A 111,639-nucleotide genomic window follows, 5' to 3' on the forward strand; every position below is an offset into this window, starting at 1 on the left:
AACATGACTGACCCCCCCCGAGACACCATCACCGCCCCCCCCCCAACAACCCCCCCCGAGCCCCCCCCAAAAACCACCACCCCCCCCCCCCCCCCCCCCCCCCGGTGCGCGGGGGCGCCGGTCACGCCGGCGCCCCCGGTCAGGCCTGCTGTCCGAACAGCTCCCGCAGCACGTCCTCCATCGTCACCAGCCCGGCCAGCCGGCCGTCGTCGCCGAGGGCGGCGGCCAGATGCGTCCGGCTGCCGCGCATCGCGGTGAGGACGTCGTCCAGCGGGGTGGTCTCCTTCACCCGGGCGATGGGCCGCATGTCGCGCAGCCGGAAGGCGACGTCCCGGGGCGAGGCGTCCAGCGCGTCCTTCACATGCAGATAGCCCGCGATGCGACGGCTCTCGTCCACGACCGGGAACCGGGAGTACCCGGACTCGGCCGACAGCCGCTCCAGCTCCTCCGGGGTGACCCCCACATGCGCGTAGACGACTCGCTCCAGCGGCACGACGACGTCCCGCACCGGCCTGCGGCCCAGTTCGAGGGCGTCGTTCAGCCGCTCGCGGGCGCGGGCGTCGATCAGCCCGGCCTCACCGGAGTCGTGCACCAGCCGGGCCAGCTCGGAGTCCGAGAAGGTCGCGGTCACCTCGTCCTTGGTCTCGATCCGCATCAGCTTCAGCAGCGCGTTGGCGAACGCATTGATCGCGAAGATCACCGGCCGCAGCGCGCGGGCCAGCGTCACCAGGGGCGGACCGAGCGCCAGTGCGCTGCGCACCGGCTCGGCGAGCGCGATGTTCTTCGGCACCATCTCGCCCAGCAGCATGTGCAGATACGTCGCCAGGGTCAGCGCGATCACGAACGACACCGCGTGACCGGCGCCGGACGGCACGCCCAGCCCGTGGAACACCGGCTCCAGCAGATGCGCGATCGCCGGTTCGGCCACCACACCGAGCACCAGGGTGCACAGCGTGATGCCGAGCTGCGCGGCCGCCATCAGCGCGGACACATGCTCCAGCCCCCACAGCACACTGCGGGCGCGCCGGTCGCCGTTCTCCGCGTGCGGCTCGATCTGGGAGCGGCGTACGGAGATCAGCGCGAACTCGGCGCCGACGAAGAAGGCGTTGACGACCAGTGTCGCCAGACCGATCAACAGCTGTACCGCGACCATCACCGGCCCCCTTCCTCGTTCTCGACGGCGTCGTCCAGCGGAGCGTGCAGCAGCACCCGGGCGGCTCTGCGGCCGCTCGCGTCGACCACGTCGAGACGCCAGCCGCCCACCACCACGCTGTCGCCCTCGGCCGGGATACGGCCCAGTTCGGTGGCGACGAGGCCGGCCAGGGTCTCGTACGGCCCGTCGGGCGGACGCAGGCCGACCCGTGCGAGCTGGTCGATCCGGGCGGCGCCGTCGGCGGAGTACAGGGCCTGTCCGTCCTCGTCGGTGCCCGCCGGGGCGAGGTCGGGGGTCTCGTGCGGGTCGTGCTCGTCGCGGACCTCGCCGACGACCTCCTCGACGATGTCCTCCAGGGTGGCGACACCCGCGGTGCCGCCGTACTCGTCGATGACGACCGCCATGGTCCGCTTGCCGGACAGCCGGTCCAGCAGCCGGTCGACCGTGAGGGACTCCGGCACCAGCAGCGGCTCGCGCATCAGCTCGGCGACCCGGACCCGGCCACGCCGCTCGGCGGGCACGGCCAGGACGTCCTTGATATGCGCGGTGCCCACCACCGAGTCGAGGTTGCCGCGGTAGACCGGGAAGCGGGACAGGCCCGTCGCCCGCGTGGCGTTCGCGACGTCCTCGCAGGTGGCCTGCACTTCCAGGGCCACGACCTGCACCCGCGGCGTCATCACGTTCTCCGCGGTCAGGTCGGCCAGGTTCAGGGTCCGCACGAACAGCTCGGCCGTGTCCGCCTCCAGCGCGCCCTCGCGGGCGGAGTGCCGGGCGAGCGCGGCCAGTTCCTGCGGTCCGCGCGCGGAGGCCAGCTCCTCGGCGGGTTCCAGACCGAACCGGCGGACCACCCGGTTCGCCGTGTTGTTCAGATGCGCGATGAAGGGCCGGAACGCGGAGCTGAACAGCCGCTGGGCGTTGCCCACCCGCTTGGCCACGGCCAGCGGCGAGGAGATCGCCCAGTTCTTGGGCACCAGCTCGCCCACGACCATCAGGAACACCGTCGACAGGGCCGTGCCCAGCACCAGTGCCAGGGACGACGCGGTCGACTCGGAGATGCCGAGGGACTCCAGCGGGCCGGCGATGAGCCGGGAGATGGAGGGCTCGGCGAGCATGCCGACCACCAGGTTGGTGACGGTGATGCCGAGCTGGGCGCCGGAGAGCTGGAACGTGAGGTTCCGGACGGCTTTGAGGGCGCCGGCCGCGCCGCGCTCGCCGCGCTCGGCGGCCTGCTCCAGGTCGCCGCGTTCCACCGTCGTGAGGGAGAACTCGGCCGCGACGAAGGCGCCACAGGCGAGCGAGAGCAGGATCGCCACCAGCAGGAGGAGCACTTCGGTCATCGGGTCACCTCCGTCCCATGATCGGACAGGGTGGCGGGTAGTGCGCGATGTCGGCTACTGGGAGGCTCGCCCATGGACGGACGCTCACACCTTTCATTGGAGGACGGGATGCGATCCCCCAATGGTAAAGGATCGGCAAAGCATGTTGGTCGGCCGGGGCCGGTCCGATGGAGCTCCGACGCCGCGGAGATCCGTCAGGAGGGTCCCAGGGGCTTCACCCAGCGCCGCCACTGCTCCTGGGGCGTGTACCCCGCCGCCTGCCAGGCATGGTGCGCCTGTTCGTTGCGGGTCAGCACCATCGCGTCGCCGCGCCGCCCGCCCAGCCGTGCGAACCGCTCCTCGGCGGCCGTGAGCAGGGCCGAGCCGATCCCGCGGCGACGGCGCTCCGGGTGCACCGCGAGCCGGTAGAGATGGCAGCGCCAGCCGTCGAAACCGGCGATCACCGTGCCCACCAGCTCGCCGTCCAGCTCGGCCAGCAGCAGTGCCTCCGGGTCGCGCTCCACCAGCCGCTCCACCCCGGTCCGGTCGTCGCTGATGCTGGTCCCCTCGGCGGCCGTCTTCCAGAAGGCGAGGACGGCGTCCAGGTCGTCGGGCGTCGCGGCCCGTATCCGCAGGTCGGTCATGCGGTGATCACATCACGCGTGGCCGGGCCGGACCGCGGATTCCACCATGCGGGACGAGCGGGCCCGCCCGATGCCGACTGCCGGCACCCAACGGCGGGGAGCCTCGGCCTCCGGGGCTCACTCGTGCGCGATGGCCTCCAGCACGTTCATCCGCGACGCCCGCGCGGCGGGCAGCAGCGCGGCCACCACGCCGACGACCGCCGAGCCGATCACCACCGCCACTATCGTGCTCCACGGGATCGCCAGGGCGGTCATGCCCTGAAGGGCCAGCACCTGCTGCATCGAGACGCCCCACACCAGTCCCAGGGCGAGTCCCAGCAGCGCGCCGAACACGGCGATGACCACGGACTCCAGCCGGATCATCCGCCGCAACTGGCGCCGCCCCAGCCCGATCGCCCGCAGGAGCCCGATCTCCCGGGTGCGCTCCACGACCGACAGGGCGAGCGTGTTGACCACGCCGAGCACCGCGATGACGATCGCCAGCCCCAGCAGCGCGTACACGAGGTACAGGAGCACCGCGATCTGATCGTGGATCAGCTGCTTGTAGTCCGCGAGGTCGCGCACCTGGACCTGCGGGTACGGGTCCAGCGTCCGCTCCAGGTTCGCGCGCAGGGCGTCGGCGTCGGTGCCGGCCGCGGCGTTGACGTAGACCACGGAGTCCTGGCCGCCCGGCGCGTACCGCTCCAGGGTGGACAGCGAGAAGTAGATCCCGCCCTGGTTGCCGAAGCCGTCCGCGGACTCCTGGTCGGTCAGCGCGCCCACGGTCAGTTCGGCGGTCCGCCCGCTGCGGAACTCCACGGGGACGGTGTCGCCCAGGCGGACGCCGTGCTCGCGCGCGAAGTCGACGTCCATGCCCAGGCGCCCGTCGGCCAGCGCGGCCGCCGTGTCGCCCTGCGCGTAGGTGATGTTGGCGACCTCGTCGAGCTGCGGGTCGTAGCCGACCGCGGTGGTCTCGACGCGGTCGTCGTCGGGGAGCCGTACCGCGATCGGGGTGAACCGCGAGCGCACCACCTGGCCGACGCCCTCGGTGTCGCGGATGCTGTCGGTCACCTCGGCCGGGAACGGCACGAAGTTGGCGTTCTGTACGACGAAGTCCGCGCCCAGCGTCTTGTCGATCTGCTCGTCGAAGGACCGCGTCATCGAGGCGCTCGCCACGGACATGCCGCCCACCAGCGCGAGGCCCACCATCAGGGCCGCCGCCGTGGCGCCCGTACGGCGGGGGTTGCGCAGGGCGTTGCGCTGGCTCATCCGGCCGACCGAGCCGAACAGCGCCGGGAAGCCCGCGCCGAGCACCCGGATCACCGGACGCACCAGCAGCGGGCCCGCGATCACGGTGGCCACCAGCGTCAGCACCACACCGAGGCCCAGCAGGGACGCCGCCGACGAGGTCTCGGACGCCGTCGCACAGCCCACCAGCGCCGCCGCACCGGCCGCCCCGACGACCACACCGACCACCGCTCGGACCCGCATGGGCCTGCCCACGCCGGCGATCTCCGCGTCCGCGAGGGCGGCCATCGGGGACACCTGGGCCGCCCGGCGGGCCGGGAGGTAGGCCGCGACGAAGGTGACGCCCACCCCGACGACGTACGCCGAGACCGGTGTCACCCAGCCGACCACCATCTCGGTGGCCTTGATGTTCATGCCGAGCAGGCCCATCAGCTCGATCAGCCCGGCCGCCAGGCCGATACCGGCGGCGAGGCCCAGGGTGGAGCCGAACAGGCCGAGCAGCAGCGCCTCGGTGAGCACCGAACGACGCACCTGACGCCGGTCTGCGCCCAGGGCGCGCAGCAGTCCGAGCTCGCGCGTGCGCTGCGCGATCAGCATCGAGAAGGTGTTGACGATCAGGAAGACGCCGACCAGCACGGCGACCCCGGCGAAGCCGAGCATCACGTACTTGATGACGTCCAGGAAGCCGCCGAGCTGTTCCACGTCCGACTCGGCCTGCTCGTCGGCGGTGCGCAGCGTGTAGGCGCCGCTGTCGCCGAGCGCGGCCGCCACCCGCCGCTTCAGCTCGGCGTCGCTCACCCCGTCCGCCGCGTCGACGTTGATGCTGGTCGCGGCCTTCGGGTCGCCGAGCAGCTCGGCCTGCGCGGCCGGCGGGTCCAGGAAGAGCAGGGAGGCGCCGGGGTTGGTGGTGGTGAAGGTGACGATCCCGACGACCTTCACGTCGAAGGACCCGGGCGCGGCGATCACCTTGAGCGTGTCGCCGATGCCGAGGTCCTTGCGGTCGGCGGTCTCGGAGTCCAGCAGCGCCTCGGCGGGGCCCTGCGGCGCGCGGCCCGAGGTGAGTTCGACGGGGCTGCGCTTCGTGGGGTTCCAGCCGGTGCCGATGGTGGGGGCGCCGGTGGTCGGGCCGACCGAGTCGTTGTTCTCGTCGACGACGGTGATGCCCGCGACGTCCACGTCCACGCGCGCCTCGGCGACGCCGCTGACCTGAGCGATCCGGTCGGCGAGCGCGGCCGGGAGGGTCGGGGTGAAGCCCGTGGGCACGGCCTCGTCGAGCGTCTCGGCCGGACTGACCGTCACATCGGCGGCCGTGGAGGCGAACAGCCGGTCGAAGGTGCGGCTGACCGTGTCGGAGAAGATCAGGCTGCCCGCGACGAACGCGACGGACAGCACGACGGCCAGCGCGGACAGCAGCAGCCGTCCCTTGTGGGCCAGGAAGCTGCGGAGGGTCGCCTTGAGCACAGGTCTCAGGCCTCCTCGGCGGCGCGCCCGCCGTCATCGGCGGGTGAGCCGGGACCGCCGGAGCCGTCAGCCGGACCGCCGGAGCCGTCCGCAAGACCGTCGGAACCGTCGCCGGACGTGGCAGCCGCGGTCGCCGTGCCCGGAGCGCTCTCCGCCTGCCCGCGGACCACGTCGAAGCGCTTCATCCGTTCCAGCACCGCGTCCGCGCTGGGCCGCTCGATCTCGTCCACGATCCGGCCGTCCGCGAGGAACAGGACCAGGTCCGAGTGGGCCGCGGCGCCCGGGTCGTGGGTCACCATCACCACGGTCTGCCCGAGCGTGTCGACCGCCTCCCGCAGAAAGCCCAGCACCTCCAGACCCGCGCGGGAGTCGAGGTTGCCCGTGGGCTCGTCGGCGAAGATCAGTTCGGGCCGGGAGGCCAGCGCCCGGGCGCACGCCACGCGCTGCTGCTGGCCGCCCGACAACTGCGTGGGCCGGTGCTTCAGCCGGGCGCGCAGCCCGAGGGTGTCGATCACCTGGTCCAGCCACTCCGGGTCCGGCTTCTGCCCGGCGATGTCCATCGGAAGGGTGATGTTCTCCAGCGCGTTCAGCGTGGGGATCAGGTTGAACGACTGGAACATGAAGCCGATCCGGTCCCGGCGCAGCCGGGTCAGCTCACGGTCCCGCAGCCCGGTGATCTCGGTGTCGCCGAGCCAGACTTGTCCGGCCGAGACGGCGTCCAGCCCCGCCAGACAGTGCATCAGCGTGGACTTCCCCGAGCCGGACGGGCCCATGACCGCGGTGAACCGGCCGCGGGCGATGTCCACGTCCACCGAGTCCAGCGCGAGCACGGCCGTCTCTCCCGAGCCGTACGCCTTGGTGAGAGCGCGGGCGCGCGCGGCGACGGAGTCGGCCCCCGCACGGCCCGGGGCGTGCTCCGCAGCAGATGTGGACAAGGCCGCCTCCTCGGAAGTGGACATAGGGCACTCCCTTGTCGAGGCGAGCCTAGTGTGAGCCGGGGCACACCGGGTATCCCTCTCGGGTCCAGGCCGTCCCTCCCTCCCAGGTACGGGATCGCCAGGACATGTGTAAGGGGCACCGGTCGCTGGTTCGTATCAGGGCCTCCGCCGCGCCGCGGCCCCGTCGTGCCCCTGCCGCGGACCCGCCGTGCGCCCCGCCGCGCACCCTGCGCCCCGAAGGCGCCCCTTGCCCGCGCTAGCGCATCGGCGCTAGCTTCGAGCTATGGCGAAGACCCAGCTGAACGTCCGCGTGGACGAGGGCACGGCCCGCGCGGCGCGCGAACGCGCCCTGGCCCGCGGCATGAGCGTCAACCGGTACATCGAGGAACTGGTCCGGCAGGACACCGGCGAGGTGGGCCACACCTTCGTGGAGGCCGCCGCCGACTTCATGAAGAGCTACGAGTCCGTCTTCGCCGAGGAGTTCGGCGAAGGGAAGCGCGAAGGCCGACCCTGAGCCGTTGAGCGACCTCAGGATCGACCTCGCCTGGCTGCTGATGCTCGCCGAGCAGAACACCCCCGGGGACCCCCAGGTCACCGACTGGGGCGCGCTCGTCGCCGCCGTCGCACGCCACCGGGCCGAGATCTTCGACGTACCGGTCTACGACACCCCGCACGCGCGCGCGGCCGCGCTGCTCCAGCTCCTGATCCACATCCCGGCGCTGGAGCGCTCCAACGCCCTGTTCGCCTGTGCCGTCGCCTACGCCTACCTCGTCGCCAGCGGGCTGAAGGTCGTCATCTCGCCCGAGCAGGTGCGCGACCTCGCGCGGCTGGTCAAGACCGGGGACGCGTCCGTCCAGGACATCGAGCGCGAACTGCGTCGGTGGAGCGAGTGACGCCGGCCGCGGCACCGGGCCCGGCTCAGTCCTCGGCGGGCGGCCGCCACGCGGTGCCCAGCACACAGAACGAGGGCGGCAGCGCCGGTCCCGTCTCCGGCAGCAGCATCGAGCGATAGGGCCCCAGCTCGAAACCGGCCTCCCGCAGCGCGCCGACCGGGTCGCGCGACAGATGGCAGCCGCCGCTCAGCCGCGGCCACACCGTCCGGTCCAGCACACGCTGCGTCGTCCGCATCGCCGGTCCGCCGCCCCGGCCGTGCTCGAAGAACCGCACCTGACCGCCCGGCCTGAGCACCCGCCGCACCTCGGCCAGCGCCCTCGGCACATCGCGCACACTGCACATGACCAGGGACAGCACAACCGCGTCATAGGCCTCGCTCTTGACCGGCAGGGCCTCCGCCGCGCCCGGCACCACGTCGACGGGTACGTCGGCGCGCACCGCGGCCTCCACGGCCAGCACGCGCAGGGTGCGCTCCGGCTCGATGGCGACGACCTCCGAGACGGTGCCCGGATAGTGGGTGAAGTTCAGCCCGTTGCCCGCGCCCACCTCCAGCACCCGTCCGGACAGCCCGGCCAGCAGCCGCCGGCGTACCCGGGCCATGCCCATCCGGGACTCGGCGGCCACGCTGACCCGGGCGTAGTACCGGGCGAACAGCGGGTGGTGCACGGGATCGCGCTCGGACCTGCGGGTCACGGCCGGCCACAGCGGCATGGGGACCTCCATCTCAGGACGGGCCTCACCGGGATTCTGCCCCGGCGGGCCGCCGCGCACCCCAGGGCCCTTCCGGCGGATCCCCGTGACGTCGGAGACACGCCGGAAGGGGCCTTGCAGCCGGAGCATCGGAGACGCGCCGGAAGGGCCCTGGCCTCAGACGTCCGTGCCGAACGCCGTCGCGTCCCAGACACCGTCCAGGCGGGCCGCGAGCCAGCCCGGAGCCTCGGCGCGGAACCGGGCCGGTTCCAGCGCCCCGGCGCCCTCCGGCAGCGCGCCCAGCAGCGGGGCTGCGGCCACCTCCGGCAGATCCGCCACGTTGCAGCGCGAGGCCAGGTCGGGCTCGGCGGGCCAGCTGCCGATGACCACACCGGCCAGGTCGAGACCGCGGCGGCGCAGTTCACGGGCCGTCAGCTCGGTGGTGTTCAGTGTGCCCAGGCCGGCCGAGGCGACCAGCAGGACCGGCGCGCCGAGCAGTTCGGCCACGTCGGCGAGGGTGGCGCCCTCCTCGTCGAAGCGGACCAGCAGTCCGCCCGCGCCCTCCACCAGCACCAGGTCGTGCTCCTTGGCCAGTGTCGCCGCGGCCCCGGCGATGTCGTGCGGCCGCACCGCGGGGAGCCCCGACCGGCGCGCGGCCGTGCCCGGGGCCAGCGGCTCCGGGTAGCGCGCGAGTTCGGCCCTCGTCACCTCGCCCGCCAGCCGCGCGACCTCCTCGGCGTCACCGCGCTCGTCCGGCCGTACGCCCGTCTGCGCGGGCTTGAGCACCGCGACGGAGCGGCCGGCCGCGAGCGCCGCGGCGGCCACCGCGGCGGTCGTGACCGTCTTGCCGACCTCCGTGCCCGTGCCCGTGATCACCAGGACCGGCATGTCGTCCTTCCCGTTCGTCCTCGCCACCGGCCGGCGTCCGCCGGCCGGCTCATCCCTCGTGCGCGGCGGCCCGCACCGCGCGCGCGATCCGCGCCACGTCCTCGTCACCGGTGACGTACGGCGGCATCGTGTAGATCAGATCGCGGAACGGCCGCAGCCACACGCCCTCGCGCACCGCGGCCGCGGTCGCCTTCTCCATGTCGACCGGATGGTCGAGCTGGACCACGCCGATCGCGCCCAGCACCCGCACGTCCCGCACGCCCGGCAGCTCGGCCGCCGGGGCCAGGCCCTCGCGCAGACCGGCCTCGATCCGCTTGACCTCCGACTGCCAGTCCTGCCCGAGCAGCAGGTCCAGCGAGGCGCAGGCCACCGCGGAGGCGAGCGGATTGCCCATGAAGGTCGGTCCGTGCGCCAGCACCGGCACCTCGCCCTGCGAGATCCCGTCGGCCACCCGAGGGGTGCACAGCGTGGCCGCCATGCTGAGATAACCGCCGGTCAGCGCCTTGCCCAGGCACATCACATCCGGGGTCACGGCCGCGTGGTCTGCCGCGAACAGCGCGCCGGTGCGGCCGAACCCGGTCGCGATCTCGTCGAACACCAGCAGCACGTCGTGCGCGTCGCACACCTCGCGCAGCACCCGCAGATAGGCGGGGGAGTGGAAGCGCATCCCGCCCGCGCCCTGCACCACCGGCTCGACGATCACCGCCGCCAGTTCGCCCGCGTGCTCCGCGATCGCCGAGCGCAGCAGGTCGGCGTACGCCTCCTCGTACCCGACGGGCGGCGCGTCCACGAACACCTGGTGGGGCAGGACGCCGCTCCACAGGGAGTGCATGCCGCCGTCGGGGTCGCACACGGCCATCGGCTGCCAGGTGTCCCCGTGGTAGCCGCCCCGCCAGGTCAGCAGGCGCCGCTTCTCGGGGCGGCCCAGCGAGCGCCAGTACTGAAGGCACATCTTGACCGAGACCTCGACCGCCACCGAACCGGAGTCGGAGAGGAACACATGCTCCAGACCCTCGGGTGACATGTCGACAAGACGCTTCGCCAGACCTACGGCGGGCTCATGGGTGAGCCCGCCGAACATCACATGGCTCATCCGCCCGAGCTGGCCCTGCACGGCCTCGTCCAGCACCGGATGACGGTAGCCGTGGATCGCCGCCCACCAGGACGACATGCCGTCCACCAGCTCACCCGTGCCGTCGGCGAGCCGCAGCCGGACACCGCTCGCCGACTCCACGACGAGCGGCCGCGCCCGGCCGGGCATCGGGCCGTACGGATGCCAGACGTGCCGCTGGTCCAGGTCCAGCAGCTGCGGCACGCTCAGCTCAGGCATTGGGCGCGAGGTCCGTTCCCGCGCCACGGCGGCGGACCGCGACCAGGTCGGGGCGCGGCTCGTTGGCCGGGGCAGCCGAAGACGAGGCGGCCGCCGAAGCCGCCGGGGCCGCCGTACCGCACACGCCGCCGCCCTCGTGGGAGCCGCAGCCGCCCGCCGACTCGTGCGAGCCGCAGCCGCCGCCCTCGTGGGAGCCGCAGCCGCCCGCCGCGGCGTGGGAGCCGCAGCCCCCGGCGCTCGCGCGGTGCTCCGGCAGGGTCACCTCACCGGCGCCCTCCACCTCGAAGCCGGCGTCGGCGATCATGTCCAGGTCGGCCTTGCCCGCCTGGCCCTCGCTGGTGAGGTAGTCGCCCAGGAAGATCGAGTTGGCCAGGTTCAGCGCGAGCGGCTGCATCGAACGCAGGTGCACCTCACGGCCGCCCGCGATCCGGACCTCCACGTCCGGGCAGACGAACCGGACCATCGCGAGGATGCGGAGGCAGCGCTGCGGGGTGAGGTTCCACTCCTTGGCCAGCGGCGTGCCCTCGAACGGGATCAGGAAGTTGACCGGCACCGAGTCCGGGTCCAGCTCGCGCAGCGAGTACACGACGTCGACCAGGTCCTCGTCGGTCTCGCCCATGCCCGCGATCAGGCCCGAGCAGGCCGACAGGCCCGCCGAGTGCGCCTTCTGCACGGTGTCGACGCGGTCGGCGTAGGTGTGGGTGGTGGTGATCTCCCCGTACGTCTCCTCGGACGTGTTGAGGTTGTGGTTGTAGGCGTCGGCGCCCGCCTCGCGCAGCCGCTCGGCCTGTCCGTCGGAGAGCAGACCGAGGCAGGCACACACCTCGACGCCCTCGTTCTGGTCCTTGATCGTCTTGATCGTCTCGGACACCCGGTCCACGTCACGGTCCGTCGGACCGCGCCCGCTGGCCACCAGGCAGACCCGCTTGGCACCGCCGGCGAGACCGGCCGCGGCCGCCTGGGAGGCCTCGTCGGGCTTGAGCCAGGTGTACTTCAGGATCTCGGCCTTGGAGCCGAGCCGCTGGGAGCAGTAGGAGCAGTCCTCGGGACACAGTCCGGACTTCAGGTTGACCAGGTAGTTGAGCTTCACGCGCCGCCCGAACCAATGGCGGCGCACCTTGCCGGCCGCAGCCACCACGTCGAGCAGTTCCTCGTCCGACGTGGCCAGTACGGCGAGCGCTTCCTCGCGGGTCGGCAGCTCGCGCCGAAGCCCCTTGTCCACCAGCGTATTCAGCAGATCCATGAGATCCGATCCTGACGTACGGACCCACTCCGGGCCAAGGAGACTTCGTACAACGAAGCCCTGTCGGCGTGTGGGTATTGCCACACACTGGGCGGCTGTCCGTGCAGCTAGGGTCTGTGCGCTGCCTACAAATACTCCGGAGGACCCATGGCGTTCGGGTGGATCGACGACCAGGCGCGGATCAGGCGCCGTCGCGGACTCGTCCGGACCCTGCGCCCCCGCCCGGCCGACTCACCCCTGCTGGACCTCGCGAGCAACGACTACCTGGGTCTGACCCGCCATCCGGAGGTCACCGACGGCGCGGCGCGGGCCGCCGCGAGGTGGGGCGGCGGGGCGACCGGCTCACGGCTGGTCACCGGCACCACCGAGCTGCACGGTGAGCTGGAGCGCGAGCTGGCGGACTTCTGCGGCTTCGAGGCGGCCCTGGTCTTCTCCTCCGGTTACGCGGCCAACCTCGCAGCGGTCACCGGGCTCGGCCCGCTGCGCGCGCTGATCGTCGCCGACGAGGGCAACCACGCCTCCCTCATCGACGGCTGCCGTCTGGCCCGCGGCACCACACAGGTGGTGGGGCACGCCGACCCGGACGCGGTCCGCAAGGCGCTCGCCACCCACGACAAACAGGCCATCGTGGTGTCCGACACGGTCTTCTCGGTCGACGGCGACGCCGCCCCGCTGGCCGCTCTGGCCGAGGCCTGCCGGGAGTACGGCGCCGGGCTGGTCGTCGACGACGCGCACGGACTCGGCGTCCTCGGCGACGGCGGGCGCGGCGCGCCCTACGCGGTGGGGCTCGCGGGCGCCGACGACGTCGTGGCCACGGTGACCCTGTCGAAGTCGCTGGGCAGCCAGGGCGGCGCGGTGCTGGGGCCCGCGCGGGTCATCGACCACCTGGTCAACGTCGGCCGCACCTTCATCTTCGACACCGGTCTCGCCCCGGCCGCCGCGGGCGCGGCGCTCGCCGCCCTGCGACTGCTGCGGGGCGAGCCCGAGCGCGCGGCGCGGGCCCGCGAGGTGGCGGCCGAGCTGTACGCCCGGCTCACCGCGGAGGGACATCAGGCGGTACGGCCGGACGCGGCCGTGGTCTCGGTGCGGGCTCCGTCCCCGGAGGAGGCCCTCCAGTGGGCGGCCGACTGCCGCTCGGCCGGGCTGGCCGTGGGCTGCTTCAGGCCTCCTTCCGTGCCCGACGGCATCTCCCGGCTGCGGCTGACCGCCCGGGCGGACCTCTCCGGGGAACAGATCGAACGCGCTGTACGGGTGATCGGCGAGACGCGACCGTAAGTCGGCGTGACACGGCCGTGTTTCGGAACCGATGCGTATTCAGAACTGAGCGTTTTCAGATTCGGTCGAAAACTGTCAGTGGAACGCGGCCGTGAAACCCGCCCAGCTCTCGGGGGAGAAGAGCAGCGCGGGTCCGTCCGGATCCTTGGAGTCGCGCACGGCGAGACGTCCGCTCATACGGGCCGTCTCGACGCAGTTGTTGGCTCCGGTGCTGTAGCTGCTGCGCAGCCACTGTGCGCTGTTCGGTGGGGTGCGGGAGGGTAAATCGCGAGGCAGTGCGGTCATGGTGCCTCCTTACGCGCCGTCGACTGTGGTGGCGATGTAATCCAGCGAGTCCTCAGGTGAAAGAGCGTGCATCTGAAGGCTGTTGAAGGCCTCGACGTAGGCCTCGAGGTCTTCTTTCCGTTCGAGGTAGAGGCTACTCGTCATATGGTCGAGAACAACCACGTCCAGATCAGAAGTGCGCGGAAATGAGAAGATAACGAAAGGCCCGGAGATGCCGATATGCGCCCCGGCCGAGAACGGCAGCACCTGGATGCGCACCTGCGGCAGCCGAGCCGCCTCCAGCAGGCTCCGCAACTGCCGTTCCATCACCTCGGGCCCGCCCACCTCCCGGCGCAGCACGGCCTCGTCCAGCACCGCGGTCAGCTCCAGCGGTGGCCGCGCCCGCAGCACGTCCTGCCGGGCCAGCCGTACCTGCACCAGCGCGTCCAGCCGGTCGTCGGGCTCGCCGCGCAGGTCACCGACCGCGGCGCCGGTCACCGCGCGGGCGTACTCCGGCGTCTGGAGCAGCCCGGGCACGACCGAGGTCTCCAGCGTGCGCATCGCACTGGCCTGCGACTCCAGGCTGATGAAGTCCCGGTACGCGGGCGGCAGCACCCCGCGGTAGGCGTGCCACCAGTGGTGCCGGCCGACCCCGTCGTCCGAGCCCGCCAACGCAAGCAGCAGCTCGCGCAGCTCGGGATCCGAGACACCGTAGGCGTCCAGCAGTAACCGCACGTCGGCCGGTTTCACGCCACTCGCGCCCGTCTCGATCCGGCTCACTTTCGACTGGTGCCAGCCCACCAGACGGGCCGCCTCACCACTGGTGAGCCGCGTCCGGGCGCGCAGGGCACGCAGCTCGGCGCCGAGTTTGCGGCGGCGCACCGCGGGACCGTGCTGCATGGGAGTACTCCCTACTCCTCAAGAGCCGCCCAAATACGTGCTGCCGTCGCAGAGTTCACCGCTTCGAGCGACAGATATATGCATATCTTGGTGGTTCGGCACCATGACCGGCGCACTGGTGGCAGTCTGGCGGAGAAGCACCAGTCCGGGACCGTACTCGAACCATCCGATCCGTGTCGGACCGCGGTCCCGTGGGAAAGGGACGACGTCGCCATGGCAGACCACCTGGAAGCATCCGTCACTCTGCCGAGCGATCCCGCCTCGGTCTCCGCGGCTCGTGCGTACGTCCTCGACACCCTGGCGGAGTGGGGCCTGCCGTCGGACACGGACGCGGCCGACAGCATCCGGATCATCGTCTCCGAACTCGCCACCAACGCCGTACAGCACACCTTCGGGCAGTCACCCACCTTCACGGTGGACATGCGCCTGGAGCGTGACGAACATCTGCGCATCGGTGTCACCGACAGCCACCCGAGATTCCCCAAACGGCTCCCGGCCGCCGTGCAGCAGGACAACGGCCGCGGCATGGTCATCATCCGCTGGCTGACGGCGGAATGCGGCGGCAGGCTCCGCGTCCGCCCCACACGCGAGGGCGGCAAGACGGTCGCCATCGAACTCCCCTGGACCGTCCCCGCCCACCCGATCCCCACAGCCGGCCAGAGCGACCCCTGACACTGGGTTGGAAGGGGTCGCGGGGAACTGCGCGACAAGCCGGCCACGACCGCCCCGCCAGGGCCCGAGAAACGGCGCGACCAACCAACCTCGAAAAGGGGCGCGGGGAACTGCGCGACAAGCCCAAACAGGCCCGCACGAGCCCCACACACGCCCGCCGGCAGACGCGAGCAAGAACCCACGCCGCTCAGGCCGCCCCCGGCGAACCCGCGCCGGACGGACCCACGCCGGACGGACCCGGGCGGTGACGGCCTGTCAGGGTAACCGCACCGCCCGGGAGCGGATCAGCTCACACGCCCGTACCAGACACTGCTCGTCCAGATCTTCTGGAGCCGCACCACGTCCCCGGTCTTCGGGGAGTGCCAGATCTTGCCCTTACCGGCGTAGATGCCCACGTGGTACACGTTCGAGCCGGAGTGGAAGAACACCAGGTCCCCGGCCCTGCGGCTTCTGGCCGAGATGTGCCGGGTCTTGTTGTACTGCTGGGCCGCCGTACGAGGCAGCGTCTTGCCCGCCTTCTTGTACGAGTACATCGTCAGCCCGGAGCAGTCGAACCGGTACGGCCCGGTGGCGCCGTACTTGTACGGCGAACCCTTCTTCGAGGCGGCGACCTGGAGCGCCTTCGTCGCGGGCGTGGCGGCGGCGGCCTCGGCGGCGCCCCCCGGCACCACGAGCGAGCCGCCCACCGCGGCGATGGTGAGGGCCGAAGCCGTACCGGCTCGGGCCATGAGCGACGGGACACGATTCTGCGCGGTCATGCGCAACCCTTCGTCAAACCGCCTGAGAAGGATGACCTGTCGGATTCGGACTGGCGAAGTAGCCCGGCCGCCCGAAGGCGGCTTCACCCCAAGGACCACTCGGAACGTGCGCTCCGGCGGCCCGTCGTGCCTGGGTCCTCCACTCCTGCCGATCCACTCCTGTCGACCGGTCATCCGGGCGGCGGCAGGACTCGGCGTCCGCCCGGACCGCCCCGCCGCGGTGGCGGGGGCTTGTCGTCAGACAGGGATCTTCACTCACAAGTGACCGAAATACCCAACGGAAACGGGGATTTGTGTTGTTGCTCACCACTCACCCGTTCGGGTGGACACGGTGATCAACCGGGGCTTGTCGAGACCCCGGAACAGCCCCGGACCAGCACGGGAACACCTGCCGCGGGCTCTCGTCCGCGCGTGCAGCGCAACCGCGCGGGTCCCTCAGGACGAGGGGTTTCTACTCCAATAGGGGGTACGTCATTTGGTCGGTTTAGCGGCTGGTCCGGACGGTTCGGCGAACCGTCCCGGAGACGGCCCGCGGCGCGGGGACGTCTCCAGGTGACGGCCGGTCAACTGACTCTCCGTCCGTCGCGGCGGCCGGCGCCCGGCTCCGGGTGACCGTGGATCAGCCGGCCGGCACCGGGTGGTGCGCGGCGGCGGCCGGGGCCGACGGCACGGCCCGCGTCCTCAGCGCGCCGCTCAGGGCGACCGCGGCGAGTCCCAGCACCGCCCAGACGGTCAGCGTCAGGGCCGGGCCGGCCGCCGCGGCGCCGTCGAAGTAGGAGACCGAGCGGATCAGCGTCGCCCCGGCGCCGGGCGGCAGCCACTGGCCGAGGACCCCGACGGGCTCGGGCAGCATCTGCGGTGCGGAGGCGGCCCCGGAGAAGGGGTTGCCCAGCAGGACGACCACGCCCGAGGCGAGGCCGATCCCGGCCGGGCCGATCAGCGAGCCGAGGCCCGCGACCGTGGCGCCGACGGCCAGCGCCGCCAGGGCCAGGACCCCGGCCTCCGTCCACCAGTCGCCCGTCAGCACGCCCAGCCAGCTGTGCGCGAGGGCCGCCCCGACCACGCCGACCAGGCCCGCGGCGCCCACCAGCACGGCCACCGCGCGACCGCCCCGCAGTCCGCCCAGGACGACCAGGGCGCCCATCGCCACACCGGCGAGGCTCAGCGGCAGGACGCTCGCGCCCAGCGCCGCGCCGCGCGGGTCGTCCTCCGGCGCGGCGACCACGTCGGTCACCTTCGGCGTGGTGCCGTCGGGCGCCTGCTCGGCGACCGCCTGCCGGAGCAGCTGGGCGACCAGCGGGCTCGCGGCCGAGGCGGTGAGCAACTCGGGCCCCTGGCCGGCCAGGACGACTGCCCCGTACACGGTCCGGTCCTCGACCGCCTGCCTGGCGGCGTCCTCGTCGGCATACCGGTGGACGTCGAACGCGCCCTCCTGCCGCTCCAGCCGGTGTTCGAGCTGGGCGGTGGCGGCGGTGGGTCCGGCGACGCCGACCGGCAGGTCCCGGGGTGCCACGCGGGCGGCGGGCCAGGCGAAGGCCCACAGGGCGAGGGCGACGACCAGCGGGACGAGGACGACGACCGCGATCATGCGGCGTGCGTGCGGGGCGGGTGTGGCGGACATGGGTTCCCCTCGGGATCCACGGCGGTGGCGCCGTTAAAAAGAAGGAGCGTTCGTTTTACTTGTTTCACCGTCGGCCTTCCGTCGCGACTTGTCAAGAAGGAACGTTCGTTTTAACTTTCTGGCCATGGCCCGCGTATCCCAGGAACACCTCGCCGCCCGCCGCCGGCAGATCCTCGACGGCGCGGCGCTCTGCTTCGCCCGTAACGGCTTCCACGCCACGTCCATGCAGGACGTGCTCAAGGAGGTCGACCTGTCCGCCGGTGCCGTCTACCGCTACTTCAGCGGCAAGGAGGAGCTGATCGGCGCGATCGTGACCGAGGTGCTGGAGACCGTGGGGGAGGTCTTCAACGGGGCCGCGCAGGAGACACCACCCCCGCTGCCGGACGTGCTGATGCCCCGGGTGCTGGCCGGGATGCGCGAGCGGCGGCCGCTGCTGCTGGAGGGCGGCGAGTGGATGTTCCCCCGGCTGATGGTGCAGGTGTGGACCGAGACCCTGCGCAACGAACAGCTCGCCGCCCTGCTCGCGCCCGGCTTCGAACGCATCGTCGAGGCCTGGCGGGAGGTCGCCGAGTCCTACCGCCGGGCGGGGCTGCTGGCGAAGGACGCGGATGCCGACGCGCTCGCCCGCGTGATGGTCGCCATGGTGCAGGGATTCGCCGTGCAGACGGCCCTGTTCGGCGACGTCCCGCAGGAGACGCTGCGCGCCGGACTGCGGGCGCTGATGGGCGTCGGCGGATCACAGCTCGGTTAACGTGCCCGAAACCCGGCGCAACTAGCCTGCCCCACCACGCCACCAGGCACTTTGCCCGGCGGCAGCGGCGTCCGGGCCCCGCACGGCCCGGAGCGAGGAGGTGAGTGGGACGTGCAACTGACCCCGCACGAGCAGGAGAGGCTGCTGATCCACGTGGCGGCCGACGTCGCCGAGAAGCGCCGGGCCCGCGGTCTGCGGCTCAACCACCCCGAGGCCGTGGCCCTGATCACCTCGCACCTCCTCGAAGGCGCCCGCGACGGTCGCACCGTCGCCGAACTGATGGCCTCCGGACGCAAGTTGCTCACCCGTGACGACGTCATGGACGGCGTCCCGGAGATGATCCACGACGTCCAGGTCGAGGCCACCTTCCCGGACGGCACCAAGCTCGTCACCGTCCACGACCCGATCGTGTGAGAGGGGCGGCCCGATGATTCCCGGCGAGATCCTGTTCGCGGACGGCCCCGTGGTCCTCAACGAGGGCCGTGAGGTCACCCGGCTGACCGTCCTCAACTCCGCCGACCGGCCCGTACAGGTCGGCTCCCACTACCACTTCGCCGAGGCGAACCCGGGCCTCGACTTCGACCGTGCCGCCGCCCGCGGCAAGCGGCTGAACGTCGCCGCCGGTACGGCCGTACGATTCGAGCCCGGCATCCCCGTCGAGGTCGAACTCGTCCCGCTCGCCGGCGCGCGGATCGTGCCTGGACTGCGCGGGGAGACCGGAGGTGCCCTCGATGCGTGAGATCTCCCGTGCCGCCTACGCCGACCTGTTCGGGCCGACCACCGGCGACCGTATCCGGCTCGCCGACACCGACCTGCTGATCGAGATCGATGAGGACCGCTCGGGCGGCCCCGGACTCGCCGGTGACGAGGCGGTGTTCGGCGGTGGCAAGGTCATCCGCGAGTCCATGGGCCAGGCGCGCGCTACGCGCGCAGACGGCACCCCGGACACCGTGATCACCGGCGCCGTGATCGTCGACCATTGGGGTGTGGTCAAGGCCGACGTAGGCATCCGCGACGGCCGGATCACCGGCATCGGCAAGGCGGGCAACCCCGACACCATGGACGGCGTCCACCCCGACCTGGTGATCGGCCCCGAGACCGAGGTGATCGCGGGCAACGGGCGCATCCTCACCGCCGGTGCCATCGACGCGCACGTCCACTTCATCTGCCCGCAGATCGCCGACGAGGCGCTGTCCTCGGGGATCACGACCCTGGTCGGCGGCGGCACCGGACCGGCCGAGGGATCGAAGGCCACCACGGTCACGCCGGGCCCCTGGCATCTGGCCCGCATGCTGGAGGCGATGGAGGCCCATCCCCTCAACATCGGTCTCCTCGGCAAGGGCAACACCGTCTCCCACGAGGCCATGCTGTCCCAGATCCGCGGCGGCGCCCTCGGCCTCAAGCTGCACGAGGACTGGGGCTCCACCCCGGCCGTGATCGACGCCTCGCTGACCGTCGCGGAGCGCACCGGCATCCAGGTCGCCATCCACACCGACACGCTGAACGAGGCGGGCTTCGTCGGCGACACCCTCGCCGCGATCGCCGGGCGCGGCATCCACGCCTACCACACCGAGGGCGCGGGCGGCGGCCATGCGCCGGACATCATGACCGTGGTCTCCGAGCCCCATGTGCTGCCCAGCTCCACCAACCCGACGCGGCCCTTCACCGTCAACACCGCCGAGGAACACCTCGACATGCTGATGGTCTGCCACCACCTCAACCCGGCCGTCCCCGAGGACCTCGCCTTCGCCGAGTCCCGCATCCGGCCCTCGACCATCGGCGCCGAGGACATACTCCACGACCTGGGCGCCATCTCGATCATCTCCTCCGACTCCCAGGCCATGGGCCGCGTCGGAGAGGTGATCCTGCGTACCTGGCAGACCGCGCACGTGATGAAGCGCCGCAGGGGCGCGCTGCCGGGGGACTCGCACGCCGACAACCACCGAGTACGTCGCTATGTCGCCAAGTACACGATCAACCCGGCCCTCGCGCAGGGACTCGCCCGGGAGATCGGGTCGGTCGAGAGCGGCAAGCTCGCCGACCTGGTGCTGTGGGACCCGGCGTTCTTCGGCGTCAAGCCCCAACTCGTCCTCAAGGGCGGCCAGATCGCCTATGCGCAGATGGGCGACGCCAACGCCTCCATCCCCACCCCGCAGCCGATCCTGCCGCGCCCCATGTACGGCGCGATCGGCCGGGCTCCGGCGGCCAACTCCGTGAACTTCGTCGCCCCTCTCGCCGTCGAGGACGGGCTGCCGGAGCGACTGGGGCTCGGGAAGAGGTTCGTGGCGATCGAGTCCACGCGGGCGGTCACCAAGGCCGACATGCGCGAGAACGACGCCCGGCCCCGGGTCGAGGTCGACCCCGACAGCTTCGCCGTGCACATCGACGGCGAACTCGTCGAGGCCACCCCGGCGGCCGAACTGCCCATGGCCCAGCGTTACTTCCTCTTCTGATGTCCAGGGCAGCGCTACTCGTCCTCGCCGACGGCCGCTTCCCCGCCGGAGGGCACGCGCACTCCGGCGGTGCCGAGGCGGCCGTCAAGGCCGGGCGCGTCAAGGACGCGGCGACGCTGGAGGACTTCTGCCGGGGGCGGCTGCACACGGCCGGGCTGGTGGCCGCCGGGCTCGCGGCGGCGGCCGCGCGCGGGCTGGACCCGGTGGAACTGGACGCCGCCGCCGACGCCCGAACGCCGTCGCCCGCGCTGCGGGCGGCCGCGCGCCGGCTGGGGCGGCAGTTGCTGCGGGCCGCGCGGACGACCTGGCCCTCGCCCGAACTAGACGCACTGGCGGGGCGGTTCCCCAAGGGAGCCCACCAGCCCGTGGTGCTCGGTGCCGTGGCGCGCGGGGCCGGGCTCGGGGCGCTCGACGCGGCGTACTGCGCGGTCTACGAGAGCGTCAGCGGGCCGGCCACGGCGGTGGTGCGGTTGCTGAGTCTGGATCCCTTCGAGGCCACGGGGGTGCTGGCGCGGCTGGCGCCGGAGCTTGATCTCGTGGCCGACGGGGCGGTGGAGGCGGCGGGGCGGGCCGCGGGGGAGGGAGTGGGGGTGCTGCCCGCGGGGTCGGCTCCGCTGCTGGAGCTGTCGGCGGAGGCGCACGCGGCGTGGCCCGTGCGGTTGTTCGCTTCGTAGGAGTTTCTCGCCCCCGCCGCCCCTTCCCGTCCCGTCCCCAGGGGCTCCGCCCCTCGACCCCGCCAGGGGGCTCCCGCCCCCTGGACCTATGCCCACCCACCACCCGACTCGGGCGTTCAAGAGGTTCCGAAAAAGCCGAGGCGCCTCGCCCGCCCGTTCCCGTCACCCGTGAAGGAGTCCTGAGCCATGCATCTCGACCACACTCACACCGCCGCGCCCTCCGCGATCAGTGCCGACGCCCGGCGGCCCGACGGGCGGCGGAGGGCGTTGCGGGTCGGGCTCGGGGGGCCCGTGGGGTCCGGGAAGACGGCGACGGTCGCGGCGCTGTGCCGGGTCCTGCGGGAGGAACTGTCCCTCGCCGTCGTGACCAACGACATCTACACCCGCGAGGACGCCGAGTTCCTGCTGCGCGAGGCCGTGCTGCCGCCCGAGCGGATCGCCGCCGTGGAGACCGGGGCCTGCCCGCACACCGCGATCCGGGACGACATCTCCGCCAACCTGGAGGCGGTGGAGGACCTGGAGGACGAGGTGGGTCCGCTCGACCTGGTGCTCGTCGAGTCCGGCGGCGACAACCTGACCGCCACCTTCTCGAAGGGGCTGGTGGACGCGCAGATCTTCGTCATCGACGTGGCCGGGGGCGACGACATCCCGCGCAAGGGCGGACCCGGCGTGACCACGGCCGACCTGCTGGTCGTCAACAAGACCGACCTCGCACCGTACGTCGGCTCGGACCTCGCGCGGATGGCGGCCGACGCCGAGGTGCAGCGGGCCGAACTGCCCGTCGTCTTCCAGTCCTTGCGCGAGGAGCGGGGTGTCACCGAGGTGGCCGCCTGGGTGCGTGGACAGCTCGCCGTGTGGCGGGCCCGCTGATGAGCGGGGTACGCGCCACCGCACGGGTCGTCGCCCGCGCCGACGGACGGGGCGGTACCGCCCTGCCCGTCCTGGAGAGCGAGGGCCCGCTGGCGCTGCGCCGGACCAGGGCGCACGGCGACGAGGCGCACGTGATGCTCGTCGGGGCCATGAGCGGGCCGCTCGGCGGCGACCACCTCACCGTCCGCGCGGAGGCCGGGGCCGGCGCCCGGCTGCGGGTCGGCTCAGCCGCAGCCACCCTGGCGCTGCCGGGGCAGACCAAGACGGAGGCCCGCTACGACGTCCTGCTCGACGTCGCCGACGGAGGCGAACTGCACTGGCTCCCAGAACAGTTGATCTCGGCGCGGGGCAGTGACCTGTATGTCACCACTCGTGCCGACCTGGCCGCCTCCGCGCGGCTGGTGCTGCGCGAGGAGCAGGTGCTCGGCCGGGCCGGGGAGGAACCCGGGCGGCTCACCAGCCGTCTCACTGTGCGGATCGAGGGCCGCACGCTCCTCGACCAGGAGCTGTCCTGCGGGCCCGGCGCACCGGGCGGCTGGGACGGCCCCGCCGTGCTCGGGGGGCACCGCGCCGTCGGGCAACTGGTCGTCGTACGGCCCGAGTTCGCGGAACGCCCGGTCGCGGCCCGGGTACTGGGTGAGGGGGCCGTGCTGATGCCCCTCGCCGGACCGGCCGCGCTCGTCGGCGCCGTCGCCCCCGACGCCCTGCGGCTGCGCCGGGTGCTGGACGAGGCCCTGAACGGGCTCGACCGGGGTGACCGCTGACCGGTGTTCCGGATCCGGTTATCGGATTGGCAAAGAACCGCGGCCGCCCCTGTCCCGCATCACCTCGCAGCCGCCAGGATCACCCCGTACTCGTGTCTGAACGTCGAAATCATGTACGGGGAGGACTACTTGAGAGACACCCAAGCGAAAAGGCGTACGGCCGCGGCAGGTTCGGCCGGTGCGCTGATCGCCGCGACGCTGATCGCCGGGGCAGTGACCGCGCCCACGGCCAGCGCCAGCCAGGGTGACAGCCGTCACCGCACCGTCAGCGAGGCGCACGGCGCCGCGATCGCGGCGGCCCGCGCCGCGAAGGCCGGGATCAACTGGCAGGACTGCCCGCCCGACTGGGGCCTGGAGCAGCCCATCAAGTGCGGCTGGGTCACCGTGCCGCTCGACTACGCCAAGCCGTACGGCAAGCAGATCAAGCTCGCCGTCGACCGCATCGGCCACACCGGCACCCCCGAGGAGCGCCAGGGCGCCCTCCTCTACAACCCCGGTGGCCCCGGCGGCTCCGGCCTGCGCTTCCCGCGCCGCGTCGTCACCGGCGCGCCCGTGTGGGCGAAGACGGCCAAGGCCTACGACTTCGTCGGCTTCGACCCGCGCGGTGTCGGCAAGTCGGCTCCGATCTCCTGCATCGACCCGCAGGAGTTCGTCAAGGCACCCAAGATGGACCCGGTGCCGGACAGCGAGGCCGACAAGCGCGCCCAGCGCAAGCTGGCCCGTGAGTACGCGGAGGGCTGCGCCGAGCGCAGCGGCGAGATGCTGCCGCACATGACCACGCCCAACACCGCGCGCGACCTGGACGTCATCCGCGCCGCGCTCGGCGAGAAGAAGCTGAACTTCCTCGGCGTCTCCTACGGCACCTACCTCGGCGCGGTCTACGGCACGCTGTTCCCGACGCACGTGCGCCGCATGGTCGTCGACAGCGTGGTCAACCCCTCCCGCGAGAAGATCTGGTACCAGGCCAACCTGGACCAGGACGTCGCCTTCGAGGGCCGCTGGAAGGACTGGCAGGACTGGGTCGCCGCCAACGACGCCACCTACCACCTCGGCACCACCCGTGACGCCGTCCAGGCCAAGTGGCTCGAACTGCGGGCCGCCGCCAAGAAGAGCCCGCTCGGCGGGGTCGTCGGCCCGGCCGAGCTGATCTCCTTCTTCCAGAGCGCCCCCTACTTCGACAGCACCTGGGCCTCGAGCGCGCGCGTCCTGAGCGCGTGGGCCGCCGGTGACACCCAGGCCGTCGTGGACGCCGCCGCGCCCGACCTGAGCGACACCGCGGGCAACGCCTCCTCGGAGAACGGCAACGCCGTCTACACGGCCGTCGAGTGCGCCGACGCCCAGTGGCCCACGAGCTGGAAGAAGTGGGACCGCGACAACACGCGGCTGCACCGCGACCACCCGTTCATGACCTGGTCCAACGCCTGGATGAACCTGCCGTGCGCGACCTGGCCCGCCAAGCAGCGGACGCCGGTGAACGTGAGGACCCACAAGGGTCTGCCGCCCGTGCTCATCGTGCAGGCCGACCGGGACGCGGCGACGCCGTACGAGGGTGCGGTGGAGCTGCACGCGCGCTTCAAGGGCTCCCGTCTGATCACCGAGAAGAACGCGGGCTCGCACGGTGTCACCGGCCTGGTCAACTCCTGCGTCAACGACCGGGTGGACGCCTATCTGCTGACCGGGGCGCTGGACTCGTCGGACGTGACGTGCGCGGCGCACGCCACCCCTAAGCCGTAGCGCTCCGCTCGGCGGGGTGTGGTCCGGTTCCCTGTGGCTGCGCCCGCGCGGCGGAGCCGCATGTCGGCACAGCCTCGCGCCCCTAGGTGAGCCAGGCGTCCTCGGCGTCGTAGTCGAAGAGGTCGCCGTACGTCGCGTACATCTTCGGGTAGGCCTCCCGCCAGTCCCTTCCGGACAGTCGGTCCGTGATCCACTCGACCGTCTCCGGGAGGGACTCGGCGTATCCGGTGACCTGGCGGTAGCCGAGCTCCCGGCGCGCCGCCGACATGTCGCAGACGACCGGCACCGGCACCGACCAGGGGGAGTCGCCCACCGTCGGGGCCGGCGCGGGACCGTCGACCAGGACGGTCCTGGGCGGTGCCACCCCCATCGCCGTGTCGATGGCCTCGGCGATCTCCGCGACCGTCGGGGCCTCGCCGTCACAGGCGTTGAGGACCCGGGAGCCGGGCCGGGCCGCCGCCAGCCGGATCAGCTCGGCCAGGTTGTGCACACTCGCGGGATGGAAGCGGCTCTCGCCGCCGTGGGCGAGCACGCGGCTGCGGCGGCCGTCGAGGTTGCGTTTGACGAAGTACAGCTCGCGCGGGGTACGGCAGTGCGGGCCGTGCACCGCGCCGGCGCGCAGCAGTGTGGCCGGCAACTTGTCCCCCGCGGCGAGAAGTTCGCGCTCCACCGCCACCTTGCGGGTGCTGTACGTGGCGTCGCCGGGGGAGACCGTCGGCTGTGTCTCCGGGATCGGCAGCGGGTAGTGCGGGAAGCCGTCGGGCTCGGACTGGGTGTCGAAGCCGCGGCCCACGCCGTCCTCGTAGACGGCAACGCTGGAGATCACCACGGCCGAGGCGACGCGGCCGGCCAGCCGGGTCAACTGGCGGGCGTGGTGCTCCCGGAAGGCGACCATGTCGACGAGCACCTCGCAGTCCTCGCCGACCACCGCCTCCAGCGCGCTGTCGTCCTCGCGGTCGAGCCGGACCGCGCGGACTCCCTCCGGCCAGGCCGCGTCACGGCCGCCGCCCCGCGAGGCGGCCGTCACCTCCCAGCCGTCCCGGACCAGCGCCGCCACCGCCGGTCGTCCGATCTGTCCCGTCGCCCCGATCACCACAGCTCGTCCCATGCGGCGACCGTACGCGCCCGGCGGCCCGGGCCCCAAGGGCGTCTGCCGACAGCAGAGCGCGTCAGGTCAGCGGCATCCGCGGGAACCTGCGCTCCTTGGCGTCGGCGGCCTGCTCCGCCTTGGCGACGGCCGCGTACGTGTCGACGTACTCCTGGCCGGACAGTTCCAGGATGGCGTACATGATCTCGTCGGTGATCGCGCGCAGGACCGCCTTCTCGTGTTCCATCCCCGCGTAGCGGGAGAAGTCCAGCGGCTCGCCGAACCGGATGACCACCGGGTGGAAGTGGGGAACGATCCTGCCGGGCGGCTGCGCCTCGAAGGTGCCGATCATCGCGCACGGGACGACCGGGACGCCCGCCCTCAGCGCCATGACGGCCACGCCGACCTTGCCCTTGTAGAGGCGGCCGTCGTGCGAGCGGGTGCCCTCGGGATAGATGCCCAGCAACTGGTCCTTGGCGAGTACGCCGAGGCCCTCGCGGATGGCGGCCTGTCCCGCCTCCTTGCCCGAGCGGTCCACCGGGATCTGCCCCACGCTGCGGAAGAAGGCCGCGGTCAGCCGGCCCTTGAGACCCGGCCCCGTGAAGTACTCGGCCTTCGCCAGGAAGGTGATGCGGCGCTTGAGCACGGCAGGCATCAGGAAGTGGTCCGAGAACGACAGATGGTTCCCGGCGACGATGGCCGCCCCCGAGGACGGCACATGCTCCAGGCCCTCGATCCGGGGCCGGAAGACCAGCCTCAGCAGCGGGCCCAGCAGTACGTACTTGAGCAAGTGGTAGAACAAGGGCGCTCCTCACTCCGGCGAAGCCGCCCAACCCCCTCGTTCCCGCAGGTCAACCGGCCCGTTCTGATGGGGAGTCAGTGTAGGCGCGGGTGCCCGGGACGGGAACCGGGCCCGGCCGTACCGGGGACGGGCGGGTGACGGGAAACGATCCCTCCGGACGAGGGAATCCCGGCCCCCGGCTCCCGGCCTTCACGGCCCGGCCCCTCGAAGCGGGTACCCCGGCTCCAGGCCTCCGCGGCCCGGCCCACCGGAGCCGGAGACCCGGCCCCACGGAAGCGGGGCGCGGCCCACCCAGGGCCGCGCCCCGAAGGACCGGGACGCCGGTCAGCCCGTCAGCACCTTCTCCAGCGAACCCATCGCCGACAGGAGTTCCTCCGCGGTGATGGTCAGCGGCGGCGCGATCCGGATCGTGGAGCCGTGCGTGTCCTTGACCAGGACACCCTCGCGCATCAGGCGCTCACTGATCTCGCGGCCCGTACCGATGGCCGGATCGATGTCGACGCCCGCCCACAGGCCGCGCGCGCGGAAGCCGACGACACCCTTGCCGACCAGCTCGGTCAGCCCGTCGCGCAGCACCACGCCCAGCTCCGAGGCCCGGCGCTGGAACTCGCCGGTCTCCAGCAGCTCCACCACGGCCGTGCCGACCGCCGCGGCCAGCGGATTGCCGCCGAAGGTCGAGCCGTGCTCGCCCGGCCGCAGCACCCCGAGCACCTCGCGGCTGCCGATCACCGCGGACACCGGCACGATGCCCCCGCCCAGCGCCTTGCCGAGCAGCACCAGGTCCGGGACGACGTCCTCGTGCTCGACGGCGAGGGTGCGCCCGGTGCGGCCGAGGCCGGACTGGATCTCGTCGGCGATGAACAGACAGCCCGCGCGGCGGGTCAGCTCACGCACCCCGGTGAGGTAGCCGTCGTCGGGGATGACGACGCCCGCCTCGCCCTGGATCGGCTCGATCAGCACGGCGGCGGTCGTCTCGTCGACGGCCTCCTCCAGCGCGGCGAGGTCGTTGTACGGCACGATCCTGAAGCCGGGCGCGAACGGCCCGAACCCGGCCCGCGCGGTCTCGTCGGTGGAGAAGCCGACGATGGTCGTCGTACGGCCGTGGAAGTTCTCCGCCGCGACCACGATCGTGGCCCGGTCGGCGGGCACGCCCTTGACCTCGTAGGCCCACTTGCGGGCCACCTTGATGGCGCTCTCCACCGCCTCGGCGCCGGTGTTCATCGGCAGCACCATGTCGTGTCCGGTGAGCGCGGCGAGCCGGTGGGCGAACTCGGCGAGCCGGTCGTTGTGGAACGCCCGCGAGGTGAGCGTGAGGCGGTCCAGCTGACGGTGCGCGGCCTCGGTCAGCGCCGGGTTGCGATGGCCGAAGTTGAGGGCCGAGTACCCGGACAGCATGTCGAGATAGCGGCGGCCCTCGACGTCCTCCACCCAGGTGCCCTCGGCACGCGCCACGACCACGGGCAGCGGGTGGTAGTTGTGGGCGAGGACCGGCTCCTCGGCGCGGATCAGCTCGGCGGAGGAGCGGGTGCGGGCGGGTGCGGTCATCAGCGGATCTCCTGGGTACAGCACTTGATGCCGCCGCCGGCCTTCAGGAACTCCGACAGGTCGACGGCGACGGGGACATAGCCGCGCTCGGCGAGGTTCCCGGCGAGCGCCTCGGCCTGCGGCGCGATGAACACATGGCGGCCGTCGGACACGGAGTTCAGCCCGAAGGAGGTGGCGTCCTCGCGGGTGGCCTTCACGGCGTCCGGGAAGAGCCGTTCGAGCACCTCACGGCTGCCGGGTGAGAACGCCTCGGGGTAGTAGACGATGTTGTTGCCGTCGGCCGAGTCGTCCAGCACGAACAGCGCCGTGTCCAGGTGGTAGAAGTACGGGTCCACCAGGTTCAGACTGATCACCGGACGGCCGAAGAACTCCTGCGCCTCGCGGTGCGCCTCACGGGTGGTGCGGAAACCGTGCCCGGCGAGCAGGTACCGGCCCGTCCAGACCAGGTCGCCCTCGCCCTCGCACACCGACTCCGGGCGGTGCACGGCGAAGCCGGCCTGCTTGAACCACATGTCGTAGTGCACGGACTCAGGGCGCCGCTCCTCCGCGTGGAACAGCGAACCGAAGACACGGCCGTCGACGACGACCGCCGAGTTCGCGGCGAACACCATGTCGGGCAGTCCGGCGACCGGCTGCACGGAGTCGACGGTGTGCCCGTGGGCACGGTAGGTGCGGATCAGCTCCTGCCACTGCTCCTGGGCCAGGTCGACGTCGACCTCGACGTCGGGATGCATCCAGGGATTGATCGCGTACTGCACGGCGAAGTGTCTGGGTTCGCAGACGAGGTAACGCCGCCGGCGCGGCACACGGCTGTCGGTCACAGAGGGGTCCCTCCGCTTCCTGGGGTGATCGGTCAGGGGTGATACCACGGTAGAAACTGACACCGACGCCCGACAAGAAACAAAAGCTGCGTGTCCGCGCAGGAATGCTGCGCATTGATCAGGGGATACGCACGTCTCATGCGCCCTCGGGGGCGGGCTGGGACGCACCCGCCTCCGGACTCTCCGGCAGCAGATGGGACAGCACCATCACACTGATCGTCTTGCGGATGAACGGCTCCGTCCGGATGCGCTCCAGCACCTCCTCGAAGTGCCCCACGTCCCGCGCCCGCACATGCAGCAGCGCGTCCGCTCCGCCCGTCACCGTCATCGCCGCGGTGATCTCCGGATGGTTGCGCACCACCTCGGCGAGCCGCCGCGGCGGCGCCGCGCCCTCGCAGTACACCTCGACGTACGCCTCCGTGCGCCAGCCCAGCGCCGAGGGCCGCACGGTCGCCGTGAACCCGGTGATCACGCCGGTCTCGCGCAGCCGGTCCACCCGGCGCTTGACCGCCGTCGCCGACAGCCCGATCGCCCCGCCGATCTCGGCGAAACTGGTCCGGGCGTTCGCCATCAGGGCGGTGATGATCTTCCGGTCGAGCTCGTCGAACGGAGGGGTGCTGCTGTTCACACCGCCACTGTATCCAGCGCAAACGCGCCTGCCGCGTCCCACGCGAACGTCCTCGCCGAGCCCGTGTCCAGGCCCGCCGATCACGCCTACACTCCACGTTCATGCTGCGTGCCCTGGCTGTCGACGACGAACGCCCCTCGCTGGAGGAACTCCTCTACCTCCTCAACACCGACCCGCGCGTCGGCAGCGTGGAGGGCGCGGGCGACGCCACCGAGGCACTGCGCCGCATCAACCGCGCCCTGGAGAGCGGCCCCGACGGCCCCGAGGCCATCGACGTCGTCTTCCTCGACATCAACCTGCCCGGCCTCGACGGCCTCGACCTCGCCCGGCTGCTCACCGGCTTCGCCCGGCCCCCGCTGGTCGTCTTCGTCACCGCCCACGAGGACTTCGCCGTCCAGGCCTTCGACCTCGACGCCGTCGACTACGTCCTCAAACCCGTCCGCCGCGAACGCCTCGCGGAGGCCGTCCGCCGCGCCTCCGACCTCACGCCCGGCACCCCGCGCGGCACGGAACCACCGGCCGGCCCCGCCCCGCGCATACCCGTGCACGAGCCCGACCCCGACCAGATACCCGTCGAACTCGGCGGCGTGACCCGCTTCGTCGCCGTCGACGACATCACCCATGTCGAGGCCCGCGGCGACTACGCCCGGCTGCACACCGCCCGCGGCAGCCATCTGGTCCGCATCCCGCTGTCCACCCTTGAGGACCGCTGGCGCGCCCGCGGCTTCGTCCGCATCCACCGCCGCCACCTCGTCGCCCTGCGCCACATCGCCGAACTCCGCCTGGACGCGGGCTCCGTCAGTGTCCTGGTCGGCGCCGAGGAGCTCCAGGTCAGCCGTCGGCACGCGCGCGAGCTGCGGGACCTGCTGATGCGGAGGCCCTGACATGCCCCAGGACCCCGCCGAGGCCCGGGTCGTCGTCACCGGCCCGCCCCGCCGCACCCGCCGTACCCCGGCCCGCCTGCGCCCGCGCACCGAGATCGACGAGCAGACCACCCTGGGCCACACCTACGTCCGCTCCCTGATGCGCAGCCAACTGCGCGCCGGGCTCACCGCGTTCGCCGTCCTCGTCCTGCTCGTCGGCCCGCTGCCCCTGCTCTTCAGCGCCATGCCCGCCGCCCGCCGCCTGGAGTGGGGCGTCCTCGGCTTCGGCCTGTACGCCCCCCTCGTGCTGCTCGCCCGCTGGTACGTGCGCCGCGCCGAACGCAACGAGCGGGACTTCGTCAGTCTCGTCGAGGACCGGTGAGCCGCCCCGTGGCCGACGTCCGGTGAACCCCGGCTACGCCGTACCGGCGGTCGCCCTGGTGGTCGTGGCGACGATCCTCGTCGGCGCCTTCGGCCTGCGCATCTCCCGCACCACCTCCGACTTCTACGTCGCCTCCCGCACGGTCGGCCCCCGGCTGAACGCCGCCGCCATCAGCGGCGAGTACCTGTCGGCCGCCTCCTTCCTCGGCATCGCCGGCCTCGTCCTGGTCCAGGGCCCCGACATGCTCTGGTACCCGGTCGGCTACACCGCCGGCTATCTCGTCCTGCTGCTCTTCGTCGCCGCCCCGCTGCGCCGCTCCGGCGCCTACACGCTGCCCGACTTCGCCGAGGCCCGGCTCGCCTCCCAGGCCGTACGGCGGCTCGCCGGTGCCTTCGTCGTCGGTGTCGGCTGGCTCTATCTGCTGCCCCAGCTCCAGGGCGCCGGCCTCACCCTCACCGTCCTGACCGGCGCCCCCGACTGGCTCGGCGGTGTCATCGTCGCCGTCGTCGTCACGGTCACCGTCGCGGCGGGCGGCATGCGCAGCATCACCTTCGTGCAGGCCTTCCAGTACTGGCTCAAGCTCACCGCGCTCCTCGTGCCCGCCCTCTTCCTCGTCCTGGCCTGGCAGCAGGACGGCCGCCCGAGCCACGCCTTCGAGGAGCCCGCCGCCTTCCGCGAGCAGCGCACGGTCCGCGTCGACGACAGCCTCGACCTCAAGCTCGACCGCCCGCTGACGGCCACCGTCACCGGCACCGTCGACGGCGCCCGCTACGAGGACCGCGAGACCACCCTGCCCGCCGGCACCCACCGCATCGACGGGGGCACCCGGCTCACCTTCGCCCCCGGCACCGCCGTCCCCACGGCCGAGCGCGGCGGCAACGGCGGCATGTCGACCTCCCTCGCGGCCGGCCGCGCCGAACGCCCGCTGTACGCGACGTACGGCCTGATCCTCGCCACCTTCCTCGGCACCATGGGCCTGCCCCATGTCGTCGTCCGCTTCTACACCAGCCCGCACGGCGTGGCCGCCCGCCGCACCACGGTCGCCGTCCTCGCCCTGGTCGGCGGCTTCTATCTGCTGCCCCCGGTCTACGGCGCCCTCGGCCGCCTCTACGCCCCCGAGCTGACCATCACCGGCGACGCCGACGCGGCCGTCATGCTGCTGCCGGGCCGGATGCTCGGCGGTGCCGCGGGCGACCTGCTCGGCGCGCTGGTCGCCGGCGGGGCCTTCGCCGCGTTCCTGTCCACGGCGTCCGGACTGACCATGGCCGTCGCGGGCGTCCTCACCCAGGACGTACTGCCCAGGGCCCTTCTGACGGATCTCCGCGGCGTACGGCAGTTCCGGCTGGGCACCGGCCTCGCCATGCTGGTGCCGCTTGCGGCGAGCGCGCTGGCGGGCGGGCTGCCGGTGGCGGACGCGGTCGGGCTCGCCTTCGCCGTGTCGGCGTCCTCCTTCTGCCCGCTGCTCGTCCTCGGCATCTGGTGGCGCCGGCTGACGCCGCCGGGCGCGGCCGCCGGGATGCTGGTGGGCGGTGGCTCGGCGTTCCTCGCCGTCACCGCGACCATGGCCGGCTTCCTCGGACCGGGCGGACTGCACGCCCTGCTGGCCTGGCCCGCGCTGTGGTCGGTGCCGCTGGGCTTCCTCACCATGATCCTGGTGTCGCTCGCCACCCCGGGCCGGGTCCCGGCGGGCACGGCGGCGATCCTCGCGCGGTTCCATCTCCCCGAGGAGCTGAGAGTGGAGGCGAAGGCGTGACCGGATTCGTGGCGGGGCTCTGCGTGGCCGTCCTGCCCCTGCTGGCCGCGGGCTTCTGGATCGGCCGGCGCACCGCCCGCCGGGAGAGCCGCGGCGACGGCCTCGGCACTCCCGTCGAGCACGCCACCTTCCAGACCCTGCACACCGCCTCGCTGGCGGCGCCCTCGCTGCGGGCAGGCCTGACCGAGGAGACGGCCCGCAGGTCGGCCCGGCGGCTGCGCTCCCTGCTCGGCACCGAGGCCCTGTGCCTCACCGACGAGGAACGGGTCCTGGTCTGGGACGGCGTCGGCGCGCACCACCGCGACGACATCATGGAGCGCCTCGCGGGCGCGTTGGAGACCGGCCGGGGCGAGGCCTTCCCGCTGACCTGCCCCAGCCCCGCCTGCCCGGTCCGCTGGGCCGTGGTCGCCCCGCTCACCGTCGACGACCGGGTGCACGGCGCCCTGGTCGCCTGCGCGCCCCGGGAGTCCGCCGTGCTGGTCCGCGCCGCGGGCGAGGTGGCCCGCTGGGTCTCCGTCCAGCTGGAACTGGCCGACCTCGACCGCTCCCGCACCCGGCTCATCGAGGCCGAGATCAAGGCCCTGCGCGCCCAGATCTCGCCCCACTTCATCTTCAACTCGCTCGCGGTGATCGCCAGCTTCGTGCGCACCGACCCCGAGCGGGCCCGGGAGCTGCTGCTGGAGTTCGCCGACTTCACCCGCTACTCGTTCCGCAGGCACGGCGACTTCACCACCCTCGCCGACGAGCTCCACGCCATCGACCAGTACCTCGCCCTGGTCCGCGCGCGCTTCGGCGACCGCCTCGCCGTCACCCTCCAGATTGCACCCGAGGTGCTGCCCGTCGCGCTGCCTTTCCTCTGTCTCCAGCCGCTCGTCGAGAACGCGGTGAAGCACGGTCTCGAGGGCACGGCGGACACCTGCCGCATCGGCATCACCGCGCAGGACGCGGGCGCCGAGGCGCTGGTGGTCATCGAGGACGACGGCGCCGGCATGGACCCCGCGCTGCTGCGCCGCATCCTCGCGGGCGAGGTCAGCCCCTCCGGCGGCATCGGACTGTGCAACGTCGACGACCGGCTCCGCCAGGTCTACGGCGACGACCACGGCCTCGTCATCGAGACCGCCCCCGGCGCCGGGATGAAGGTGACCGCCCGGCTGCCGAAGTACCAGCCGGGCGTGCACTCGGCGGCCCGCCTCGGCCGGGGCTGAACCAGGGAGCCGTACCTGCTCGGCCGAACCAGGGAGCCGTATCCGCTCAGGTGCTGCGGGTGGCCACCATGCCGAGGGTGATCAGCCCCAGCACGACCCAGCCGAACCACAGCCAGCCGTTGCTGCCGAGCACCGCCGTGTAGGCCGTCACCATGACGAGTCCGCCGAGGGTGAGAACCCCCATGGTCTTCGTGGAGCTGTCCGTGGAACCGGGCATCGCAACACCCTCCTCGTGGTCCGTCCCTCCATGGTGCCCCGGATCCGCGCCGAAGCGGCCCCGATCCGCAAATACGTCCGGTTTCCGGCGCGGGCAAGGGAGGAGAAACGGGAAAAAAGCGAGGGGGCGGGAGGGCAGCGAGGGGGCGGGACAGCTCCCGTGCGGGGAGGCCGCTCAGCGGCTGCGGGCGTTCAGCGAGGCGAGATAGGCGTTGTACGCCTCCAGCTCCTTGTCGCCGTCCCGGTCCGCGGCCCGGTCGCTGCGCTTGGCCTGCCGCTGCTCGGAGCCGTACCACTGGAACAGCAGTGCGATCAGCACCAGCACCGAGGGGATCTCGCTGAAGGCCCAGGCGATACCGCCGGCCGCGTTCTGGTCGGCGAGCGCGTCGATCCCGAGCGAGGCGGGCGGGTTGCTGTACGTCTTCACCATCGGGGTCGAGCCCATCATCAGCGCGATGCCGAAGAACGCGTGGAACGGCATGCCCGCGAACAGCTCCAGCATCCGCATCAGATACCCCGGCCGCTGCGGGCCCGGGTCGACGCCCATGATCGGCCAGAAGAAGAACACCCCGACCAGCAGGAAGTGGATCATCATCACGGTGTGGCCCGCCTGGGACCCCATCAGCGTGTCGAACAGCGGGGTGAAGTAGAGCCCGTACAGGCTCGCGATGAACATCGGGATGGTGAACGCCGGGTGCGTGACGACCCGCATGTACCGGCTGTGCAGCAGCGCCAGCAGCAGTTCCCGCGGCCCCTTGCGCCCCCGTCCGGCGACGGGCAGCGCCCGCAGCGCGAGGGTGACCGGCGCGCCGAGCAGGATCAGGATCGGCGACAGCATGCTGATCACCATGTGCTGCACCATGTGCACGCTGAACATGACCATGCCGTAGTCGTTCAGCCCGGTGCACATCACCAGCGCGATGCTCAGCACCCCGGAGACGAACGCCACGGTCCGCCCGAGCGACCAGGCGTCCCCGCGCCGCCGCAGCCGTACGACCCCCCACGCGTACAGCGCGATCCCCAGCAGGCAGGCGACGAGAAAGAACCCGTCCGGCGACCACTGGAGACCGCGCCCCAGCGTGAACGGCGGCAGGTCCATGGTCATGCCGTGCCCGCTGTGCTCCATAGCCGGCTCCTGCTTTCGTGGGGGTTGTGCGCTTTGGTCCGGCACCAAGACTAGAACTGCCCCCGGCCACACTTGCGACCGGGGGCAGATCAGCGCACTCAGGGGCGCGGGGCTGTATCAATCATGCGGCTCCGCCGCGCGGGCGCGACACGCCACGACGAACCCGCACCCGCAGTAGAGCCAGAAGAAACGGGCAACCGCCGGACGGCTAAAGCACGCACTCCGCCTCGGCGTACCGCCCCTCCGGCACCGTCTTCAGCGTCTGCACGGCCTCGGCCAGCGACACCATGACGATGTCCGTGCCCCGCAGAGCCGTCATCTTCCCGAACTCACCCCGGTGCACGGCCTCCACCGCGTGCCACCCGAACCGCGTCGCCAGCACCCGGTCGTACGCGGTCGGCGTACCACCGCGCTGCACATGCCCGAGGATGACCGGACGGGCCTCCTTGCCGAGCCGCCGCTCGAGTTCGACCGAGAGCTGCCGGGCGATGCCCGCGAACCGCTCGTGGCCGTAGATGTCCTTGCCGCCCTCGTCGAACTCCATGCTCCCGGCCCGCGGCTTGGCACCCTCCGCGGCGACCACGATCGCGAACCGCTTGCCCGCCTCGAACCGCTCGCCGACCACGGTGGCGAGCTCCTCGATGTCGAAGGGCCGCTCGGGCACCACGATGGCGTGGGCACCCGCGGCCATGCCGGAGTGCAGGGCGATCCAGCCGGTGTGCCGTCCCATGACCTCGACGACGAGCACCCGCTGGTGGGACTCGGCGGTGGTCTTGAGCCGGTCGAGGGCCTCGGTCGCCACACCGACGGCCGTGTCGAAGCCGAAGGTGACGTCCGTGACAGCGATGTCGTTGTCGATGGTCTTCGGCACGCCGACGACGGGCAGACCGCTGTCGGACATGAGCCGGGCCGCCTTGAGCGTGCCCTCGCCGCCGATCGGGATGATCGCGTCGAGTCCGAGGTCCGCGACATGGCCCTTGGCCCGCTCGACCCCGTCCCGCAGATGGGACGGCTGGACGCGGGAGGAACCGAGGATGGTTCCGCCGCGGGCGAGGATGCCGCCCACCGCGTCCAGGTCGAGCTTCATGTAGTCGCACTCCAGGAGGCCCTTCCAGCCGTCCCGGAAGCCGATGACCTCGTCGCCGTGGTCGACGACGGCACGGTGCACGACGGACCGGATGACGGCGTTCAGGCCGGGGCAGTCGCCGCCGGACGTGAGGACACCAATGCGCATAGCCCGAAATACCTTTGCAACGTGGGGGCCGAGGACCGGACCACGTTGTCCGGCTTGATCCCGGTCACCCTACCGGCGTGAGGGGGTCGCACCACCATGGGCGTCCGCCTGGTGGACGTGCCCGCACATGTGAGCGGACGGCCTGTCAGAGGGGCCCTCCCAGTACGGTGACGCAGCCTTCTTTCCTCTGCCTTTCGTCCGCGTTTCGGGCATCTGGAGCGCGGTCGACGAGACGTGAAAGAAGAGCCGCCCGGGGCCACGGGGGCCCAGGGCGGCTCGTGCGACGCCGTACGGGGTCAGGCGGGCTGCTGCGCGGCGGCGATGCGCTCGTTGCGCAGCGCCTCGTACCAGCGGTCGTCGATCGGCGGCAGGGCGTTGACGTCGAGCGCCAGCTTCAGCAGCAGGTCTGCGATCAGCGGATTGCGGGCGAGCACCGGCCCGTGCATGTACGTGCCGAAGACGGTGTCGTTGTACGCCCCCTCCGTGCCGTCCCCGGTGCCGTTGCCCTTGCCCAGGCGGACCCGGGCGAACGGACGGGCGGTGGGGCCGAGCTGGGTGACGCCCTGGTGGTTCTCGAAGCCCGTCAGCGGGGGCAGGCCCAGCCGCGGGTCGATGTCGCCGAGGACGTCGCCGACACAGCGCTCGCCCGTCCCGCGCACCGTGGTGACGTCCAGCAGCCCGAGACCGGGCTCCCGCTGGCCGAGGTCGTTGACGAACTCGTGGCCGAGGATCTGGTACCCGGCGCACACCGCGAACACGATCGCGCCGTTCTGCACCGCCTGGTACAGATGACCGTCGCGGCGCAGCCGCTCGGCGGCCAGCCGCTGCGGCCGGTCCTCGCCGCCGCCGATCAGATAGATGTCGCCGGACGTCGGGATCGGCTGGTCGCTGCGCACGTCCATCCGGGCCACGTCGAGACCGCGCTGGCGGGCCCGCCGCTCGACGACGAGGGCGTTGCCCTGGTCGCCGTAGGTGCTGAGCAGGTCGGGGTAGATCCACACCAGCCGCAGTTGGTTGTCGCTCATGAAGTGATCGTCCTCCCTGTTCAGTTGCCGACGATCCGGCGCAGGTCCTGGAACGCGGTGTAGTTCGCGATGACCTCGATCCGGCCGGGCGGGGCCTGCTGGACGGCCTGGTCGAGGTTCTCGCAGACCTGGAAGTGCTGGTTCGCGACCTCCAGACGCACCGCGAGGTCCAGCTTCCGGTCGCCGATCACGAAGATCGGGTGGCCGGTCAGGCGTGTGTAGTCGACGTCCCACAGCCACGAGGTGTCGGTGCCGTCGGCGCCGCGCGCGTTCACGGACAGGATCACCGGGGTCGGCGGCGGGTCGATCAGGGAGAACGTCTCCAGCCAGCCCGCGGGGTTCTTGGCGAGCAGCAGCCGCAGATCGCGCTGCATGTACTGCACCACGTCGTAGCGTCCGGCGACGGCCTGCACCTGGTACATCCGCTCCAGGGCGACCTGTGGCGGCACGCCGAACACGGCGGCGACGGCGGCCGAGGAGGCGGCGTTGGCCTTGTTGGCGCGGCCCGGCAGCTGGAGATGGATCGGCCAGGCGGAGCCGTGCGGGTCGAGGACGTGGTCGCCGGAGAGCGCCCAGGTCGGGTTCGGGCGGCGGAAGCCGCAGTCGCCGCAGAACCAGTCGTCGCCGGGGCGCTGCATCACACCGCCGCAGGACGGGCACGACCAGGCGTCGTCCTTCCACATCTGGCCGGCGGCAACCCAGATCACGTTCGGCGAGGAGGACGCGGCCCACACGACCAGCGGGTCGTCGGCGTTCGCCACGATCACCGCCTTGGAGCCCGCGAGACCCTCACGCCAGTTCTCCGCGAGCATGCGGGTCTCCGCGGCGCGGTCGAGCTGGTCGCGCGAGAGGTTGAGGAGGGCGATGCACTTCGGGGCGGTGTCCCGGGCGACACCCGCGAGGTACTTCTCGTCGACCTCGATCACGCCGAACTTCGACTCCGAGCCGCCCGCCAGCGCCGACGTGATACCGGCCGGCATGTTGGCGCCGAGGGCGTTGGACACGACCGGTCCGGCCGCGCGCAGCGCCTCGGCGATGAGCCGGGTGGTGGTGGTCTTGCCGTTGGTCGCCGAGACCAGGACCACGTCCAGGTTCTGTGCCAGCCGGGCGAGCAGGTCGGGGTCGAGCTTGAGGGCCACCCGTCCGCCGATCACCGAACCGCTCCCGCGCCCCGCGGCACGGGATGCCGCCGCGACAGCCTTGCCGGCGGTCACGGCGAGCTTGGCCCGCGGAGTGAGCGGGTCCGAATTGCCTGCCATCAGTCCTCGATCCTCCTTGCTTACGCGCCGCTTCGAAAGCCTCGACGGCCACGTGGTGTGGCCTCAGCCTATCGAGATCCACTCACGTGCCCGAATCGCGGCACCGTCACGATCCAGGCACGCACCTGTCGCGACCTGCCAGACCGTACCCTTGCCGCCATGCGACAAGGCTTCATCCCGGGCGCCCGCGGGCGAGTCCGGCCCCTCACCCTGCTCGGTTCCCCGGTGCTCCACACCCCCTGCGCCGAGGTGACCGACTTCGGCCCCGGACTCGCCGCCCTCGTCGAGGACTTGTTCGCCACGATGTACGCCGCCGAGGGCGTGGGCCTGGCCGCCAACCAGGTGGGGGAGTCACTGCGCGTCTTCGTCTACGACTGTCCCGACGACGAAGACGTACGGCATCTCGGGCATGTCGTGAACCCCCGGCTCGTCGCGGTGGACGGTGTGGAGATCCGTGGCCCGGAGGGCTGTCTGTCCCTGCCGGGGCTGGAGGCGGGCACGGTCCGCCACGACCACGCCGTGGTCGAGGGCTTCACGATGACGGGCGAGCCCGTCACGATCCACGGCACGGGCTGGTTCGCCCGCTGCCTCCAGCACGAGTGCGACCACCTGGACGGAACGGTCTACGCGGACCGTGTGACGGGCCGGCGCCACCGTCGGCTGATGAGGCAGGTGGCCAAGGCGCCCTGGAGCTGAGACCCCGGGGCGCGGGCCGTCCCGGCGGACATGGGCGCGAGCGAACCCCGTGACGCGCGGCCCGAGTCAGAACCCGGGCCCGCCGACCCGGTCCCCGGCGGCGGCCAACCGCCCCCACAGCAGGTCCGCCAGACTCCGTACCAGTTCGGCCCGGGAACAGGGGCGTTCGCCCAGCCACCAGTCCCCGGCGGCGTGCATCATGCCGACGATGCCGTGTCCCCACACCCTGGCCAGCTGCTGCGACCCCGGTCCGAGGTCCAGCCGTTCCTCGATGACCGTGGCCAGTTCCTCGCCCATGCGCCGTAGCACCGGAGCGGAGTACTTGCCGATGTCGAACCCGGCGTCGCCCGTCTGGCCACCCTCCGAGGGGTGCATCAGGAACCGGTAGACCTGGGGCCGGGCCTCGATCGCGGCGAGGTAGGTGTCGAGGGTCGCCTCCACCCGCTCGCGCCGGTCGGCGGGCGCGTCCAGGGCGGCCCGCAGCGAGTCCAGCAGGGCGTCGGTGTGGCGCTTGGCGAGGGCGGCGTACAGGCCGCCCTTGTCCCCGAAGTGCCGGTAGAGGATCGGCTTGGTGATCCCGGCCTCCGCGGCGATGGCGTTCATGGAGGCCTGGGGGCCGTCCCGGAGCACCACTCGGTCCGCGGCCTCCAGCAGCTCGCGCCGTCGGCGGTCGGCGGACCTCTGCTGCTCGGTCCGCTGCGTGGTGTCCATGTGCTCTCCCCACCCGTGCTGATTCGGTGACGCCAGCGCAAACTAACACTCGGGACGTCCCGCGCATCGAACGGGATGCTGAGGAACCGCGATGAGTTGACTTTTCCTACTGGTCGGTAACAGACTGCGGTTACCGCAAGTAACGCGCAGGTGCCGCCGCTGGAGGGGACATGGCCGAGTTCACCATGGAGCTCAACGACGAACAGAAGGAGGTCCGCGACTGGCTGCACGGCTTCGCCGCCGATGTCATCCGGCCCGCGGCCGCCGAATGGGACGAGCGTGAGGAGACCCCCTGGCCGGTCATCCAGGAGGCCGCCAAGGTCGGCATCTACTCCCTGGACTTCTACGCCCAGCAGTACTTCGACCCGACCGGCCTCGGCATTCCGATGGCCATGGAGGAGCTGTTCTGGGGTGACGCCGGTATCGCCCTGTCCATCGTCGGCACCGGTCTCGCCGCCGTAGGCGTCCTCGCCAACGGCACGGAGGAGCAGATCGGCACCTGGATCCCCCAGATGTACGGCGACGCCAACGATGTCAAGGTGGCCGCCTTCTGCTCCTCCGAGCCGGACGCCGGTTCCGACGTCGGCTCGATGCGCACCCGCGCGGTGTACGACGAGGCCACCGACGAATGGGTGATCAACGGCACGAAGACCTGGGCGACCAACGGCGGTATCGCCAACGTCCACGTGGTCGTCGCGGTCGTCGACCCGGAGCTCGGCTCCAAGGGCCACGCCTCCTTCATCGTCCCGCCGAACACCCCCGGTCTGTCCCAGGGCCAGAAGTTCAAGAAGCACGGCATCCGCGCCTCGCACACCGCCGAGGTCATCCTGGACCAGGTCCGGGTGCCGGGCTCCTGTCTGCTGGGCGGCAAGGAGAAGCTGGACGAGCGGCTGGCCCGCGCCCGCGAGCGCGCCAGGTCCGGCGGCGAGCGTGTGAAGAACGCGGCCATGGCCACCTTCGAGGCCTCGCGCCCGGCGGTCGGCGCCATGGCGGTCGGCACCGCCCGCGCCGCGTACGAGGTCGCCCTCGACTACGCGAAGACCCGGGAGCAGTTCGGCCGGCCCATCATCGACAACCAGGGCGTCGCCTTCCAGCTCGCGGACATGCGCACCTCGGTCGACGCGGCCCGGCTGCTCGTCTGGCGCGCCTCCTGGATGGCGGTCAACGGCAAGCCGTTCACCGCGGCCGAGGGCTCGATGTCGAAGCTGTTCGCCTCCGAGACCGCCAAGCAGGTCACCGCCCAGGCGATCCAGATCCTCGGCGGCAACGGCTACACCCGTGAGTACCCGGTGGAGCGGATGCACCGGGACTCGGCGATCTACACGATCTTCGAGGGCACCAGCGAGATCCAGCGCCTGGTCATCGCCCGCACCCTCGCCGGGCTGCCCATCCGCTGACCGCGGTCACCCCCCCCGCCCGGGGCCGGGGAGTTGTTCTCCGCCCCGGAGTGCGAGCCGGCCGGGCTCCCCGTTCCGGGCACGAGTGCCCGGAACGGGGAGCCCGGACTCAGGACTGCCCGCTGCTGTGGGCGATACAGGCCACGTCGATCCGGTCGGCCAGCTTCGCCAGCTCGATCGTCAGGGCCGCGACCGTCTCCTCGTCGAGCTCCTGGTCCCCGGCCTCGACCAGATGCACCCAGCGCGCGCCCATCGTGCGCAGCAGTTTGCTCACATCGGCCGCGGCCACCTGCAGGGCCCCACGGTCGTCGACAATCAGCGGCAGAGTCACTTCGCGCACATCGGCGATCGTAACCGCGCGACCGTCACGCACCGTGCCAAACCGTCGTGATGTTGCAGAACTCGCGGATTCCGTGCCCGGACAGCTCACGCCCGTACCCCGAGCTCTTCACACCGCCGAACGGGAACGCCGGATGCGAGGCGGTCATGCCGTTGACGTAGACCGCGCCCGCCTCCAGATCCCGGACGAACCGGTCCACTTCGGCCTCGTCGCGGGTCCAGACGTTCGAACTCAGCCCGAACGGCGAGTCGTTGGCGATGAGCACGGCCTCGTCCAGGTCGCCCGCCCGGTACAGCGTCGCCACCGGACCGAACGCCTCCTCGCGGTGGATGCGCATCTCGCGGGTGATCCCGGCCAGCACCGTCGGCGGGTAGTACCAGCCCGGCAGCTCGGGACGGCGCAGCCGATGACCGCCGCACAGCAGGTCCGCCCCGCTGCGTGTCGCGTCGTCCACCAGCTCCTCCACGTCCGCCCGCCCCTGCTCGGTGGCGAGCGGGCCGACGTCCGTGTCCTCCTCCATCGGGTCGCCGACCTTGAGCGCCTTCATCGCGGTCACGAAGCGTTCGGCGAAGGCGTCGTAGACGTCCGTGTGCACGATGAACCGCTTCGCGGCGATACAGGACTGCCCGTTGTTCTGCACCCGCGCGGTCACCGCGATCTGCGCGGCCCGGTCGAGGTCGGCGGAGGGCATCACGACGTACGGGTCGCTGCCGCCGAGCTCCAGGACGGTCTTCTTGATCATCTCGCCGGAGGTGGAGGCGACGGCCCGGCCGGCCGGTTCACTGCCCGTGAGCGTCGCCGCCCGGACCCGCTCGTCGCGCAGGACGCCGTCCACCTGGGCGGCGCCGATCAGCAGGGTCTGGAAGCAGCCCTCCGTGAAGCCCGCCCGGTGGAACAGGTCCTCCAGGTACAGCGCGGTCTGCGGCACGTTCGACGCGTGCTTCAGCAGGCCCACGTTGCCCGCCATCAGCGCGGGCGCGGCGAACCGGATCACCTGCCACAGCGGGAAGTTCCACGGCATCACCGCGAGCACCGGTCCGAGCGGGCGGTAGCGCACCCGCACCCGGGACGCCCCGGAGTCCCGTACGTCCGAGGCGGCGGGCTCCTCGTCGGCGAGCAGCGCCTCGGCGTTCTCCGCGTACCAGCGCATGGCCTTGGCGCACTTGGCGGCCTCGGCCCGGGCCTGCTTGACCGGCTTGCCCATCTCGGTGGTCATCACCCGCCCGATGTCCTGCTGGTCGGCGTCCAGCAGCTCGGCGGCCCGGTTCAGCAGCCGGGCGCGGTCGGCGAAGGCGCTCGTGCGGTACGTACGGAACGTGGCCTCGGCGAGCTGGAGCCGGCGTTCCAGCTCCTCGTCCCCCATGGCCTCGTACGTCTTGAGCGTCTCGCCGTTCGCCGGGTTCACCGTAGCGATGGGCATGACCGGACCTCCCTGGGTGGGCTGTGTCTCGACGATCCCGCGCCCCGGCCGGGGCCGCAACGCGTGGACGTCAGGGCGAGTGTTCCGCGAGGCGGTCGAGAAACGCGGCCTGCGCGGAGACGACGACCTCGCGGGCTCGTTCCAGGCCGTACCAGGCGACCCGGTCCAGCTCGGGGAACTCCTGGGTGCGGCCCGAGCGTGGCGGCCACTCCATGGTGAAGGTGCCGGGGACCACCGTGGTCGGGTCCAGGTCCGCCTCGACCGCCCACACCGTGACGACCTTGCCGCCCCGCTGCCGCACCTCGCCGAGCGGTACGGCCGCACCTTCCGGCGGCTCCAGGCCCAGCTCCTCGCGGAACTCGCGCCGGGCCGCCTCCCAGGCGGGTTCCTCCGGGTCGTACTCGCCCTTCGGGACGGTCCACGCGCCGGCGTCCTTCCGGGCGAAGAACGGACCGCCCATATGGCCGAGCAGCACCTCAAGGCCGTTCTCGCCGTGGCGGTACAGCAGCAGGCCCGCGCTGCGCCGGCCCGCCGCGCTCACGGCCGCACCTCCGGGTGGGCGGCCAGCAGGGTCTCGACGGTGTCCGCCTCCTCGGGCCTCTTGTCCTCCCGGTAGCGCACCACCCGGGCGAAGCGCAGCGTGACGCCCGCCGGGTAGCGGGAGGACCGCTGGAGACCGTCGTAGGCGATCTCGACGACGAGTTCGGGGCGTACGGTCACCACCCAGCCGTCGTCCTTCACCGCGATCCGCTGCAGCCGCTCGGCCTGCCAGGCCAGCATCGCGTCGGTCATGCCCTTGAACGTCTTGCCGAGCATGGCGTACGACCCGTCCGCGCGGCGGGCGCCGAGGTGGAGGTTGGACAGCTTGCCGGTGCGGCGGCCGTGGCCCCACTCGACGGCCAGGACGACCAGGTCGAGGGTGTGCACGGGTTTCACCTTGAGCCAGGACGCTCCCCTTCGGCCCGCGCTGTAGGGGGCGTCGAGGGCCTTGACGACGACGCCCTCGTGGCCGCGGCGCAGTGTCCGGGCGAGGAAGTCCTCGGCCGGGGCCACGTCGTCCGCGCCCGCGGCGAGGGCGCGGCGCACCCGCATCGGCTCGGGCACCAGCCGGGCCAGCTCCGCGTGCCGTTCGGCGAAGGGCAGGTCGAGGAGGTCGCGGCCGTCGACGGACAGGGCGTCGAAGAAGACGGGGGAGACGGGCACGGACTCGGCCGCCGTCGCCACGTCGACGCGGGAGCCCACCCGCCCGGCGGTCTCCTGGAAGGAGCGGGGCCGGCCCTCCGCGTCGAAGGACAGCACCTCCCCGTCCAGCACGAACCGCTCGCCCGCGAGACCCAGCGCCGCCGACGTCACCTCGGGCAGCCGGTCCGTGATCTCGTCGAGGGTGCGGGTGTAGACGCGTACGTCGGTGCCGTCGCGGTGCACCTGGACGCGGATGCCGTCCAGCTTCTCCTCGACCGCGCAGGCGCCGAGCCTGCCGACGGCCTCGGCCACCGAGGCGGCGGTCTGCGCGAGCATCGGCAGGACCGGGCGGCCGACGGTGAGCCGGAAGCGGTCCAGGGCCGGCGGGCCGTCGGCGAGCAGCGCCTCGGCCACGGCCTGCAGCGACCCGGCCAGCATCACCGCACGGCGTACCTCGGCCGCCCCGGCCCCCGTCGCCTGCGCCAGCCCTTCGATCGCGACCGCGTCGAGCGCGCCCTGCCGGACCTCGCCGGTGATCAGGCCGAGCAGGAAGCGCTGTTCGTCCGCCGTGGCCGCGCCCATCAACTCGCCCACCAGCCTGGCGCGTTCGGCCTGCGAGCCGGGGCCGGAGAGCGCGCCGAGCTCGGTGAGCCGGGCGTCCACCTCGCGCACCGTCAGGCCCGGCCCGGCGGCCGGTTCGACCGGTCGGCTCAGCGTCTTCCAGCCGACCCCGAGCCGCCCCTGCGGCAGCCGGCCCGCGAGATACGGGATGACGATCGGCGCGTCCCGCGCGTCCGCCTCCCGGAACAGTTCGGCGAGCAGAGCGATCTTGCGAGACCTCGCCGACGCGGCGGCGACCTCCCGCGACACATCGGCGACCCGACTCAACAACATGCAGCCATGGTGCGCCGCCCCCCACCACCCCACACCCCGAGATCGCCATTCAAGCGGCGCGACCGGCCCAACCACGACCCGCACCCGCGATGGACCTGGCCCGTGTTTGGGGGCGCGGGGAACTGCGCGACCGTTCGACCACGCCCCGCACCTGAGGCGGCCGGGATCCTGGGCGGCGGCCCGTCTTTCAAGGGGCGCGGGGAACGGCCCGACCGGCCCGCCACGACCCGCACCTGAGGTGGAGGGGACCCTGGGCGGTGGCCCACCTCCAAGGGGCGCGGGGAACTGCGCGACCAGCCACCACAACCCACACCCGCGACGCCCCCGGCAGGGCACGGCACCGCGCCACGTCAAGACATCGCGTCGAGGTCCGCGAACAGCAACTCCCCATTCACCGCGGCAGCGGCCCGGTGACCACGGCTCGCCGCGTTCACCACCTGCTCGGCGAAGCCCGACGCGTTGCCCGCCGCCCACACCCCCGGGACACTGGTCAGACCCCGCTCGTCGATCACGGGGTACGTGCCGAACGGCGTCTCGGCCATCTCCGCGCCCAGCTTCACGAACAGCTCCGTGCGCGGCACCGGCCGGGGCGCCACGAACAGCACCTCACGCTCGTACACCGTGCCGTCCGCGAGCCGGACACCGGTCAGCCGGTCGTCCTCCACCACCAGCCCCGCCACCTCGCCGGGCACGACCTTCACCCCGGCCGCCGCGAGCCGGCGCACGTCCTGCTCGGACAGCTCCGACTCGGCGACCTCGTGCAGGAACAGCGTGACGTCCTCGGACCACTGGGACACCATCAGCGCCTGGTGCACGCTCAGCGCGTTCGCGGCCAGCACGCCGAACGCCCGGTCACGGACCTCCCAGCCGTGGCAGTAGGGGCAGTGCAGCACATCGCGGCCGAAGCGCTCGGCGACGCCCGCCACCGCCGGGAGCTCGTCCCGCAGACCGGTCGCGACGATCAGACGCCGGGCCCGTACGGTCCGGCCGCTGTCGAGCGTGACGGCGAAGTCCCCGTCCCCGTTCCCCTCCTTCACGACGTCCGTCACCCGGTCCCGGACGAGCTCGACGCCGTACCGGGCGATCTCCTCGCGCCCGGCCGCCAGGAACTCGGCGGGCGGCATCCCGTCACGGGTGAGATAGCCCTGCATGTGCGCGGCGGGCGCGTTGCGCGGCTCGCCCGCGTCGATCACGAGGGTGCGGCGCCGGGCCCGGCCCAGCACCAGCGCCGCGGACAGCCCCGCCGCGCCCCCGCCGACGACGATCACCTCGTACGTCATGGCGTTCTCCGTCCTCTCGTCCGGCCCGGTCTTCTCGGTCATCGTGACCACCTCCTGACGAGAAGGTCGCCCCGGTCTCACCGGATTGACAAACAAGTTTGCCGAAACTGCAATGTCGGCCATGACCACCGAAGACGTTCTCGCGGAAGTGGGCCCCCGGCTGCGACGGCTGCGCAAGGAGCGGGAGGTGACCCTCGCCGGGCTGTCCGGGGCGACGGGGATCTCCGTGAGCACCCTGTCCAGGCTGGAGTCCGGGCAGCGCAAGCCCTCTCTGGAGCTGCTGCTCCCGATCGCGCAGGCCCACCAGGTGCCCCTGGACGAACTGGTCGGCGCGCCGCCGGTCGGCGACCCCCGTGTGCGGGCCGCCCCGATCGTGCGGTACGGGCGCACCCACTGGCCGCTCACCCGCCAGCCGGGCGGGCTCCAGGCCTTCAAGGTGCTCGAACCCCAGCGCTCCCTGGAGCCCGACCCGCGCACCCACGAGGGCTACGAGTGGCTGTACGTGCTGTCCGGCAGGCTGCGTCTGGTGCTCGGCGAGCACGACGTGGTGCTCGGGCCGGGGGAGGCCGCCGAGTTCGACACGCGGGTGCCGCACTGGTTCGGGTCGACGGGGGAGGGGCCGGTGGAGTTCCTGAGCCTGTTCGGGCCACAGGGGGAGCGGATGCATGTGCGGGCGCGGCCGAAGAACGCGTAGCCTGTTCCCTGATCGGCAAGCGACCGCTTAGTATGCCCTCGACCCGGTCGTACGACACAGTCCGTGGAGGCCCCGAATGCAGGCATGGCAGGTGCACGAGAACGGCGAGCCGAGCGAGGTGATGCGGCTCGCGGACGTCGAGCGGCCCACGCCCGGTGACGGCCAGGTCCTGCTGAAGGTGCGCGCCGCGAACATCAACTTCCCCGATGTGCTGATGTGCCGCGGCCACTACCAGGTACGGCCGCCGCTGCCGTTCACGCCCGGCGTGGAGATCTGCGGCGAGACCGAGGACGGCCGCCGGGTGATCGCCAACCCGGCGCTGCCCCACGGCGGATTCGCCGAGTACGCCGTCGCGGACGCCGCCGCGCTGCTGCCCGCGCCGGACTCCCTGGACGACGCCGAGGCGGCCGCGCTGCACATCGGCTACCAGACGGGCTGGTTCGGTCTGCACCGCCGGGCGGCCCTGGAGGCGGGCGAGACGCTACTGGTGCACGCCGCCGCGGGCGGGGTCGGCAGCGCGGCCGTCCAGCTCGGCAAGGCGGCCGGCGCCACCGTCATCGGCGTGGTCGGCGGCGCCGACAAGGCCGCCGTCGCCCGGGAGCTGGGCTGCGACGTGGTGATCGACCGGCGCGCCGAGGACGTCGTGGCCGCGGTGAAGGAGGCAACGGGCGGCCGCGGCGCCGATGTGATCTACGACCCCGTCGGCGGCGAGGCCTACACCCAGTCGGCCAAGGTGGTCGCCTTCGAGGGCCGCATCGTCGTCGTCGGCTTCGCGAGCGGCACCATCCCCAGCCCCGCGCTCAACCACGCGCTGGTGAAGAACTACTCGGTCCTCGGCCTGCACTGGGGCCTGTACAACGTCAAGAACCCCAAGCTGGTCCTGCACTGCCACGAGCAGCTCACCGAGCTGGCCGCCCGCGGCGCGATCAAGCCCCTGATCAGCGAGCGGGTGCCGCTGGCCGAGGCCGCGGCCGCAGTACAGCGCGTCGGCGACGGTGTCACCACCGGCCGCCTCGCCGTGACGACGGAGGCAGTGGCATGACCGACGCCGACGAACTGCGCCGCCTCACCCGGGAGTTCCTGGCCGCGCACCCGCCCGCGACCACCGACCGCACCGACTTCCTGCGCGCCCGCTTCGACGCCGGCCTCGCCTGGGTGCACTACCCGCAGGGCCTCGGCGGACTGGGCGCCCCGCGCACCCTCCAGGCCGTCGTGGACGCCGAGCTGGAGGCCGCCGAGGCACCCGACAACGACCCCCGGCGGATCGGCATCGGCCTCGGCATGGCCGCCCCGACGATCCTCCGCTACGGCACCGAGGAGCAGAAGCGCCGCTTCCTGCGCCCCCTGTGGACCGGCGAGGAGGTGTGGTGCCAGCTGTTCAGCGAGCCCGGCGCCGGATCCGACCTGGCCGCGCTCGGCACCCGGGCGGTCCGGGAGGGCGACCACTGGGTCGTCAACGGGCAGAAGGTGTGGACCTCCAGCGCCCATGTCGCCCGCTGGGCCATCCTCATCGCCCGCACCGACCCGGACGTGCCCAAGCACCGGGGCATCACCTACTTCCTGTGCGACATGACCGACCCCGGCGTCGAGGTGCGCCCGCTGCGGCAGATCACCGGTGAGGCCGAGTTCAACGAGGTGTTCCTCACCGACGTCCGCATCCCCGACTCCCGCCGCCTCGGCGAGACCGGAGACGGCTGGCGGGTCGCGCAGACCACGCTGAACAACGAGCGGGTCGCGATCGGCGGCATGCGGCTGCCGCGCGAGGGCGGCATGATCGGCCCGGTCGCCCGGACCTGGCGCGAACGCCCCGAACTGCGCACCCACGACCTCCACCAGCGGCTGCTGAAGCACTGGGTCGACGCGGAGGTCGTCCGGCTCACCGGCGAACGCCTGCGCCAGCAGCTCGCGCTGGGCCAGCCCGGCCCCGAGGGCGCCGGCATGAAGCTCGCCTTCGCCCGCCTCAACCAGGAGATCAGCGGCCTGGAGGTGGAACTCCTCGGCGAGGAGGGCCTGCTGTACGACGACTGGACCATGCGGCGCCCGGAGCTGGTCGACTTCACCGGCCGCGACGCCGGCTACCGCTATCTGCGCTCCAAGGGCAACAGCATCGAGGGCGGGACCAGCGAGGTCCTGCTCAACATCGTCGCCGAGCGCGTGCTGGGCCTGCCCGCCGAGCCGCGCACCGACAAGGACGTCGCCTGGAAGGACCTGACCCGGTGAACAAAGAGCCCGATCTGCTCTACTCGGAGGAGGAGGACGCGCTCCGCGCGGCCGTCCGGGACCTGCTCGCCGACCACTGCGACGCGCCCGGCGTCATCGCCCGCACCGAGTCCGACGCCCCGCACGACCTCCGCGCCTGGAAGGCGCTCACCGACGGCATGGGCCTGGCCGGCCTGCTGGTCCCCGAGGACCGGGGCGGCCAGGGTGCCACGCACCGAGAGGCCGCCGTCGTCCTGGAGGAGCTCGGCCGCGCGGTGGCTCCCGTGCCGTACCTGACCAGCGCCGTGGTCGCCACCGAGGCCCTGCTCGCCTGCGAGGCCGAGGGCGGTCTGCTCGCCGAGCTGGCCTCCGGCCGGCGCATCGGCGCGCTCGCCGTCGCGCTGAACGTCGCGCCCGAACGCGCCTACAAGGTCGTACGGTTCGAGGACGGCGCCCTGCACGGGGAGCTGACCGGCATCGCCGACGCGGCGGCCGCAGACGTGCTGCTGGTCCCCGCGGACGACGGCGGGCTGTACGCGGTGGAGGCCAGCGCGGTCACCGTCACCCCGCAGGTGTCGCTCGACCTCACCCGGCCGCTGGCCACCGTCACCCTGGACGGCGCCGCCGGACGGCTGCTCGGCGACGCCGAACCCGCGGTGCGCCGCGCCCTGCGCGCCGGTGCCGGACTGCTGGCCTCCGAACAACTCGGCGTCGCCGAATGGGCGTTGACCGAGACCGTGCGGTACCTCAAGGAACGCAAGCAGTTCAACCGGTCCGTCGGCGGCTTCCAGGCGCTCAAGCACCGGCTCGCCCAGCTGTGGCTGGACGTCGTCGGCCTGCGCGCCGCCGCCCGCAACGCGGCCGACGCCCTGGCGGACGACTCCGACGACACGGAGACGGCCGTGGCGGTCGCCGTCGCCCAGGCGTACGCGGCGCCGGTCGCCGTGCGCGCCGCCGAGGAGGCCCTCCAACTGCACGGCGGCATCGGCATGACCTGGGAGCACCCCGTCCACCTCTGCCTCAAGCGGGCCAAGGCCGACTCCCTCGCCTACGGCACCGCGGGCGTCCACCGGGACGCGCTGGCCGAACTGGTCGACCTGCGCGCTCCCTGACGTCCGCCCGGCGACCACCGGGGAAAGCCCGCCCCACCCGGGGCGGGCTTTTCCGTGCGCTGCGCCGCGGCCGGTGAACGCATGACGGCAGTCCGGCCAACTCCTGCGCCACACAGCCTCTTTGAGGTGCGCACGCCCCATACTCGCTGGGGATTCGCACCGGCACCCCCACAGGGAGGCAGCGCATGGCCCTCACCACCCGTCGCAGAGCCCTGACCGCCCTCGGCGCGGCCGTCGCGGGCACGATCGCCCTGCCCGGCGCCACCGCCCTCGCGAGCGAGCGGAACAAGCACCGCCCGTCCCCGCTGTGGCGGGCCCACGCGCACAACGACTACGAGCACCCCCGCCCCCTCCTCGACGCCCTCGACCACCGCTTCGGCAGCCTGGAGGCCGACATCTACCTGGTCGGCGACCGGCTCCTGGTCGCCCACGACCCGGAGGACCTCGACCCCGCCCGCACCCTGGAGTCCCTCTACCTCGACACGCTCGCCGCGCGTGTGAAGGCCAACCACGGCTCGGTGTACCGCGGTCACCGCCGGCCGCTCCAGCTCCTGATCGACATCAAGACCGAGGGCGCCTCGACCTATCTGGAGCTCGACCGGCATCTGCGGCGCCACAAGCACCTGTTCACCACCTTCGCCCACGGCCGCGTCCACCGCGGCCCGGTCACCGCGGTCGTCTCCGGCGACCGCGCGGCCCGTGTGCCGATGGAGGCCCAGTCCGAGCGTCGCGCCTTCTACGACGGCCGGCTCACCGACCTCGGCTCCTCGGCGCCCGCCTCGTTCGTGCCGCTGATCAGCGACAACTGGACCCGCCTGTTCGCCTGGCAGGGTGTCGGCCCGTTCCCGTCCGCCGAGCGCGAGCGGCTGCACGCCATCACCGCGGCCGCCCATGAGCGCGGCCAGACGGTTCGCTTCTGGGCCACCCCGGACGTGGCCGGCCCGGCCCGCGACGCCGTGTGGACCGAACTCCTCGACGCCGGTGTCGACTTCCTCAACACCGACGACCTGGCGGGCCTGGAGGCCTTCCTGGACGCGCGTCGGGCCTGACCTTCACACGCAGACACCACACGTTCGGGGGACATGTCAGCCGCCCGGATGAACCCTCCGTTACGCCACACTTGCGGCCGAACGCCGTGAACCGGACGCGACCGGCGTGGCGGAGGAGGTTGACGATGGCCGTTTCCATCTCTGTGGTGCTGCTGCTGTTCATCCTGGCGGTGATCTTCCTGCGCAACGGGGGACTGAAGTTCTCCCACGCGCTGGTGTGCGCGCTGCTCGGCTTCTACCTCGCCAGTACGGGCATGGCACCCACCATCCACAGTGGTCTCACGGCCACCGCGGACATCGTCGGCAGCCTGCGGCCGTGAGGTCCGCGCGGTCCTCGGCCCTCCAGGGGCCGAGGCCGCGGGGCCTCACCCGGTCGTGAAGACCCCGATGCCGTTCGGGACGGCGCGCTCCGCGCCCCCGCTCGGATGGTTGAGCGCGGTGACGGCGCCGGAGCCCGGGTCGCGGGCGACCAGGGCCGAGGAGCCGCCGCCGTCCAGGTTGAACCCCTGCGCCGCACCCAAGTGCGCCAGCGTGGCGGCGAGTTCCGCGACGGTCAGCCCGGTGCGGTACTCGGGCGCGCCGTCCAGCGTGAGCAGCAGCAGCCGCTGCCCGCCCCCGGCGATGCCCACGGCCGTGCGCACGGCGGCGGTCCGGTCCTCCAGGCCGGGCAGCGGGCGGCCGTCCCGCAGCACCGGGTAGCCGCCGATGGCGAAGCGCAGGGGATCGGGGGAGACGGTGGTGCGCAGCCGGTGCCTGATCCGCACGCGCTCGCCGAGGGAGAACTTCCTCAGTTGCTGTGCGCCCGACTCCCGGCCGACCAGCACCGTCGTGCCCGCGGCGATGGGCCCGCCGCCCGGGGTGCCGGCGGTGGCCACGACCTGGCCGTCGCGGACCGTCACCTCGTAGGTGTCGGCACTGCACGGCGCCGCCCGATCGGTGTCCGTGCCGCAGGTGGCGCGCGCCCGGGAGGCGGAGCCCCAGCTCTCGGTGAACGCGCCGATGGAACCCACCGGCAGCGCGTACTGGTTGAGCCCGCCGAGCGGCAGCCGCGCCTCAGGGGTGCGCAGCGAGCCCTCGAACGTGAGCCGTTCGAGCCGAGCCCTGTGGTCGCGGCCCACCCCGACGACGTCCTCGGTGCTCGTTCCCGGCGGCAGCGCGGGGCCGAACCGCTGCCCGTTCGGCACCGCCGCCTTCAGCGTCCGGCCGTCCGCGACCGCCGGGCCGACGCTCGCGCCGGTGGCCTGGACGCCGGGGTGCTGGGTCTCGGTGATGTTGAAGAAGTCGCCGTTGACGCCCGCCACCGCGCCCCGGGCCGCGGCCATCCGCGAGACGGTGTCCCGCGCCGCGACCGCGCCGGGGTACAGCAGCCCCAGCCGTACCCGGGGCTCGGCGAGGTCGACGCGCAGCACATGGGCGTGCGCCGGGCCCTGGGCCGCCTGGAGGTGGTACTGCTCGTAGACGACACCCGGCGCGACGGGCACCCCGGGCGAGGTGACGGCCGGTGCGAGGGGTGACGCCCGGTCGACCGCGCCGGCCGGTGCCGCCCCGGTGAGGGCGGCACCGGCCAGCGCGGTGAGTGCCGTGAAGAGGGCCAGTGCCGTTCTGCCCGCCCGTGCCCGGCCGAGTGCGCGCATGGCCGATCCTCCGCCCGAGATCCCTGAGCAACCGTCAAAACACGCAAGCGCAGGGAGATTGCACCACAGGGGGAGAGGAAAGAGACGGCTAGGCGTCGACGACCTGGGAACGGATGAGGAAACGCACTCCTTCCGGCGCCTCCAGCGAGAACCCGCTGCCCCGGCCCTCGACGACGTCCACGATGAGCCGGGTGTGGCTCCAGGTGGCGTACTGGCTGCGGGACATCCAGAACCTCACCGGCTCAGTGACGCCCTCCACCAGCAGCTCTGCCAGCAGCACGTCCGAGGCGCCGGTGCGGAACTCGCCCTCCGGGAAGCACATGGGCGCGCTGCCGTCGCAGCAGCCGCCGGACTGATGGAACATCAGGGGTCCGTGCTCGGCCCGCAGCCGCCGCACCAGGTCGGCGGCCGCGGGAGTGAGCCGCACGCGGGAGATCTCCTCGGGCATGGCGGGCGTCCTCTAGAAGAAGCCCAGCCTGCGCGGGGAATAGGAGACCAGCAGGTTCTTCGTCTGCTGGTAGTGCTCCAGCATCATCTTGTGGTTCTCACGGCCGATGCCCGACTGCTTGTATCCGCCGAACGCCGCGTGCGCCGGGTAGGCGTGGTAGCAGTTGGTCCACACCCGCCCCGCCTGGATGGCACGGCCCGCGCGGTACGCCGTGTTCATGTCCCGCGTCCACACGCCCGCGCCCAGCCCGTACAGCGTGTCGTTGGCGGTCTTGACGGCGTCGTCGAAGTCGTCGAACGAGGTCACCGACACCACCGGCCCGAAGATCTCCTCCTGGAAGATCCGCATCCGGTTGTCGCCCTCGAAGATGGTCGGCTGGACGTAGTAGCCGCCCTTCAGCTCGCCGTCGTGCTCGACGCGTTCACCGCCGGTGAGCACCCGGGCGCCCTCCTGACGGCCGATGTCCAGGTAGGAGAGGATCTTCTCCAGCTGGTCATTGGACGCCTGGGCGCCGATCATCGTGTCCGTGTCGAGCGGATTGCCCGGCCTGATCAGCTCGGTGCGGGCCACCGCCGCCTCCAGGAACTCCGCGTAGTGCCCCCGCTGGATCAGCGCCCGCGAGGGACAGGTGCACACCTCGCCCTGGTTCAGGGCGAACATGGTGAAGCCCTCCAGCGCCTTGTCGCGGAAGTCGTCGTCCCGCGCCCAGACGTCGTCGAAGAAGATGTTCGGCGACTTGCCGCCCAGCTCCAGCGTGACCGGCTTGAGGTTCTCCGAGGCGTACTGCATGATCAGCCGCCCGGTCGTGGTCTCCCCGGTGAAGGCCACCTTCGCCACCCGCGGGCTGGACGCCAGCGGCTTCCCGGCCTCCACGCCGAACCCGTTGACCACGTTCAGCACGCCAGGGGGCAGCAGGTCCGCCACCAGGCTCAGCCAGTAGTGGATCGACACCGGGGTCTGCTCGGCCGGCTTGAGCACGATCGCGTTGCCCGCCGCGAGCGCGGGGGCCACCTTCCAGGCCGCCATCAGCAGCGGGAAGTTCCACGGGATGATCTGCGCGACCACGCCCAGCGGCTCGTGGAAGTGGTACGCCACCGTGTCGTCGTCGACCTCGCTCAGCGAGCCCTCCTGCGCGCGGACCGCGCCCGCGAAGTAGCGGAAGTGGTCGATGGCCAGCGGGATGTCGGCGGCCAGGGTCTCCCGGACCGGCTTGCCGTTCTCCCAGCTCTCCGCCACCGCGAGCGGCTCCAGATACGCCTCCATGCGGTCGGCGATCTTCAGCAGGATGTCGGCGCGTTCCCCCGCCGAGGTGCGTCCCCAGGCCGGGGCCGCCGCGTGCGCCGCGTCCAGCGCCCGCTCCACGTCCTCCGCCGTGCCCCGGGCCACCTCCGCGAACGGCTGTCCGTTCACCGGGCTCGGGTTCTCGAAGTACTGGCCCCGGGCCGGGGGCACGTACTCCCCGCCGATGAAGTGGTCGTACCGCGCCTGGTAGGAGACGATCGCGCCCTCGGTGCCGGGCGCCGCGTAACGGGTCATGCTCTGTGCCTCCCGATGAACCGCCGCCCGCCGTCGGACGGCTTCCCGGGGGACGTTAGGGAGGGCGAGGTTGCGCGGACGTTGCACGGCCGTGGGCGGGCGTGGCCTTCCGGCGGTCGTAGGGGCCGCAGGGCTGCTGGCGCGGCGGGCCGGTTCGCGTCCGGTCGGCCGCCGGGGGCGGCCGGCGGTACGGCTACGGCGTCCTGCGTGGTGACGGTGCGCCGGTGCGGTGCGCGGGGTCACTCGCCGGGCCCGGCGGCCGGAAGCGGGCGCCGGTGTACGGCGGGACGGTCCGGCCCACCGGCCCGCCCGGCCCGCCCGGCCGCGCCCGTGGCTCGGCCCGGGGCGCCAACTCGGTCTCCAGCGCGGCGAGCCGGGCCTGCACCGCGGCCGTCGGGCGGAGCGCGGCGAGGGCCCGCCACACCTCCACGTCGTCCTCGCCCCAGGCCGCGTACGCCCACTCGGCCAGCAGGTCCGGGTCCTCGCGGTCGATCAGCGCGGCGCGCAGCCCGTCCGTGAGCCGGCGCCGCAGTCTGACCACCGCCGGGGCCTGGGAGGCGGGCAGCAGGGGACCGGTGTAGGCGTTCGCGGCCGCGGTGACCGCCCCGGCCGCCAGCCGCCGCTCGACCACGGCGACGTCCGACTCCACCGGCACCGTCAGCCGGTACGGCCGCGAGGCCAGCAGCCCCGGACCCAGCACCCCGCGCAGTCTGGCCAGTTCGGCCCGCAGGGTCACCGGCGTCACCGACTCGTCCTCGTACAGGGCGCACAGCAGTTCGTCGCCGGTCAGGCCCTCGGGATGGCAGGCCAGCAGGACCACGATCTCGCTGTGCCGGCGGCCCAGCCGGATGCCGCGGCCCCCTCCGCGCAGCCGCACCTCGTCCCGGCCGAGCGCGCTCAGCTCCAGTACGTCCGCGTCGGCGGCGGGAGCTTCGGGAACCAGCAGCGCGAGCTGGGACTCGGCGGCCCGCGCGACCGCCTGCACGAACGCCAGGCTGTGCGGGTGCGCGAGCTCGTCCCCGCCGGTGATGTCCACCGCGCCGATCACCTGTCCGGTGCGCGGATCGTGTACCGGGGCCGCCGCGCAGGTCCACGGCTGCACCTGCCGGGTGAAGTGCTCCGCCGCGAAGACCTGCACCGGCCGGTCCACGGCCACCGCCGTGCCCGGCGCGTTCGTGCCCATCGCGCTCTCTGCCCAGCGGGCGCCCGGCACGAAGTTCATCCGGCCCGCCTCGCGCCGGGTCGTCGGATGTCCCTCGACCCACAGCAGCCGCCCGTGTGCGTCGCAGACCGCGACCAGATGCTCGCCGTCCAGGGCGAAGGGGCCCATCAGCTCCCGGAACAGCGGCATCACCCGCGCCAGCGGATGCGCGGCCCGACAGGCGCCGAGCTCGCCGTCCGTCAGTTCCACGTCCGCGGTGCCGTCCGGCCCGACCCCGGCCCGCGCCGAACGCCGCCAGGAGTCCGCCACCACGGACCGGACCGGGCGGGTCACCCGGCCGGCGTCGGTGAACGTCTCGTGCGCGCGACGCAGCCGCCGCGCGTGCTCGACGGGGTCGGCCCCCGGCTCCAGGGCAACCCAGGGTTCGGTCAACTCGGCCTCCCGGACGGCGATGCGATGCGGACATCGTCACTCCGGGTGTCCGTGCCGACAACCGTTTCGACACGGGTCGCTCGGTCGACTGTCCGGGAACCGGCCACGGGAGGGTTCCCCGCTCACCGGTCCTCGGCCGCCCCCGCCGGATCGTCCAGTACGCCGCGTACGACCCAGTGCGCGGCGCCGAGCAGCGGTCCCTCGGGGCCCAGCCCCGAGACGGACACCGGGCAGGCCGGTCCCGCGGTGCGCCGGGCCAACTCGGCCTCCAGGGAGGGCAGCAGCCAGGGCGCGAGCCCGGCCAGGGCGCCGCCGAGCACCACGCCGCGCGGGTCCAGCAGATTGACGGCGCCGGTCAGGGCGATGCCCAGCGCCTCGCCCGCGTCGCGCAGCGCGTGGCGTACGGCCTCGTCACCGGCGGCCGCCCGCCCGGCGAGCAGGCCGACCCGGTCCTCGCCCGGTTCGAGGCCGGCGGCACGCAGCACCGCCTCCTCGCCCGCGTACTGCTCCAGACAACCGCGGCCCCCGCAGGGGCACTCCGGGCCGTCGGGCCGGACCGGCACATGCCCGAGCTCGCCGGCGAAGCCGCGGGCCCCGCGCAGCAGCCGGCCGTCGACGACCACCGCCGCGCCGATGCCGATCTCGGCCGAGACGTGCAGGAAGTCGCGCGGGGTGTCCGCGCCGAGCCAGAGTTCGGCGAGGCCGCCGAAGTTCGCCTCGTTGTCCACGGTCAGCGGGTGCTCCGTGGGCAGCAGCGCGCCGAGGTCCACGTCGTGCCAGTCGAGGTTCGGTGCCCGTACGACCGTCCGGGCGTCCCGCGCCACCAGGCCGGGGACGGCCACGGCGAGGCCCGCCGGCCACAGGCCCGCGTGGTCGGCCTCGGCCACCACCTGGCGCAGCAGCGCGGTGAGTTCGGCGACGACCGGCTCGGGGGAGCGGCCGCGGTTGGTGCCGTGGCGCACCGCCCGTGCCCGCACCTGTCCGCGCAGGTCGACCGCGCACACCGCGAGGTGGTCCACGCCGATCTCCGCGCCGATGCCGGCCGGACCGTGGCCGCTGACGGCGAGCGCGGACCCGGGCCGTCCCACCCGGCCGGGCCGCTCCGGGCCCAGCTCCTCCAGCAGACCGGTCCGGATCAGCTCGTCGACCAGTGTCGACACGGCCGCCCTGGTCAGTCCGATGCGGGAGGCGACCGCGGCCCGGGACAGCGACGCCTCCGCGCTCACGGCGTGCATCACCCGCGCGAGATTGCGGCGGCGCATACCCGCCTGGGTGTCCGGCAGGGCACGCCCGGGACCGTCGGGGCGCGCTTCGTGCGGTGGTGCGGCCATGCCTCCGTCAGTCCTCGGTCGTGCCGGTGCCGTGCCGCGGGGCGTGGGCCCCGGTAGGTGCCGGGTCCGTGCCCCGGTGCCTCAGCCTCGGGTCGCACCCCGCCTGAGCAGCGGGGCCGCGTCGGAGAGTACCCCGGAGATCCGGGCCAGCGTCTCCCCGTCTCGCTCCACGGCGTCGAGCACGGGTCCGCGCGCGGTGTCCCAGCGGCGCGCCACGGCTGCCGGGTCCTCGCCGGTGAGCACCCCGGCGGCTTGGGCGGCGGCGCCCAGCGCGACCAGTTCGCGGGCCTCGGGCACCTGGACGGGGCGTCCCGACAGCCGCCGTACGGTCTCCTGCCAGGCCCTGCCCCGGGCCCCGCCGCCGATCAGCAGCAGGGGTGTGGAGCGGTCCGCGTCCTGGTCGAGGACCAGGTCGAGCGCGCCGAGCAGGGAGTGCACGGCACCGTCGTAGGCCGCCTGGAGCAGCTGGCCCGCCGTGGTGTCGTGGCGAATGCCGTGCAGCAGCCCGGTGGCGTCGGGCAGATCGGGGGTGCGCTCGCCGTCCAGGTACGGCAGGAGGGTCACGCCCGTGCCGGGCTCCACCGCCTCGCGGTCCAGGCCGAGCAGGGCGGCGACGCGGTCGACGGCCAGGGTGCAGTTCAGGGTGCAGGCCAGCGGCAGCCAGTCGCCGCGGGCGTCGGCGAAGCCCGCCACCGTGCCGGTGGGGTCGGCCGGGCGGTGCGTCGAGACCGCGTACACCGTGCCGGACGTGCCGAGGCTGAGGACCGGCGTTCCCGGAAGCAGCCCGAGACCGAGGGCCGCGGCGGCGTTGTCACCGGTGCCCGGCGCGACCAGGGTGCCCTTGGAGAACGGCAGGTCGTGGCTGTCGCGCACGGTGCCGACGACCTCCCCGGGCCGGGCCACGCGCGGCAGCAGCGCGGGGTCCAGCCCCACGTGCCCGAGGATCTCGGTGTCGTACGCCTCCTGACCCGAGGCCCACCAGCCCGTGCCGGAGGCGTCGCCCCGGTCGGTGGTGGCCAGGCCGGTGAGGTGTTCGGTGAGGTAGTCGTGGGGGAGGCGCACGGCCCTGGTGGCGCGGACCGCGTCCGGCTCGTGCTCGGCGAGCCACGCCCACTTCGTGACCGTGAACGAGGCGCCGGGCACGCTGCCCGTGCGCTCGGCCCAGGCCTTCGGACCGCCCAGCTCCTCGACCAGCCGGCGGGCCTGCGGCGCGGAGCGCACGTCGTTCCAGAGCAGGGCCGGGCGGACGGGTTCACCGTGCTCGTCCAGCGTCACCAGGCCGTGCTGCTGGCCGCCCACGGAGACGGCGGCCGCCTCGTGCGCGGCTTCACCGCACTGGCGCAACGCCTCGCGCAGCGCGTCCCACCACTGGCGGGGGTCGCTCTCCCGGCCCACACCGGCGGACACGGTGTGCGGAGCCTGTCCGCTCGCCACCACCTCACCGGTCGCCGCGTCGACGACCAGCGCCTTCGTGGACTGCGTGGACGTGTCCACGCCGACTACGAGCGGACCTTCGGCTGCTGACATCGGACTCTCCCTCTCGGTGTGGCTCTGCGGGATCTGACCTGCTGTTTTTCCATTGTCACCAGGACACCGTGCCCCGACCCCGACCGCTGTCCCCCGGGGTACGGCGGCCCGGGCGCGCATCTCCGGGACTCCTTGTCCCTTCCCTGAGACGCGTCGGCATACTAATTTGTAAAGCGCGATGACGAAATAACGTCCTCGCGAAACGGTCGGAGCAAGCAAGGAGCCGTGGCATGAGCTACCAGCCCACCCCCGAGGACAGGTTCACCTTCGGCCTGTGGACCGTCGGCTGGCAGGGACGGGACCCCTTCGGCGACGCCACCCGGCGCGCCCTCGACCCTGTCGAGACGGTGCAGCACCTGGCCGAGCTGGGCGCGTACGGCGTGACCTTCCACGACGACGACCTGATCCCCTTCGGGTCCTCGGACACCGAGCGGGAGTCGCACATCAAGCGCTTCCGCCAGGCCCTCGACGCGACCGGCCTGACCGTGCCGATGGCCACCACCAACCTCTTCACCCACCCCGTCTTCAAGGACGGCGCCTTCACCGCCAACGACCGCGACGTGCGCCGCTACGCCCTGCGCAAGACCCTCCGCAACATCGACCTGGCCGCCGAACTCGGCGCCGAGGTCTATGTCGCCTGGGGCGGCCGCGAGGGCGCCGAGTCGGGCGCCGCCAAGGACGTGCGCGTGGCCCTGGACCGCATGAAGGAGGCCTTCGACCTCCTCGGTGAGTACGTCACCTCCCAGGGCTACGACCTGCGCTTCGCCATCGAGCCCAAGCCGAACGAGCCGCGCGGCGACATCCTGCTGCCGACCGTCGGCCACGCCCTCGCCTTCATCGAGCGCCTGGAGCGCCCGGAGCTGTACGGCGTCAACCCCGAGGTCGGCCACGAGCAGATGGCCGGGCTGAACTTCCCGCACGGCATCGCCCAGGCCCTGTGGGCGGGCAAGCTGTTCCACATCGACCTCAACGGCCAGTCCGGCATCAAGTACGACCAGGACCTGCGCTTCGGCGCGGGCGATCTGCGCGCCGCCTTCTGGCTGGTCGACCTGCTGGAGAGCGCCGGTTACACCGGGCCCCGCCACTTCGACTTCAAGCCGCCGCGCACCGAGGACCTCGACGGGGTGTGGGCCTCCGCCGCGGGCTGCATGCGCAACTACCTCGTCCTCAAGGAGCGTGCCGCCGCCTTCCGCGCGGACCCGGAGGTCCGCGAGGCCCTGCACGCCTCCCGCCTGCACGAACTGGCCCAGCCCACCGCCGAGGACGGCCTCCGGGCCCTCCTCGCCGACCGCACGGCCTTCGAGGAGTTCGACGCGGAGGCGGCCGCCGCGCGCGGGATGGCCTTCGAACGGCTCGACCAGCTGGCCATGGATCACCTGCTGGCGGCGCGGGGCTGAGCCCGCATCCCGCCCCGCGTTCGTGCCCGGGCCGTGCGGCGGCCCGGGGGCGGGGCGAGTGTGGGGCCGGGGGGGGGAGGCCCAGCCTGGGGCCGGGTGTGGGGGTGCGGGGCCGGCGGGTCACCTCTCCGGGGGCCGGAGCAGGTCAGCGCGGCGATCGGGGCCGGTCAGTCCGTCGGTGGGAGCCGGTCGGTCCGGCGGTGGGTGCGGCGGCCGGGGTCGTCGGGGCGGTCGCCGCGCGCGAGGGCGTCGTTCAGCGCGTCGCGCAGACGTGTCAGCCAGTCCGCCGCCGTGCCGGGTATCCAGGGATGCTCGGCCCGGAACGCCGTCCAGTCCACCCGCCAGCCGGTCACCTGCTCCGGGCCGAAGGCAGCGGCAGCGGCCGGTGCCGCGCTCCCTTGTCCGCGCCGCAGGACCTTGCGCAACAGGCGGGGCGGCAGCCGGGTGCCCGCCGCCTCGGCGAGCAGCACGGCGTCGTAGAGGTCCTTGCCCCGTGCCCCGGCCTCGGTGGCGCTGTCGGAGCGCAGCCACAGCACCTTCCAGGCGAGCGACACCGCCGGGCCGACGGTGCGTACGGCGACGGGGGAGCCGCCGTCGCCCCTGGGCACCGCCGTCCATTCCGGCGGTTCCGGCAGCAACTCGTCGCGGGCGAAGTCGAGCCGCACCTCACCGGGCTCGTCGAGCCCCTCGGCCCGCCAGGGCACGACGAGCCGGATGCCGGGCAGGTCGTACTCCGCGTACGTCCATTCGCCGTCCGGTTCCGCCGCGTCCGCGTCCAGCAGGACGCCCGGGGCGGCCTCGGGGCTCGCCCGTATCCGGTCGAGCAGGTCCATGTACGGCAGGCTCTGGGCCGAGGTGTCCTGGTCCTCGCGCAGCCAGCGCAGGCCCTCGGGCGGGAGGCGGGGGCGCTGTCCGCCGGTGCCGAACTCCTCCTCCCGCCACAGCTCGTACTCCCCGGCCCCGTCCGCGGCCTCCGGCCACTGCTGGACGGCCTCGATGCCGTCGGCGTACGGATACGGATCGAGCGGATCGACCCGGACCACGTCCTCCAGGACCACCCAGTCGAGGTCGGCCGGCTCCCGGGCGGCGGGCCCCACCCAGGCCGGGAGCGTCATGCTGCCGCGCAGCACGAGGGAATCGCTCCAGGGCGCGTCCGCGACGAGCGCGAGCACATGGTCGAGCGCCGCGCGGTGAGCCGCGCGGCGCCCGGTACTCCTCGCCCCGAGTCCTGTCACACCGACGACGCTAGCAACGGGCACTGACAACGCCCGTTCCCGAGAGCGAGGGCGACGGACCCGGCGGGGCGGGTTGTCACGGTGGCTCAGATGCCGTTCGGCAGACGGACGTAGACGACCCTGGTCTCGACACCGCTGTCCACCAGGCGGCCCTGGGCGTCGAAGGCGCCGGTGCCGTCGGTCATCCCGAAGTCGTTGTCGTTGATGACGGCGAGCGTGTCGCGGTCGACCCGGGCGACACCCTCGATCTTGCCCGGGACGCCCGCGACCGTGCCCAGGTCGACGAGGAGGCGCTTGGACAGCACGGGCACGCCCGCCGCCGCCGGGTCGGCCAGCTGCTCCAGCGCCGGGGACGTCGTCGCGTCGTCCCAGGGCCCGCCCAGGATGTCCGCGCGGCGGTCCAGGCGTACGACGTGCAGCCGGGCGGTCCTGTCCGTGCGCTCCTGCACCAGCAGACGGTCCCGGCCCACCGCGACCACCGAGGAGATCTTGAGCTCGGAGGTGTCGTCCTCGCCCGGGTCCACGACCTCGACCGGGTCGAAGCGGTACGCGTACTCGGCGGTGACCGCCTTCCTCTTCGGCGAGAAGCGGAACAGCCGGGTGGTGCGCGAGGAGTTCCCGGAGGCGGCGTCCGGCAGCGAGAGCGGGCTCTGCGCGGCGATCACCAGGTCGCCGCAGGGCAGCAGGGCGAGGCCCTCGAAACCGCGGTTGACCTTCCGGTTCAGCAGGATGGACGGCAGCGCCTCGACCACGGGGTAGTCGGCGCCGGTGAGGTTCAGCCCCTCGGGCACGTACCGCTCGAGCACCTTGCCGCGCGCGGAGACGTGCACCAGCGAGGGGCCGTACTCGTCCACCAGCCAGAACGTCCCGTCCCCGGCGCGGACGATGCCCTCGGTGTCCAGGCCGTTCGGATCGAACGACAGCGGGGTGGAGGCGTCGTAGGAGTACGGGGCCTCGTCCCGGGAGGCCTGGTTGGACAGGCCGGTGACGGGCTTGCCCGAAGAGGTGGTGATCGGTGTCGCCGACACGACCTTCACGGCGTCGCCGTCCACCCGGATTCTCACGATCGCGGGGTCGAAGCCCGGCACGGGGAAGGTGCGGCGCTTGGTGCCGTCCACCTTGATCTGGCCGTTGGGCCCGCGGTCGGTGACCGTCCAGAACTCGCCCTTGCGGCCCGTCGGGTAGAGGTCGCTGCCGATGCCGCCGAGGTCCACGCCCCGGTCGTCCGCCACCGTGCCCGGCAGCAGCGCGTTGCTGAAGGCCGCGAGCGGGATGTCCCCGAGCGTGGCCGTGCGGACGACACGGGGCTGGTCGCCGGAGTCCGCCGACGCGGGAACCGCGGCCGTGAGAGCGGCCAGAACGGCCAGGGGCAGCCCCGCCGCGACGGGACGGGAGACGGGGCGCCGGCCTGCGGCGTTCGGGGACATCGAGCCTCCAGAGGGCGAGTTCGCTGACAGCGGCCAGATTCGATCTCTCCGGGGAGAAGCGGGCGCCACGCGCGCGTGAACGCCCGGTGTCGGCCCGCGGTCGGGCCGACACCGGGCGTCCTCGGCAGCGCTCCGGCCGGGTCCGGAGAACGGGACCGGCATCGATGGGGACCGTCTGGTGCCCTGCCTGGAACCGCATTTGACGGTGTGACATCCGACAGTCTTCCGGCTGCCTCATGGGGGCGGAGCGGCTGTTCCGGCCGGGCGACGGCGCGTCTTCCGGCACTCGCCCGGTCGGTTGCGGCGGAGCGGCGCTTCCGGCCCTGCGTCAGAACTCGTCCGCCCCGCTGTCCATCGACGCCAGGGCCGTCGCAGGATCGCGGGACACCGGGCCGCCCGGTACCCAGCGACCCCGCTCCTTGCGGTACGGCCACCAGCCGCCCTCCCGCCCCAGACGCAGCTGGAAGGGCGCGTCGGCGACCGTCCAGCGGTTGCCCCTGGCCCGCAGCACGGGTCGTTCGTCCTGGTCCCACGCCGAGTCCAGGGCGGCACGCGCGCGTGCGAGGGGCTCGCCCCTGACGGACCACTCCTCCTCGCACACGGCGAGCGCCGCGGCGCCGCCCAGCCGCCAGGCCCGCACCGCTACGGCCAGCGCCTCGGGCGTACGGCCCGACTCCTCGGACAGGCGGCGCGTGACGGCCCGCCCGGGGTCCGCCGCGGCGAGCCGGACGGCGTCCAGGGCGAGCGACGGCGCCTGGAGCTGCCCGGCCTCGGCCCGGTGCTGCTCCGGTTCGGCCGTCAAGGCCGCCGCGAGCAGCCGGTGGGCCTCCGTCGCGGCGCACTGCGCGAGGAACTCCAGGGCGTCCGGATCGATGTCGGCCGGGGCCGGTACGTCCGTGTCCAGCGTCGGAGGCGTGCCCGGTGAGTCGGGCAGCTCCGGGAGCGCGGGCAGGGCCGGCAGGATGCCGCCGACGGCGAACGCCTCGGCCGCGTCCACCCCGTCCGGCTCGGGGCCGGCCTCGGTCCGGGCGGTGCCCCGGTGCTGCAGGTCCTCCACCAGGGCCGACTCGCCCCGCCCGCGCAACAGCAGCAGCACCAGCGGGTCCTGGTCAAGCAGCAGTGCCACCTGATAGCACAGCGCCGCCGTGTGACGGCAGTGGTCCCAGGCCCCGCAGTCGCACTCCGGTTCGAGATCGCCGAGCCCCGGCAGCAGGTCGACTCCCGCCGCGGCCGCGTCCTCGACCAGATGGGTCGGCATCTCGCCGTCGAGGAGCGCCGCCACATGCCCGGCCCGCTCGACGGCCATGTCCAGGAAGCGGTCCCACCCGGCCGCGGACAGTTCCGCCAGCAGGACGTCGGCCCGGTGTGCCGTGCGGTCGCGGTCCTGGACGACAGCGGTGATCCGGCCCGGCCGCACCGACACCGCGCCCACCCCGCCCGCGCGCGCGAGCCGCCGCCCCGCCCTGAGTTGCTCGCCGTCCAGCGCCCCGTCCTCCAGTGCCTGGACCCAGGCCCGCCCCCACCAGGTACTGGCGAAGCCGCGCCCGTGGGAGGGCGGCAGTGCGGCGAAGGTGCGTTCCGTGTCATCCCCGCCTCGCGTCATCGCGCACCCCCGCGCAGCTCGACCAGTTCGGACAGTTCGGCGTCGGTCAGCTCCGTCAGCGCGGCCTCGCCGGCGCCGAGAACGGACTCCGCCAGCGCGCTCTTGCGGCTCAGCATGTCCGCGATGCGGTCCTCGATCGTGCCCTCCGCGATCAGCCGGTGCACCTGCACCGGGCGGGTCTGTCCGATGCGGTACGCGCGGTCGGTGGCCTGCGCCTCCACGGCGGGGTTCCACCAGCGGTCGTAGTGCACGACGTGCTCCGCGCGCGTGAGGTTCAGCCCGGTGCCCGCCGCCTTGAGCGACAGCAGGAACACCGGCACCTCGCCGTCCTGGAAGCGGCTCACCAGCCGTTCGCGCTCGGCGACCGGCGTCCCGCCGTGCAGGAACTGCGTCGGCACGCCCCGTCCCGCCAGATGGCGCTCCACGAGGCGGCCCATCGCCACGTACTGCGTGAAGACCAGGACGCTCTGGTCCTCGGCCAGGATGGTGTCCAGCAGCTCGTCCAGGAGCTCGAGTTTGCCGGACCGGCCCCCGATCCGCGGCCGGTCCTCCTTGAGGAACTGCGCCGGGTGGTTGCAGATCTGCTTCAGCCCGGTCAGCAGCTTCACGATCAGGCCGCGCCGGGCCATGCTGTCCGCGCCCGCGATCTCCGCCAGCGTCTCGCGCACCACCGCCTCGTACAGCCCGGCCTGTTCGCGTGTCAGCGACACCGGCCGGTCGGTCTCGGTCTTCGGCGGCAGCTCGGGCGCGATCCCGGGGTCGGACTTGCGGCGGCGCAGCAGGAAGGGGCTCACCAGCCGGGCGAGCCGTTCGGCCGCGGCGGGGTCGTGACCGCCCTCCACGGCCCGCGCGTACCGGGTGCGGAAGGTGCCGAGGCGGCCCAGCAGCCCCGGCGTCGCCCAGTCGAGGATCGCCCACAGCTCGGACAGGTTGTTCTCCACCGGGGTGCCGGTGAGCGCGACACGCGCGCGTGCCCCGATGGACCGCAGCTCCCGCGCGGTCGACGCGTACGGGTTCTTGACGTGCTGTGCCTCGTCGGCCACGACCAGACCCCAGGCCGTCCCGGCGAGGCGGCCGGCGTCCCGGCGCATCGTGCCGTACGTGGTCAGCACGAACTCCCCGTCGGCGAGGCCGTCGAGTTCGCGCCGGGGGCCGTGGAACCGGCGGACCGCCGTGCCCGGCGCGAACTTCTCGATCTCCCGCTGCCAGTTGCTCATCAGGGAGGTGGGACAGACGACGAGGGTCGGACCGGCCGTCGCGGTGTCGGTCTGCCGGTGCAGATGCAGGGCGATCAGCGTGATCGTCTTGCCGAGGCCCATGTCGTCGGCCAGGCAGGCGCCCAGCCCGAGGGACGTCGTCCGCGCCAGCCAGTCCAGTCCGCGGCGCTGGTAGTCGCGCAGGGTGGCGGCCAGCGCCTCGGGCTGGGCGACCGGCTCGTGCGATTCCGGGGCCGTCAGCCGCTCCCGCAGGGCCGCCAGCCATCCGGTGGGCTCCACCTCGACCCTGCGGCCGTCGACCTCCATCGAGCCCGCCAGAGCGGCGCTCAGCGCGTCGACGGGAGTCATCGCGCGGGTCTGCCGGGCGCGGGCTCCGCGCAGCTCCTGAGGGTCGATCAGCACCCACTGGTCCCGCAGCCGTACGACCGGGCGGCTGGCCTCCGCCAGCAGGTCGAGCTCCTCGCGCGTGAGCCGCTCGTCGCCCACGGCGTAGCGCCAGTCGAAGGACAGCACCGCGTCGGGGGACAGGAACGAGGGCAGCCCGCCGGCGCGCTCGCCCGGCTCCTGGCCGGTGTCGGGGGGACCCACGACCGCCCGGACGGTCAGCTCGCGGGTCAGTCCCTTCGGCCAGTGCACGTCCACACCGGCGCTTCTCAGCGCCTGCGCGCCCTCGCCGAGCAGGTCGGTGACCTCTTCGTCGGCGAGGTCCAGGGCCGTGGGCACCGCGGCCGACAGCAGTGGTGTCAGGGGCGGCCAGGCCCGTGCCGCCCGGCGCAGGGCGAGCAGTGCGTCCACACGCGCGCGTGGGCCGAGGGCGGCGCCGGTCGCGTCACCGGCCGTCCACACCTCGGCGGCGTCGGCGACCAGGGCCGGATCGCTCACGCTGTGCACCTGCGGCACGATCCGGAAGCTCGGGAAGGTCTCGTCCGGGTCCGCGCCGTCTTCGCCGAGACCCGCCACCTCCACCCTCAGGGAGACCCGGACGCCCGCGTCGTGGCCCGCGGCGACGTCGGCGGCCCAGGCCCGCAACTCCGGCAGCAGCAGCGGCTCTCGTCCCGCGAAGGCCGGGCCGCCCGTCACGAGCGGGGCCGCGGGCGACCGGGGGAGCGTGTCGGCGACGGCGTCCATGAAGGCGCGCAGGAGCCGCTCCGGTTCGGGCAGCCGGGGCGTGCCGGCGGCGTCGACGGGGACGGCGTGCGCCTCGGGAGGCATGGAGGCGGCCAGGCGGCGCAGGGCGGCCGTGTCCTCGGGGTCCAGCGGGCCCGCGCGCCAGGCGTCGTGGCCGTCCGGGGACAGACCGGGCAGCAGCAGGCCGCGGGCCGCCAGACGCAGCGCGAGGAGGGCCGCGGTGCCCCAGAACGCCGCCGCCCGGTGTGCGCCGGGGGCCACACGCGCGCGCGTGAGGACCGGCAGCGCGGCGTCGACGGGCAGCAGCAGGGCGGGCACCTCGTCCGGCTCCACGCCGTGCTCGGTGGGCACGATCACGCGCAGGTCGGCGATCGACCCGGGCTCCGGGGCGGCCGGAGCCGGACCTTCCGGTGTCCAGAAGGCCATCGTGCCGGTGCGGGCGGGGTCACCGGGCAGGAACACGACATGGCAGTGGGCGAGTTCGGTGATCTCGGAGGCGGGTGCGACGGGAGTACTCTTCAGAGCTATGACGCATTCCTCAAATTTGACTACCGGGGTCAGAGTGGTTGAGGGTACAGGAAGCGGACCCCTGGTCGAAGGTAATTTGCCGTGTCGTGGGTCACATTCCTGCCTGGTGCTGCTTGCCCGGAACGCGACTCTCTCCCAGGGTGGAGTAGCGGGACTCTCTCTCGGGGTGGAGTAAGGGGCGGACTCAGGGACGTCTCAGGGTCGCGGTCCGGAACCGCGGCGGGTGCCGACCCCGTTCTCAGTACAAGAGGGCGGGCGCCGACCCGGCTCTCGGCAAAGAGAGCGGATCCGTTCTCGCAACGGTGGACGGCTGTGGCCGCGAAGGAGGCGACAACATGTCGAGGAACGCGAAGATCGCCGCAGGAGGCGTGGCGGTCGGGCTCATCCTGCTCATCTGGCTGCCCTGGTGGGCCGCGCTGCTGATCGTGCTGGGCGTCCCGGCCGCGGCCTACCTCACGCTGGACCCGTCACAGCGGCGCCGACTGCGCCGCGTCTCGCGCAAGGAGCTCGGCCGCTGAGGCGGTGACCCGGGTGCGCGGCGCCGGCGCGCACCCGGAGAGGCTCCGTCAGCTGGGGCGTACGGCCATCTTGTCGAGCGCCTGGAGCAGACCGGGCAGCTCAGGTCCCCGCCCCACGGGAACTACCTCGCCCGGCATCTCGTCGAGCAGCACGAACGCGATGTCGTCGGTCCTGGCCACCAGCGACCAGCCCGGACCGTCGGCCCGCAGCGTCCGCGCGTCGCCCGGGGCGAAGGAGGAGCGCACCCGGCCCAGCGGCGGAGGTGTGTCCACGTATGCCCGTGCCTCGGCCAGCACCCGTCGCACACCTTCGCTGCGCACGCCGCCGGACTCCTGACCGGAGTCGGCGTCCTGTGCGGCGTCCGAGCCCGAGCCCTTCTCCGAGCCCGAGTCCTGCTCCGTGCCCGCTTCCGCCGTCGTGTCCCCCTCGGCGGAGGTTCCGTCCGTCGCGGCGAACGCGGAGTCGTCGATCTGCTCGCGCCACAGCGCCCACTGCAACGCGATCTCGTCCGCTCCCATCCGGCGCTGGGCCGGACCCCAGCCGGAGGTGTCCGGCGGGGCCAGCGGAGCCCGGTCCGTGAGCTCGGCGTCGGGGTCGTGCGGCGCCGGGACACCCGGGGCCGCGACGGCGAGCGCCAGCGGCCAGCCGGGCAGCGCCGCCACGACCGTGTGTTCCGCCGGCGACAGGTCGTACTCCATGCCGCAGTCCCAGGAGGCGATGGCCACGGCGACCAGCGAGACATCGTCGGTCGCGATGGTCCACCGGGAGCCCTCGCCGTCCTGGCCCAGCACCAGGCCGTACCCCTCCGCGAGGGGCGCGAGAGCGAGCGCCGCACAGGCTTCCGGATAGTCGTCGCCCAGCACGCTCGGGAACTGCGCCGGCGTCAGCAGCACCGCCGTGAGCACATAGAGTGCGTCCTCCGCCGCCGTGACGGCTTCCTCGTCCGTCCCGGACATGCCAGCCTCCCAATGATTCATCCCGATCGCGCGCACCTTAATGCGCGCCGGACGCCCTTGTCACGACTGCCCGGCGCACCCGGAGCTGCGGTTTTCCGGCGTGGCGGGACGAATCGACCGCCCCGGCCGTCCGTCGCGGGCCTCCGTCAACCGCCCGGGGCCGCCTGCCGTCCGTCCCCGGGCCACTGTCGCCCACTGTGCGTCCCCGGGCCACTGTCATCCGCCTGGGGCCGCCTTGTCGTCCCGCTCGGGCCCCTGTCGTCCGGCCCGGGCCACCTGAGCCTGTCCTGGCCCCCTGCGCCTGTTCCGGGCCGTCGGCAGCCCCCGCCTCATGCGGCCGGCAGCCCGAGCAGCGAGCGGGCCACGGTCGCGGGGGACTCGTCGCGCTCACGCGCGAGCGCGATCAGCGCCCGGCACGCCAGCTCGTTCACCCCGAACGACAGCGCCTCCGGCGAGACCCATCCGGAGGCCTCGTCGATCCGGTCCTGGTCGTCCTCCGCGCAGGCCGTCACATACACCGCGGCGGCCTCGAAGAGGTTGTGCGAGCGCCGGTCGCGGCTGGTCTCCCGCTCCGTGCGCTGTGCGGGGACGATCCCGCGCCATACCTTGCGGACCTTCTCGAACATGCTGACCGCCTTCCCCGTGCGTCAGTTGCCTCGTTGCCGTGCAGCGGTACCGCTGATCCTTTCATCTGTGCTGACTCAACGTAGAGTTGGAGTTCCGGCGGCAGAAGGGGGACGGCGCGGTGAAGCGCTACGACAGGCTCGAGCAGATCCGGCGGATGGACCCGTACAAGGAGGCCTCCGAGATCTACCGGCTCAGCTCCGCCTACGAGTTCCCCTGGGACTACACCCGGGCCCTGGAACTGGCGCTGTACCGCACCTACGCGGTGCCCTCCATCGGCCGGCTGCTCGCCGAGACCGCCGAGCTGACCGACCGGACCCAGAAGCGCTACGACGACACCTCGCTGCTCCTCGACACCGTCGTCGAGCACGGCTTCGACAGCATCCAGGCCCGCACCGCCGTCCGGCGCATCAACCAGATGCACCGCAGCTACGACATCGGCAACGACGACATGCGGTACGTCCTGAGCACCTTCGTGGTGATGCCGAAGCGCTGGATCGACACCTACGGCTGGCGGCGGCTGTCGCGCCACGAGACGGTGGCCGCCACCAACCACTACCGCGCCCTGGGCCGTCACATGGGCATCCGGGACATCCCGGAGACCTACGAGGAGTTCGCGGACCTGCTCGACACCTACGAAGCCGGCCACTTCGCCTGGGACGAGAAGGCGTGCCGCGTCTCCGACGCCACCCTCGACCTGATGAGCTCCTGGTATCCGCGCCCCCTCGCACCCGTACTGCGCACCGCGACGCTCGCCCTTCTTGACGAGCCACTTCTGCGAGCCTTCCGCTACACGCCCCCCTCCGCCTCCGCGCGAACGCTCGTGCGCCGGGCGGTGCGGCTGCGCGGGCGGGCCGTCCGGCTGCTGCCCCCTCGCCGCGCGCCCCATTTCGCGCGGCAGAACTGGGAGATCAAGGGCTACCCCGACGGCTACGAGGTGAACGAACTGGGCACCCGGCCGGTTCCCGGCGTACGCGGCTGCCCCGTGCGGCACGTGGACGGGTCGGGCGTGGAGTGAGCCGGGCGCGGCCGCCTCTGTAGGCACCTGCGGCTCGGTCGACCGCCGGACGTCCCTGTGGGCCCGTGCGGCTCAGTCGGCGCGCACTGCGAGGACCAGGAAGCGGTCGTCCTCGTCGACGTACGACGTCATGTGCCAGCCCGAACGCGTGAGCAGGGGCCGGAGGTTGGGCTCGGCGCGCAGGTCGTCGGGCGTGAGCTGCCGCCCATGGCGGGCGGCGAGGGCGGCCCGGCCGATGGGGTGGAACAGGGCCAGCGCGCCGCCGGGGCGCACCACACGCCTCAACTCCCCGAGATTCCGCTCGGGTTCGGGCAGATGGGCGATGAGGCCCGCGCCGAACACCGCGTCGAGCGAGCCGGAGCGCAGCGGGAGCGCGGCGACATCGGCGAGCAGCAGCCGCCCGTCCCGGTTCCTCCCGGCCGCCACGGCGGCCTCCAGCATGGCCGGGGTCAGGTCGACGCCCAGGACCACTCCCGAGGCCCCCACGGCCGCCCGCAGCGGCGTCAGCGCCCGCCCGGTGCCGCAGCCCGCGTCGAGCACCCGGTCGCCCTCGTGCAGGCCCAGTTCGGCGACCGCAGCCGCGTAGGCCGGGCCGTCGTCCGGGAAGCGGGCGTCCCACTCCGCGGCGCGCGCCGTGAAGAACTCCTGGACGTGCCTGTGGTCATCGCTCATGACCGGCATGATCCCTCACCTCCCGGGGCCGGGCCCGGCGCGCACCTTCGAGCGCGACACGAAAATTCCGGAACATCTCTTCGTCATATTCCAACACCTTTCGAAATGCGCCCCCTTTGTGCGCCCGTGCCCCGGCTAGCGTCCCTGGGCCATGGGACACCTGGACCACGCCACCTTCGGCTGGCTGACCCCCGTGCTGTCGTACGCGATGGCCTGTATAGGCGCCGCACTCGGACTGCGCTGCACCGTGCGCGCCCTCGGGGCGACCGGGCGCTCGCGCCGCAACTGGCTCTTGACGGCCGCCTCGGCCATCGGCACCGGCATCTGGACCATGCACTTCGTTGCCATGCTCGGCTTCGGCGTCCACGGCACCGAGATCCGCTACGACGTGCCGCTGACGATCCTCAGCCTGCTCGTCGCGATGACCGTCGTCTGCGCCGGGGTGTTCGCCGTCGGCTACAGCCGCGAGCGGGGCCGAGCGCTCCTGATCGGTGGTCTCACCACCGGCCTCGGTGTGGCAAGCATGCACTATCTGGGCATGGCGGCCGTACGGCTGCACGGTGACGTGACCTACGACCCGGTCATGGTCGGACTCTCCGTCCTGATCGCCGTCGTCGCGGCGACCGCGGCCCTGTGGGCGGCGCTGAACATCAAGTCGGCCGTCGCGGTCACCCTCGCCTCGCTCGTCATGGGAGCGGCGGTCAGCAGCATGCACTACACCGGGATGTTCGCGGTGAGTGTGAGCGTCACGCCCTCCGGTGAGGTGCTGCCCGGGGCCACGGCGATGCAGTTCATCTTCCCCCTCGCCGTCGGCCTCGGGTCCTACCTCTTCCTGACCTCGGCCTTCGTCGCGCTGTCGCCCACGTCGGGAGAGCGCGAGGCGACCGCCTCGGCCCAGCGCCCGGTGGAACTCACCCACTGAGCCGGCCGTACGCGCGCAGCGCCCCCACGGCACGCCAAGAACCCCCTTTCCGAGCGAGGAGGCCATGCGTACACCCCGCAGTCCCCGAACGGCGGACGACGAGCCGCCGCCCCCGGCGCCGCCGCGCGGCCGCCGCGCCCACGCCGGACTCCCGGCCGACGAGGAACCCCACCCCTCCGCGAGCGACACACCCGGCGGCGCGCCCACGCGCGCGGGACGCTGGCGGATACGCCCGCGCACCGTGCGCGCCAAGATCGTCTGCCTGCTGATGGTTCCGGTGATCTCCCTGCTCGCCCTGTGGGCGTACGCCACCGTCTCCACCGCCCAGGACGTGTCCCGGCTGCGGCAGCTGCAGCGCGTGGACGCCGAGATCCGCACGCCCGTCGCGCTCGCGGTCACCGCGCTCCAGGCCGAACGCGCCGCCGCGGTGGGCCACGCGAGCGCCCCGACCGCCGGCTCCGGGACCGACCTCGACCAGCTCGCCCGCACCACGGACAAGGCCGTCGCCCGGCTCCGGCTCGGCGGCGGCAGCACCGTCGCCGACAGCCAGGAACTGCCCTCCGGAGTCGCCCGGCGCCTGGAGGCCTTCGTCACCGGCGCCGAACAGCTGGGCGCGCTGCGAACCGAGCTGGCGGACGGACGCGTCGGCTGGCAGGTGGCCTACGAGCGCTACACCCGCAGCATCTCGGACGCCTTCGCCGTCGACGGCGCCCTCAGCGGCATCCAGGACGCCGAACTCGGCTCCGACGCGCGCGTGCTGCTGGAGTTCTCCCGCGCGGGCGAGGCACTGGCCCGGGAGGACGTGCTGCTGGACGGCGCACGCCCGGCCAAGAACCTCTCCGGCGAGAGGCTGCGCCTGTTCACCGGCGCCGTCGACACCCGCCGCGCCCTGACCGAGGCGGCCGTGGCCGATCTGCACGGCAGGGAGCGCGCGGCCTGGCAGAAACTCGCCGCCTCCGACGCCTACGCGGCCGTCGGGGCCATGGAGGACCGGGTCCTCGCCTCCGCACCGGGCGGGAAGGCCCTCTCGGCCGCCCCCGAGAGCGCGTGGCGTCCGGCCCACGCGCGCGTGCAGAGCGCCATGCGGACCATCGAGCAGGACACCGCCCGGGACGTCGCCGACCGCGCCGACCCCTTCACCCGCGGACTGCTCACCCCCGCCGGAGCGGCCGTGCTGTTCGGCCTCGCCGCCGTCGCCGCCTCCCTGGTCATCTCGGTGCGCATCGGCCGCGGACTGGTCGTCGAACTGGTCGGCCTGCGCAACAGCGCCCTGGAGATCGCCCGACGCAAGCTTCCCGAGGCCATGCGCAGGCTGCGCGCGGGGGAGGAGATCGACATCCGCGCCGAGGCTCCGGCGGGACCGCGAGCCGAGGACGAGGCGGGCCAGGTCGCCGAAGCACTCGGCACGGTCCACCGCGCCGCTCTGCGGGCCGCCGTGGAGCGCGCCGAACTCGCCAGCGGCATCTCCGGCGTCTTCGTCAACCTCGCCCGGCGCAGCCAGATCCTCGTCCACCGCCAGCTGACCCTGCTCGACAGCATGGAACGCCGCTCCGACGACCCCGACGAGCTCAGCGACCTGTTCCGGCTGGACCATCTCACCACCCGTATGCGGCGCCACGCGGAGAGCCTGATCATCCTCTCCGGCGCGGCACCCGGCCGGGCCTGGCGCACACCGGTCTCCCTGACCAACGTGATCCGCGCGGCCGTCTCGGAGGTCGAGGACTACGCGCGCGTGGAGGTACGTCAGCTCCCCGAGACGGCCGTGGCCGGCGCAGCCGTCGCCGACCTCACCCACCTCCTGGCCGAACTCGTCGAGAACGCGGCGCAGTTCTCCCCGCCCCACACGCGCGTGCGCGTCACCGGCGAACCCGTCGGCAACGGCTACGCCATCGAGGTCGAGGACCGCGGCCTCGGCATGGGCAAGGAGACCCTCGTCGAGGCCAACCGGCGCATCGCCCAGTCCGAGTCGCTCGACCTGTTCGACAGCGACCGCCTCGGCCTGTTCGTGGTGAGCCGCCTCGCGGCCCGGCACAGCATCCAGGTCCACCTCAGGCCCTCGCCCTACGGCGGCACCACGGCCGTGGTCCTGCTGCCCGTGGCGCTGCTGTACAGCGGCCCGCCGGAACGATCCGGCAGCGAGGCCACGAGAGCGCCGCTGCCCGCCGCCGAAGCCGAGTACGCGCGCGTGCCCGGCGGCCCGCGGCCCCGGGAGGTCGCCGGACCGGGCGGAACGCCCTACCAGGAAGCCGCCGGCCGGCCCGGCGCGCCCGCCCGGGAAGCCGTGGGACCGCCCGGTCCACGACGCCAGGAGGTCGCCGGGCCGAGCGGAACGCCGCACCGGGAAGCGGTCACCCGGCCCGGCGCGCGGCATCAGGAAGCCTCCGGACCGGCCGGCGCGCACTACCAGGAGGCCACCGGGCGGACCGACGAGCGGCATCGGGAGTCCGCCGGGCCCACCGGCGACCGCCCCGCCCTGACCGTCACCTCCGCACCACCGCCCCCGCCCGCGCCCGGCACCCCGCCACCCGGCGTCACGGCGTTGCGCCCGCACCGCACCCCCGAGGAGCCGGAGCGCGCCGACAACCTGCCCCGCCGGGTCCGCCAGGCCTCGCTCGCACCCCAGCTGCGCGAGGCGCCCCGGCCCCCCGACCGGCAGACCGGCCCCCGTGCCGACGACCAGCGCACCCCCGAGCTCGTCCGGGACCGTATGGCCGCCTACCGCGACGGCTGGGCGCGCGGCGGCGGCAGACCCCCCGGCACCGCCGCCGTCCCGCCCCACCGAGCGGCCGACGACAGCAGCGAAGGAGACCCCGCATGATGCAGGACCCGAGGATGAGCGCCGCCCAGCGGTCCGGTGAACTCGACTGGCTGCTGGACGATCTGGTGCTGCGGGTGCGCGAGGTGCGCCACGCCGTGGTGCTGTCCAACGACGGACTCGCCGTGGGCGCCTCCAGCGACCTCGGCCGCGAGGACGCCGAGCACCTCGCCGCGGTCTCCTCCGGCTTCCACAGTCTCGCCAAGGGCACGGGACGCCACTTCGGCGCCGGAGGCGTACGCCAGACCATGGTGGAGATGGACGACGGCTTCCTGTTCGTGGCCGCCGCAGGCGACGGCTCCTGCCTGGCGCTCCTCACGGCGGTGACCGCGGACATCGGCCTGGTGGCCTACGAGATGGCGCGCCTGGTCCGGCGGGTCGGCGAGCACCTCTACACGCCGCCGCGCGCCGCCGCACAGCCGCCCGCGGCGGGATGACGCGGTCCGCGGCCATGACCGACGACCTGTGGGGCGCCCCGAGCGGACGGGGCAGCCAGTGGTACGACGTCGAGGCCGGCCCCCTCGTCCGCCCGTACGCCATGACCGGCGGACGGACGAAGCCCGGTCCCGGCGGCGCGCGTCTCGATCTGATCGCCCTCGTCACCCTCGACCCGGCGGCGCCCCGCGCCGAGGACGTCGTCGACCTGGGGCCCGAACACCGGTCGCTGACGGACCTGTGCCGGACGGAGACCCAGTCCGTCGCCGAACTCGCCGCCGGCGCCGATCTGCCCGTCGGCGTGGTGCGCGTCCTCCTGGGCGACCTGCTGGAGCTCGGCTGCGTCACCGTCACCCGGCCCGTACCGCCCGCACAGCTGCCCGACGAGCGGATTCTGCGCGAGGTGATCGCGGGACTGCGGGCGCTGTAGCGAGAACGGAGGCCGGCACAGGGAAGGAGCATCCACGAGGCCAAGCGCCGGAGACGTCGAAAGCCACCGGCGCAAGAGACTTCGAAAGCCATACGGAAGCAGACCACCATCGACCGGTGAACCAACCGGGCAGCGAAAGGGTCCGGACGGTCAGATCGGTCCATAACCTGTCCAACCCCTCGAACAGGGCCCGCACTTGTCATCATGCTGACTTCGCACATCCGTGCCGAGGCCGCGCGCCTGCACGGTCCGGGCCCCGAATCCCCCCACGACGACCGTTTTCCGGAACTCCCGAGAGAAGTGATCCATGGTCTCCGAGCACTCCGACGGCACGGGCGACGAGACGGCCGCGCTGGCGCTGAAGATCCTTGTCGCCGGCGGCTTCGGCGTCGGCAAGACCACCCTGGTCGGCGCGGTCAGCGAGATCAGGCCGCTGCGCACCGAGGAACTGCTCAGCCAGGCCGGCCGGTCGGTGGACGACACCGACGGCGTCGACCAGAAGGTCACCACCACCGTCGCGATGGACTTCGGCCGGATCACCATCCGCTCCGGACTGTCCCTCTATCTGTTCGGCACTCCGGGACAGGACCGCTTCTGGTTCCTGTGGGACGAGTTGTCACAGGGGGCGCTGGGCGCGGTGGTCCTCGCCGACACCCGGCGTCTGGAGGACTGTTTCCCCGCCGTCGACTACTTCGAGCACCGGCACATCCCCTTCGTGGTCGCCGTCAACTGCTTCCCGGGCTCCCGCACCCACGCCGCCGGTGACGTCTCACGCGCCCTCGATCTCGACCAGGGCACACCGGTCGTACTGTGCGACGCCCGCGACAAGGACTCCGGGAAGGAGGTGCTGATCCAACTCGTCGAGTACGCCGGGCGGATGCACACCGCCCGGCTGCTGGACTCCGTGAGCTGATACCGGGGCTGCCGCGGACTCCGGGGCGGGCCTCAGTCGGAGACGGCCTTGGCCGAGACGACCTTGTCGACGGTGACCCGGACCAGGAGTTCGCCCGGGACGCCGTTGCGCGCCCCGAACTCCTCGGCGCGCTCCTCGCCCATGTATCGTGCCCCGATCCTGGCCGCCCAGTGGCGCAGCTCGGCGAGGTCCTCCGACACCAGGGCCCGGCCCTGGACCACCACGAACTCGAACGGCGGGCGGTCGTCGTCCACGCACAGCGCGACCCGCCCGTCGCGCCGCAGATTACGGCCCTTGACGGTGTCCTTGCCGGTGGTGAACACCAGATCGTCCCCGTCGAGCACGAACCAGACGGGTGCCACATGCGGGCTTCCGTCGGCCCGTACGGTGGACAGCTTGCCGGTGCGGGTGCCGTCGGAGACGAACGCCCGCCACTCCTCGTCGGTCATCTTGCGTGCCATGTCCCCATCCTCCTTGCCCGGCGGCCCGCTCGTGGGGAAGGCTTGCAAAGAGTTCCTCCGGGCAGGGGGGAAGCGGCACACGGGGAGACCGGGCATGGCGCTGAACCAGAAACTCGGCTGGCTACTGGACGATCTGACCGAGCGTGTCGAGGAAGTGCGGCATGCGCTGGTGCTGTCCAACGACGGGCTGGTCACCGGAGCGAGTACCGGGCTGCGGCGCGAGGACGCCGAGCACCTGGCCGCCGTCGCCTCCGGACTGCACAGCCTGGCCAAGGGGTCCGGACGCCACTTCGGTGCCGGACAGGTCCGCCAGACCATGATCGAGTTCGATGATGCGGTGCTGTTCGTCACCGCCGCGGGCGCCGGAAGCTGTCTGTGCGTCCTCAGCGGCGCCCAGGCCGACATCGGACGGATCGCCTACGAGATGACGCTGCTGGTGAACCGGGTCGGCGAACACCTCGCGGTGGACGCCCGGCAGCCCGAGCGATCACCGTCCGCAGACCTCTGACCTCCAATTTCTCTCTTCCGGAAGAGTTATCCACAGGCTCGCCACGAGATCGGCCGCGGTGGCTACGGTTTTTCCCACGGGCCACGCACACGGCGTGGGCCACCGACTCCACGGGGGAGACCGGCTATGTCCGAACACACCGTCACGCGATCCGACCTCATCTGCACGACCAGCCGTGCTGCACGCGAACTGGACCTCAGGCGAGGCGAGTTCGAACTCGCGATGCACCTCGGCCGGATCCGCACCGTGCCGGACGAGGGCGGCGGAGGCCGCCGCGTCCCCTACGCCGAGATCGAACGGCTGCGCTCGGCGCCGGACCACCCGGAGGGCCTGCGGCAGAGCCTGAGCGTCGTGGGCACGAGCGCGGGTGCGGGCCTGCTGGAGGTGCCCGCCACCCGGTTCACCCGGTTCGCACGCGTCGGCCTGGTGACCCCGGTGCGTTTTTACCTCAACCGCTACCGGGCCGTCGTGTGGCTGTATCTCGCCGACGAACTGCGGCAGTTCGCCGCCGAACCGTGCAACGCCTCGCTGCTGAAAGGGCGGATGCTGCCGGACAGTCTGCGCGGTCGGATCCAGGCCGGGGTGGACCTGCGCCCCCGGAACTGGCGCGGCCGGCACGTGGGCTTCCTGCTCCGCCAGGCCGAGGATCCCTGGCAGCAGGCGGGAGTGTTCGCCGCGCTGCTCGGCCCGGGCGATCCCGTCGAGCTCGTGCAGGACCCCTACGAGCGCGCCCACCTGAACCGCTTCCGCCCGAGCCTGCCCGCGCACGGCACGCCGGGCTCCCCGGCCGCACGCGTCGCCGAACGGATCATGAGGGCCGACGAGCCGGACGAGGTCGCCTGGCTCAGGGCCGAGCTGATCGCGGCGGTGGAGGCCGCCCGCCTCGAGCGGCCCGCGCCCCGCCCCACACCGCGGCGGACCGCGGCACCCGCGCCGCCTCCTGCCTCTCCGGGGGCAGAGCCTGGGCCGGGCCGGGGCGACCCTCCCGCCCCGGAGCCCCTGCCGGGCCGGGGTGAGGTCGCGCAACCCGCGCGACAGGCCCCGGCGCGAGCCCGCGGCGGCCTGCTGGGACGCCTGCGCCGAGGCCGCGCACGCATCCGCCGAGGCGAACGCCCACCGCGGCGCGCTTGAACGCCGGGTCCGGCCCTCGACCGGCCTACAACGCCCTGAACAGCCCTTCCTGGACGACCGAGACGAGCAGACGGCCCTCGAGGTCGTAGATCCTGCCCCGGGCCAGCCCCCGCCCGCCCGTGGCGATCGGCGACTCCTGGTCGTAGAGGAACCACTCGTCCGCACGGAACGGCCGGTGGAACCACATCGCGTGGTCCAGCGACGCCATGTCGAAGCCGCGCGGCCCCCACAGCGGCTCGACCGGGATGCGCACGGCGTCGAGAAGGGTCATGTCACTGGCGTACGTCAGCGCGCAGGTGTGCACGAGCGGGTCGTCGCCCAGCGGCCCGACCGCGCGCATCCACACCGCGCTGCGCGGATCGGAGCCCTGGACCTCTTCCTTCGTCCAGCGCAGCCGGTCCACATAGCGGATGTCGAAGGGCTGCCGGCGCGCCATGCGCTCCAGCTGTTCGGGCAACGCGCCCAGATGCTCCCGGAGTTCGTCCGCCACCGTCGGCAGGGACTCCGGGTCCGGCACCTTGCGGGCCGGCGGCAACTGGTGCTCGAAGCTCCCTTCCTCGGGCTTGTGAAAGGAGGCGGTGAGATTGAAGATCGTGCGGCCCTGCTGCACGGCGGTGACCCGGCGGGTCGTGAACGACCGCCCGTCCCGCACCCGTTCGACCTGGTACACGATCGGCACCCCGGGCCGGCCCGGCCGCAGGAAGTACGCGTGCAGCGAGTGCACCGGGCGGTCGTTCTCCGTGGTGCGCCCGGCCGCGACCAGTGCCTGGCCGGCCACCTGGCCGCCGAAGACCCGCTGGAGGGACTCCTCGGGACTGCGACCACGGAAGATGTTGACCTCGATCTGCTCCAGGTCGAGCAGGTCGACGAGCCTCTCGGCCGGGTTCGTCATGAGCGTTTCCCCCCTGTGGTCACAGCTGGCCGACGTCGGTCACCCGGACGACCGCGCGGCCCTCCGCGTCGGAGGCCGTGAGATCGATCTCCGCGCTGATGCCCCAGTCGTGGTCCCCGTTGGGGTCGTCGAAGATCTGCCGGACCCGCCAGAGGCGGTTCGCGGGCTCCTCCTCGATGACGAGGAGCTTGGGCCCCCGCGCGTTGGGGCCGGTGCCGAGATCCTCGTACTCGTCCCAGTACTTGTCCATCGCCTCGCCCCAGGCGTCGGCGTCCCAGCCGGACTCGGAGTCCATCTCGCCCAGTTCGCCGACCTGGTCGAGGGCGGCCAGCTCCACGCGCCGGAACATGGCGTTGCGGACCAGCACCCGGAAGGCACGCGCGTTGGCGGTGACCGGCTTGACCTCGTCGGCCTTCTCCTGGGCCTCCTCGGCGGTCATCTCCTCCGGGTTGGCGAGCTGTTCCCACTCGTCCAGCAGGCTGGAGTCGACCTGGCGGACCATCTCGCCGAGCCACTCGATCAGGTCCTGGAGGTCCTCGGACTTCAGGTCGTCGGGCACGGTGTGGTCGAGAGCCTTGTAGGCGCTGGCGAGGTAGCGCAGCACGATGCCCTCGGTGCGGGCCAGCTCGTAGTGGCTCACCAGCTCCGTGAAGGTCAGGGCGCGCTCGTACATGTCCCGGATGACGGACTTCGGGGACAGCGGATGGTCGCCGACCCAGGGGTGGCTCTTGCGGTACGTGTTGTAGGCGTGGAAGAGCAGCTCCTCCAGCGGTTTGGGGTAGGTGACGTCCTGGAGGCGCTCCATGCGCTCCTCGTACTCGACGCCGTCCGCCTTCATCGCCGCCACCGCCTCGCCGCGCGCCTTGTTCTGCTGGGCGGCGAGGATCTGACGCGGGTCGTCGAGCGTGGACTCCACGACCGACACCATGTCGAGGGCGTAGGAGGGCGACTCGGGGTCGAGGAGTTCGAAGGCCGCGAGCGCGAAGGTGGACAGCGGCTGGTTGAGCGCGAAGTCCTGCTGGAGGTCGACGGTGAGCCGGACGATACGTCCCTCGGCGTCGGGCTCGTCCAGCTTCTCGACGATGCCGCCGTCCAACAGGGAGCGGTAGATGGCGATGGCCCGCCGGATGTGGCGCAGCTGCTGCTTGCGCGGCTCGTGGTTGTCCTCCAGCAGATGCCGCATGCCCTCGAAGGCGTTGCCGGGGCGGGCGATGACCGACAGCAGCATCGTGTGCGTCACCCGGAACCGGGAGGCCAGCGGTTCCGGCTCGGAGCCGATCAGCTTCTCGAAGGTGTCCTCGCTCCAGGCCACGAAGCCCTCGGGTGCCTTCTTGCGCACCACCTTGCGGCGCTTCTTCGGGTCGTCACCGGCCTTGGCGAGCGCCTTGTCGTTCTCGATGACGTGCTCGGGAGCCTGGGCCACCACGTAGCCCGCCGTGTCGAAACCGGCCCGGCCGGCCCGGCCCGCGATCTGGTGGAACTCACGGGCGCGCAGCGTGCGCACCCGGCTGCCGTCGTACTTGGTCAGCGCGGTGAACAGCACCGTGCGGATGGGCACGTTGACGCCGACGCCCAGCGTGTCGGTGCCGCAGATCACCTTCAGCAGGCCCGCCTGCGCGAGCTTCTCCACCAGGCGCCGGTACTTGGGCAGCATGCCGGCGTGGTGCACGCCGATGCCGTGGCGCACGTAGCGGGAGAGATTGCGGCCGAACGAGGTGGTGAAACGGAAGTTGCCGATCAGCTCGGCGATCTGCTCCTTCTCCGCCTTCGAGCACATGTTGATGCTCATCAGCGCCTGCGCCCGCTCGACGGCCTGCGCCTGGGTGAAGTGCACGATGTACACGGGCGCCTGCTGGGTCTGGAGCAGCTCGGTGAGCGTCTCCGTCAGCGGGACGCGCTCGTACTCGTAGGACAGCGGCACCGGACGGGTCGCCGAGCGGACCACCGAGGTGGGGCGGCCGGTGCGCCGGGTGAGGTCCTTCTCGAACATCGAGACGTCGCCGAGCGTCGCCGACATCAGGATGAACTGAGCCTGGGGAAGTTCGAGGATCGGGATCTGCCAGGCCCAGCCGCGGTCGGCCTCCGCGTAGAAGTGGAACTCGTCCATGACGACCTGGCCGACGTCGGCGTCCTTGCCGTCGCGCAGCGCGATGGAGGCCAGCACCTCCGCGGTGCAGCAGATGACCGGCGCGTCCGCGTTGACGGAGGCGTCGCCGGTGAGCATGCCGACGTTCTCGGTGCCGAAGAGTTTGCACAGTTCGAAGAACTTCTCCGACACCAGCGCCTTGATGGGAGCCGTGTAGAAGGTGACCTCGTCGCGGGCGAGCGCGGCGAAGTGCGCGCCCGCCGCGATCATGCTCTTGCCGGAGCCGGTGGGGGTCGACACGATCACGTTCGCGCCGGACACCACCTCGATCAACGCCTCCTCCTGATGGGGGTAGAGCGTGAGACCCCGCTCCTGGGCCCACGACTCGAAGGCTTCGTAGAGAGCGTCGGGGTCGGCGGTCGGCGGGAGCTGATCGATGAGGGTCACGCCCCCATCTTGCCTGGCCTCCCGCCCGATGCGGGAATCGGATGCCCGCGCGAAGATCGCTACCGCTACGCTGTGGCGCCGACGTGGCGTCAGTCCACGCGGTCAAGTGGACAGCGGCACATGAGGGACGGGGCGGGCAACGGCGATGATGGGACCAGCACACTCACTGTCGGGCGCCGCGGCCTGGCTCGGCGTAGGCGCGGCGGCCGCCGCGGCGGGGCACACGATGCCCTGGCCGGTCCTCCTGGTCGGTTCGCTGCTCTGCGCCGGGGCGGCGCTCGCCCCGGACCTGGATCACAAGGCGGCGACCATCTCGCGCGCCTTCGGTCCGCTCTCGCGGTGGCTGTGCGAGATCGTGGACAAGCTCTCCTACGCCGTCTACAAGGCGACCCGGAAGCCGGGCGACGCGCGCCGCTCAGGCGGGCACCGCACCCTGACGCACACCTGGGTGTGGGCGGTGATGATCGGCGCGGGCACCTCGGTGCTGGCGATCACGGGCGGCCGCTGGGCGGTCCTGGCGATCCTCTTCGTGCACATGGTGCTGGCGATCGAGGGCCTGCTGTGGCGGGCGGCCCGGGGTTCGAGCAGCGATGTGCTGGTCTGGCTGCTGGCCGCGACCAGCTCGTGGATCCTCGCCGGAGTGCTGGACAAGCCGGGGAACGGGGCGGACTGGCTGTTCACCGCGCCGGGCCAGGAGTATCTGTGGCTGGGTCTGCCGATCGTGCTCGGTGCCCTGGTGCACGACATCGGGGATTCCCTGACCGTGTCGGGCTGCCCGATCCTGTGGCCGATCCCGCTGGGCCGCAAGCGCTGGTACCCGATCGGACCGCCGAAGGCCATGCGGTTCCGCGCGGGCAGCTGGGTGGAGCTCAAGGTGCTGATGCCGGTGTTCATGCTGCTCGGCGGAGTGGGCTGCGCGGCCGCGCTCAACGTGATCTGACCGCCCGGCGGCCTCTCGGGGGCGGGCTCCCGCGCCGGTCAGGCCTTTTCGCCGGGCTCGCCCTCGCCGTAGCGGCGCTCGAAGCGGGCGATGCGGCCCTCGCTGTCGACCGTACGTGCCTTGCCCGTGTAGAAGGGGTGGCTCTCGGAGGAGATCTCCACGTCCACCACCGGGTAGGTCTCGCCGTCGTCCCACTCGATGGTCCGGTCGCTGCTCGCGGTGGACCGGGTGAGGAAGGCGTAACCGGCGGCACGGTCCCGGAAGACGACGGGGCGGTAGTCGGGGTGTTCGTCCTTCGCCATCAGGACTCCTGGTGCGGTGGGGGAAGGGGCTCGGGCGCTCCGTCAGCCGGAGAGTGCCTCCTCGTCGACGATGTGCATGGCCGCCTCCTCGGCGGAGGCCGCCGCACCGTCGATGCCGACGTCGGTGGCGACGAGGGCGCTCTCCTCGTCCTCGTGGGCACCCTCGTCGGGGGCCACGAGGCGGCCCGAGCGGACCGCGCCGACCTCGTTGTCCAGCAGTTCGCCGTCCGCGTCGCGGTCGCCGATGCCGTCCCCGTCGGCGGCGGCCACGTCCGGGACCTCCTCGGCGAGGCGCTGGTCCAGGGTCTCGCCCTGCCTGCGCTCGGCCGCCGTCACACCGGTGTGCTCGACCGCCCAGGGCCGCTCCGGAGGGGACCAGCCGCGGTCGAGGGGGTCGCCGACACCGTCGTCGACCAGGGTGTCCTCCGCGTCGAGCAGGCCCGCGTCGTCCTGGACCTCGGACCCGTCGGGCTGGTAGACGTCGTCTCCCCATCCGTCGGCGCTGTTCACGGGTACCTCCAGGGGCTGGGGACGGTGCCGTTCACACCTCGGGCCGCGGGGTGTCGCAGCCGCGCGGGGCGCGGACCCGAGCCGTCTCGGTGGCACCCGGCCGAGGGGTGCTCCCGCGACCGGTGCCGGTTTCCAGACTTCCACCCTTGGTCGGAACCGCGCAACGCCACGGGTCCCGGGCCGCTCCCGGCCCGGGTCGGCTCACCCGTGCCAGGAGCGCCAGAGCGCCGCGTACGCCCCGTCGGCGGCGACCAGCTCGTCGTGACTGCCCAGCTCGCTGATGCGGCCGTTCTCGACGACGGCGATCAGGTCGGCGTCATGGGCCGTGTGGAGCCGGTGGGCGATGGCGATGACGGTACGGCCGTCCAGGACCCGGGCCAGGGACCGCTCCAGGTGCCGGGCCGCCCGGGGGTCGAGCAGCGAGGTCGCCTCGTCCAGGACGAGGGTGTGCGGATCGGCCAGGACGAGCCGGGCGAGCGCGATCTGCTGGGCCTGCGCGGGGGTGAGGACGAAGCCGCCCGAGCCGACCTCGGTGTCCAGCCCCTCGTCGAGGGCCCGGGCCCAGCCGTCGGCGTCGACCGCGCCGAGCGCGGCCCACAGCTCGCCGTCCGAGCCGTCCGAGCCGTCCGAGCCGTCCGCGTCGTTCAGGACCCCCTTGCCGAGGGTCTCGTCGTCCGCCGGTACCCGCGAGCGGGGCACCGCCAGCAGCAGGTTGTCGCGCAGGGAGCCCACGAAGACGTGGTGTTCCTGGTTGACCAGGGCGACATGGGAGCGGACGCGTTCCGCGGGCATGCGGGAGAGCTCGGCGCCGCCCAGGGTGACATGGCCCGTCCGGGGCGCGTAGATCCCGGCGAGCAGCCTGCCCAGCGTGGACTTGCCCGCGCCGGACGGGCCGACCAGGGCCAGCCTGGTGCCGGGGGCGACGGCGAGGGACACCTTGCGCAGCACGTCGACGCCCTCCAGGTAGCCGAAGTGCACCCGGTCCGCGTCCACGTGCCGGCCCGCGGGGGCGACCGAGGCGTCACCCGCCTCCGGCTCGATGTCCCGGACACCGACGAGGCGGGCCAGCGACACCTGGGCGACCTGGAGCTCGTCGTACCAACGCAGGATCAGCCCGACGGGGTCGACCAGCATCTGGGCGATGAGCGCGCCGGTGGTGAGCTGGCCGATGTCGATCCAGCCATCCAGGACGAACACGCCGCCGAACATCAGCACCGAGCCCAGCACCGTGACATGGGTGATGTCGACGACGGGGAACAGCACGGACCGCAGCCACAGCGTGTACCGCTCCCAGGCGGTCCACTCCGCGACCCGTCGGTCGGACAGGGCGACGCGCTGTGCGCCCAGGCGGTGGGCCTCGACGGTGTGCCCGGCGTCCACGGTCTCGGCGAGCGCAGCGGCCACGGCGGCGTATCCGGCCGACTCCGACCGGTAGGCGGCGGGCGCCCGCTTGAAGTACCAGCGGCAGCCGATCACCAGCAGCGGCACGGCGACCAGCACGGCGGCCGCGAGCGGCGGGGCCGTGACGACCAGTCCGCCCAGCAGCAGCGCCGCCCAGACCACGCCGATGGCCAGCTGGGGGACGGCCTCGCGCATGGCGTTGCCGAGGCGGTCGATGTCGGTGGTGATCCGGGACAGCAGATCACCCGTCCCGGCGCGCTCCAGGACACCGGGCGGCAGCCCGACCGAGCGCACCAGGAAGTCCTCGCGCAGGTCGGCGAGCATCCGCTCGCCGAGCATCGCGCCGCGCAGCCGCACCTCGCGCACGAACACCGCCTGGACCAGCAGCGCGACCACGAACAGCGTGGCGGTGAGCCCGAGATGGAGCTCACGGGTGCCGTCGGAGACCCGCTCGACGAGACCGCCGAGGAGGTAGGGGCCGACCATCGAGGCCACCACGGCGACGGTGTTGACGCCGACGAGCAGCAGAAAGGCGCGGCGGTGCCGCTCGAACAGTTCCCGCACGTACGCGTGCACGGTCGCGGGAGCGCCGACGGGCAGGGTGCTCGCCGTCGTCGGGGCCGCCGGGTCGTACTCCGGTGGCGCCACGCCGATCATGCCGTCTCCTCGATCTCTTCCAGGGCGTGCCGCAGGGCGGCCCGTCCGTCCCGGACGGCGTCCGGGAACGGTTCCTCTTCGGTCTCGCGGGTGACCACCGCGCGGTACCGGGGATCCTTGTGCACGAGCTCCCGGTGCAGGCCCACCGCGGCGACCTCGCCCTCGTGGACGAGGACGACCCGGTCGGCACGGTCGAGCAGCAGGGGCGAGGAGGTGAACACCAGGGTCGTGCGCCCGCTGCGCAGTTCCCGCACGCCTTGGGCGATCCGGGCCTCGGTGTGGGAGTCGACGGCGGACGTCGGCTCGTCCAGGACGAGCACCTCGGGGTCGGTGGCCAGGGAGCGGGCCAGGGCGAGGCGTTGGCGCTGGCCGCCGGAGAGGGAGCGCCCCCGTTCGGTGATCCGCGCGTCCATCGCGTCGTCGATGTCGAGCGACCCCTGGACGAGCGCCGCCAGCACGTCCTCGCACTGCGCGGCGGCCAGCGCCTCGCGGGCGTCGACCGCGCCGGAGGCGGGCACCTCGAACAGCTCCCGCAGCGTGCCCGAGAGCAGCACCGGGTCCTTGTCCTGGACCAGGACGGCCGTGCGCGCGGTGTCGAGGGGCAGTTCGTCCAGCGGTACGCCGCCCAGCAGCACCGAGGTGCCCGGCTCGCCCGGGTGTCCGCCGAGCCGCTCCGCGAGCCGGCCGGCCGCGTCGGGGTCGCCGCACACCACGGCGGTGAGCCTTCCGGCCGGGGCCAGCAGACCGGTCGCCGGGTCGTACAGATCACCGGCCGGCACCTCGCCCGCGAGGGAGCCGCCGCCGTCCGTCGCGCGCTCCAGCGACAGCACGCGGGCGGCCCGGCGCGCGGCGGGCTTCGAGAAGGAGTACGCCATGGCGATCTCCTCGAAGTGACGCAGCGGGTAGGTGAGGATCATGACGGAGCTGTACACGGTGACGAGTTCACCCACGGTGATGCGGCCCTCGCGGGCCAGACCCACGCCGTGGGCGACGACCGCGATCAGCAGCAGTCCGGGCAGCAGCATCTGGATCGCCGAGATCAGCGCCCACATGCGGGCACTGCGGACGGCGGCGTGGCGCACCTCCTGGGAGGCGCGGCGGTAGCGGTCGAGGAACAGCTCCTCGCCGCCGATGCCGCGCAGCACACGCAGTCCGGCCACGGTGTCGGAGGCCAGCTCGGTGGCGCGCCCGGCCTTCTCGCGCTGGTGGTCGGCCCGCCGGGTGGCGCGCGGCAGCAGCGGCAGCACCGCGAGCGCCAGGACGGGCAGACCCACGGCGACGACCAACCCGAGCGCGGGCTGGTACACGACGAGTCCGACGACGACGATCACCACGGTGAGCGCGGCGGCGGTGAACCGGGACATGGCCTCGACGAACCAGCCGATCTTCTCCACGTCACCGGTGGAGACGGCCACCACCTCGCCCGCGGCCACCCGCCGGGTGAGCGCCGAGCCGAGCTGGGAGGCCTTGCGGGCCAGAAGCTGCTGGACGCGGGCGGCGGCGGTGATCCAGTTGGTCACGGCGGCCCGGTGCAGACCGGTGGAGCCGATCGCGTTGCCCGCGCAGGCCAGCGCGAGCAGCCCTCCGGCGAGCGCCAGCCGTTCGCCGGAGCGGGCGACGACGGCCTCCACGGCCAGCCCCACACAGAAGGGCAGCAAGGAGACGGACAGGAAGTGCAGCAGCCCCCAGGCCAGCGACTTCAGCTGGCCGCCCGACTGGTTCCGGCCCAGCCACCACAGGAATCGAGGCCCCGAGCGTGCGTCCGGTACGCCCGGGTCCGGATACGGAAGGTCTTGGATCTGCATGACGTCCCAGTGGCTCGTGTCAGGAGGGATCGGAAGGGATTCGGAAGGGATCGAGAGGGAGGAGACGAGGGTGTGGGGGTACCGAGCCGCTCGCCGACGGCAACAAACCGTGAAAGCGTCGCGTCATTCCGTGGTCGTGGGCAACCGGTTTTCCGGGCGCACCGCACGGCTTCGGCCACGTCCTGACGCCCCGTTGCGGGCGAGCTCTCCGGCCCGTAGAACACCGGGCATGAGAAGTCGGATTATCATGTCCATGCTCACAGGGGTGATCCTCCTGCTGAGCGTCTTCCCCGCGGCGGGTCCGGCCCGGGCCACCGACGTCCCCGCCCAGTTCGGCACCGACGTCCCCGCAGAGTTCGGCACCGACTGGCACGACCCCGTCACCGCCGCCCCGCCCGTCACCGCGCCCGCCGGGAGGACCTGCCGAATCACGCTCGCCGAGGCGCAGTTCCGTGACTTCACGCCCTACAGGGGCACGTACACCCCGCCCCGGGACTGCGGCGGCCGCTGGAGCAAGGTCGTCCTGCGCCTGGACGGCAAGGTCAAGGGGCGGCAGTACGACCGCCTCGGCCACCTGCACGTCGGCGGCGTCGAAATCCTGCGCACCTCCACCCCGCAGCCGTCGCCCGACGGCGTCGAGTGGTCGGTGGAGAAGGACGTCACCCGCTACAGCGACACCTTCCGCGCCGCCCAGGCCGTGGAGATGCTGATCGGCAACGTCGTCGACGGCACCTACACCGGCGTCATCGACGTCAAGGTCACGCTCACCTTCCACACGGCCGGTCCCGCGTCGCGCCGTGTCCCGGACCAGGTGCTCACCCTGGCCGAGGGCGTGCACGGCACCACGCTCACCACCCCGCGCAACACCGAGCGTGTCGTCGCGGAGGTGTACGCCACGGGCTCCGGCGGCGGCTGCGAGGAGTACTGGTACCTGACCGTCCCCGCCTCGGCGCCGTACTCCTGCCAGGCCGACCAGGGGCCCTACCGCGAGGTGCAGATCCGGGTGGACGGCCGACTGGCCGGAATAGCCGCCCCGTTCCCGACGGTGTGGACGGGCGGCTGGTCCAACCCGTTCCTCTGGTACGTCGTCCCGGGGCCGCGCGCCTTCGACATCAGACCGATCGAGTACGACCTGACGCCGTTCGCGGGCATCCTCAACGACGGCCGCCCGCACCGCGTCGAGGTGTCCGTCGCCGGTGTCCCGCAGGGCGGGAGCGGCTGGAGCACGCCCGTCAACGTCCTGGTCTGGCAGGACGCCGGCCGCGACCACGTGCCCGGCGCGCTCACGTCCGCCGAAACCGGCGACCCGGTGAACGACTCGTCGTACACGCCCGGCCCGGAGCACCGCGTCGACACCAGGGGCGGCCACGCGCTGACCGTCTCCGGATACCTCGACACCTCGCACGGCAGAGTCACGACCAGGGTCTCCCGCACCCTGGCCAACACCTCCGTGCACCGGTGGACCGACGGCGAGTCGGCCGACGAGCTCGACGCCGTCTGGACCGATGTCGAGACACTCGTCGTCGACGGCCGGGGCCCCGCCCGGACCACCCGTACGCACCGGACGTACACGATGGACGGCACGACCACGGTCGGCGCGGCGGACCGGCTGCGGACCGTGCTGACCCTCGGCGACCGCGCCAAGGTCACGGAGACGCGTGACGGCGTGCGAACGGCCTGGTCACGCCTCGACGACCGCTACCGGGGCGACGCCACGTACACGATCAACGTGCCGCGCGACCAGCGGCACGCGGTCGCCACCACGACCGAGCGGTATCGCCTGTACGGCCCGGCGGGCTGCCACGACCGCACACTGACGACGGTCCAGGGCGTACTCGTCGCGGACCGCCTGCGCTGCTGAGCACGCGACGGCCGCGGCAGGGGCGTATTGCCCGCGCGTCCCTGCCCGGCCCGTCGCATCTGCCCGCCGTTCGCCGCCGCCCGGCCCGGCGTCCCTTCGCGGCCCCGCCGACAAGCCGTCCTCCCGAAGGGTTCAGCACCGCCCGGCGCCGACTCCCTCCACATCCCCGTCGATCAGGGTGTCCAGCAGCCCCCGCAGCACCACCCGCTGCGCCTCGTCGAGCGGCGCCAGGATCTCCTCGGCGGTGGCCCGGCGCGCCTCTCGCAGTTCGCGCAGCGCCTTGCGTCCTTCGTCGGTGACCTCGATACGGATCACCCTGCGGTTGGCCGGGTCGGGTACGCGCCGTACCCTGCCGCTCGACTCCAGTCCGTCGACGAGCGACGTCACCGCGCGGGGCACCACCTCCAGCCGCTCGGCGAGATCGGCCATCCGCGGCGGCGAGCCGAAATGCGCCAGGGTGCGCAGCAGACGGGACTGGGCCGGGGTGATGCCCAGGTCGCGGCGCTCCAGATGACGCTTCTGGATGCGGTGCACCCTGCGGGTGAGCCGCAGGAGTTGCTCGGCGAGCAGGCCCTCGGGATCGGGGGTGGTCATGCGGGAACAATATCAGCACGCCGTTCATTGTGAGTATAGGTAACAATGAGCTACGATCCATCAGCCGCCGTCGGCACCTCGCGCCGGAGGCACGCGCGTCGCACGGGCACGCACCACGCCCGCGACGGACAGGCAGCGCGCCCGCCCCGGCACGGCGCGGGCCGGGGCCCGTCCCCGGGCACGTACCGCGCCTTCCGTGCGCCGCGCCCGCCGGAGCCGAGCCGAAGCCGAAGACCCGCCGACACCCGTCCCACTCGTAGGAGCCCATGCACCCCGACCACGAACCCACCTGGAGCCCACCCGCCGACGCCGAGGAGCAGCCCCGGCAGGTGCGGCGCATTCTGGCCCTCTTCCGCCCCTACCGCGGCCGGCTGGCCGTCGTCGGCCTGCTGGTCGGCGCCTCCTCGCTGGTCTCGGTCGCCACGCCCTTCCTGCTGAAGGCGATCCTGGACACGGCGATCCCCGAGCAGCGCACCGGCCTGCTCACCCTGCTCGCGCTCGGCATGATCCTCAGCGCGGTGCTGACCAGCGTGTTCGGGGTCCTCCAGACCCTGATCTCCACCACGGTCGGCCAGCGCGTCATGCACGATCTGCGCACCGCCGTCTACGGCCGGCTCCAGCGGATGTCGCTCGCCTTCTTCACGCGCACGCGTACCGGCGAGGTGCAGTCCCGTATCGCCAACGACATCGGCGGCATGCAGGCGACGGTCACCTCCACCGCCACCTCCCTCGTCTCCAACCTCACCGGCGTCGTCGCCACCGTGGTGGCCATGCTCGTGCTCGACTGGCGGCTGACGCTGGTCTCGCTGGTCCTGCTGCCGGTGTTCGTCTGGATCAGCCGCCGCGTCGGCAACGAACGCAAGAAGATCACCACCCGGCGCCAGAAGCAGATGGCCTCGATGGCCGCCACGGTCACCGAGTCGCTCTCGGTCAGCGGCATCCTGCTCGGCCGGACCATGGGCCGGGCGGAATCGCTGACCCGGTCGTTCTCCGACGAGTCCGAGCGTCTGGTCGAGCTGGAGGTCCGCTCGAACATGGCCGGCCGCTGGCGCATGGCCGTGATCACCATCGTCATGGCCGCGATGCCCGCCGTCATCTACTGGACCGCCGGCATCGCCCTCCACATGGGCGGCTCCGATGTCTCACTGGGCACGATCGTCGCCTTCGTCTCGCTCCAGCAGGGCCTGTTCCGGCCGACCGTGAGCCTGCTCGGCACGGGCGTGCAGATCCAGACCTCGCTCGCCCTGTTCCAGCGCATCTTCGAGTACCTCGACCTGCCGATCGACATCACCGAGCGCGAGCGCCCCGTGCACCTCGACCAGGTCAAGGGCGAGGTCCGCTTCGAGGACGTGGAGTTCCGGTACGACGACAAGGGCGGCCCCCTGCTCGACGGCATCGACGTCACCGTCCCGGCGGGCGGCAGCCTCGCCCTGGTCGGCCCGACCGGCGCGGGCAAGTCGACCCTCGGGTACCTCGTGCCGCGGCTGTACGACGTGACGGGCGGCCGGGTCACCCTCGACGGGTACGACGTGCGCGACCTCGACTTCGACACGCTCGCGCGGGCGGTCGGCGTCGTGTCGCAGGAGACGTACCTCTTCCACGCCACGGTCGCCGACAACCTGCGCTTCGCCAAGCCGGACGCCACCGACGAGGAGCTGCACGCGGCGGCGAAGGCGGCGCAGATCCACGAGCACATCGCGGCCCTGCCCGACGGCTACGACACGGTCGTCGGCGAGCGCGGACACCGTTTCTCCGGCGGGGAGAAGCAGCGGCTGGCCATCGCCCGCACGATCCTGCGCGACCCGCCCGTGCTCATCCTCGACGAGGCGACGAGCGCCCTGGACACCCGCACCGAGAGCGCCGTCCAGGAGGCCATCGACGCGCTGTCGGCGAACCGCACCACCATCACCATCGCCCATCGGCTGTCCACCATTCGGGGTGCCGACCAGATCGTGGTCCTGGACTCCGGCCTAGCGGTCGAACGGGGCACGCACGAGCAGCTGTTGGGGCTCGACGGACGGTATGCGGCCCTCGTCCGAAGGGATGCACGACTGGAACCGACAAGATGACGATATGCCGGGTTTATGGGGTTCTGCGGGTTACCGTGCCCCCATGCAGACGAACACTCCGCCACGGAGCGCGATCCGACTGACGCGCCGGGGCCGCCTCGTCCTCATCGCCACCGGGGCCGCCGTGGCCGGCACCGCCGTGGCGGTGCCGCTGCTGACCCTGGGCGGCGAGGAGAAGGCCGAGCCCGCCTCGCTGGTGATCCCCGAGGGCTGGCGCGCCGGCCAGATCTACGAGGCCGTCGACAAGGCCCTGTCCCTGCCCCCGGGCACCGCCAAGAAGTCCCTGCCCAAGGCCGGGCTCAAGCTGCCGGCCGACGCCGAGGGCAACCCGGAGGGTTATCTCTTCCCGGCGACCTATCCGCTCACGGGCAAGTCCACGCCCGAGTCGATGCTGGCGTACATGGTCGACACGGCGAACAAGAAGTTCAACGGCGCCCCCATCGCCGCCGGTGCCCAGCGCAACGCGATGAACGTCTATCAGGCCGTCACCATCGCCAGCCTCGTCCAGGCCGAGGCGAACACCAAGGCCGACATGGGCAAGGTGGCCCGGGTGATCTTCAACCGGCTGGAGCGCGGCATGCCGCTCCAGATGGACTCGACGATCAACTATGCGCTCGGCCGCGCCACCCTCGATACGAGCCTGGCCGACACCCGTCTGGACAGCCCCTACAACTCCTACCAGCGCATGGGTCTGCCTCCCACGCCGATCGACAACCCCGGCGAGGACGCGATGCGCGCCGCGATCAGTCCGACGCCGGGCGACTGGCTCTACTTCGTCACGGTCAAGCCGGGCGACACCCGCTTCACCGCCGACTACGCCGAACACCAGCGCAACGTGGCCGAGTTCAACGCCCAGCAGAAGAAGGGCGCGGAGAAGAAGCGCTGACCGGGCCCTGCGCGCGGCCTCCCGGGACGCGCGTCAAGCGGCGACCGGCTCACCGGCCAGCAGCCGCCTGATGTCCCGTACGGCCGCGCGGCCGGCCCGGTTGGCGCCGATGGTGCTGGCCGACGGTCCGTAGCCGACGAGGTGGATCCGCGGGTCGGCGACCGCGCGGGTGCCGTCCACCCGGAGGCCGCCGCCCGGCTCACGCAGTCTCAGCGGGGCGAGGTGGTCGATCGCGGCGCGGAACCCGGTCGCCCACAGGATGACGTCGGCCGCCACCTGACGGCCGTCGTCCCAGGCCACACCGTCCGGCGTGATCCGGTCGAACATCGGCTGCCGGTCCAGGACTCCGTCCCTCAGCCCCTGCCGGATCGCGTCGTTCAGCGGCAGTCCCGTGACCGAGACCACGCTCTTCGGCGGCAGTCCCCGCCGCACGCGTTCCTCGACCAGCGACACCGCCGCGCGGCCCAGGTTCTCGTCGAAGGGGCCCTCGCGGAAGACCGGCGGCCGCCGGGTGACCCAGGTCGTGGCCGCCGCGTACGGGGCGATCTCCAACAGGTGCTGGGTCCCCGAGGCGCCCCCGCCCACCACCACGACGCGCCGTCCGGCGAACTCCTCGGGGCCCGGGTACTGCGCGGTGTGCAACTGCCGCCCCCGGAAGGTCTCCTGACCCGGATAGCGCGGCCAGAAAGGCCGGTCCCACGTGCCGGTCGCGTTGATCAGCGCCCGGGTCGCCCAGGTGCCGTCCGAGGTCTCGACGAGCAGCCGCCCGCCCTCGCCCTCCCGCACCGCGCGCACATCCACCGGCCGCCGTACCCGCAGCCCGAAGGTCCGCTCGTACGTGGTGAAGTACTCGGAGATCACCTCCGAGGAGGCCCGCTCCGGGTCGGCGCCGGTGAGCTCCATCCCGGGCAGAGCGTGCATCCCGTGCACCCTGCCGTACGTGAGCGAGGGCCAGCGGAACTGCCAGGCGCCGCCCGGACCGGGGGAGTGGTCCAGCACCACGAAGTCGCGCTCCGGCGCGAAACCGGTGCGGCTCAGGTGGTAGGCGCTGGACAGACCCGCCTGACCAGCGCCTATGACGACGACCTCGACCTCGCGTGTGTAGTTCACGCTTCTACCAACCGCACAGAGGCCGCCCCTCTTCCCGACGCCCCCGCGCCGCCCCCGGTCCGCTCCTCCGGTACGACGGTCCCCGCATGGGCCAGGATGGAGGGCATGTCAGATGCGTTCACCACCCGCGTGCTGCACGTCGCCTCCGGCTCCGTCGAGCGGATCGTCGACCTCACCGGCGACTGCCAGGCCTTCCTCGAACAGACCTCCGGCGGCCGCGACGGCCTGCTCAACATCTTCGTCCCGCACGCCACCGCCGGTGTCGCCGTCATCGAGACGGGGGCTGGCAGTGACGACGACCTGCTCGCCGCACTGCACTCGCTGCTCCCCGCGGACGACCGCTGGCAGCACCGCCACGGCAGTCCCGGCCACGGCCGCGACCATGTGCTGCCCGCCATCGTGCCCCCGCACGCCACGCTGCCGGTGATCGGCGGCCGGCTGGAGCTCGGCACCTGGCAGTCGGTGTGCCTGGTCGACACCAACAAGGACAACCCCGAACGCAAGGTGCGGCTGAGCTTCCTGGCCGGCTGACCCGACGGGCGTCGGCTGAGCCGACAGGCGCCGGCTGACCCGACGGCCGCCGGTTGACCCCACGGGCCGCAGTCCCAAACACCCCACGGCCACGGGACCCGAAGCACCGGGAGGGGCCAGATGATCGAGTGGTGACCCCAGAGGCACGGGCGTACCGTCGAACGGTGGACCAGCGGTGGACGCACCGTCCGCCTACCCTCATGACGAAGGCGTGACGCCTCATGAGCAGCCACCCGCAGCCCGGCTCGGCGACGAGCACAGCCACCCCGGAAAAGGGTGGCGGCGGCAACGCGATGGCCCTGCTGGTCATCGCCTCCTGCCAGCTCATGGTGGTGCTCGACATCACCATCGTGAACATCGCGCTGCCGGACATCCAGCGCGCGCTGGACTTCTCGACCACCAGCCTGTCCTGGGTGGTCAACGCGTACACCCTGACCTTCGGCGGACTGCTGCTGCTCGGCGGGCGGGCCGGTGACATCCTCGGCCGGCGGCGGGTGTTCGTCTTCGGTGTGCTGCTGTTCGCGTTCGCCTCCCTGCTCGGCGGCTTCTCCCAGGACTCCGGCCAACTGCTCGCCGCACGCGCCCTCCAGGGCGTCGGCGGCGCCATCGCGTCCCCCACCTCCCTGGCGCTGATCAGCACCACGTTCCGCGAAGGCCCCGAACGCAACCGGGCGTTCGGCGTGTTCGCCGCGGTCTCGGCGGGCGGCGGCGCGATCGGGCTGCTGATGGGCGGAATTCTCGTCGAGTGGCTGGACTGGCGCTGGGTCCTCTTCGTCAACGTGCCCATCGGCCTGCTGATCGCCTTCGCCACGCCGCGGTACATCAAGGAGTCCGAGCGCCACCCGGGCCACTTCGACATCGCCGGCGCGCTCACCTCCACCGTGGGCATGGTGCTGCTCGTCTACGGCTTCATCAGGGCGGCGCAGGACGGCTGGCGGGACCCGTGGACGATAGGCTCGTTCTGCGCGGCCGTCGTCGTGCTGGCGGCGTTCATCGTGATCGAGCGCCGCTCCTCGCAGCCGATCACACCGCTGCACATGTTCGCCGACCGCAACCGCGCGGGCACCTACGGCATCATGCTCTGCCTGGCCGCGGCGATCTTCGGCATGTTCTTCTTCCTGACGCTGTTCGCACAGAACGTGCTGGACTTCAGCCCGCTGGTGACCGGGTTCGCCTTCCTGCCGGTCAGCGCCGTCATCGCGGTCGGCGCCGCCCTGGCCTCGCGGTTCCTGCCCGTCTACGGACCCAAACCGTTCATGGTGGTCGGCGCGATCCTGGCGGCCGCCGGCCTGGCCTGGCTGACCTTGACCGACGTCCACTCCACGTACGCGGGCAGCATTCTCGGCCCGCTCCTGGTGTTCAGCCTGGGCATGGGCATGGAGTTCGTGTCGCTGACCCTGATGGCGCTGTCCAACGTCGAGGTCCGCGAGACGGGCGCGGCGTCCGGACTGCTCAACGCCACTCAGCAGGTCGGCGGTTCGCTGGGTCTGTCCATCCTCGTCACCATGTTCGGGACGGCCAGCAACAACGAGGCCGAGAAACAGGTCCCGCTGTTCCTCCAGCAGGCGACCCCCCTCGAACGGCTGCGCTTCGAGAGGACGGGGCAACTGCCACCGCCCTACTCGGACGAGATCCTGACCGCGGGTGTGTCCTCGGCGTTCGTCGTGGCGGCGATCTTCGCCGCGGTGGCCGCGATCATCGCCGTCCTCGTCATCCAGGTCCGCCCGTCCGACCTGGAGCGGCTCCAGGGCGGCGGCGTGGGCCCCGGCCCCGGGTGACGTGGGGACCGGGGCAGGCGAAGGGCGTCAGGAGAACAGCAGTTTCCAGGTCAGCGGGCCCGGGAACCCGTCCGCGTCACCGCGCAGTTCCTCGCGGGACTTCTGGAAGTCGCGCACATTGAGCCGGTCGGCCTCGCCCCAGGACCGGCTCGGCCCGACCTTGTAGTGGTCGCCGAAGCCCTCCTCGACCAACTGCCTGCCCAGCACCAGCACATGGTCGTTGACCGCGCCCTCGCGGAAGAACTTGCGGCCCGGGAACACCGGAACCTTCGGCTTGCCCGGCTTCGGCTGCGCACCGGCCGGCGGCTCGTCCAGGTCCAGGTCCGCCCGGGCCCGCCGCAGGATCTCGGTGATGTCGATCCCGCCGGGGTCGCCGTGGTCGTTCTCGGGGACGTGCATATGGCCGCACACCCCGTTGAACGCGGTCCACCTGGCCTTGCTCATGCGCTGGCCGGTCTTGCTGCCGTAGGAGTCGGGGTAGGCCGGCCACGCCTTCGGACCGCTCAGCGGCACGCCGTGCTGCTCGTGCATCCACGACAGGAACCGCGCGACGCCCTCCAGCGCCCAGGCCGGCGCCTCCGGCCAGAACATATGCCGCCGGCCCGCGTTCTTCCACTTGCCGTGGGTCGTCGGATCGCAGGTGCCGACCAGTTCGACCTGGCAGACGTTGAGTGTGTTCGTCTCCACGCCGCCCGCGAGGTTCTGAAGCGCCCGGGAGGAGCACTCGATGTCGAAGTGCTGGAACCAGCGCAGCCGCTTGGTGTCGAGGTCGGGCACCGCGGTCAGGTTCGGGGCGGCGCCACCACCGCCGTAGTCGGGCAGGCTCGTTCCCTCGGTGGTGTGCAGGACGACGACGTTGACCTCCATCGGATCGCCGGGGAAGTCGTCCTGGTACCAGTTCGCGCGGCTGGATCCGGGGTAGCGCTGGGGACCGGTCTTCACACTCATGCGCAGCCTTTCGAGTCATGAGGTGCCCCCGAGCGGCTCCGAGCGGCGCTCGGGGTGTCACTTGATGATGACTCAACTAGCGGCAGCTGCACGGAAGGTGACCGCATCCGGCGGCTTTCGTCCGGACGGTGCCACAACCTGCTCGAGAGCGGTCAGAGGAAGCGGCCGCTCGGCACCGGCCCGGACGACCTCAGGGCCGTGCGCTCGCCCCGCAGCCAGGTGTCGCGCACCGCCGTGGCGAATCCGGCGAACGCCTCGTCGGGGTCGGCCGGCGTCCCGCCGTCGCCCTCGTCGGCGGCGGCCTCGGCGGCCGCGATCTCCTCGGCGATGCGCTCCTCGGGCCGCTCGTCGGCCGGCTCCCGGCGCGGGGTCCCGTCCTCGCCCACGGCCATCCGCTCGCCCCAGGGTGCCACCACCGACTGGTGCAGCAGGGTCACGCTGTCCGCGGTGACCGCCGGGGCGTCGGTCCAGCAGGACGCGTGCTCGTGCAGCACCTGCCCGGGGGCCCGTTCGTGCAACTGCTGGAGGATCTCGGGGCCCTCGGGGGTGTCGAGCAGGCCGTTCAGGTCGTACGCGACCACGACCGTGTCCTCGCGCCCGGGGGCGAAGGGCTCCGCGGGGAGGCCCAGCACGTGCGCCGCGGCGAGGCCGAGGATCCGGCTGTCCCGGTCGGGCAGCAGCGACACCGACCGGGGCCGCAGCCCGGCGGCCGCCGGCAGCGTCCGCAGGCGCAGCAGCCCGCGCAGGCACTGCTCCGGAGTGTCCTGGAGGAACGCGAACCGGCCGGTCATCCCCGCCTCGAAGCCGTACGGCGAGAGCGTGCCGAGGATCGTGCCGCCGATCACGTACTGCCATCCGCGCAGGTCGGCGAGGTCGAGCGGGGTCGTGACCGCGGCGGCACGCTCCAGCATGCGGGTCTGCCGCCGCCGGGGCGGCAGCCACTGGGGGTCCTCCGGGTCGCCCAGCAGCGCGTGCTGGCGACGGGCGAGGGGGAGGTCACCGGCCATCAGGGCGTTGTAGACCAGCAGATAGCGGTCCGGCCAGGGCACGAACCGGTCCTCGTACCGGCCGAGCAGTTCGGCGGCGTCGGCGTGCCGCCCCTCGCGCTCGTACGCCGAGACCAGCTCGCGCATCACGCCCAGGGCGTCCGGGTTGGCGCGCAGCACCTCGCGCAGCGCGGGGACGGCCAGATAGGACACCCCGCGCTCGACACAGGCGTAGCCGTAGGCGTACTGCGCCTTGGCCAGGTCCGGGCGCGCGGCCAGCTCCGAGGCGGCCTGCCGCAGGTCGTCGAACCCGGCCGCCTCCGCGGCGCGCGCGACCACGAGGGCCACCTCGCCGAGCGGCAGGCTGTCGGTGTCCGACCGCAGCTGCCGCAGGGCACCGGGCACGTCGTCCGAGTCCAGCAGCTCCCAGGCCTTGAGGACGTCGGGGGTCTTGGGGCGGCGATTCCTGCGCGAGAACATGCCGAAGATCATCACGGACCGGGGTCCGCGTTCTCAAACAGATTTCCGGGCGGGCGAAAGGGCCGAAGGGATCGAAGGGTGTGCTCCCGAGCCTGCGACCGGGGCGCGTGCCCTCGAACGGATTCCGGACCGTCGGCGCAGGCCCCTCGGGTTCCGGGCCGCCGACGCACGCCCCGGGGCGGCTGCGCGTCAGGAATCCTGGCGCTCGGCCCGCTCCGCGTTCCGCTTCTTGATCCGCACGGTCTCCTTGCGCACCTCGGCCTGCGTGGCGCGCTCCTTCTCCAGCCACTCGGGCAGCTCGGACTTGATCGCCTCGATCTGCTCGGTGGTCAGCGCCTCGGTGACACCGCCGCGGGCCAGGCCCGCGATGGACACGCCGAGCTTCGCCGCGACCACGGGGCGCGGGTGCGGGCCGTTCTGCCGCAGCTCGCTCAGCCACGCGGGCGGGTCGGCCTGAAGCTCGTTGAACTCGGCGCGCGAGACGACCCCCTCCTGGAACTCGGCGGGGGTGGCGGGCAGGTACACACCCAGCTTCTTCGCCGCGGTGGCGGGCTTCATCGTCTGGGCGGTCTGGTGCGACTTCATGCTCTCCAGACTAGACGCCGGGTGACGGGCCCCCGACCACAGCCGGTAACCTGGCGGGGTGACAGGCTCGGCAGCACCCTCCTCGTTCCGGCTCGCGTTCGTACCCGGGGCGACTCCCGGCAAGTGGGTGCGGATCTGGGAAGAACGCCTGCCCGACGTCCCGCTCGCCCTGGTCCCCGTCGAAGCCGCGGACGTCTCGGCCGTGCTGCGTTCCGGCGAGGCCGACGCGGGCATCGTACGACTGCCCGTGGACCGTACGGCCTTCAGCGCGATCCCCCTCTACACCGAGGCGACCGTCGTCGTGGTGCCCAAGGACCACCTGCTCACGGCGGCCGACGAGGTGACCGTCGGCGACCTCGCAGACGACGTGGTCTTCCATCCCCTCGACGACGTGCTCGGCTGGGAGACGCTGCCGGGCAAGCCGGCCGTCGAGCGCCCGGCGACCACCGCCGACGCGATCGAGCTGGTGGCGGCGGGCGTCGGGGTCCTGGTCGTCCCGCAGTCCCTCGCCCGGCTGCACCACCGCAAGGACCTCACCTACCGCACGGTCACCGACGCTCCGCAGTCCGGCGTGGCGCTCTCCTGGCCGGAGGACTCCCACACCGACCTGGTCGAGGACTTCATCGGCATCGTCCGGGGCCGCACGGTGAACAGCACCCGCGGTCGCCCCCGCCCGTCCGGCACGGCCGAGCACGACCAGGCACCCGCGGCCCGCCGCAAGCCCGCACCCGGGGCGAAGAGCGCCCGCGCGGGCGGCTCGAAGACCGCCGGAAGGGGCGGCACGGCCAAGGGCGGCGCCGGAAAGAGCGGTGGCAAGGGCGGCACCGGCCGCGGCAAGCCGCGCCGTCGCTCGTAGCGGCCCGACCTCGGCCCTCGCCGTCCGCCCTTCCCGCGTCCCTTGGCCGGCCGAGCGGCTCGTGCGCCGTCGCGTGCGGGTCGCCGTCGGCTGATCGCGCGGTTCCCCGCGCCCCTCGATGGATCGCGCGGTTCCTCGCGCCCCTCGACAGACCGCCCCCCCGCCACCGGCACCCACCGGCCGCCTCCGGCACCCCCGCTCAGCGTGCCGCCGAGCGGCCGATCGACTCCACCAGCGGCAGCAGCCGGTGCGGCACGCGTTCGCGCAGGGCGACCTCCGTGCGGGTGCGGACGACACCCGGGAGGCTGATCAGCTCCTGGATCACGTCCTCCAGGTGTGCGTTGTCGCGGGCGACCACACGGGTCAGCAGATCGCCGCCGCCCGTGATCGAGAAGGCCTCGACGATCTCGGGCACGGCCGCCAGCGCGTCGCCCACGTCGTCGAGGTGCCCCTGGGTGACCTCGATGTGCACGAACGCCAGCACCGGATGGCCGAGCGCGGCGGGGGAGAGGGCGGGGCCCGTGCCGGTGATCACGCCCTCCCGCTCCAGCCGGTCCAGCCGGGCCTGGAGGGTGCCGCGGGCGATGCCGAGGAGGCGGGCGTACTCGCGCACGCTGGTGCGGGGCTGCTCCAGGAGCAGCCGCAGGATGCGGGTGTCGAGCTCGTCCACGGCCATGGCGCGACGGCCTCCTCATCACTTGTTGATCTTCATCGACTGTACCAACGGCCCCGCGCCCCGCGACCCGGCTGGACCAGGAACCGTGGTCCGTTGGCACGATTTCGGCCGAACTGGCAGCCCTGAGGCTGAGCCATTGGCCCATCGCACGAGTGCCGACTTGAGCCAGTGGCGGCGGGGATGCTGTCATGGAGTCGTCGATGGCGCTGCGGATTCCGCGGCGCCTTTTTCATGCCGGTCGTACGGGCGCCTCCTCGGCGCCTGTCCGGGCCTGCCGTCACAAGGGAGCGAAAGCAGTGCTGAAGACGATGTTCGTGGCTCCGGATCCGGGGCGGACGCGGCTGCGCTTCGCCACCCGGGCCGTCCTCGGCATCGGGCTCGCCGTGGTGCTGTGCGGCCTGGCCGGACACTCCCTGCTCGGCGCCCTCATCGGCGGTCTCGCCGCGCTGCTCGCCCTGTTCACGGTCACCGACGCCACGGTCCGGGGGCAGGCGGTCACCACCGCCCTGCTGCCCGCCGTCGGCCTGCCGGTGCTCGCCCTCGCCGCCGAGCTGCACGACCAGCCGGTCGCCCGTGACCTCGCCTTTCTCGCGGTCGTCGGCGCCGGGGTGTACGCCCGCCGCTGGGGGCCGCGCGGCCACAGCCTCGGCGTGTTCGCGTTCATGACGTACTTCATCGCCCAGTTCCTGCATGCCACGCCCGGCATGCTGCCCGAGCTGTACGCCGCCGTCCTGCTGTCCGTCCTGACCGCCGCGGTGGTGCGTTTCGGGGTGTGGTGCTATGAGCGCCGACTGCCCCCGCCGCCCGCCGTCGCGCCGCCCGGCGGCACCGGCCTGGCCCGCATCACCACCCGCCAGGCCGTGCAGGCCACCGCGGGTGCGGGCTTCGCCCTGTTCGTCGGCCAGCTGGTGTCCGGGCATCGCTGGTACTGGGCCGTGGGCGCCACCTGGTGGATCTTCGTCAACACCACCTCGCGCGGCGAGACCCTGGTGCGCGGCTTCCGCCGGGTCCTCGGCACCGTGATCGGCATCGGCCTCGGCCTGCTGGTCGCCGTACCCGTGCAGGGCGACCCGGTGGTCTCGTCGGTACTGCTCGCCGCCTGTGTCTTCGGCATCTTCTACACGGCCCCCGTCTCCTACACGTGGATGATGCTCTGCGTGACGCTGCTGGCCTCCCTGCTCTACGGTCTGCTGGACCTGCTCGACCCGGCCCTGCTCGCGCTGCGGCTGGCCGAGACGGGCGTGGGCGCTCTCGGTGCCGTGCTGGCCGTGCTGTTCGTTCTGCCCGTCACCACGCACGCCGTGACCGACGCCTGGATCCAGCGCGCCCTGACCTGTGTCCACGCCTGCACCGCCGAGGCCGCCGCCCGGCTGGCCGGGGTCCCGGGCGCCGACCCGGCGCCCCGGGTCGCCGAACTGGAGCAGATGCTCGGACGGGTACGGCTCGCCGTCGCGCCGCTCGTCCACCCGCTGAACCCGATGCTCGTCCGCAAGGGCCGCGCCCTGCGTGTCCTGGCCCTGCTGGACGACTGCGCCCGTGAGATCCGCGGCCTGGTCGCCGTCGCCGCCGACCCGGAGGCCTCGCAGGACGCCCGGCTCGCCAGGGCCTGCCACCGCGTCGAGGCCTCGGTCGAGGCGCTGATCGCCAGCCCGGCGAGCAAGGGCCGCGAGCCCCGCCCCGCCGGCTCCCCGGCCGTCCGGCCGCCCCAGGTCGGCGAGCCCGCCCTCGCCCACCTGCACGGTCTCGAACACGCCCTGGCCGAACTGGCCGCTCCCCTGCGGGCCCCCTCGGGCTCGCCGCTCGTGGGGGCGTGAGGCGGGCGCCCATGTGGGCGTGCCGGGCAGCTTTCCGCCGCGACGCGCTGGTGGGGGGCGTGAGGCGGGCGCGCACGAGGGCGCGCCGGAGAGCTGTCCGCCGCGACGCGCTTCATCCAGCCCCCCACACGCATCGATCCGGACGTGCCCCGCGTTCTCAACCCCCTTGGTCTAGACCGCAGGTGCTACCGTCGCCCGGGACGGGCAGTCGACCGACAAGGGGACAGCGGTGGCAGACGGCGGCAGGCGCAGGGCGTTCATCGGGTCGTTCACGGCCGCGGGCGGCCCAGGCGTGATCATGGCGGCCGTCGACACCTCGGACGGCTCGCTGGCCGTCCTCGGCGGCGTGAACGGCGTGCCCGACCCGTCCTATCTCGCCCTCGCGCCCGACGGCGGCACCCTCTACGCGGTCAGCGAGACCGCCGAGGGCGCGGTCGCCGCCTACCGGGTGACCGGCGAAGCCCCCGAGCCCGTCGGCAGGCCCGTGCCCGTCGGCTCCGGCCCCACCCACCTCAGCGTCTTCGGCGGCCATCTGCTCACCGCCGACTACGGCTCCGGCAGCGTCTCCGTCGTCCCCCTGCGCCCCGACGGCACCCTGGAAGGCCTCGTCTCCGCGGTGCTCCGGCACACCGGCTCCGGCCCCCACACGCCCCGCCAGCAGGGCCCGCACGCCCACCATGTGCAGCCCGACCCCAGCCGCCGCTGGGCGGTCAGCGTCGACCTCGGCACCGACTCCGTGCGGGTGTGCACCCTGGCCGACGGCCGTCTGGCACTGCACCGGGAGGTCGCCCTGCGCCCCGGCTCCGGCCCCCGCCACCTGGCCTTCCACCCCGAGGGCGACCGCGCCTACGTCGTCAACGAGCTCGCCCCGACGATCACCTCCTGCCGCTGGCACGCCGCCGACGGCACCCTCAAGCCGCTGACCGAGACACAGGTCCTGCCGGGCGCGCCGGACGGCGACGCGTACCCGTCGGGTGTCGTCGTCTCGCCCGACGGCCGGTTCGTGTGGACCGCCGTACGCGGCGAGGACGTGCTGTGCGTGCTGGCCGTCGAGGGCGAGAGTCTGCGCCTGGTCGGGACCGTGCCCTGCGGCGGACACTGGCCGCGCGCGCTCACCGAGGCCGACGGCTACCTCTACGTCGCCAACGAACGCTCCGGCGACGTCACCTGGTTCCGCCTCGACCCGGACACCGGTCTCCCGCGCCGCGCCGGATCGGTCCGGGTCCCCGCCGCCTCCTGCGTCGTCGTCGGCTGACCCCGCGGCCGTCCGTACACGCCGAAGGGCCCGCCCCGGTCGGGGGCGGGCCCTTGTCGTACGACGTGGAACGGGTGCGCGGGTCAGCGCAGGGGCGTGCCCTGCTGCGCCGGCGAGGCGATGCCGAGGGCCTGCGTGTACTGGGCCAGGGCGAGCTTGCCGATCGCCGGGTACGGGCCGAGCGCATCGGCGGCGGCGCAGCCGGCCTCCGCGGCGGCGGCCTCGATCAGCGAGGCGTCGATCTCCGGGCCGATCAGGTACGGCGCGAGCGCCAGCTGCTGCGAACCCGAGGAGCGAAGCTGGTCGGCGACGGCCGCGATCGAGCCCTCCTGGTCCAGCGCGGCCGCCATCACGGGCACGGCCAGACGCGCGGCGAGCAGCATGCCGGTGATGCCGGCGGCCTGCACGGCCTCCTCGCCACCCACCGAGGCGAGGATGATGCCGTCCGCGGCCGTGGCCACGGTGAACAGCCGGGCGCGGTCGGCGCGGGCCAGACCGGCCTCGGACAGCCGCACGTGCAGGCCCTCCGCGAGCAGCGGGTGCGGGCCCAGCACGTCCGTCAGGTCGGCGGCGACCCGGCTGTCCATCACGGCCTGGCGGACCTGGCGCAGCAGCGCGCTGTCCGGGCCGGCGAGCAGCGGCACGACCACCGCGACGGGACCCTCGGGCTCCTTGACCTCCACACCCGCGGCGAGCGCCTGCTCGTAACGGGCGGTGCGCTCGTCGGCGGCGTGCGCGAGCACGACCTTCAGCGACGGGAACTCCGCGTCGTCCCCGTCCACGAACCCGATACGGGCGTCGAGCCCGGGGAGCTCGGAGCGGGCGATGCTCACGATCTCCTCGGCGAGGCCACGGGTGGCGGCGCTGGGCGTGCCCGGAACCGCAAGAACGAGCGCGGGTGCGCCCTCGGGAGCCGCCACCGGCTCGGGTCGGCGGTGCCGCCCGGGCTGGCGGGGGCGCGGCATTCGTACAGGCAGGCCGGACACGGGCCCAGTGGGGGAGCTCATGGCGCCGCATGTTACTGGCTTCCTGGGCTCCCCTGTTCGGGGAGGGGGCAGGTGAGCGGTATCCGTCCCGTTTTGTCTGATCAGTTGTGATGAGTTACGTACGAATTCGGCACGGTTGGTGCGCGCTTCAGTCCCCGTTCATGCGCACGACCAGCAGCATTCGCTCGTCACCGGGCAGAGTGAGCTCGTCCGCGGCGAGAGCCGTCGCGATCCGCATCGCGCCCAGCAGCGGGTCACCCTCGGCCGGAACGCGTCCGACGTGCGGCAACCGTCGCGCCAACGCCTCGTCCAGGGGACCGAGCAGGGGCGCGCCCATCCGGAACAGACCGCCGGTCAGCGCGAGTACGGACTCGCCTTCGGCAGGGCAGACCGCCACCGCGGAGTCGGCGATGTGGTGTGCCGCGTCCCGCAGGATCCCGGCCGAGACCCGGTCCTCGTCCGCGCAGGCGGCGACGTGCGGTGCGAAGGAGGCGAGGACGGCCGGCCGGTCCGGACGCGGATACAGCTCCGCGGGCAGCCCCGGCATCGGCCCGAACATCTCCTCCGCCCGCGACAGCAGCGCCGAGGACCCGCCGTCGCGGCCGTCGTGGGCGCGCAGCGCGGCCTCCAGTCCGGCGCGGCCGATCCAGGCGCCGCCGCCGCAGTCGCCCAGCAGATGGCCCCAGCCGTCCGCCCGCCGCCAGTGCGAGAGGTCCGTACCGATCGCGATCATGCCGGTGCCCGCCGCCACCACGGCTCCGGCGCGCGGGCCGAGCGCCCCGGTGTACGCGGTCACGGCATCGGCGGCGAGCACGGCGGCCCGGGTGCCGAACTCGCGTCGCAGCGCCCCCGGCAGCCCGGCCCGCAGCCCGTCGCCCAGTGTGCTCAGCCCGGCCGCGCCCACGGCGGCCGTACGCAGCTCCGTCACACCTGTCTCGGCCGCCAACGACCGCACCAGCGGGAGTAGTTGTCCCATCAGGTGGTCCGTGTCGATCCCCTGGGGACCGGTGCGCACGGGCACGGCCGACTCCCGCCGCGCCGACACCCTGCCGTCCGCGGTCCCCACGACGACCCGCAGGCCCGACCCTCCGGAGTCGACGGCCAGACAGCCGGTCGAACCCCGGGACGCCGCGCCCCTTGGCCGGGTCACGGCAGGCGCCAGTCCACGGGCTGCCCGCCCTGGCCGATCAGCAGGTCGTTGGCCCGGCTGAACGGACGGGAGCCGAAGAAGCCGCGGTCGGCCGACATCGGGGACGGGTGCGCGGACTCCACCGAGGGCAGACTGCCCAGCAGCGGACGGAGATTGCGGGCGTCACGGCCCCACAGGATCGACACCAGCGGCTTCCCGCGCGCGGCGAGGGCGCGGATCGCCTGCTCGGTGACCTCCTCCCAGCCCTTGCCGCGGTGCGCGCCCGGACTGCGCGGTGCCGTGGTGAGGGCCCTGTTGAGCAGCAGCACGCCCTGGCGGGTCCACGGCGTGAGGTCGCCGTTGGACGGCTGGGGCAGCCCCAGGTCGGAGTGCAGCTCGCGGAAGATGTTGATCAGGCTGCCGGGCAGCGGCCGTACCTCCGGGGCCACCGAGAACGACAGCCCGACCGCGTGCCCCGGAGTCGGGTACGGGTCCTGCCCGACGATGAGGACGCGGACCTCGTCGAAGGGCTGCTGGAAGGCCCGCAGGACGTTCTGCCCGGCCGGTAGGTAGGTGCGCCCCGCGGCTATCTCCCCGCGGAGGAAGTCGCCCATCCCGGCGATCTTTCCGGCCACGGGCTCCAGGGCGCTCGCCCAGCCCGGTTCGACGATCTCATGCAACGGTCGTGGTGCCACGGCGTCACCCTACTGCCGTACAGGGCACGGCGATCAACCGGTGGCCAAGGGCCGGCCGCCTCACGCGACCACCGCGGCCCGCACACACAGCACGTCGGGCAGATGCGAGGCCAACTGCCGCCAGCTGTCGCCGTCGTCGGCCGACGCGTACACCTCGCCGTTGCGGTTGCCGAAGTACACGCCCGCCGGGTCCGCGTCGTCGGTGCACAGCGCGTCGCGCAGCACGGTGCCGTAGTGGTCGCCCTGCGGGAGTCCGGCCGTCAGCGGCTGCCAGGTCTCGCCCGCGTCCCGGGTGCGGAAGACGCGGCAGCGGTGGTCGGCCGGGACCCGGTCGGAGTCGGCGGTGATCGGGAACACGTAGGCGGTGTCGCCCTGGTGCGGGTGCGTGGCCATCGCGAAGCCGAAGGTGGACGGCAGGCCCTTGCCGATGTCGGTCCACCGCCCGCCCCCGTCGTCGCTGCGGTACACGCCCCAGTGGTTCTGGAGATACAGCCGGTCCGGGTTCACCGCGTCCCGCGCGACCTTGTGCACGCACTGCCCGAACTCGGGGTCCGGATCGGGCAGGAACACCGCGGAGACACCGGAGTTGGACGGCGCCCAGCTCGCGCCGCCGTCGCCGGTGCGGAACACCCCCGCCGTGGACACGGCCACGGTGACCGCGGCCGGGTCGCGCTCGTCGGTCAGGACGGTGTGCAGGCCCTCGCCGCCCCCGCCGGGCACCCACTGGGAGCGGGTCGGGTGCTCCCACAGCGGTCGGACGAGGGCGAAGCTCTCGCCGCGGTCCTCCGAGCGGTACAGCGCGGCCGGTTCCGTCCCCGCGTACACCACGCCCGGTTCGGCCGCCGCCGGGTGCAGCTGCCACACCCGCTCCAGCGAAGCCCCCGTGTCCTGGGGGAACTTGACCGCGGGCGCGGCCGGTTCGGTCCAGGTCCGGCCGAGGTCGTCCGAGTGGAACACCGACGGGCCCCAGTGCGCGCTGTCGCCGCCCGCGAGCAGGCGTGTGGTGCCGCCGCTGGTGTCGATCGCGACCGAGTACACGGCCTGCGCGTTGAAATAGGGACTTTCGTCGAACTCCCAGGCGCCTTCGCGCCGGCGCCCGATGAACAGGCCTTTTCGGGTACCTACGGCGAGCAGTACTTCGGTCATGCCGATCACCTCCGCGACGTCTTCGTCTCAGACACCGGCCAGTCTGCACCCCACCACTGACAGTCATCTGTGGACGGCCGTCTCCGCAGGTCAGCGCGTGTCGGGCGGTAAGGCCCGCGATCGCCCGGGACCGCGTGAGGACCCCTTGCCGACCCCCGCGGAGCTCGCCGCGCGCCACCGCCGGGGCGCGGGGCCCGCCCTGAGCATCGGCGGGCCGGCGCCCGTATGGGACGGCGACGGGGTGGATCGAGCGCTCGTGAGGAGGCGGCCCTCGATGAGGCTGCGGGGTCGGAGGGTTGGGCACGTGTGGCTGTGGCGCTGGCGGCGCAGCCCGTTGCGGCGGCGGTCCGACGTGGTCGAGGGCTGGGTGCTGCTCGTGGCCTGGACGCTCACCGTGCTGTGCGGGGTGCTCGCGGGCCTGACGGCCGCCGGTTCCGTGGAACGGGGGCTGGCGCGGGAGCGCGCGGAGTGGCGGCCCGTGACCGCCCGGCTGACCGAACGCGCGCCCGGTGTGCCCGCCGGGCCCGGCGCGGCGAGCGGCTCCCGGGTGTGGGCCGGGGTCGGCTGGCGCGCACCGGACGGATCCCCGCGGTCCGGTCAGGCCCGGGTCGGGCCGGGCACCGCGGCGGGGACCGCGGTGAAGGTCTGGACGGACCGGCAGGGCCGCCTCGTCGGCGAGCCGGCGGGCGCCGCCGAGGCGCGGGTGCGCTCCGCGCTGGTCGGCACCCTCATCGGCCTCGGTGCCGCCATGGTCCCCTTCGCCTGCGGCCGCGCGGTCCGTGACCGGCTGGAGTGCCGGCGGCTCGACCAGTGGGAGACGGACTGGGTCCGCTTCGACCCGCTGTGGGGCCACCGGACGGGCTCGGGTCCGCACGACGCCTGAGCGGCGGGGCGGGGCGGGGGCGCGGCTGGGGCTGGGGTGGGTGCCGGCGTGGGGCAGCGTCCGCGACCGGCGTTTCCGCTCCGGTCGCGAACCTCCGGCTCGGGCGGTCGCTTGCCCCGCCCTCGCCCTGCCCCCGCCCTCGCCACAGGCCTTCGAAGCTGCCCGCCCTCCGCCCCCGGGCCTCACAGCCCGAGCGCCCGCCCCAGGATCGCGTCCAGGTCCGCCGAGTCGGGCAGGGTGCCGAAGGCGTGCCCCCAGTCGCCGCCCAGCCGGGTCGCGCAGAAGGCGTCCGCGACCGCGGGCGGCGCGTACCGGACCAGCAGGGACGCCTGGAGGGCGAGGGCCATGGACTCCACGAGCCGGCGGGCGCCGGTCTCGGACGCGCTCGCCAGCCCCTGCCTCAGACGCCCGACCGCCGCGTCGAGACGGGCGTCCGCCCCCTGGGCCAGGGCCAGTTCGGCGAACAGGGCGTCCGCCGTACGCGGATCGCGCGTCAACGCCCGCAGAACGTCGAGGGCGTTGACGTTCCCGGAGCCCTCCCAGATGGACAGCAGCGGAGCCTCGCGGTAGTGGCGGGGCATGCCGGAGTCCTCGACGTAGCCGTTGCCGCCCAGGCACTCCAGGGCCTCGGCGGTGAAGGCGGGGCCCCGCTTGGTGACCCAGTACTTGCCGACGGCAGTTGCGATGCGGCGGAACGCGCGTTCGCCCTCGTCCCCGCGGATCGCCCGGTCGGCGGACCCCGCCAGCCGCAGGGTGAGCGTCGTGGCGGCCTCCGACTCCAGCGCCAGATCGGCCAGTACGTTGCGCATCAGCGGCTGTTCGGCGAGACGCGCCCCGAACGCGCTGCGGTGACGGGCGTGATGGCTGGCCTCGACGAGCGTCCTGCGCATCAGCGTCGCCGACGCCATCACACAGTCCAGCCGGGTGCAGTTGACCATCTCGATGATGGTCTTGACGCCCTGACCCTCCGGGCCGACCAGCCAGGCGACAGTGCCGTCGAACTCCGGCTCGGAGGACGCGTTGGACCGGTTGCCGAGCTTGTCCTTGAGCCGCTGGACCCGGAAGGTGTTGCGGGTGCCGTCGGGCAGTATGCGGGGCACGAGGAAGCAGGACAGCCCGCCGGGGGCCTGCGCCAGCACCAGGAACACGTCGCACATCGGCGCCGACGTGAACCACTTGTGCCCGCGCAGGGTGTAGACACCGGGTTCCGAACTGGGCGTGGCCACCGTGCTGTTGGTGCGTACATCCGAGCCGCCCTGCTTCTCGGTCATGCCCATCCCGGCGAGCAGCCCGCGCTTCTCCGTCGGTACGCGCAGCCCCGGGTCGTACTCCCGGCTGGTCAGCAGCGGCTCGTAGACCTTGGCGAGCTCGGGTTCGCGGCGCAGCGCGGGGACCGCCGCGTAGGTCATCGAGGTCGGGCAGCCGTGCCCGGCCTCGCTGTGGTTCCACACCAGGCCGCCCGCGGTCCGCGCGACATGTGCGCCCGGACGGTCGTCGGCCCACGGCGACCCGGCCAGGCCCTCCTCGACCGCGACCCGCATCAGCCGGTGCCAGCTCGGGTGGAACTCCACCTCGTCGACGCGGTGGCCCCAGCGGTCGTGGGTGCGCAGCTCGGGCTCGTGCCGGTTGGCCAGCTCGCCCCACTCCTGCGCCTCCGCGCCGCCCGCCAGCAGGCCGAGCCGGCGGATGTCGGCCTCCGCCCAGCCGGCGCCCTCCCGGCGCAGGCCCTCCAGTAGGGCCGCGTCCTCGGCGGCGTCGTAGGGGGCCAGGGGCGGGGCCTGGTTGGTGACGTCGTGCGTCGCGTACTGGGTGTGCCGCTCGTGTACGGGTGTCGAGACCATGACGCGAGTGTTGCACTATCTCTGCGGTCGCAGCAATGCTG

General features: G+C 73.0%; 104 protein-coding genes. 44 read left to right on the plus strand and 60 right to left on the minus strand.

The features are described from left to right. Nucleotides 1–139 precede the first annotated feature (139 nt). From ACZ6SQ_RS21705 to ACZ6SQ_RS21725, 5 genes are all read right to left on the minus strand, one after another. The gene (locus ACZ6SQ_RS21705; RefSeq protein ID WP_386379625.1) at nt 140–1,153 is read right to left on the minus strand and encodes a hemolysin family protein; all 1,014 of its coding nucleotides are present in this window, start codon (nt 1,151–1,153) and stop codon (nt 140–142) included. Further along, nucleotides 1,153–2,490, minus strand: coding sequence for a hemolysin family protein (locus ACZ6SQ_RS21710; RefSeq protein ID WP_386379624.1), 1,338 nt, complete (start codon nt 2,488–2,490; stop codon nt 1,153–1,155). The genes ACZ6SQ_RS21705 and ACZ6SQ_RS21710 overlap by 1 nt, the downstream gene beginning before the upstream one ends. Nucleotides 2,491–2,684: 194 nt before the next feature. Further along, nucleotides 2,685–3,113 carry a GNAT family N-acetyltransferase gene (locus ACZ6SQ_RS21715; protein WP_469564494.1) on the minus strand — a complete coding sequence of 143 codons (429 nt, stop codon included), beginning with the start codon at nt 3,111–3,113 and terminating at the stop codon, nt 2,685–2,687. A gap of 117 nt (nt 3,114–3,230) precedes the next feature. Further along, on the minus strand, nt 3,231–5,801 hold the full coding sequence (locus tag ACZ6SQ_RS21720) for an ABC transporter permease (RefSeq protein ID WP_469564496.1): 2,571 nt from the start codon (nt 5,799–5,801) through the stop codon (nt 3,231–3,233). A 5-nt stretch (nt 5,802–5,806) separates the two neighbouring features. Continuing rightward, complete coding sequence (locus ACZ6SQ_RS21725; RefSeq protein ID WP_469564499.1) at nt 5,807–6,736, minus strand: ABC transporter ATP-binding protein; 930 nt, start codon at nt 6,734–6,736, stop codon at nt 5,807–5,809. Between the two features lie 286 nt (nt 6,737–7,022). On the opposite strand from ACZ6SQ_RS21725, the gene ACZ6SQ_RS21730 reads away from it, so the two are divergent. Both ACZ6SQ_RS21730 and ACZ6SQ_RS21735 read left to right on the plus strand, forming a co-directional pair. Then, nucleotides 7,023–7,253 carry a toxin-antitoxin system HicB family antitoxin gene (locus ACZ6SQ_RS21730; protein WP_386379621.1) on the plus strand — a complete coding sequence of 77 codons (231 nt, stop codon included), beginning with the start codon at nt 7,023–7,025 and terminating at the stop codon, nt 7,251–7,253. 4 nt (nt 7,254–7,257) lie between these two features. Next, complete coding sequence (locus tag ACZ6SQ_RS21735) at nt 7,258–7,632, plus strand: fic family toxin-antitoxin system, toxin component (RefSeq protein ID WP_386379620.1); 375 nt, start codon at nt 7,258–7,260, stop codon at nt 7,630–7,632. Between the two features lie 25 nt (nt 7,633–7,657). Here ACZ6SQ_RS21735 and ACZ6SQ_RS21740 read toward each other — a convergent pair whose 3' ends face one another. The 4 genes from ACZ6SQ_RS21740 to bioB all read right to left on the minus strand — a co-directional run bounded on the left by ACZ6SQ_RS21740 (nt 7,658) and on the right by bioB (nt 11,784). Beyond that, nucleotides 7,658–8,344 (minus strand): class I SAM-dependent methyltransferase, encoded by a 687-nt coding sequence (locus ACZ6SQ_RS21740; protein WP_469564502.1) that lies wholly within the window; start codon nt 8,342–8,344, stop codon nt 7,658–7,660. 156 nt (nt 8,345–8,500) lie between these two features. Further along, nucleotides 8,501–9,211 (minus strand): dethiobiotin synthase, encoded by a 711-nt coding sequence (gene bioD / locus ACZ6SQ_RS21745; RefSeq protein WP_469564855.1) that lies wholly within the window; start codon nt 9,209–9,211, stop codon nt 8,501–8,503. A gap of 49 nt (nt 9,212–9,260) precedes the next feature. Beyond that, a complete protein-coding gene (locus tag ACZ6SQ_RS21750) occupies nt 9,261–10,541 on the minus strand; it encodes an adenosylmethionine--8-amino-7-oxononanoate transaminase (RefSeq protein WP_469564505.1) in 1,281 nt (426 codons plus the stop codon). Then, the gene (bioB, locus tag ACZ6SQ_RS21755; protein ID WP_469564508.1) at nt 10,534–11,784 is read right to left on the minus strand and encodes a biotin synthase BioB; all 1,251 of its coding nucleotides are present in this window, start codon (nt 11,782–11,784) and stop codon (nt 10,534–10,536) included. The genes ACZ6SQ_RS21750 and bioB overlap by 8 nt, the downstream gene beginning before the upstream one ends. Nucleotides 11,785–11,931: 147 nt before the next feature. On the opposite strand from bioB, the gene ACZ6SQ_RS21760 reads away from it, so the two are divergent. After that, the gene (locus ACZ6SQ_RS21760) at nt 11,932–13,059 is read left to right on the plus strand and encodes an 8-amino-7-oxononanoate synthase (protein ID WP_469564511.1); all 1,128 of its coding nucleotides are present in this window, start codon (nt 11,932–11,934) and stop codon (nt 13,057–13,059) included. Nucleotides 13,060–13,134: 75 nt separating this feature from the next. Here ACZ6SQ_RS21760 and ACZ6SQ_RS21765 read toward each other — a convergent pair whose 3' ends face one another. Both ACZ6SQ_RS21765 and ACZ6SQ_RS21770 read right to left on the minus strand, forming a co-directional pair. Further along, entirely contained in the window at nt 13,135–13,344 is a 210-nt protein-coding gene (locus tag ACZ6SQ_RS21765) for a DUF397 domain-containing protein (protein WP_469564514.1), read from the minus strand. 9 nt (nt 13,345–13,353) lie between these two features. Further along, a complete protein-coding gene (locus tag ACZ6SQ_RS21770; protein ID WP_469564518.1) occupies nt 13,354–14,223 on the minus strand; it encodes a helix-turn-helix domain-containing protein in 870 nt (289 codons plus the stop codon). Nucleotides 14,224–14,436: 213 nt separating this feature from the next. Here ACZ6SQ_RS21770 and ACZ6SQ_RS21775 point away from each other — a divergent pair, with 213 nt between their 5' ends. Further along, nucleotides 14,437–14,895 (plus strand): ATP-binding protein, encoded by a 459-nt coding sequence (locus ACZ6SQ_RS21775; RefSeq protein ID WP_469564521.1) that lies wholly within the window; start codon nt 14,437–14,439, stop codon nt 14,893–14,895. Between the two features lie 284 nt (nt 14,896–15,179). Here ACZ6SQ_RS21775 and ACZ6SQ_RS21780 read toward each other — a convergent pair whose 3' ends face one another. Together ACZ6SQ_RS21780 and ACZ6SQ_RS21785 are read right to left on the minus strand one after the other, a co-directional pair. After that, complete coding sequence (locus ACZ6SQ_RS21780) at nt 15,180–15,653, minus strand: C40 family peptidase (protein ID WP_386379612.1); 474 nt, start codon at nt 15,651–15,653, stop codon at nt 15,180–15,182. Nucleotides 15,654–16,272: 619 nt separating this feature from the next. Next, nucleotides 16,273–17,274, minus strand: coding sequence for an ABC transporter permease (locus ACZ6SQ_RS21785; RefSeq protein WP_469564525.1), 1,002 nt, complete (start codon nt 17,272–17,274; stop codon nt 16,273–16,275). A 124-nt stretch (nt 17,275–17,398) separates the two neighbouring features. Here ACZ6SQ_RS21785 and ACZ6SQ_RS21790 point away from each other — a divergent pair, with 124 nt between their 5' ends. The 8 genes from ACZ6SQ_RS21790 (at nt 17,399) to ACZ6SQ_RS21825 (ending at nt 24,520) form a co-directional block, all read left to right on the plus strand. Next, entirely contained in the window at nt 17,399–18,025 is a 627-nt protein-coding gene (locus ACZ6SQ_RS21790; protein WP_469564528.1) for a TetR/AcrR family transcriptional regulator, read from the plus strand. 111 nt (nt 18,026–18,136) lie between these two features. Further along, nucleotides 18,137–18,439: an urease subunit gamma gene (locus tag ACZ6SQ_RS21795; protein WP_386379609.1), complete on the plus strand. Its 303-nt coding sequence runs from the start codon at nt 18,137–18,139 to the stop codon at nt 18,437–18,439. 13 nt (nt 18,440–18,452) lie between these two features. Continuing rightward, the gene (locus ACZ6SQ_RS21800) at nt 18,453–18,764 is read left to right on the plus strand and encodes an urease subunit beta (RefSeq protein ID WP_356689985.1); all 312 of its coding nucleotides are present in this window, start codon (nt 18,453–18,455) and stop codon (nt 18,762–18,764) included. Beyond that, nucleotides 18,757–20,478, plus strand: a complete 1,722-nt coding sequence (locus ACZ6SQ_RS21805; protein WP_469564531.1) for an urease subunit alpha — start codon at nt 18,757–18,759, stop codon at nt 20,476–20,478. The genes ACZ6SQ_RS21800 and ACZ6SQ_RS21805 overlap by 8 nt, the downstream gene beginning before the upstream one ends. Beyond that, complete coding sequence (locus tag ACZ6SQ_RS21810; RefSeq protein ID WP_469564533.1) at nt 20,478–21,152, plus strand: urease accessory protein UreF; 675 nt, start codon at nt 20,478–20,480, stop codon at nt 21,150–21,152. The genes ACZ6SQ_RS21805 and ACZ6SQ_RS21810 overlap by 1 nt, the downstream gene beginning before the upstream one ends. A gap of 186 nt (nt 21,153–21,338) precedes the next feature. Then, nucleotides 21,339–22,022, plus strand: a complete 684-nt coding sequence (gene ureG / locus ACZ6SQ_RS21815) for an urease accessory protein UreG (protein ID WP_469564536.1) — start codon at nt 21,339–21,341, stop codon at nt 22,020–22,022. Further along, complete coding sequence (locus ACZ6SQ_RS21820) at nt 22,022–22,786, plus strand: urease accessory protein UreD (RefSeq protein ID WP_469564539.1); 765 nt, start codon at nt 22,022–22,024, stop codon at nt 22,784–22,786. Before ureG ends, ACZ6SQ_RS21820 begins: the two co-directional genes overlap by 1 nt. A gap of 111 nt (nt 22,787–22,897) precedes the next feature. Then, complete coding sequence (locus ACZ6SQ_RS21825) at nt 22,898–24,520, plus strand: alpha/beta hydrolase (protein ID WP_469564542.1); 1,623 nt, start codon at nt 22,898–22,900, stop codon at nt 24,518–24,520. A gap of 82 nt (nt 24,521–24,602) precedes the next feature. Here ACZ6SQ_RS21825 and ACZ6SQ_RS21830 read toward each other — a convergent pair whose 3' ends face one another. The 5 genes from ACZ6SQ_RS21830 to ACZ6SQ_RS21850 form a co-directional block, all read right to left on the minus strand. After that, nucleotides 24,603–25,628 carry an NAD-dependent epimerase/dehydratase family protein gene (locus ACZ6SQ_RS21830; RefSeq protein WP_469564545.1) on the minus strand — a complete coding sequence of 342 codons (1,026 nt, stop codon included), beginning with the start codon at nt 25,626–25,628 and terminating at the stop codon, nt 24,603–24,605. Between the two features lie 61 nt (nt 25,629–25,689). Continuing rightward, nucleotides 25,690–26,409: a lysophospholipid acyltransferase family protein gene (locus tag ACZ6SQ_RS21835; RefSeq protein ID WP_386379601.1), complete on the minus strand. Its 720-nt coding sequence runs from the start codon at nt 26,407–26,409 to the stop codon at nt 25,690–25,692. Between the two features lie 324 nt (nt 26,410–26,733). Beyond that, nucleotides 26,734–27,954 carry an ornithine--oxo-acid transaminase gene (gene rocD / locus ACZ6SQ_RS21840; protein ID WP_469564550.1) on the minus strand — a complete coding sequence of 407 codons (1,221 nt, stop codon included), beginning with the start codon at nt 27,952–27,954 and terminating at the stop codon, nt 26,734–26,736. Then, entirely contained in the window at nt 27,954–28,775 is an 822-nt protein-coding gene (gene ddaH, locus ACZ6SQ_RS21845) for a dimethylargininase (RefSeq protein ID WP_386379599.1), read from the minus strand. Before ddaH ends, rocD begins: the two co-directional genes overlap by 1 nt. A gap of 136 nt (nt 28,776–28,911) precedes the next feature. After that, nucleotides 28,912–29,403: an Lrp/AsnC family transcriptional regulator gene (locus ACZ6SQ_RS21850; protein ID WP_386379598.1), complete on the minus strand. Its 492-nt coding sequence runs from the start codon at nt 29,401–29,403 to the stop codon at nt 28,912–28,914. A gap of 101 nt (nt 29,404–29,504) precedes the next feature. Here ACZ6SQ_RS21850 and ACZ6SQ_RS21855 point away from each other — a divergent pair, with 101 nt between their 5' ends. Genes ACZ6SQ_RS21855 through ACZ6SQ_RS21870 form a run of 4 tightly spaced genes read left to right on the plus strand, consistent with a single transcriptional unit; the run spans nt 29,505 to nt 33,606 of the window. Then, nucleotides 29,505–30,287: a LytR/AlgR family response regulator transcription factor gene (locus ACZ6SQ_RS21855; protein ID WP_469564554.1), complete on the plus strand. Its 783-nt coding sequence runs from the start codon at nt 29,505–29,507 to the stop codon at nt 30,285–30,287. Between the two features lies 1 nt (nt 30,288). Beyond that, nucleotides 30,289–30,648, plus strand: coding sequence for a hypothetical protein (locus ACZ6SQ_RS21860; protein ID WP_469564558.1), 360 nt, complete (start codon nt 30,289–30,291; stop codon nt 30,646–30,648). A gap of 22 nt (nt 30,649–30,670) precedes the next feature. Beyond that, the gene (locus ACZ6SQ_RS21865; RefSeq protein ID WP_386379595.1) at nt 30,671–32,401 is read left to right on the plus strand and encodes a sodium/solute symporter; all 1,731 of its coding nucleotides are present in this window, start codon (nt 30,671–30,673) and stop codon (nt 32,399–32,401) included. Continuing rightward, on the plus strand, nt 32,398–33,606 hold the full coding sequence (locus ACZ6SQ_RS21870) for a sensor histidine kinase (RefSeq protein WP_469564562.1): 1,209 nt from the start codon (nt 32,398–32,400) through the stop codon (nt 33,604–33,606). Before ACZ6SQ_RS21865 ends, ACZ6SQ_RS21870 begins: the two co-directional genes overlap by 4 nt. 46 nt (nt 33,607–33,652) lie before the next feature. Here ACZ6SQ_RS21870 and ACZ6SQ_RS21875 read toward each other — a convergent pair whose 3' ends face one another. The 5 genes from ACZ6SQ_RS21875 to ACZ6SQ_RS21895 form a co-directional block, all read right to left on the minus strand. Further along, nucleotides 33,653–33,823, minus strand: a complete 171-nt coding sequence (locus ACZ6SQ_RS21875; RefSeq protein WP_386379593.1) for a hypothetical protein — start codon at nt 33,821–33,823, stop codon at nt 33,653–33,655. A 174-nt stretch (nt 33,824–33,997) separates the two neighbouring features. Next, nucleotides 33,998–34,948, minus strand: coding sequence for a cytochrome c oxidase assembly protein (locus tag ACZ6SQ_RS21880; RefSeq protein WP_469564566.1), 951 nt, complete (start codon nt 34,946–34,948; stop codon nt 33,998–34,000). A 208-nt stretch (nt 34,949–35,156) separates the two neighbouring features. Continuing rightward, nucleotides 35,157–36,182 carry a 6-phosphofructokinase gene (locus tag ACZ6SQ_RS21885; protein ID WP_386379591.1) on the minus strand — a complete coding sequence of 342 codons (1,026 nt, stop codon included), beginning with the start codon at nt 36,180–36,182 and terminating at the stop codon, nt 35,157–35,159. Between the two features lie 296 nt (nt 36,183–36,478). Beyond that, nucleotides 36,479–37,207, minus strand: a complete 729-nt coding sequence (locus ACZ6SQ_RS21890) for a type 1 glutamine amidotransferase (protein ID WP_386379590.1) — start codon at nt 37,205–37,207, stop codon at nt 36,479–36,481. Between the two features lie 20 nt (nt 37,208–37,227). Continuing rightward, nucleotides 37,228–38,466 (minus strand): MurT ligase domain-containing protein, encoded by a 1,239-nt coding sequence (locus tag ACZ6SQ_RS21895; protein ID WP_386379589.1) that lies wholly within the window; start codon nt 38,464–38,466, stop codon nt 37,228–37,230. Nucleotides 38,467–38,625: 159 nt separating this feature from the next. Between ACZ6SQ_RS21895 and def the strand changes: the two genes are divergently transcribed. Continuing rightward, complete coding sequence (gene def / locus ACZ6SQ_RS21900; protein WP_469564570.1) at nt 38,626–39,162, plus strand: peptide deformylase; 537 nt, start codon at nt 38,626–38,628, stop codon at nt 39,160–39,162. A gap of 66 nt (nt 39,163–39,228) precedes the next feature. Here the strand turns inward: def and ACZ6SQ_RS21905 are convergent, their stop codons facing one another. Then, nucleotides 39,229–39,873, minus strand: coding sequence for a TetR/AcrR family transcriptional regulator (locus ACZ6SQ_RS21905; protein ID WP_386379587.1), 645 nt, complete (start codon nt 39,871–39,873; stop codon nt 39,229–39,231). Nucleotides 39,874–40,043: 170 nt separating this feature from the next. Here ACZ6SQ_RS21905 and ACZ6SQ_RS21910 point away from each other — a divergent pair, with 170 nt between their 5' ends. After that, nucleotides 40,044–41,270: an acyl-CoA dehydrogenase family protein gene (locus ACZ6SQ_RS21910; RefSeq protein WP_469564574.1), complete on the plus strand. Its 1,227-nt coding sequence runs from the start codon at nt 40,044–40,046 to the stop codon at nt 41,268–41,270. Nucleotides 41,271–41,379: 109 nt separating this feature from the next. Here ACZ6SQ_RS21910 and ACZ6SQ_RS21915 read toward each other — a convergent pair whose 3' ends face one another. The 5 genes from ACZ6SQ_RS21915 to ACZ6SQ_RS21935 all read right to left on the minus strand — a co-directional run bounded on the left by ACZ6SQ_RS21915 (nt 41,380) and on the right by ACZ6SQ_RS21935 (nt 46,428). Next, entirely contained in the window at nt 41,380–41,610 is a 231-nt protein-coding gene (locus tag ACZ6SQ_RS21915; protein WP_386379585.1) for a DUF6213 family protein, read from the minus strand. Nucleotides 41,611–41,635: 25 nt separating this feature from the next. Next, the gene (locus ACZ6SQ_RS21920; protein ID WP_469564578.1) at nt 41,636–43,030 is read right to left on the minus strand and encodes an NADP-dependent succinic semialdehyde dehydrogenase; all 1,395 of its coding nucleotides are present in this window, start codon (nt 43,028–43,030) and stop codon (nt 41,636–41,638) included. A 70-nt stretch (nt 43,031–43,100) separates the two neighbouring features. Further along, a complete protein-coding gene (locus ACZ6SQ_RS21925; protein WP_469564581.1) occupies nt 43,101–43,571 on the minus strand; it encodes an NUDIX hydrolase in 471 nt (156 codons plus the stop codon). Then, nucleotides 43,568–45,106, minus strand: coding sequence for an ATP-dependent DNA ligase (locus ACZ6SQ_RS21930; protein ID WP_469564584.1), 1,539 nt, complete (start codon nt 45,104–45,106; stop codon nt 43,568–43,570). Before ACZ6SQ_RS21930 ends, ACZ6SQ_RS21925 begins: the two co-directional genes overlap by 4 nt. A 350-nt stretch (nt 45,107–45,456) precedes the next feature. Continuing rightward, nucleotides 45,457–46,428 carry an NAD(P)/FAD-dependent oxidoreductase gene (locus tag ACZ6SQ_RS21935; protein WP_469564587.1) on the minus strand — a complete coding sequence of 324 codons (972 nt, stop codon included), beginning with the start codon at nt 46,426–46,428 and terminating at the stop codon, nt 45,457–45,459. 79 nt (nt 46,429–46,507) lie between these two features. Between ACZ6SQ_RS21935 and ACZ6SQ_RS21940 the strand changes: the two genes are divergently transcribed. From ACZ6SQ_RS21940 to ACZ6SQ_RS21965, 6 genes are all read left to right on the plus strand, one after another. Then, entirely contained in the window at nt 46,508–47,080 is a 573-nt protein-coding gene (locus tag ACZ6SQ_RS21940) for a helix-turn-helix domain-containing protein (RefSeq protein ID WP_469564589.1), read from the plus strand. Nucleotides 47,081–47,156: 76 nt separating this feature from the next. Beyond that, nucleotides 47,157–48,122 carry an NADPH:quinone oxidoreductase family protein gene (locus tag ACZ6SQ_RS21945; RefSeq protein WP_469564592.1) on the plus strand — a complete coding sequence of 322 codons (966 nt, stop codon included), beginning with the start codon at nt 47,157–47,159 and terminating at the stop codon, nt 48,120–48,122. Further along, complete coding sequence (locus tag ACZ6SQ_RS21950) at nt 48,119–49,300, plus strand: acyl-CoA dehydrogenase family protein (protein ID WP_469564594.1); 1,182 nt, start codon at nt 48,119–48,121, stop codon at nt 49,298–49,300. The genes ACZ6SQ_RS21945 and ACZ6SQ_RS21950 overlap by 4 nt, the downstream gene beginning before the upstream one ends. Beyond that, the gene (locus tag ACZ6SQ_RS21955) at nt 49,297–50,391 is read left to right on the plus strand and encodes an acyl-CoA dehydrogenase family protein (protein ID WP_469564597.1); all 1,095 of its coding nucleotides are present in this window, start codon (nt 49,297–49,299) and stop codon (nt 50,389–50,391) included. The genes ACZ6SQ_RS21950 and ACZ6SQ_RS21955 overlap by 4 nt, the downstream gene beginning before the upstream one ends. Nucleotides 50,392–50,576: 185 nt before the next feature. After that, a complete protein-coding gene (locus ACZ6SQ_RS21960; protein WP_469564600.1) occupies nt 50,577–51,440 on the plus strand; it encodes a phosphatidylinositol-specific phospholipase C/glycerophosphodiester phosphodiesterase family protein in 864 nt (287 codons plus the stop codon). A 125-nt stretch (nt 51,441–51,565) separates the two neighbouring features. After that, entirely contained in the window at nt 51,566–51,760 is a 195-nt protein-coding gene (locus tag ACZ6SQ_RS21965) for a hypothetical protein (RefSeq protein ID WP_386379575.1), read from the plus strand. A gap of 45 nt (nt 51,761–51,805) precedes the next feature. Here the strand turns inward: ACZ6SQ_RS21965 and ACZ6SQ_RS21970 are convergent, their stop codons facing one another. The 6 genes from ACZ6SQ_RS21970 to xylB form a co-directional block, all read right to left on the minus strand. Beyond that, nucleotides 51,806–53,074 carry a phosphodiester glycosidase family protein gene (locus ACZ6SQ_RS21970; protein ID WP_469564603.1) on the minus strand — a complete coding sequence of 423 codons (1,269 nt, stop codon included), beginning with the start codon at nt 53,072–53,074 and terminating at the stop codon, nt 51,806–51,808. A gap of 88 nt (nt 53,075–53,162) precedes the next feature. Next, nucleotides 53,163–53,522: a DUF779 domain-containing protein gene (locus ACZ6SQ_RS21975; protein WP_469564606.1), complete on the minus strand. Its 360-nt coding sequence runs from the start codon at nt 53,520–53,522 to the stop codon at nt 53,163–53,165. 12 nt (nt 53,523–53,534) lie between these two features. Then, nucleotides 53,535–55,058, minus strand: coding sequence for an acetaldehyde dehydrogenase ExaC (exaC, locus tag ACZ6SQ_RS21980; RefSeq protein ID WP_469564609.1), 1,524 nt, complete (start codon nt 55,056–55,058; stop codon nt 53,535–53,537). Nucleotides 55,059–55,251: 193 nt separating this feature from the next. Then, nucleotides 55,252–56,652, minus strand: coding sequence for a GAF domain-containing protein (locus tag ACZ6SQ_RS21985; RefSeq protein WP_469564611.1), 1,401 nt, complete (start codon nt 56,650–56,652; stop codon nt 55,252–55,254). Nucleotides 56,653–56,774: 122 nt separating this feature from the next. Beyond that, nucleotides 56,775–57,983, minus strand: coding sequence for an ROK family protein (locus ACZ6SQ_RS21990; RefSeq protein WP_469564614.1), 1,209 nt, complete (start codon nt 57,981–57,983; stop codon nt 56,775–56,777). An 81-nt stretch (nt 57,984–58,064) separates the two neighbouring features. Then, nucleotides 58,065–59,510 carry a xylulokinase gene (gene xylB, locus ACZ6SQ_RS21995; RefSeq protein ID WP_469564617.1) on the minus strand — a complete coding sequence of 482 codons (1,446 nt, stop codon included), beginning with the start codon at nt 59,508–59,510 and terminating at the stop codon, nt 58,065–58,067. A gap of 230 nt (nt 59,511–59,740) precedes the next feature. Between xylB and xylA the strand changes: the two genes are divergently transcribed. After that, complete coding sequence (gene xylA, locus ACZ6SQ_RS22000; protein WP_469564619.1) at nt 59,741–60,907, plus strand: xylose isomerase; 1,167 nt, start codon at nt 59,741–59,743, stop codon at nt 60,905–60,907. A gap of 167 nt (nt 60,908–61,074) precedes the next feature. On the opposite strand, the gene ACZ6SQ_RS22005 is transcribed toward xylA, so the two are convergent. From ACZ6SQ_RS22005 to ACZ6SQ_RS22020, 4 genes are all read right to left on the minus strand, one after another. Then, the gene (locus ACZ6SQ_RS22005) at nt 61,075–62,142 is read right to left on the minus strand and encodes a nucleotidyl transferase AbiEii/AbiGii toxin family protein (RefSeq protein WP_469564622.1); all 1,068 of its coding nucleotides are present in this window, start codon (nt 62,140–62,142) and stop codon (nt 61,075–61,077) included. An 86-nt stretch (nt 62,143–62,228) separates the two neighbouring features. Further along, complete coding sequence (locus tag ACZ6SQ_RS22010; protein ID WP_469564627.1) at nt 62,229–63,569, minus strand: esterase-like activity of phytase family protein; 1,341 nt, start codon at nt 63,567–63,569, stop codon at nt 62,229–62,231. Between the two features lie 328 nt (nt 63,570–63,897). Then, a complete protein-coding gene (locus ACZ6SQ_RS22015; protein ID WP_469564630.1) occupies nt 63,898–65,172 on the minus strand; it encodes an SWF or SNF family helicase in 1,275 nt (424 codons plus the stop codon). Beyond that, nucleotides 65,169–67,943, minus strand: coding sequence for a DEAD/DEAH box helicase (locus ACZ6SQ_RS22020; protein WP_469564857.1), 2,775 nt, complete (start codon nt 67,941–67,943; stop codon nt 65,169–65,171). Before ACZ6SQ_RS22020 ends, ACZ6SQ_RS22015 begins: the two co-directional genes overlap by 4 nt. A 437-nt stretch (nt 67,944–68,380) precedes the next feature. Here ACZ6SQ_RS22020 and ACZ6SQ_RS22025 point away from each other — a divergent pair, with 437 nt between their 5' ends. After that, nucleotides 68,381–68,563: a hypothetical protein gene (locus tag ACZ6SQ_RS22025; RefSeq protein ID WP_386379551.1), complete on the plus strand. Its 183-nt coding sequence runs from the start codon at nt 68,381–68,383 to the stop codon at nt 68,561–68,563. A gap of 48 nt (nt 68,564–68,611) precedes the next feature. Here the strand turns inward: ACZ6SQ_RS22025 and ACZ6SQ_RS22030 are convergent, their stop codons facing one another. Continuing rightward, nucleotides 68,612–69,520 carry a hypothetical protein gene (locus ACZ6SQ_RS22030; RefSeq protein ID WP_469564631.1) on the minus strand — a complete coding sequence of 303 codons (909 nt, stop codon included), beginning with the start codon at nt 69,518–69,520 and terminating at the stop codon, nt 68,612–68,614. Between the two features lie 329 nt (nt 69,521–69,849). Next, on the minus strand, nt 69,850–70,146 hold the full coding sequence (locus tag ACZ6SQ_RS22035; protein WP_469564636.1) for a hypothetical protein: 297 nt from the start codon (nt 70,144–70,146) through the stop codon (nt 69,850–69,852). 119 nt (nt 70,147–70,265) lie between these two features. Here ACZ6SQ_RS22035 and ACZ6SQ_RS22040 point away from each other — a divergent pair, with 119 nt between their 5' ends. After that, nucleotides 70,266–71,162 carry an oxygenase MpaB family protein gene (locus tag ACZ6SQ_RS22040; protein WP_469564638.1) on the plus strand — a complete coding sequence of 299 codons (897 nt, stop codon included), beginning with the start codon at nt 70,266–70,268 and terminating at the stop codon, nt 71,160–71,162. Nucleotides 71,163–71,234: 72 nt separating this feature from the next. On the opposite strand, the gene ACZ6SQ_RS22045 is transcribed toward ACZ6SQ_RS22040, so the two are convergent. Then, entirely contained in the window at nt 71,235–71,834 is a 600-nt protein-coding gene (locus ACZ6SQ_RS22045) for a class I SAM-dependent methyltransferase (protein ID WP_469564640.1), read from the minus strand. Nucleotides 71,835–71,985: 151 nt separating this feature from the next. Here ACZ6SQ_RS22045 and ACZ6SQ_RS22050 point away from each other — a divergent pair, with 151 nt between their 5' ends. The 5 genes from ACZ6SQ_RS22050 (at nt 71,986) to ACZ6SQ_RS22070 (ending at nt 77,349) form a co-directional block, all read left to right on the plus strand. Further along, the gene (locus tag ACZ6SQ_RS22050; protein WP_469564644.1) at nt 71,986–72,756 is read left to right on the plus strand and encodes an MHYT domain-containing protein; all 771 of its coding nucleotides are present in this window, start codon (nt 71,986–71,988) and stop codon (nt 72,754–72,756) included. 64 nt (nt 72,757–72,820) lie between these two features. Next, nucleotides 72,821–75,574, plus strand: coding sequence for a sensor histidine kinase (locus ACZ6SQ_RS22055; RefSeq protein ID WP_469564646.1), 2,754 nt, complete (start codon nt 72,821–72,823; stop codon nt 75,572–75,574). Next, nucleotides 75,571–76,008, plus strand: a complete 438-nt coding sequence (locus ACZ6SQ_RS22060) for a roadblock/LC7 domain-containing protein (RefSeq protein ID WP_469564649.1) — start codon at nt 75,571–75,573, stop codon at nt 76,006–76,008. Before ACZ6SQ_RS22055 ends, ACZ6SQ_RS22060 begins: the two co-directional genes overlap by 4 nt. A gap of 14 nt (nt 76,009–76,022) precedes the next feature. After that, nucleotides 76,023–76,436 (plus strand): DUF742 domain-containing protein, encoded by a 414-nt coding sequence (locus ACZ6SQ_RS22065; protein WP_386379543.1) that lies wholly within the window; start codon nt 76,023–76,025, stop codon nt 76,434–76,436. A gap of 307 nt (nt 76,437–76,743) precedes the next feature. Beyond that, nucleotides 76,744–77,349 carry a GTP-binding protein gene (locus ACZ6SQ_RS22070; RefSeq protein WP_389322307.1) on the plus strand — a complete coding sequence of 202 codons (606 nt, stop codon included), beginning with the start codon at nt 76,744–76,746 and terminating at the stop codon, nt 77,347–77,349. Between the two features lie 32 nt (nt 77,350–77,381). On the opposite strand, the gene ACZ6SQ_RS22075 is transcribed toward ACZ6SQ_RS22070, so the two are convergent. Further along, nucleotides 77,382–77,810: a PPOX class F420-dependent oxidoreductase gene (locus tag ACZ6SQ_RS22075; protein WP_469564655.1), complete on the minus strand. Its 429-nt coding sequence runs from the start codon at nt 77,808–77,810 to the stop codon at nt 77,382–77,384. Nucleotides 77,811–77,904: 94 nt separating this feature from the next. Here ACZ6SQ_RS22075 and ACZ6SQ_RS22080 point away from each other — a divergent pair, with 94 nt between their 5' ends. Both ACZ6SQ_RS22080 and ACZ6SQ_RS22085 read left to right on the plus strand, forming a co-directional pair. Beyond that, a complete protein-coding gene (locus ACZ6SQ_RS22080) occupies nt 77,905–78,318 on the plus strand; it encodes a roadblock/LC7 domain-containing protein (RefSeq protein ID WP_469564658.1) in 414 nt (137 codons plus the stop codon). 126 nt (nt 78,319–78,444) lie between these two features. Next, nucleotides 78,445–79,449: a DUF6397 family protein gene (locus tag ACZ6SQ_RS22085; protein WP_469564660.1), complete on the plus strand. Its 1,005-nt coding sequence runs from the start codon at nt 78,445–78,447 to the stop codon at nt 79,447–79,449. A 25-nt stretch (nt 79,450–79,474) separates the two neighbouring features. Here ACZ6SQ_RS22085 and ACZ6SQ_RS22090 read toward each other — a convergent pair whose 3' ends face one another. Both ACZ6SQ_RS22090 and ACZ6SQ_RS22095 read right to left on the minus strand, forming a co-directional pair. Beyond that, the gene (locus ACZ6SQ_RS22090) at nt 79,475–80,341 is read right to left on the minus strand and encodes an acyl-CoA thioesterase (protein ID WP_386379538.1); all 867 of its coding nucleotides are present in this window, start codon (nt 80,339–80,341) and stop codon (nt 79,475–79,477) included. Nucleotides 80,342–80,360: 19 nt separating this feature from the next. Then, nucleotides 80,361–82,874, minus strand: coding sequence for a DEAD/DEAH box helicase (locus tag ACZ6SQ_RS22095; RefSeq protein ID WP_469564663.1), 2,514 nt, complete (start codon nt 82,872–82,874; stop codon nt 80,361–80,363). A 145-nt stretch (nt 82,875–83,019) separates the two neighbouring features. Between ACZ6SQ_RS22095 and ACZ6SQ_RS22100 the strand changes: the two genes are divergently transcribed. After that, nucleotides 83,020–83,814 (plus strand): metal-dependent hydrolase, encoded by a 795-nt coding sequence (locus ACZ6SQ_RS22100; protein ID WP_469564665.1) that lies wholly within the window; start codon nt 83,020–83,022, stop codon nt 83,812–83,814. 38 nt (nt 83,815–83,852) lie between these two features. On the opposite strand, the gene ACZ6SQ_RS22105 is transcribed toward ACZ6SQ_RS22100, so the two are convergent. From ACZ6SQ_RS22105 to ACZ6SQ_RS22120, 4 genes are all read right to left on the minus strand, one after another. Beyond that, nucleotides 83,853–84,116 carry a type B 50S ribosomal protein L31 gene (locus tag ACZ6SQ_RS22105; protein ID WP_469564668.1) on the minus strand — a complete coding sequence of 88 codons (264 nt, stop codon included), beginning with the start codon at nt 84,114–84,116 and terminating at the stop codon, nt 83,853–83,855. A 42-nt stretch (nt 84,117–84,158) separates the two neighbouring features. Next, nucleotides 84,159–84,626, minus strand: a complete 468-nt coding sequence (locus ACZ6SQ_RS22110) for a DUF5709 domain-containing protein (protein WP_386379534.1) — start codon at nt 84,624–84,626, stop codon at nt 84,159–84,161. 201 nt (nt 84,627–84,827) lie between these two features. Next, on the minus strand, nt 84,828–86,684 hold the full coding sequence (locus tag ACZ6SQ_RS22115) for an ABC transporter ATP-binding protein (RefSeq protein ID WP_469564670.1): 1,857 nt from the start codon (nt 86,682–86,684) through the stop codon (nt 84,828–84,830). After that, nucleotides 86,681–88,489 (minus strand): ABC transporter transmembrane domain-containing protein, encoded by a 1,809-nt coding sequence (locus ACZ6SQ_RS22120; RefSeq protein ID WP_469564672.1) that lies wholly within the window; start codon nt 88,487–88,489, stop codon nt 86,681–86,683. Before ACZ6SQ_RS22120 ends, ACZ6SQ_RS22115 begins: the two co-directional genes overlap by 4 nt. A gap of 229 nt (nt 88,490–88,718) precedes the next feature. On the opposite strand from ACZ6SQ_RS22120, the gene ACZ6SQ_RS22125 reads away from it, so the two are divergent. After that, entirely contained in the window at nt 88,719–90,350 is a 1,632-nt protein-coding gene (locus ACZ6SQ_RS22125) for a peptide-N4-asparagine amidase (RefSeq protein ID WP_469564674.1), read from the plus strand. 132 nt (nt 90,351–90,482) lie between these two features. On the opposite strand, the gene ACZ6SQ_RS22130 is transcribed toward ACZ6SQ_RS22125, so the two are convergent. Then, nucleotides 90,483–90,944 (minus strand): MarR family winged helix-turn-helix transcriptional regulator, encoded by a 462-nt coding sequence (locus ACZ6SQ_RS22130; RefSeq protein ID WP_469564676.1) that lies wholly within the window; start codon nt 90,942–90,944, stop codon nt 90,483–90,485. 266 nt (nt 90,945–91,210) lie between these two features. Between ACZ6SQ_RS22130 and ACZ6SQ_RS22135 the strand changes: the two genes are divergently transcribed. Together ACZ6SQ_RS22135 and mltG are read left to right on the plus strand one after the other, a co-directional pair. Continuing rightward, nucleotides 91,211–93,013, plus strand: coding sequence for an ABC transporter ATP-binding protein (locus tag ACZ6SQ_RS22135; RefSeq protein ID WP_469564678.1), 1,803 nt, complete (start codon nt 91,211–91,213; stop codon nt 93,011–93,013). Between the two features lie 43 nt (nt 93,014–93,056). After that, the gene (gene mltG / locus ACZ6SQ_RS22140) at nt 93,057–93,899 is read left to right on the plus strand and encodes an endolytic transglycosylase MltG (RefSeq protein WP_469564680.1); all 843 of its coding nucleotides are present in this window, start codon (nt 93,057–93,059) and stop codon (nt 93,897–93,899) included. A gap of 33 nt (nt 93,900–93,932) precedes the next feature. Here the strand turns inward: mltG and ACZ6SQ_RS22145 are convergent, their stop codons facing one another. After that, complete coding sequence (locus ACZ6SQ_RS22145) at nt 93,933–95,009, minus strand: NAD(P)-binding domain-containing protein (RefSeq protein WP_469564682.1); 1,077 nt, start codon at nt 95,007–95,009, stop codon at nt 93,933–93,935. A 105-nt stretch (nt 95,010–95,114) separates the two neighbouring features. Between ACZ6SQ_RS22145 and ACZ6SQ_RS22150 the strand changes: the two genes are divergently transcribed. Further along, a complete protein-coding gene (locus ACZ6SQ_RS22150) occupies nt 95,115–95,540 on the plus strand; it encodes a YjbQ family protein (protein WP_469564684.1) in 426 nt (141 codons plus the stop codon). Between the two features lie 221 nt (nt 95,541–95,761). Next, the gene (locus tag ACZ6SQ_RS22155; RefSeq protein ID WP_469564686.1) at nt 95,762–97,318 is read left to right on the plus strand and encodes an MFS transporter; all 1,557 of its coding nucleotides are present in this window, start codon (nt 95,762–95,764) and stop codon (nt 97,316–97,318) included. 27 nt (nt 97,319–97,345) lie between these two features. Here the strand turns inward: ACZ6SQ_RS22155 and ACZ6SQ_RS22160 are convergent, their stop codons facing one another. The 3 genes from ACZ6SQ_RS22160 to ACZ6SQ_RS22170 all read right to left on the minus strand — a co-directional run bounded on the left by ACZ6SQ_RS22160 (nt 97,346) and on the right by ACZ6SQ_RS22170 (nt 100,317). Further along, a complete protein-coding gene (locus ACZ6SQ_RS22160; RefSeq protein ID WP_469564688.1) occupies nt 97,346–98,266 on the minus strand; it encodes a peptidoglycan-binding protein in 921 nt (306 codons plus the stop codon). Between the two features lie 152 nt (nt 98,267–98,418). Further along, complete coding sequence (locus tag ACZ6SQ_RS22165) at nt 98,419–99,732, minus strand: tetratricopeptide repeat protein (RefSeq protein ID WP_469564690.1); 1,314 nt, start codon at nt 99,730–99,732, stop codon at nt 98,419–98,421. A 189-nt stretch (nt 99,733–99,921) separates the two neighbouring features. Continuing rightward, entirely contained in the window at nt 99,922–100,317 is a 396-nt protein-coding gene (locus ACZ6SQ_RS22170; RefSeq protein WP_469564692.1) for a DUF5997 family protein, read from the minus strand. A gap of 58 nt (nt 100,318–100,375) precedes the next feature. Here ACZ6SQ_RS22170 and ACZ6SQ_RS22175 point away from each other — a divergent pair, with 58 nt between their 5' ends. Further along, nucleotides 100,376–101,173, plus strand: a complete 798-nt coding sequence (locus tag ACZ6SQ_RS22175; protein ID WP_469564694.1) for a LysR substrate-binding domain-containing protein — start codon at nt 100,376–100,378, stop codon at nt 101,171–101,173. Between the two features lie 199 nt (nt 101,174–101,372). Here ACZ6SQ_RS22175 and ACZ6SQ_RS22180 read toward each other — a convergent pair whose 3' ends face one another. Then, nucleotides 101,373–101,849: an Lrp/AsnC family transcriptional regulator gene (locus ACZ6SQ_RS22180; RefSeq protein WP_386378712.1), complete on the minus strand. Its 477-nt coding sequence runs from the start codon at nt 101,847–101,849 to the stop codon at nt 101,373–101,375. 296 nt (nt 101,850–102,145) lie between these two features. Between ACZ6SQ_RS22180 and ACZ6SQ_RS22185 the strand changes: the two genes are divergently transcribed. Beyond that, on the plus strand, nt 102,146–103,663 hold the full coding sequence (locus ACZ6SQ_RS22185) for an FUSC family protein (RefSeq protein WP_469564697.1): 1,518 nt from the start codon (nt 102,146–102,148) through the stop codon (nt 103,661–103,663). Nucleotides 103,664–103,892: 229 nt separating this feature from the next. Then, on the plus strand, nt 103,893–104,918 hold the full coding sequence (locus tag ACZ6SQ_RS22190; RefSeq protein WP_469564699.1) for a lactonase family protein: 1,026 nt from the start codon (nt 103,893–103,895) through the stop codon (nt 104,916–104,918). 83 nt (nt 104,919–105,001) lie between these two features. Here ACZ6SQ_RS22190 and ACZ6SQ_RS22195 read toward each other — a convergent pair whose 3' ends face one another. From ACZ6SQ_RS22195 to ACZ6SQ_RS22210, 4 genes are all read right to left on the minus strand, one after another. Continuing rightward, a complete protein-coding gene (locus ACZ6SQ_RS22195; RefSeq protein WP_469564701.1) occupies nt 105,002–105,925 on the minus strand; it encodes a sirohydrochlorin chelatase in 924 nt (307 codons plus the stop codon). A 127-nt stretch (nt 105,926–106,052) separates the two neighbouring features. After that, nucleotides 106,053–107,054, minus strand: coding sequence for an N-acetylglucosamine kinase (locus tag ACZ6SQ_RS22200; RefSeq protein WP_469564703.1), 1,002 nt, complete (start codon nt 107,052–107,054; stop codon nt 106,053–106,055). Then, on the minus strand, nt 107,051–107,728 hold the full coding sequence (locus ACZ6SQ_RS22205) for a uracil-DNA glycosylase (protein WP_469564705.1): 678 nt from the start codon (nt 107,726–107,728) through the stop codon (nt 107,051–107,053). The genes ACZ6SQ_RS22200 and ACZ6SQ_RS22205 overlap by 4 nt, the downstream gene beginning before the upstream one ends. Before the next feature lie 60 nt (nt 107,729–107,788). Further along, the gene (locus ACZ6SQ_RS22210; protein ID WP_469564707.1) at nt 107,789–108,874 is read right to left on the minus strand and encodes a WD40/YVTN/BNR-like repeat-containing protein; all 1,086 of its coding nucleotides are present in this window, start codon (nt 108,872–108,874) and stop codon (nt 107,789–107,791) included. A 274-nt stretch (nt 108,875–109,148) separates the two neighbouring features. Here ACZ6SQ_RS22210 and ACZ6SQ_RS22215 point away from each other — a divergent pair, with 274 nt between their 5' ends. Beyond that, the gene (locus ACZ6SQ_RS22215; protein WP_469564709.1) at nt 109,149–109,757 is read left to right on the plus strand and encodes an Rv1733c family protein; all 609 of its coding nucleotides are present in this window, start codon (nt 109,149–109,151) and stop codon (nt 109,755–109,757) included. 182 nt (nt 109,758–109,939) lie between these two features. Here ACZ6SQ_RS22215 and ACZ6SQ_RS22220 read toward each other — a convergent pair whose 3' ends face one another. Continuing rightward, nucleotides 109,940–111,598 (minus strand): DNA alkylation response protein, encoded by a 1,659-nt coding sequence (locus tag ACZ6SQ_RS22220; protein ID WP_469564711.1) that lies wholly within the window; start codon nt 111,596–111,598, stop codon nt 109,940–109,942. Nucleotides 111,599–111,639: the final 41 nt, after the last annotated feature.

Source organism: Streptomyces sp. NPDC048600 (assembly GCF_055587025.1).

Bases quoted from the DNA above. Each gene is read 5' to 3' on its own strand.
- ACZ6SQ_RS22220 (WP_469564711.1), bottom strand. From the start codon at position 111,598: ATGGTCTCGACACCCGTACACGAGCGGCACACCCAGTACGCGACGCAC.
- ACZ6SQ_RS22035 (WP_469564636.1), bottom strand. From the start codon at position 70,146: ATGTTCGAGAAGGTCCGCAAGGTATGGCGCGGGATCGTCCCCGCACAG.
- ACZ6SQ_RS21970 (WP_469564603.1), bottom strand. From the start codon at position 53,074: ATGCGCGCACTCGGCCGGGCACGGGCGGGCAGAACGGCACTGGCCCTC.
- ACZ6SQ_RS22215 (WP_469564709.1), top strand. From the start codon at position 109,149: ATGAGGCTGCGGGGTCGGAGGGTTGGGCACGTGTGGCTGTGGCGCTGG.
- ACZ6SQ_RS22020 (WP_469564857.1), bottom strand. From the start codon at position 67,943: ATGGCCTTCTGGACACCGGAAGGTCCGGCTCCGGCCGCCCCGGAGCCC.
- ACZ6SQ_RS21965 (WP_386379575.1), top strand. From the start codon at position 51,566: ATGGCCGTTTCCATCTCTGTGGTGCTGCTGCTGTTCATCCTGGCGGTG.
- ACZ6SQ_RS22210 (WP_469564707.1), bottom strand. From the start codon at position 108,874: ATGACCGAAGTACTGCTCGCCGTAGGTACCCGAAAAGGCCTGTTCATC.
- ACZ6SQ_RS21730 (WP_386379621.1), top strand. From the start codon at position 7,023: ATGGCGAAGACCCAGCTGAACGTCCGCGTGGACGAGGGCACGGCCCGC.
- ACZ6SQ_RS22150 (WP_469564684.1), top strand. From the start codon at position 95,115: ATGTCAGATGCGTTCACCACCCGCGTGCTGCACGTCGCCTCCGGCTCC.
- ACZ6SQ_RS21855 (WP_469564554.1), top strand. From the start codon at position 29,505: ATGCTGCGTGCCCTGGCTGTCGACGACGAACGCCCCTCGCTGGAGGAA.
- ACZ6SQ_RS21890 (WP_386379590.1), bottom strand. From the start codon at position 37,207: ATGAGCGACAACCAACTGCGGCTGGTGTGGATCTACCCCGACCTGCTC.
- ACZ6SQ_RS21875 (WP_386379593.1), bottom strand. From the start codon at position 33,823: ATGCCCGGTTCCACGGACAGCTCCACGAAGACCATGGGGGTTCTCACC.
- ACZ6SQ_RS22065 (WP_386379543.1), top strand. From the start codon at position 76,023: ATGACCGACGACCTGTGGGGCGCCCCGAGCGGACGGGGCAGCCAGTGG.
- ureG (WP_469564536.1), top strand. From the start codon at position 21,339: ATGCATCTCGACCACACTCACACCGCCGCGCCCTCCGCGATCAGTGCC.
- ACZ6SQ_RS22170 (WP_469564692.1), bottom strand. From the start codon at position 100,317: ATGAAGTCGCACCAGACCGCCCAGACGATGAAGCCCGCCACCGCGGCG.
- ACZ6SQ_RS22090 (WP_386379538.1), bottom strand. From the start codon at position 80,341: ATGACGAACCCGGCCGAGAGGCTCGTCGACCTGCTCGACCTGGAGCAG.
- ACZ6SQ_RS22160 (WP_469564688.1), bottom strand. From the start codon at position 98,266: ATGAGTGTGAAGACCGGTCCCCAGCGCTACCCCGGATCCAGCCGCGCG.
- ACZ6SQ_RS22015 (WP_469564630.1), bottom strand. From the start codon at position 65,172: ATGACGCGAGGCGGGGATGACACGGAACGCACCTTCGCCGCACTGCCG.
- ACZ6SQ_RS22135 (WP_469564678.1), top strand. From the start codon at position 91,211: ATGCACCCCGACCACGAACCCACCTGGAGCCCACCCGCCGACGCCGAG.
- ACZ6SQ_RS21990 (WP_469564614.1), bottom strand. From the start codon at position 57,983: ATGGCCGCACCACCGCACGAAGCGCGCCCCGACGGTCCCGGGCGTGCC.
- ACZ6SQ_RS21910 (WP_469564574.1), top strand. From the start codon at position 40,044: ATGGCCGAGTTCACCATGGAGCTCAACGACGAACAGAAGGAGGTCCGC.
- ACZ6SQ_RS21940 (WP_469564589.1), top strand. From the start codon at position 46,508: ATGACCACCGAAGACGTTCTCGCGGAAGTGGGCCCCCGGCTGCGACGG.
- ACZ6SQ_RS22120 (WP_469564672.1), bottom strand. From the start codon at position 88,489: ATGCAGATCCAAGACCTTCCGTATCCGGACCCGGGCGTACCGGACGCA.
- xylB (WP_469564617.1), bottom strand. From the start codon at position 59,510: ATGTCAGCAGCCGAAGGTCCGCTCGTAGTCGGCGTGGACACGTCCACG.
- xylA (WP_469564619.1), top strand. From the start codon at position 59,741: ATGAGCTACCAGCCCACCCCCGAGGACAGGTTCACCTTCGGCCTGTGG.
- ACZ6SQ_RS21750 (WP_469564505.1), bottom strand. From the start codon at position 10,541: ATGCCTGAGCTGAGCGTGCCGCAGCTGCTGGACCTGGACCAGCGGCAC.
- ACZ6SQ_RS22195 (WP_469564701.1), bottom strand. From the start codon at position 105,925: ATGAGCTCCCCCACTGGGCCCGTGTCCGGCCTGCCTGTACGAATGCCG.
- ACZ6SQ_RS22180 (WP_386378712.1), bottom strand. From the start codon at position 101,849: ATGGCCGTGGACGAGCTCGACACCCGCATCCTGCGGCTGCTCCTGGAG.
- def (WP_469564570.1), top strand. From the start codon at position 38,626: ATGCGACAAGGCTTCATCCCGGGCGCCCGCGGGCGAGTCCGGCCCCTC.
- ACZ6SQ_RS22165 (WP_469564690.1), bottom strand. From the start codon at position 99,732: ATGTTCTCGCGCAGGAATCGCCGCCCCAAGACCCCCGACGTCCTCAAG.
- ACZ6SQ_RS21785 (WP_469564525.1), bottom strand. From the start codon at position 17,274: ATGTCCGCCACACCCGCCCCGCACGCACGCCGCATGATCGCGGTCGTC.
- exaC (WP_469564609.1), bottom strand. From the start codon at position 55,058: ATGACCCGTTACGCGGCGCCCGGCACCGAGGGCGCGATCGTCTCCTAC.
- ACZ6SQ_RS21705 (WP_386379625.1), bottom strand. From the start codon at position 1,153: ATGGTCGCGGTACAGCTGTTGATCGGTCTGGCGACACTGGTCGTCAAC.
- ACZ6SQ_RS21825 (WP_469564542.1), top strand. From the start codon at position 22,898: ATGTACGGGGAGGACTACTTGAGAGACACCCAAGCGAAAAGGCGTACG.
- ACZ6SQ_RS22045 (WP_469564640.1), bottom strand. From the start codon at position 71,834: ATGAGCGATGACCACAGGCACGTCCAGGAGTTCTTCACGGCGCGCGCC.
- ACZ6SQ_RS21780 (WP_386379612.1), bottom strand. From the start codon at position 15,653: ATGACCGCGCAGAATCGTGTCCCGTCGCTCATGGCCCGAGCCGGTACG.
- ACZ6SQ_RS22075 (WP_469564655.1), bottom strand. From the start codon at position 77,810: ATGGCACGCAAGATGACCGACGAGGAGTGGCGGGCGTTCGTCTCCGAC.
- ACZ6SQ_RS21860 (WP_469564558.1), top strand. From the start codon at position 30,289: ATGCCCCAGGACCCCGCCGAGGCCCGGGTCGTCGTCACCGGCCCGCCC.
- ACZ6SQ_RS22030 (WP_469564631.1), bottom strand. From the start codon at position 69,520: ATGTCCGGGACGGACGAGGAAGCCGTCACGGCGGCGGAGGACGCACTC.
- ACZ6SQ_RS22085 (WP_469564660.1), top strand. From the start codon at position 78,445: ATGTCCGAACACACCGTCACGCGATCCGACCTCATCTGCACGACCAGC.
- ACZ6SQ_RS21740 (WP_469564502.1), bottom strand. From the start codon at position 8,344: ATGCCGCTGTGGCCGGCCGTGACCCGCAGGTCCGAGCGCGATCCCGTG.
- ACZ6SQ_RS21975 (WP_469564606.1), bottom strand. From the start codon at position 53,522: ATGCCCGAGGAGATCTCCCGCGTGCGGCTCACTCCCGCGGCCGCCGAC.
- ACZ6SQ_RS22115 (WP_469564670.1), bottom strand. From the start codon at position 86,684: ATGATCGGCGTGGCGCCACCGGAGTACGACCCGGCGGCCCCGACGACG.
- bioD (WP_469564855.1), bottom strand. From the start codon at position 9,211: ATGCCGGTCCTGGTGATCACGGGCACGGGCACGGAGGTCGGCAAGACG.
- ACZ6SQ_RS21820 (WP_469564539.1), top strand. From the start codon at position 22,022: ATGAGCGGGGTACGCGCCACCGCACGGGTCGTCGCCCGCGCCGACGGA.
- ACZ6SQ_RS22025 (WP_386379551.1), top strand. From the start codon at position 68,381: ATGTCGAGGAACGCGAAGATCGCCGCAGGAGGCGTGGCGGTCGGGCTC.
- mltG (WP_469564680.1), top strand. From the start codon at position 93,057: ATGCAGACGAACACTCCGCCACGGAGCGCGATCCGACTGACGCGCCGG.
- ACZ6SQ_RS22100 (WP_469564665.1), top strand. From the start codon at position 83,020: ATGATGGGACCAGCACACTCACTGTCGGGCGCCGCGGCCTGGCTCGGC.
- ACZ6SQ_RS21775 (WP_469564521.1), top strand. From the start codon at position 14,437: ATGGCAGACCACCTGGAAGCATCCGTCACTCTGCCGAGCGATCCCGCC.
- ACZ6SQ_RS21770 (WP_469564518.1), bottom strand. From the start codon at position 14,223: ATGCAGCACGGTCCCGCGGTGCGCCGCCGCAAACTCGGCGCCGAGCTG.
- ACZ6SQ_RS21950 (WP_469564594.1), top strand. From the start codon at position 48,119: ATGACCGACGCCGACGAACTGCGCCGCCTCACCCGGGAGTTCCTGGCC.
- ACZ6SQ_RS22105 (WP_469564668.1), bottom strand. From the start codon at position 84,116: ATGGCGAAGGACGAACACCCCGACTACCGCCCCGTCGTCTTCCGGGAC.
- bioB (WP_469564508.1), bottom strand. From the start codon at position 11,784: ATGGATCTGCTGAATACGCTGGTGGACAAGGGGCTTCGGCGCGAGCTG.
- ACZ6SQ_RS22060 (WP_469564649.1), top strand. From the start codon at position 75,571: ATGATGCAGGACCCGAGGATGAGCGCCGCCCAGCGGTCCGGTGAACTC.
- ACZ6SQ_RS22125 (WP_469564674.1), top strand. From the start codon at position 88,719: ATGAGAAGTCGGATTATCATGTCCATGCTCACAGGGGTGATCCTCCTG.
- ACZ6SQ_RS22155 (WP_469564686.1), top strand. From the start codon at position 95,762: ATGAGCAGCCACCCGCAGCCCGGCTCGGCGACGAGCACAGCCACCCCG.
- ACZ6SQ_RS21935 (WP_469564587.1), bottom strand. From the start codon at position 46,428: ATGACCGAGAAGACCGGGCCGGACGAGAGGACGGAGAACGCCATGACG.
- ACZ6SQ_RS21945 (WP_469564592.1), top strand. From the start codon at position 47,157: ATGCAGGCATGGCAGGTGCACGAGAACGGCGAGCCGAGCGAGGTGATG.
- ACZ6SQ_RS21760 (WP_469564511.1), top strand. From the start codon at position 11,932: ATGGCGTTCGGGTGGATCGACGACCAGGCGCGGATCAGGCGCCGTCGC.
- ACZ6SQ_RS21800 (WP_356689985.1), top strand. From the start codon at position 18,453: ATGATTCCCGGCGAGATCCTGTTCGCGGACGGCCCCGTGGTCCTCAAC.
- ACZ6SQ_RS21710 (WP_386379624.1), bottom strand. From the start codon at position 2,490: ATGACCGAAGTGCTCCTCCTGCTGGTGGCGATCCTGCTCTCGCTCGCC.
- ACZ6SQ_RS21930 (WP_469564584.1), bottom strand. From the start codon at position 45,106: ATGTTGTTGAGTCGGGTCGCCGATGTGTCGCGGGAGGTCGCCGCCGCG.
- ACZ6SQ_RS21830 (WP_469564545.1), bottom strand. From the start codon at position 25,628: ATGGGACGAGCTGTGGTGATCGGGGCGACGGGACAGATCGGACGACCG.
- ACZ6SQ_RS21920 (WP_469564578.1), bottom strand. From the start codon at position 43,030: ATGCCCATCGCTACGGTGAACCCGGCGAACGGCGAGACGCTCAAGACG.
- rocD (WP_469564550.1), bottom strand. From the start codon at position 27,954: ATGACCGCACCCGCCCGCACCCGCTCCTCCGCCGAGCTGATCCGCGCC.
- ACZ6SQ_RS21810 (WP_469564533.1), top strand. From the start codon at position 20,478: ATGTCCAGGGCAGCGCTACTCGTCCTCGCCGACGGCCGCTTCCCCGCC.
- ACZ6SQ_RS22010 (WP_469564627.1), bottom strand. From the start codon at position 63,569: ATGTCCCCGAACGCCGCAGGCCGGCGCCCCGTCTCCCGTCCCGTCGCG.
- ACZ6SQ_RS22050 (WP_469564644.1), top strand. From the start codon at position 71,986: ATGGGACACCTGGACCACGCCACCTTCGGCTGGCTGACCCCCGTGCTG.
- ACZ6SQ_RS21960 (WP_469564600.1), top strand. From the start codon at position 50,577: ATGGCCCTCACCACCCGTCGCAGAGCCCTGACCGCCCTCGGCGCGGCC.
- ACZ6SQ_RS21715 (WP_469564494.1), bottom strand. From the start codon at position 3,113: ATGACCGACCTGCGGATACGGGCCGCGACGCCCGACGACCTGGACGCC.
- ACZ6SQ_RS21790 (WP_469564528.1), top strand. From the start codon at position 17,399: ATGGCCCGCGTATCCCAGGAACACCTCGCCGCCCGCCGCCGGCAGATC.
- ACZ6SQ_RS21765 (WP_469564514.1), bottom strand. From the start codon at position 13,344: ATGACCGCACTGCCTCGCGATTTACCCTCCCGCACCCCACCGAACAGC.
- ACZ6SQ_RS22130 (WP_469564676.1), bottom strand. From the start codon at position 90,944: ATGACCACCCCCGATCCCGAGGGCCTGCTCGCCGAGCAACTCCTGCGG.
- ACZ6SQ_RS21880 (WP_469564566.1), bottom strand. From the start codon at position 34,948: ATGGAGCACAGCGGGCACGGCATGACCATGGACCTGCCGCCGTTCACG.
- ACZ6SQ_RS22070 (WP_389322307.1), top strand. From the start codon at position 76,744: ATGGTCTCCGAGCACTCCGACGGCACGGGCGACGAGACGGCCGCGCTG.
- ACZ6SQ_RS22080 (WP_469564658.1), top strand. From the start codon at position 77,905: ATGGCGCTGAACCAGAAACTCGGCTGGCTACTGGACGATCTGACCGAG.
- ACZ6SQ_RS21905 (WP_386379587.1), bottom strand. From the start codon at position 39,873: ATGGACACCACGCAGCGGACCGAGCAGCAGAGGTCCGCCGACCGCCGA.
- ACZ6SQ_RS21805 (WP_469564531.1), top strand. From the start codon at position 18,757: ATGCGTGAGATCTCCCGTGCCGCCTACGCCGACCTGTTCGGGCCGACC.
- ACZ6SQ_RS22055 (WP_469564646.1), top strand. From the start codon at position 72,821: ATGCGTACACCCCGCAGTCCCCGAACGGCGGACGACGAGCCGCCGCCC.
- ACZ6SQ_RS21895 (WP_386379589.1), bottom strand. From the start codon at position 38,466: ATGGCAGGCAATTCGGACCCGCTCACTCCGCGGGCCAAGCTCGCCGTG.
- ACZ6SQ_RS21885 (WP_386379591.1), bottom strand. From the start codon at position 36,182: ATGCGCATTGGTGTCCTCACGTCCGGCGGCGACTGCCCCGGCCTGAAC.